A 111,023-nucleotide genomic window follows, 5' to 3' on the forward strand; every position below is an offset into this window, starting at 1 on the left:
GGTGGTGGGGAACTTCTCACGCGCGCGGCGAGAGCGCGCGAAGCCGGAGCGCCGCGCGCGGCGGGGCCGGCCGGAGGCGCGATGAGGGCAGCGGGGAGCGTCGTGCGCGGCGAGGCGGAGCTCGAGCTGCGGAAGGACCTGGCGCGCCACCTCCGCGCCGGGCACCCGTGGGTGTTCCGCAAGGCGGTGGACCGGGCGCCGAAGGGGCTCCCCCCAGGCGCCATCGTGGACGTGACGGAGGAGGGACGGTTCGTGGCGCGCGGGTACTACGATCCGCACTCCGCGATCTCGGTGCGGATCCTGACGCGCGAGCCGGCGGAGGCGATCGACGCCGCGTACTGGCGACGCCGGGTGGCCCGCGCCGTCGCGCTCCGGCGCGAGCTCGTCCACGGCACGACGGGCTACCGGCTCGTCCACGGGGAGTCGGACGGGCTGCCCGGCGTGGTCGCCGATCGCTACGACCGCTTCGCCGTGCTGAAGCTGTACTCGGCGGGGCTCACCCCCCACCGCGGCGCGATCGTCGAGGCGCTCCGCGCCGAGGCGGAGGGGCTCGCCGGCGTCTACGGGCGCGACGAGATCCCGCGCGACGACCTCGACGACGCCGAGGCGGGCGCGCCGCAGGGGCGGGTCCTGTGGGGCGCCGAGCCCCCGGAGCGGATCGCCTACGACGAGCACGGGATGCAGGTCCTGGTCGACGTGCGGCGCGGCCAGAAGACGGGCCACTTCCTCGACCAGCGCGAGAACCGCCGCCGCGTGCGGGCGCTCGCCGCGGGCCGGCCGGAGGTGCTGAACCTGTTCGGCTACACCGGCGGCTTCTCCGTGGCGGCGGCGCTCGGGGGCGCGCGCCACGTGGTGACGGTGGACGTGGATCGCGACGCCATCGCGCTCGCGCGCGAGAACTTCCGCGCGAACGGCCTCGACCCCGCCGACCACGCGTTCGCCTCCGAGGACGCCTTCGAGCTCCTCGCGCGCTACAAGCGCGAGGGGCGCCGGTTCGACCTCGTGGTCTGCGATCCCCCCGCGTTCGCCAAGTCGCAGAAGGCGGTGGACGCGGCGCTCGCCGGCTACGCCTCCCTGAACCGCGCCGCGCTCGCCGTGGTCGCCCCCGGCGGCCTGCTCGTCACCGCGAGCTGCTCCGCCCGCGTCTCCGCCGAGCAGTTCACGGACGCGGTGAAGGAGGCGGCGTACAAGGCGAAGGTGGAGCTGCAGCTCGTCGAGGAGACGAGGCAGCCGGCGGATCACCCGGTGGCGCTGCAGTTCCGGGAGGGGAGGTACCTCAAGTGCCTCGTCCTCCGGCGGGTGGGGTAGGGCGGGACGCCGACGGGCCGCTCGCGCCGGGCATGTCGAAGCCCGCGCGGGGGTGCCGCGACGCTAGCCCGCGGCGGCGTCGAGGGGCGACAGGCACGCGCCGGGCTTGAACAGGCGGAACAGCGTGTCGTAGTCGACCGGCTTCGTGAGGTGCTGGTCGAAGCCGGCCGCGATGGCGCGGCGGCGGTCCTCGGGCTGGCCGTAGCCGGTGACCGCCACGAGCTTCACTCCCTGGCCGAGGGCGGTCCGCACGCGGCGCGCGACCTCGTAGCCGTCGAGGCCGGGCAGGCCGATGTCCACGAGCATCACGTCGGGGTGGTCGGAGAGGGCGCGCGAGACGCCGCGCAGGCCGTCCTCCACGGCGTCCACCTCGTGGCCGAGGTGCTCCACGAGGAGCCGCAACGCGTCGCGGTTGTCCTCGTTGTCCTCGACGACGAGGACTCGCAGCTTCCCGCCGCGCGGCTCGTGCCGCGACGGGGTCCGCTCGCGGCTCTCCGCCACCGCGGCGATGGGGAGGGACACCTCGAACTCGCTGCCCTGGCCGGGTCCCGGACTGCGTGCCTCGACGGTGCCGCCGTGCTGGTCCACGAGCCGCTTCACGAGCGCCAGCCCGAGCCCGAGGCCGCCCTGGGCGCGGTCGATGGTGGTCGCGGCCTGCGTGAACGGCTCGAAGATGCGCGCGATCATGTCGGCGGGGATGCCGATGCCGTCGTCGCTGACGCGGATCGAGGCCTTCTCGTTGCGCCGCGCGACGAGCACGGTCACCCGGCCGCCGGACGGGGTGTACTTGAGGGCGTTCGCGAGGAGGTTCGCGACGATCTGCTCGACGCGGACGGGGTCGGCGTGGATGGGGACCGGCTCGCGCCAGAGCGACACGGCGAGGTCCAGCCCCTGCAGCCGGGCGGCCTCCGCGAGCCCCGCCACCGCCTCGCCGACGAGCTCGTTCAGGTCCACGACCTCGCGCCGGAGGGTGATCTGCCCGCGCGTGACGCGCGAGACCTCCAGGAGATCGTCGACCAGCCGCGCGAGGCGGCGCGCCTGGCGGTCGATGATCCCGCGCGGGCGCTCGTCGTCGGAGGAGCGGAAGAGGGGCAGGGCGAGGAGGATGGCGCCGAGCGGGTTGCGCAGCTCGTGGCCCAGCATCGCGAGGAACTCGTCGCGCGCGTCCACCGCCCGTCCGAGCTGACGCATGAGGTCGCGCGCGGCGTACTGGCGCCGGCGCGTGCGCTCCGCGCTCTTCACGGCGCCGACCAGGGTGAGCACCTGGGCGGGCCGCTCCACGAGCGTCACGTTCCCCAGCGCGTCGAGCGCATCCGGCGCGGGGGAGGCGGCCGGGAGGCGCAGGCCGTCCCGGCAGAGCAGGATGATCGGCAGGTCCGACCAGGGCTCCTGCAGCGCGAGGGCGCCCGAGAGGCCGGTGAGCGCGTCCTGCGAGAGGCACTCGGACTCGATCACGGCGGTCGCCGCCCCGCGCCCGATCTCGGTCGCGAGCGTGGTCGCGTCCGGGACGGCGACGACGTTCAGGCCGGCGCGGCGGAGCGCCGGACCGGCGAGGTCGGCGCCGTGGCCGGTGGGCATGAGCAGGAGGACTCGATCTTCGAGTGGCGAGCCTTCGTTCCCCATCGATGCCTCCGGTCCCACCCGCCCCCGCCCGACCCGCGTGCGCTCACGCACGACCGCCGTGGTGGGGATTGCTCTCCTACCTGCACCTCATTGTCGAGGGGCCTACCGAGGTTCCGCCCCAAGGAGGAGACGGAGAGGACGCGCTCGACGCCTGGCACGAACCGTGGTCCGATCCGACGTCCTCGACGGAGGTGCCCGTGATTCGCCCGCTTCTCGCCGCCGCGTCGCTCGCGCTCGTCGTCCCTGCCCTCGCCGGCGCGCGCGGCCCATCTACCCCCGAGGAGCGGCGCCGGGCCGTCGAGACCACCCGGAGGCTCGAGAAGGCGCCGCTCGCGAAGGACGCGAACGCGGCGCGACGGAGGCTGCTCGACTGGATCGTGGAGATCCCGGACATCCAGGTGCGGAGCTGCTCGGGCCCCCTCGACGTGCTCGTGGAGGACCCCGGCCCGTACGGGCGGATCCTGTACCTCCAGTCGATCTTCGGGATGGCCACGTTCCTCATCGAGCACCCGCGGGCGAAGGACGACTGGGCCACGGTCCAGTCCGCCGGGATCGAGAGCGTCCTCCGGGCGTACCGCGCGATCGTACGCGCCGACTCCGACGCGCGCCGGGAGGAGCTCGACGGGCTCGTCGAGATCCAGCGGCGGGGCCGGCTGAAGCAGCTCGTGCAGGAGACGATGGGCGAGTGCGGCAAGCCGCAGGACGAGGAAGGCGAGGGGATGGGGCCCGTCCCGCGGGACTCCATCTGACCTCCCGCTGACCCCTCCGCTCAGCGCCCGGGCCCGGGCAGCGCCCCCATCCGGACCGCGAGGAACAGCGCGAGCAGGAGCAGCGCCCCCGCGAGCATCGCGAGATGGAGCCTCGCGGGCACGCGGCTCAGCCGGAAGCGGGTCGAGGGGTCCGAAGGTTCGCGCCGCACGATCGCCGCCTCGGGCGGGATGGGCCCCTCGCTGACGGTCCGGAAGGCGGTCAGGAGCGGGGCGAGGGCCGCCGCGCCGAGCAGCAGCGCGCCGACGATCGCGACGACCGGCGGCTGCTCCACCTCGCGCGCCGCGCGCGGGGCCGCGAGGGCGAACAGCGAGACGATGCCGTTGTTCACGGCGTGCGCCGCGACCGCCGGCCAGATGGAGCCCGAGCGCCAGGCGAGCCAACCGAACACCCCGCCGAGCACCAGCAGCGCCGGGAACCTCACGGGGTCGAGGTGGATGACCGCGAAGAGCAGCGTGGACGCGGCGAGCGCCGCGGCGGGCCGCCGGCGCGAGAGCAGGGTCGTCTGGAGATAGCCGCGGAAGGCGATCTCCTCGCAGACGGGCGCGACGAGCGTCGCGACGACGGCGAGCACCACGCGCTCGGCGAGCGAGCGGTCGAAGAGCTTCGCCACGTCGAAGGTCTCGATCCAGGAGCGCGGCATGAGCCGCTGCGCGCCGGCCATCACCCCCATCGCGAGCAGGGTCCCGGCGGCGCCGGCGAGCGCGCCGAGCACGAGCGGCGCCGGCCGCACGCGGCCGAGGCGCAGGTAGGGCACCGCCTTCAGGTTCGAGCCGGTGGCGAGCACCAGCGCGGGCAGCAGGAAGACGAACAGCTCCGACCAGACGAGCCCCACGAAGACGTGGATCGCCTGCGCGAGCAGCCCCGGCAGGAAGAGCGCGAGCAGCACCGCGAAGAACGCGAGCGCGCTCTTGGGCGCCGGGGGCGCGGGGGTCGGCTCGGCGGCCTCGGGGCTGGCATCCACGCCCGCGCAGGATGGCACCGCCGGCCCTCACCGCAAAGCGTTCGAGGGTAATATGGCCCGCATGAACTTCCGAAACCGCACGGTGCTCCTGTGCGTCGGCGGCGGCATCGCCGCGTACAAGGCCTGCGAGGTCGCTCGCCTGGTCGTGAAGGGCGGCGGGACGGTGCGCGTGGCGATGACGCCGGCGGCGACCCGCTTCGTCGGGCCGCTCACGTTCCAGGCGATCTCCGGCGCGCCCGTGCTGGTCGACCTGCTCGACCCGGCGGCGGATCTCGCCTACGGGCACCTCGGCCTGGCCCGCGTGGCGGACCTCGCCGTCGTCGCGCCGGCCACGGCGGACCTCATCGCGCGCATCCGGGCGGGGATGGGCGACGACGGGGTCACGACGACGCTGCTCGCCGTCACCTGCCCGGTGCTCCTCGCGCCGGCGATGAACACGCGCATGTGGGGAAACGCGGCGGTGCAGGAGAACCTCGCGGCGCTCCGCGCCCGCGGGATGCACGTCGTCGGCCCCGAGGCCGGGGAGCTCGCCGACGGCGACGTCGGGGAGGGGCGCCTCGCCGATCCGGCGAAGATCGCCCTCGCGGCGGCGCGCCTCCTGGGCCGGCAGGACCTGGCCGGCCGGCGCGTGCTCGTCACGGCCGGGCCGACGCGCGAGCCGATCGACCCGGTGCGCTTCATCTCGAACCCCTCGACCGGGAAGATGGGCTACGCCGTCGCGGCGGTGGCGGCGCGGCGCGGCGCGGACGTGACGCTCGTCTCCGGCCCCACCGGGCTCGCGGACCCCGCGGGCGCGCGGGTGGTGCGCGTCGAGACCGCCGAGCAGATGGCCGAGGCGGTGGACGCGGCGACGGACGGGATGGACGTCTTCGTCGGCGCGGCGGCCGTCTCCGACTACCGGCCCCGCGACGTCGCGGCGCAGAAGCGCAAGAAGTCCGCGGGCGACGAGACGCTCGTGCTGGCGCGCACCCCGGACATCCTCGCGGGGCTCGGCGCGCGGCTGGCGGGGCGCCCCGACGCGCCGGTGCTGGTCGGGTTCGCGGCCGAGACCGAGGACGTCATCGCCCACGCGCGCGAGAAGCTGAAGGCGAAGCGCTGCGACGTCGTGGTCGCGAACAAGGTCGGCGCGCCAGGGACAGGCTTCGGCTCGGACACCAACCGCGTGGCGCTGGTCTCCGCGGACGAGCTCGCGGAGATCGAGGGCCCCAAGGAGCAGGTCGCCGAGGCCATCCTGGACTGGATCCTGCCGGTGCTGGACGCGCGTCGCCCGCGCGGGGGGTGACCCACGGTCCGCTCACCCCCCGGGCGTCGCCTCTGCGAGGGCGGGCGCGAGGCCGAGGGGGCGCGACGGGGAGGGGCCGCCCGCTGGAGGAGGGAGGCGGCGAGCGGACGACGCTTGCCGCGACGTGCAGCAAGCAGGGCACGATGACGAGCGCGTCACCGGTCCGCGCGCATGGAGACCCTCGACATCCTCGTAGTCGACGACGACGCGGACATCCGCGAGGCCCTCGGCCTCGCGCTGGAGCTCGAGGGGTACAGCGTCGGGCTCGCGCGCGACGGCGGCGCCGCCTGGGCGCTCCTCGCCGGCGGCGCGAGGCCCGCGCTCGTGCTGCTCGATCTCGCCATGCCCGTGCTCGACGGGGCGGCGCTGCTCGCGCGCATCCGCGCCGACGACCGCCTTCGCCACCTGTGCGTCGTCCTCGTCACGGCGTTCGCGTCGCCGGCGGACGCGACCCGCGCGCAGGCGGACGGGGTGCTCCACAAGCCGGTGAGCCTGTCGGACGTCCTCGCCCTGGTGACGTCGACCTGCGGCGACCGGGTCGCGGAGCGGCCGTGAGGCCCGGGTCGGAGCGTGCCCGGATCGGCCGGGTGCTGCGGCAGCGCGCGTTCGCGGCGGGGTTCCTCGTCACCGGGGTGCTCGTGCTCGCCTGGCCCTTCGTGCGCGCGCCCAGGTTCCACCTCCTGCCCGCGTTCCTCCACCTCGTGGTGGCGTGGAGCGCCATCGTGGTGGGGCTCGCCGCCATGGCGCGCGCCCTCGCGCTCGGGGACGGCGACGCCCGCGAAGGCGACGACCAGGACGCGCGCCGTGGGTGACCTCGGCGTCCCGGCCGCCATCGTCGGCGCGTACTTGGCCGCCCTCTTCGGCGTCGCGGCGTGGGCGGAGCGGCCCGCCGGCCGCAGGCTGGCGGCCACGCCGCTCGTCTACGCGCTCTCCATGGGCGTGTACGCGACCACGTGGACGTTCTACGGCAGCGTCGGCTTCGCCGCCGAGAACGGGGTCCTCTTCCTCACCGTGTACCTCGGCCCCACGCTCTGCGCGATCGCGTGGTGGTGGACGGTCCGCAAGCTCATCCGGATCAAGGCGGAGTACCGCGTGACCGGGCTGCCCGATCTCCTCGCCCTGCGCTACGAGCGATCGCACCGGGTGTCACTGCTCGCCACCGGCCTGCTCGTGGTCGGGCTCGTGCCCTACCTCGCGCTCCAGCTGAAGACGCTGTCGGCGACGCTCGGCCTCGTGGCGGGCGGGACCGGTGCGCTCGCGTACCCGCGGGTCGGAGATCGCGTCGGCCCGCCGCTGGTCGCCTTGCTCGTGCTGTTCACGGTGCTGTTCGGGCTGAGGCGGGTCCGCCCGACGGAGCGCCACCCGGGCCTCATGGTCGCGCTCGCGGCGGAGTCCGCCGTGAAGCTCGTCGCGTTCATCGCCGCCGGCCTGTACGTGACGTACGGTCGCTACGACGGGCTGACCGACGTGTTCCAGCGCGCGGCGGCGGCGCCGGCGCCGCTGGTGCCGGACCTCCTCGGGGGCCAGGGGGTGGTCACCTGGCTGCTGCACCTGCTCGTCGCCGGCGTCGCGGTCGTCCTCCTGCCGCGCCAGTTCCACGTCGCGGTCGTCGAGGCCTCCGACGAGCGCCACCTGCGCACCGCGATGTGGCTGTTCCCGGCCTACCTGCTCGCGATGAACGTCTTCGTCCTGCCGATCGCCCTCGGCGGGCTCCTCCTCGGCCTCCCCGTGGCGCAGGCGGACTCGTTCGTCCTGTCGCTGCCGCTCGAGGAGGGACGCAACGCGCTCTCGTGGCTCGTCTTCCTCGGCGGGTTCTCCGCGGGGACGGGGATGATCATCGTCGAGACGACGGCGCTGGCCACGATGATCTCGAACGACGTGGTGGTGCCAGCCGCCGACCGGTTCCGTCCGCTCGCGGGCCTGGGCCGGCACCTCCGGCCCGTGCGGTGGGTCAGCGCCGCGGCGATCCTCGCCGCCGCGTTCGCGTACGAGCGCGCGTTCGGCGCGCAGTACTCGCTCGCGTCGATCGGGTTCGTGTCCTTCGTGGCGGTGCTCCAGCTCGCGCCCGCGGTGGTGGGGGTCCTCTTCTGGCCGGGCGCGAGCCGCACCGGCGCCGTCGCCGGCATGTCCCTGGGGATCGCGGCGTGGGTGTACACGCTCGTGGTGCCGGTCCTGGCGCGCTCCGGATGGCTCCCGGAGTCGATCCTCACCCTGGGGCCGTTCGGGATCGAGCCGCTCCGTCCCGAGGGGCTCCTCGACGTGCACCTCGACGCCGTCTCCCACGCGGTGCTGTGGACGCTGGTCCTGAACGGCGGCGCGTTCGCCGTGGGGTCGCTCCTGTTCCCGCCCTCGTCCGAGGAGCTCGCCCGGGCCGAGCGCATCGTCGGCCTCCGCGCCCCGCCGCTCGCGCGCGACGCGGACGAGAGCCCGAGGGTGGCGCGCGTCGAGGACAAGCGCGCCGCCGCAGCGGCGCTCCTCGCGCGGTACCACGGAGAGGAGGACGGCGCCCGCCTCGCCGAGGAGTGCCTCGCCCGGGCAGGCGCGCCGCGGGAGGGCGGGCTCTCGGCGATCCAGCTCGCGCAGCTGCAGGCCGAGGTCGAGACGACGCTCGCCGCCGCCATCGGCAGCGCCGGCGCGCACGCGGCGCTCCGGCGCAACCCGCTCGTGCTCCCCGAGGAGTCCCGCGCCATCTCGGCGGCGTACGCCGAGATCCTCACCTCGCTCCAGGTCTCGCCCGCCGAGCTCGAGCGCAAGCGGGAGTACCACCGCGAGCGCGAGCGACTCCTCCTCCACGAGGCCGAGGCGCAGCGGCTCCTCGCGGAGATCAGCGGCCGGCTCGGCGCGTCGCTCGCGCTCGAGGACGTGGCGCGCGCGGCGGTGCGGCTGCCGGTCCCGCAGCTCGCGCAGGCGGCGGTGCTGTGGCTCGCCCCCGCCGGCGGGAGGCCGGGGCGAGCGTGGGTGGCGCACCCCGATCCGGAGCGCGAGGGGGCGGCGCGGGAGGCGGCGGAGCGCGCGGCGGCGCACCTCGAGGAGGTGACGAGCGTCTCGCGCGCGCTCGCGACGGGGCGGCCCGTCGTGCGCCCGGAGGGGCCGGATCCGGGGTGGCCGGAGCCGCTGCGCGCGGCGGTCGGGCGCATGCGCGAGCTGACGCTGCCGCTGCTCGCCGGCCGGAAGCCCCTCGGCTCGCTCACGCTCCTCGGTGCGCCGCGGTCGGAGGGCGCGGACGACATCGCCCTCGCGGAGGAGGTCGCGCGGAGGCTCGCCATCGCGCTCGAGAACGCCCGCCTCTACGAGCGCGCGGAGGAGGCGGTGCGGGCGCGCGACGAGTTCCTCGCCGTGGCCTCGCACGAGCTGAAGACCCCGCTCACGCCGCTCCGGATCCGGATCCACGCCCTCGAGCGGCTCGTCGCGCGGGACGAGCTCGCGAGCGTCCCCCGCGAGAAGCTCGTCCAGCTCCTCTGCGGCGCCGAGGAGCAGGTGCTGCGCGTCGTGGGCCTCGTCGACGATCTGCTCGACGCCACTCGCATCTCCGCCCGGCGGCTGAAGCTCCGGCCCGAGCCGATGGACCTGGTGGCGAGCGTGCGCGCGGTCGTCGAGCGCCACGCGACGGAGCTCGCCGAGGCGCGCTGCGCGGTCCACGTGGACGCGCCCGACGAGGCGCGGGGCGTCTGGGACCGCCTGCGGGTGGAGCAGGTGATCACGAACCTCCTGCTCAACGCGGCGAAGTACGCGCCGGGGACGCGCGTGGACGTGCGCGTTCGATCCGACGGCGCGCGCGCCTGCGTCGCGGTGCACGACGGGGGGGCCGGCATCTCGCCGGAGGATCAGGAGCGCATCTTCCTGCCCTTCGAGCGGGCCGCGCGCTACCTGGAGGTGAGCGGGTTCGGGCTCGGGCTGTTCATCGTGCGCCAGATCGTCGAGGCGCACGGGGGCCGCGTGACGCTCGCGAGCGCCCCCGGGCAGGGGACGACGTTCACGATCGAGCTGCCGCGCGCCACCGCGCCGCCCCCTGCGTGACCCGCCGCCGGCGCGCGTCGATCAGGCCGCCGACAGCTTCGCGAGCGACCGCGGCAGCACGAGCTTGCCGCGGATCGCCTCGCGGAAGCTCTCGCGGGTCTCGGCGGCGATCTCGTGCGCCTCGCGGCGCAGGATGTGGCCGCGCGCGGAGCGCTCCTTGAGCTGCTTGCGCAGATCCGTCGCGAGGCGGATGTTGCGCGCGCCGGTCGCGTCCGCGCGGGCGGCCTCGCTGCGCTCGCCCTCCGCGAGCATCCCGACGATCGCCTCCACGGCGAGCACGTCCGTCTCGGTCACGAGGTCCGCCTCGAGCACGAGGTTCCGCTCGGGCGCGAGCACCGAGCGGGACACGTGGTGGAAGCGGCTCATGCGCGCGCTCGCGAGCAGCGACCGGAAGAGCTGCTTGGAGACGCCGAAGGGGAGCACGGAGGCGCCCGCCAGCGTCCGATCGAGGAAGTCGTCGTGCTCCCGCAGCGCGCGGGTCGAGACCTGGCGGGCGAGCTGCGAGAGCGCGCGATCCATGCGCTGGTCGTAGCGCAGCTCCCAGTAGGCGTGGCGGGTGCGCGCCTTGTGGAACGAGGCCACGGTCTTGAACGGCACGTAGTAGTTGTGCGCGACCGTGTCGGCGGCGAGGTGGGCGAGGAAGCCGAGCGAGAACGCCTGCTCCGCTCCGGGCTTGGCCTGCTTGAACACGTTGAAGCCGACGCGCCAGTTGTGACAGTGGTACAGGTACCTCGCCATGTTCTTGCCCACGACGATGTCCGCGGCGAGGGACCCGTACAGGAAGTCGTGGCCGAAGTCCTGGAGCAGGCCGCGCAGCGACGGCTGCACCACCCCGAGGCTCGAGAGCGCCTGCGCGGAGAAGTTGAGGTGCGCGAGCGGGCCCCACGCCTGGGCGTCGGACGGGAGGGCGAGGATGAGGATCGCGACGGCGGCGAGGGGCAGAGCGGCGAGCAGGCGCTTCATGTTCATCGAGCTGGGATTGTAGGGGTCGGCGTCCGAGCGCCGCAACGCGGCCTTCGGGAATTCGTGAGGGGTGGAACGGTCGTGAGCAAGCACGCACATCTGGGGAGCGAGGAGGTGGTCGAGGTGGCGCGCGAGGCGCTGCGTCACCTCGCCTGGCTCCGCTCGGCGGGGGTCTCCGAGGTGCCCGCTCCGGCGCTCGCTCCCGACATCGCCCCGCATGGTCTTCCGGCTGAGCCCGCCGCGCCGCCGAAGGTTCCGGCCCGCGGGGGGGCGCCCGCCGCCGGCCCCTCCGCGGAGCGGGCCGCCCCGGCGCTCGCCACCCCGGCACGCGTCGGGCCGGACGCCCCTCCCGGCGGGTACACCACCGCGGACAAGGGCTGCGGCAGCCCGGCCCTGCTGGGCCTCCGCGGGGAGCTCGGCGAGTGCACTCGCTGCAAGCTGGCGGGCACCCGGACGCACGTCGTGTTCGGCGTGGGGAGCCCGGCCGCCGAGCTCATGTTCGTGGGCGAGGGTCCCGGCGCCGACGAGGATCAGCAGGGAGAGCCCTTCGTCGGCAAGGCGGGGCAGCTGCTCACGAAGATGATCGAGGCGATGGGCTTCCGCCGCGAGGACGTCTACATCGCGAACGTCGTGAAGTGCCGCCCCCCCGGCAACCGCAACCCGGAGCCGGACGAGCTCGCCGCCTGCGAGCCGTTCCTGCGCGCGCAGATCGCGGCCATCTCGCCGAAGGTGATCGTGGCGCTGGGGAAGTTCGCGGCGCAGACGCTGCTGCGGGACACCACGCCCATCTCCAAGCTGCGCGGCCGCTGGTCGAGCTACGAGGGCGTGAAGCTCATGCCCACCTTCCACCCCGCCTACCTGCTCCGCAGCCCGGAGGAGAAGAAGAAGGCCTGGGAGGATCTTCAGCTGGTGATGAAGGAGCTCGGCCGGCCCTTGCCACGGAGGTAGCCATGCGGCGTCCTCGGAGCCCGCGCCTCGTCCTGGCGGCCGTCGCCGCCCTCGCTGCGGCGATCGCGCTCGCCGCTCCGGAGCCGGCGCCGCCGCCGCCTCCTGCCGCGCCGCGCGTGCTCACGCTCGAGATCCGCGGCCCCATCACCGGCGGGACCGCCGAGTACGTGGCGGCGGGGCTCGTGCGGGCCCGCGAGGGCGCGTACGCCGCGCTCGCGATCGAGCTCGACACGCCGGGCGGCGCCCTCGACGCGACGCGCGAGATCGTCCAGGCGATGCTCGCCTCGCCGATCCCGACGGTGGTCTGGGTCGGCCCCGCCGGCGCCCGGGCCGGCTCCGCGGGCGTGTTCCTCACGCTCGCCGCGGACGTCGCCGCGATGCACCCCACCTCCAACATCGGCGCCGCGCACCCCGTCACCGGCAGCGGCCGCGACGTCGCGGAGGAGGCCGGGAAGGACATGGCGAAGAAGGTGGAGAACGACACCGCCGCCTTCGCCCGGAGCGTCGCGGCGGCGCGCGGCCGGAACGCCGACTGGGCCGAGCGCGCGGTGCGCGAGAGCGTGGCCATCACCGCGGCGGACGCGGTGAAGGAGCGCGTCGTGGACTTCACCGCCGCGGAGCTGCGCCTCGCCGTCGAGGGCGCCGACGGGCGGAAGGTGAAGACCACCGCGGGGGAGCGCACGCTGCGCACCCGCGGCGCCGCGCTCGAGCCGTACGAGAAGACCGTCCGGCAGCGCGTCCTCTCCTTCCTCGCCGATCCCAACGTCCTCGCGATCCTGATGCTGGTCGGCACCCTCGGCATCGCGCTCGAGCTCTACAACCCCGGCTCGATCGCACCCGGGGTGATCGGCGCGTTCGCGCTGTTCCTCGCCTTCGTGGGGATGCGCGTCATCCCGGTGAACGCCGGGGCGGTGATCCTGCTCCTCGTCGGGGCGGGCCTCCTCGTCGCCGAGGCGTACGTGACGACCCACGGCATCGCCGCCGTGGCCGGCGCGGCCTGCCTCGTGCTCGGCCTCGCCTTCTTCGTGGATCGCGCCTCGCCCGACTACCGGTTCGCCCCCGGCACGCTCACGATCTCGCCGTGGATCGTCTGGCCGACGCCCGTCGCGGTGGCGCTCGCGCTGGGGTTCATGGCCTGGAAGGTCGCCGGCACGCGCAGGCGCCCCCTGCAGCTCGGCGCGCCCGGGCTCATCGGCAGCGCGGGCGAGGCGCTCTCCGACATCGGCCCCGCCGCCGGCGAGGCCTTCGTGCACGGCGAGTACTGGCAGGCGCGCAGCGCGGACGCGATCCCGGAGGGGGCGCGCGTGCGCGTCGTGTCGGTGGAGGGTCTCACCGTGACGGTGGTCCGGGAGGGGGCGTGAAACAATCCTCCGGAGATTGATTCACAACCCCTGAGGCTCCGACCGCGGGATAGTAGTGAACACGCTCCACGCCGCCGCGCTCGGGCGCCGGCGCACGCCGCACGAACGGCTCCCCGGAGGTCTCACCGTGCCGCTCCTCGGAATCGCGATTCCCGTCGCCGTCATCCTCCTGTGGTTCCTCTCCGGCATCCGCATCATCAACGAGTACGAGCAGGGCGTGGTCCTCCGGCTCGGCCGGTTCTCCGGGACCCGCACCGCCGGGCTCAAGTGGATCATCCCGTTCATCGACCGGATGATCATCATCGACATGCGCATCACCGCCGAGCAGGTGCCGCCGCAGGACGTGATCACCCGCGACAACGTCTCGGTGAAGGTGAACGCGGTCATCTACTTCCGCGTGCTCCAGGCCGACCGCGCCTTCCTCCAGGTGACCGACTTCCTGTTCGCGACGAGCCAGTTCGCGCAGACCACGCTGCGATCCGTGCTCGGCCAGGTCGACCTCGACGATCTCCTGAGCCAGCGCGACAAGATCAACCGCCAGCTCCAGGAGATCATCGACCGGCACACCGAGCCGTGGGGCGTGAAGGTGACGGCCGTCGAGGTCAAGCAGGTGGACCTGCCCGAGGAGATGCGGCGCGCGATGGCGAAGCAGGCGGAGGCGGAGCGCGAGCGCCGCTCGAAGGTGATCGCCGCCGAAGGCGAGTACCAGGCCGCCACGAAGCTCGGTCAGGCCGCCGACGTCATCGCCCGCTCGCCGGGCGCGCTGCAGCTCCGCTACCTGCAGACCCTGGTCGAGATCTCGGCGGAGAAGAACTCCACCATCATGTTCCCGCTCCCCATCGAGCTCGTGAAGCCGTTCATCGACGCGGGGCGGCTGCCCGGTCCGAAATAACGGCGCGGCGCCCGCGTAGAGCGATCCGTCCCTCTGGGGAGAGAGGACCGGCGAGGGGTGTCCGGCGCACGGGCCGGGCATCCCTCGGCCGCATTTCCTCGAAGGGGGAGCGGAACGGGCGAGCCGTCCGGCGCCGTCGCTCGCCCTCTCACAGCTCCGCGACGATCGTCCCGTCCGCGCGCGTCCACGCGCGCGACATGACCGGCGTGTTGTTCGCGAACCCGGGCTCGCCGCGCGGGCCCACCACGATCACGCCTCCCTCGCCCTGGACGCGGCTGCCGAGGGCGGCGACCGCCTCCCGGGCCGCCTCCGTCGCCGCCACTCCACGTCCGACGAGCTCCGCGACGTGGCGCGCCAGCGTGAGCTGGATGATCCGCTCTCCGTGGCCGGTGCAGGAGACGGCGGCGAGCGCGTCGTCGGCGTAGGTGCCGCAGCCGATGAGCGGCGTGTCGCCCACCCGGCCGGGGAGCTTCAGCTGCATCCCGCCCGTCGAGGTCGCCGCGGCGAGGTGGCCCCGCGCGTCCCGGGCGGCCGCCCCGACCGTTCCGGACTTCTCGCCGAGGGGATGAAGACCCCGCGGCGAGAAGCTCCCTGCCGCCGCTCGGGCCGCTTCCCAGCGCGCCCGCTGGCGGGGGGTCACGAGGAGCCCGTTGTCGTGCGGGAGGATGCCGACCTCGCGCGCGAACGCGGACGCGCCGGGGCCGGCGAGCAGCACGTGGTGCGAGCGCTCCATGATGGCGCGGGCGAGGGAGACCGGGTTCCGCACGTCCTTCACCACCGCCACCGCGCCGCAGCGGAGCGTGGCGCCGTCCATGATCGACGCGTCGAGCTCCACGTCTCCGGCGGCGGTGAGCGTCGCGCCCGTCCCGGCGTTGAACGTCGGGTCGTCCTCGAGGATCCGCACGGCGGCCTCGACGGCGTCGAGCGCGCTCCCGCCGGCGAGGAGGATGGCCCAGCCGGCCTCGCAGGCACGGCGTACGCCCTCGAGGCGGGGGGCGTCTGCGCCCCCGTATGAGGCCGGGTCATCGGAACCGAGGCTTCCGGCTCCGCCATGGACGATGATGGCGGACGTCGCGTGCATGACGGGTGGGGAGGGTAGGGAGGCGGGTGCCCGCGATCAAGCCGGCGCGCGGACGCACGTTCGTTGGCGCGCAGGATCGGCGCTTCCTATGTTCCGGGCGCCCGGAGGTCCTCCGGAGCTCCCGACGAGAGGTCATCATGCCCGGACGCGAAGTGGTCATCGTGGGGGCGGCGCGCACGCCCATCGGCTCGTTCCTCGGCTCGCTCGCGAGCGTCACCGCCCCGCGGCTCGGCGCCGTGGCCATCCGCGCGGCGCTCGAGCGCGCCGGCGTCGAGCCGTCGGCGGTGGACGAGGTCGTGATGGGGAACGTGCTGCAGGCGGGGGTTGGCCAGGCGCCCGCGCGACAGGCCGCGCTCCTCGCCGGCCTGCCGGAGAAGACGCCGTGCTGGACGCTCAACAAGGTGTGCGGCTCCGGGCTCAAGGCCGTGATCTCGGGCGCGCAGGCGATCGCGCTCGGCGACGCGGAGGTGGTGGTGGCGGGCGGGATGGAGTCGATGTCGAACGTCCCGTACTACGACCGCTCGGCGCGCACCGGAGCGCGGATGGGCAACGTCGAGCTCGTGGACGGCATGATCCACGACGGCCTCTGGGACGTGTACAACCAGCAGCACATGGGCATGTGCGCCGAGCACTGCGCGACGACCCACGGCATCTCGCGCTCCGCCCAGGACGAGTACGCCCTCGAGTCCACGCGCCGCGCCATCGAGGCCTGGAAGGGCGGGGCGTTCAAGGCCGAGATCGTCCCGGTCGAGGTCGAGGTGAAGCGGGGGGAGAAGTCGCTCGTCGCCGACGACGAAGGCCCCAGGAACGCGCGGCCGGACAAGATCCCCGCCCTGAAGCCGGTCTTCAAGAAGGACGGGACGGTCACGGCCGCGAACGCGTCCTCGATCAACGACGGCGGTGCGGCGCTCGTGCTCATGAGCGCGGAGCGCGCGCAGCGCGAGGGCCGGACCGTGCTCGGGCGGCTCCGGGCCTGGGGCGGTGCGGCGCGCGCGCCGGTGGAGTTCACCATCGCCCCGGCGGACGCCGTGAGGCTCACGCTCGAGAAGGCGAAGCTCCAGGTGAAGGACGTCGATCTCTGGGAGATCAACGAGGCCTTCGCGGTGGTCTCGATCGCGAACAACCGGCTCCTCGACCTCGACGACAGGAGCGTGAACGTCCGCGGCGGCGCCGTGGTGCTCGGCCACCCCATCGGCGCCTCCGGTGCGCGCATCCTCGTGACGCTCCTCCACGCCATGAAGGACCTCGGCAAGCGGCGCGGGCTCGCCTCGCTCTGCATCGGCGGCGGCGAGGCGGTGGCGCTGATCGTCGAGCGTTGACGGAGGCCGGGATGAACAAGCTCGTCGAGTCGGCGGACGCGGCCGTCGCGGACATCCGCGACGGTGCGACCGTCATGGTGGGTGGCTTCGGGCTCTGCGGCAACCCGGAGAACCTGATCGCCGCGCTGCACCGCAAGGGCGTCAAGGACCTCACCGTCATCTCGAACAACTGCGGCACGACGGAGCAGGGGCTCGGGATCCTCCTGAAGGCGCGGCAGATCCGGAAGATGGTCTCGTCGTACGTCGGCGAGAACAAGGAGTTCGAGCGTCAGTACCTCTCCGGCGAGCTCGAGGTCGAGCTCGTGCCGCAGGGAACGCTCGCGGAGCGCATCCGGGCGGGCGGCGCGGGCATCGGCGGCTTCTACACCGCGACGGGCGTCGGGACGCAGGTCGCGGAGGGGAAGGAGACGCGCGTCATCGACGGGCGCGAGTACCTGCTCGAGCGGCCGCTCGTCGCCGACTTCGCCCTGGTGTACGCCTGGAAGGCGGACACCTGGGGGAACCTGCTCTACCGCAAGACCACGCGGCAGTTCGGGCCGATGATGGCGACGGCCGCGAGGATCACGATCGCCGAGGTGGAGCACGTCGTCCAGCCGGGAGAGATCGACCCGGACGTCGTCCACACCCCGAGCATCTACGTGAAGCGGCTCGTGAGGGGCGAGCGGTACGAGAAGTGGATCGAGCGGCGCACGGTGCGCCCGCGGCAGGTCTCGGAGGGACGCTAGATGCCGCTCACCCGCGAGCAGATCGCCACCCGCGTCGCGAGGGAGCTCCGCGACGGTTTCTACGTGAACCTCGGCATCGGCATGCCGACCCTCGTGTCCAACTACGTGCCGGCGGGGATCGAGGTGGTGCTGCAGTCCGAGAACGGCATCCTCGGGGTCGGTCCCTATCCCTACGACGGCGACGAGGACCCGGACCTCATCAACGCCGGCAAGGAGACGGTGACGGTGCTCCCCGGCGCCGCGTTCTTCTCCTCCGCGGAGTCGTTCGCCATGATCCGCGGCGGCCACGTCGACCTCGCCATCCTCGGCGCGCTCGAGGTGTCGGAGCGCGGCGATCTCGCGAACTGGCTCGTGCCCGGGAAGATGGTGAAGGGCATGGGTGGCGGGATGGACCTCGTCGCGGGCGCGAAGCGGGTGGTGGTGATGATGGACCACGCCACGAAGGACGGGCGCCCGAAGATCCTGAAGCAGTGCACGCTGCCCCTCACCGGCCGCCGCTGCGTCTCGGCCATCTGCTCCGACCGCGCCTGGATCGACGTGTCCCAGGACGGGCTCGTCCTGCGCGAGCTCGCGCCGGGGGAGACGGTCGCGTCCGTGCAGGAGCTCACCGAGGCGAAGCTCATCGTCGCGCCCGACGTGAGGACGATGCAGGTCTGACTCACCGCTCCCGTCGCGAAGGGCTACGGGCTCCGGCCGCGGGCTTCAGGAAAGACGCCGCCAAGGTCGTTTCTCCCGTAGCCTGAGGCCCGGAGCCGGAATTTCGTCGATCTGCGTCGAGGTGTCCCGTGGGCCCGCTCTTCACGCTCCTCACCGACTTCGGCGCCGGCTCCGGCTACCCGGCGCAGGTGAAGGCGGTGCTGCTCGCGGCGCACGCGGACGCGCGCCTCGTGGACGTCTCCCATGAGGTCCCCGCCTACGACGTGCTCGCCGGCGCGCTGCTCCTGGAGGCCTGCGTGCCGTGGTTCCCGAGGGAGGCGATCCACCTCGCGGTGGTCGACCCCGGCGTGGGCACCGCGCGCCGCGGGCTGTGCGTGGTCGATCCCGAGGGACGTCGCCTCGTGGGCCCGGACAACGGCCTGTTCACGCCCTTCCTCGGTGACGGCGCGCGCGCGTTCGAGCTCGCGCCGGGAGACGCCCTCCCTCGGCCCCGGAGCGCCACCTTCCACGGCCGCGATCTCTTCGCGCCGGCCGCCGCGCTCCTCGCCGCGGGCCGAGGGCCCGAGCGGCTCGGGCCGCCCGTGGCCGACCCCGTACGGCTCGCCTGGCCGAGCGCGCAGCGGTGCCCCGACTGCCTGCGCGGAGAGACCCTCGCCGCGGATCACTTCGGCAACCTCGTCACCTCGATCCGCGAGGAGGATCTCGGGGGCGCGGCCGTCGCGCACGCGCAGGTGGGGGAGGAGCGGGTGCGCTTCGTGCGCACCTTCGGGGAGGCGGCGCCCGGGGAGCTCGTGGCGTACGTGGGGAGCGGCGGTCGCGTCGAGGTCGCGATCCGCGAGGGGAGCGCGGCGGCGCGGCTCGGGATCCGGGGGGTCCCCGTTCGGCTCGCGCTCGCGTGAGCGCCCGCCGCATCGCCTGCACGCGGGGTGCGCGCGAACCTTGGCCCCCCGGATCGCCCCTGCTACAGTTTCGAGGATGCAACGCCCGCCGGAGAACAAGCGCAAGACCGCGCGCCTCCACCACGAGATCCCGGTGGCGTACCGGACCGTCGGCAGCTTCCTCACCGACTGGGCGACGAACATCAGCCAGGGCGGGCTGTTCATCAACACGCGCGCGCCGCTGCCCGTCGGGACGGCGGTGAAGATCCTCATCCAGCTCCCCGGCGCCTCCTTCCCGTACCAGCTCACCGGCCGCGTCGCTCGCATCACCGAGTTCGGCAACCGAGCGAACCTGGTGCCGGGCATGGGCGTCGAGTTCACCGGCATCGACGACGCCAAGCGGGTGGACATCGAGGCGTTCGTGAACCGCCTCCGGCACCAGCTCGACGAGGCGTGAGCGCCCCCGATGCTGCGAGCGCGGCCGGGGCGCGGTAAGAGTCTCGCCGCAGTGAGAACCGAGCTGACGATCGAGGACCTCGCCCCCGGCGGCGAGGGCGTGGGGCACGCGGGCGCCCGGACGGTGTTCGTGCCTTGGACCGCGCCCGGCGACCGTGCGGTGGTGGACGTCCAGGCCGGCGACGGCACCGCGCACGGCAGCCTCGTGTCGCTGCGGGCGCCCGGGCCCGTACGCGTCCCGGCGCCTTGCGTGCACTTCGGCCCGGGGGAAGTCCCCGGGGTCTCGGCGCGAGGCCAGGCGCGGCCGGATGACGCCGCGCCGGAGGGAGCGGGGGGCCCGGGCGGGCCAGCTTCTCGGCCCCCTCCGTACGACGCCGGCTGCGGCGGCTGCGAGTGGCTGCACGTCGACTATGCCGCGCAGCTCGCCGCGAAGGAGCGAACCGTCCGCGAGGCGCTCCGGCGCATCGCCCGAGTCGACCCCGGCGCGTACGACGCGCGACCCATCGTCGGATCGCCGGCGCCGCTCCGCTACCGCGCGCGCGCGAAGTTCCACCACGACCGCGCGAGCGGCCGGCTCGTCTACTTCCGCCGCCGTTCCCACGCGCCGGTGCGGCTGCGGGAGTGCCACCTCCTCGACGAGCGGCTCGACGCGCTCCGCGAGGCGGTCGGTCCGGCGCTCGGCCGGGCCGGCCTCGCGCCACGCGAGGTCGCGCTCGAGTGGTCCGGTCACGAGGGCCGCGGCGCTGCGTGGCTGCTCCTGCCCGCGATCACGCCCGCGGTGCGAGCGCGCGCGGAGGCCCTGCTCTGCGAGGTCCCCGCGCTCGCCGGCGCCGTCCTCCAGCCGGAGGGCGGCGCGCCGGTGCTCGTCGGGAGCCCGGTGCTCCGCCACGCCCGCGTCCCGGGCGACGCCGCCTCCGGAGTGCAGCGGTCCCGGCCCGACGTCTTCCAGCAGGCCAACCGCGGCGCCAACGCGCTGCTCGTGCGCGCCGCCCTCGACCTCCTCGCCCCCGATGGCCTGGACGTGCTGGAGCTGCACTGCGGGGCCGGGAACTTCACGGGCCCGCTGGCCGCCCGGGCGCGCTGGGTCGCCGCGGTGGAGGTGCAGGGACCCGCGCTCGAGCTCGCCCGCGCGGACCTGGCCGGTGCCGGCAACGTCCGCTTCTTCGCGGGCGACGCGCTGAAGCTCGCGCTCGCGTTCGCGCGCGAGGGGGGCCCCTCGGCGCGGCGTTTCGGCGCGGCGCTCCTCGATCCACCGAGGGAGGGGGCGAAGGGGATCGGCCCCGCGCTGCGCGAGCTGGGGCTGCCGCGCACCGTCTACGTGTCCTGCGATCCGGCGACGTTCGCGCGGGACGTCCGGGCGTGCGTGGAGACCGGCTTCCGCCTCGAGGCGGTGCAGCCCGTGGACATGTTCCCCCAGACGCACCACGTGGAGGCAGTCGCGCTGCTCGTCCCGGCCTGAGGGGAGGCGACCCCGATCCCTCCTCGGCCGTTGCGCGGCCATGACGATTCCATGACAGTCGAGACACACGCTCCCCGATCGGACGGCGTGGGACACGACGAGAGCATGCACCGAAGACTCACGATCGCGCGTTTTGCCGAGCGGACCCTGCCGCGGCTGGTGGTCTCGGCCGCCCGGCGGGTCCCGGGAAAGACCTTCCTCCGCTTCGTCGATCCGGCGCGCCCGGACGCGGCGCCGCGGGCTTTGACCTTCGCCGACTTCGCCGCAGGCGTGGGGCGCGCCGCCGCGTTCCTGCGCGCCACCGGGACGGGACACGGCGCGCGCGTGCTGCTCCTCGCCGACAACTCGCCGGAGTGGCAGATGTTCGCCCTCGGCGCGCAGGCGCTCCGCGCCGAGCCGGCGACCCTCTTCTCCAGCCTCGCGGACGAGCAGGCGCAGGCCATCGCGCTGCGCGTCCGGCCTCGCGTCGTCTTCGTGGGCTCGGCGGCGCACTGGGCGAAGCTGGCGCCGATCGCGGCGGACCTCGCCGCCGCGGGGCTCTCCGCCGTCGTCTCGGGCGAGCCGCTCGACGCGGCCGCCGTCCCCGCGGGCGTCCGTACCGCGGCGGTCGCGGAGGTCTTCTCGGGAGCGGGGCTCGACCTCGACGCGCTCGACTCGCTGGCGCGCGCCGCGAGCGAGGAGGACCCGTTCCTGCTCCTCTTCACGAGCGGCACGACCGGCCGACCCAAGGGCGTCCGCCTCGCGCAGCGCGCCATCGTGCACGCCATCGAGGGCGGCCACGTCGCGGTCGCGCGCACCCCCGAGGACGTCGGGCTCCACTTCCTGCCCTTCGCGCACGTCGCCGGCCACGATCAGTTCGCGCTGGCGCTCGCCGAGACGCACGGGCTCGTGATGGTGGCGCGACGCGAGGACATCGAGCCCGGGCTCGCGCTCGGCCCGACCTACCTGTTCTCCGTGCCGCTCGTGTACGAGCGGATCCGGAACGGAGTCGAGGCGAAGCTCGCGACGCTCCCGCGCCCGGTGCGCGCCCTCGCGAACGCGGCGCTCGCCGCGGCCGGGCGGGCCCGGGTGGACGGCTCGCGCTCCGCGCGGGATCTCGTCCTCGCGCGGCTCGCCGACCGGCTCGTGGGGAGAGCGGTGCGCGCGAAGCTGGGGGGCCGGATCCAGGGACTGTTCTCCGGCGGCGCCCCTGCCTCCCCCGCGCTCTTCCGCTTCTTCGAGTCGCTCGGCATCCCGCTCGTGGAGCTGTACGGGATGAGCGAGACGGCGGGCCTCATCTCGTCGAACCTGTTCTCCGGCGAGCGCCGGCCCGGGAGCGCCGGGGTGATCACGCCCGACCAGGAGATCCGCTTCGAGCCGGACGGCGAGCTCCTCGTGAAGGGACCGCTCCTCCTCACCGGCTACCTCGAGCGCGAGGACGAGCAGGGCGCGTTCACCGACGACGGCTTCTTCCGCACCGGCGACATCGGCCGCGTCGACGCGGAGGGGTTCCTGCGGATCGAGGGCCGCAAGAAGCACCTCATGGTGCTCTCGACCGGCAAGAAGCTCTCGCCCGAGCCGATCGAGCAGGCCATCGCGTCGGCCGCGCCGTTCCAGGGCGCCGTGCTGCTCGGCGAGGGCAAGCCGTTCGTGTCGGCGGCGGTGTTCGTCGCCGCGGAGGAGCTCGCACGGCTCGCGGCGGCCGGGAAGGACGCCGCGCAGGAGCTGCTGCCGCGCGCGCGCGCCGCGCTCGCCGCGTTCAGCGACTTCGAGAAGCCGAAGCGGCTCCTCGTGATCCCCGGCGCGCCGCAGGATCACCCCGCGCTCGTGACCCCGACGCTGAAGGTGAAGCGCGACGCCCTCGTGGCGTTCCTCGGCTCGACCGTGGCGGACCTCTACGCGCCGCAGCCGAGCGCGTAGCGACCGCGCGCCCCGCAGCGGCGACTCGGCCCGGCTCATCCCGCCGGCGCGCGCCGCTCGGCGGCCGCGGTCCGCTGGATCGCCGCGAGCCGCTCCACCAGCACGGGGTGGCTGTAGTGCCAGGCGCTGTACCAGGGGTGCGGGTGGAGGTTCGACAGGTTCTCGCCGTTCAGGCGCAGCAGCGCCGTCTCGAGCGCCTCCGGCGCGCGCGCGAGGCGCACGGCGTAGCGGTCCGCCTCGTACTCGTGGCGGCGGGAGAGGTACGCGGCGAACGGCGCGAGCCAGAACACGAACGCGCCGCCGCCCAGCGAGACCAGCGCGAGCGCGGCGTGCAGGCTCGGTCCGCCGAAGCCGAACGCGGCGTAGAGCGGCGGCCAGGGCACGAGGCGCGAGAGCGCGAACAGCAGGAGGAAGCTCGCCGCGAGGGCCAGCGCCAGGTGGCGGTGCACGTGGTGCGCCCGGTAGTGGCCGATCTCGTGCGCGAGGACGCTCGCCGCCTCGTCCACGCTCATGCGCTCGACGAGCGTGTCGAACAGCACGATGCGCGGGCGGATCAGCCCGGTGAAGTAGGCGTTCGAGTGACCGGAGCGCCGCGAGGCGTCCATCACGTAGAGGCCGCGGTGGGCGAACCCCGCCGCCTGCGCGAGCGCCGCGAGCCGCTCGCGCAGCGGCCCGTCGGGCAGCGGCTCGAAGCGGTTGAACAGCGGCGCGATCACCGAGGGGTAGAGCCACAGCAGCACGAGCTGGACCGCGGCGTAGAACGCGAACAGCCAGACCCACCACAGCGCCCCGGTGAAGCGCATGAAGCCGTAGGTCGCGTACAGCAGGGGGATCCCGAGCGCGGCCTGGAGGAGCAGCGACTTCAGCCGGTCGGTGAGCCATAGCCGCGGCGTGGTGCGGTTGAACCCGAAGCGCTCCTCGAGCACGAAGGTGTGGAAGACGGCGAAGGGGAGGCCCGCCACGGAGAACGCCAGGCTCACGAGGGCGAGGAAGAGCACGAACCGGTGCGCGCCGCGGACGCCCCGTTCGGCGAGCGCGCCGTCGAGGAGCGGGAGCACGCCGGAGAGGAGCACCGCCAGGGTGAGCGCCGCGAAGAACGCGCCCTGGGCGAGGGAGAAGCGGCAGTTCGCGAGGGTGTAGGCGCGGCTTCGCTCGGCCGTCGCGTCGTCCACCCGGCCGGCGAGCGGAGCAGGGACCCCGCGCGCGCGGGCGACGTGGCGCAGGTTGAGCAGGAGGAGGGCGGTCTCGATCGCGTACTGGATGAGGAAGAAGGCCAGGAAGACCGGCAGGACCCAGGAGACCATCGCGGAGAGTGATACTCCGCCCGAGGCGCCCGCGCAGCGCGTGTTCCTGCTCTCGCCGGCGAACAGCGCAGGTGAACGGATGGCGCTGGTCCTGTCGCCGCGCGCCCGGTTCGCGCTGGCGCACTCCGTCCAGGGCCAGGGCGCTCCCATCGGGGAGGTGTTCGCGTTCGCGAGCGGGCTCTACTTCCGCGGAAAGCTCGCGTACGCGCGGTGCTTCGCGCGCCCGCCAGAGGGCGTGCCCGGCGCGCTCGTGATCGCGCCCGGCGCGGGGCTCGTCCCCCCCGACGTCGCCGTCAGGGCCGACGACCTGCGCGCGTTCGGGGCCGTCCCGGTGGACGCGGCCGATCCGCGCTTCCGCCTCCCGCTCGAGCGCGACGCGCGGCTGCTCGCCGATCGCCTCGGGCCGCGCGCCGACGTCGTGCTGCTCGGCAGCATCGCGAGCCCGAAGTACGTGGAGCCGCTCCTCGCCATCCTCGGGAGCCGCCTCGTCTTCCCGCTCGACTTCGTCGGGCGCGGTGACATGAGCCGCGGCGGCCTCATGCTGCGGGCCGTGCGCGCGGGGGTCGAGCTCGGCTACGGGCCCGTGGAAGGGGCGGTGCGGCGCGGGACGCGCCCGCCGCGATTGCCGCCGCTGCCGCGCGCCCCGGGGGGATCGGGCGACGGAGGGTTCCGCTCGGGTTAGGATCCGCGGGTGCACGCGCGCGTCGTCGAGTTCGCGGGGCTGCTCCGCACGAACGGGGTGCGGGTCTCGCCGGCCGAGGTCGCCGACGCGGTCGAGGCCGCGGCGCTGGTGGGCGCGTCGGACCGCGGCAGCTTCCGGGCGGCGCTGCGCGCCACGCTCGTGAAGCGCTCGCGCGACGTCCCCGTCTTCGACGGGCTGTTCGAGCTCTACTTCTCCGCGCTGGGCCGCGTCGTCGAAGGGCTCGAGCGCGGCGTGGTCGGCGAGCTCGCCGCCCGCGGGCTCCTCGAGGGGGACGATCTCGAGGTCGTCGCGCGGACGATGGAGGAGCTCCTGCGCGGCATGAGTCCCCTCGCGCGCGCCGCGCTGGGCGGCGATCCCGCGCTGCTCGCGCGGTTGCTGCGCGGCGCGGCGCTGCAGGTGGACTTCGGCGCGTTCGCGAGCGCCGGCGCCACCGGGTTCCAGGCGCGGCGGCTGCTCGCCGCGGCGGGGGGCGCCGCGCTCGCCGACGACGCCGCCGCGCTCGAGCGGGCGCTGCGCGCGCGCGGGCTCGCTCCCGGCGCGCTCCAGCTCGTGACCGGCTCCCTGGAGGCCGCCCTCCGCAAGGTCGAGGAGGCGGCGCGGAGCTGGGCGGAGCTGGAGGGGAGGGCGCGCACGCTGCGCGAGGACCGGGGCGGCGGCCTCGCGCCGGTGTCGCGCGAGCAGATCGCTCGCATGGAGGTCGCGGTGCGGCGGCTGGCGGAGCGGCTGCGGGCGCGGCTCGTCCGGCGTGAGCGCTCTCGCCGGCGGGGCGCGCTCGCCGTGCGCCGCACCCTTCGCCGCAACCTCGGCCTCGGCGGCGTCCCGGCCCGGCTCGTGTTCCGCCACCGGCGGCCGCAGCGGCCCGACGTGGTGGTGCTGTGCGACGTCTCCGAGTCGGTCCGGCACGTCACCCGGCTCATGCTGCTGTTCCTGTACACGCTGCAGAGCCTCTTCACGCGCGTGCGCACCTTCGTGTTCGTCTCCGACCTCGCGGAGGTGACGGACCAGCTGAGGGCCGAGAAGGACCCGGCGCGCGCCGCCGGGCTCGCCGTCGCCGGGCGCGCGGTGAGCCTCGCCGCGAACTCGAACTACGGGCGGGCGCTGAAGACCTTCCACGACGACTTCCGCGGCGCCGTCACCCGCCGCACCACCGTGATCGTCATCGGGGACGGGCGGAACAACTACAACGCGCCGGAGGCCTGGGTGCTCGACGAGCTCCGGCGGCGGGCGCGGCGCGTGCTGTGGATCTGCCCCGAGGCGCGCGCGGCCTGGGGCATGGGCGACAGCGAGATGCCGCTCTACGCCCCGCGCTGCAGCCGGGTCGCGACCGTGGGCTCGCTCGAGGACCTGGAGGAGCTCGCCGACGCGCTCGTGCCGGGGGGCGGGGGGTAGGCCTCGGGCCTCACTCCTGCCTCGACCTCGACCTCGACCTCGACCTCGACCTCGACCCCGACCTCGACCTCGACCTCGACCTCGACCTCGACCTCGGCCTCGACCTCGGCCGCGACCTTGTCATTCATCACATGGGCTCGTCCTGGACTCGGGACGAGGTGCCGACCGCGCGACCGTGGTGGGCACGCGAGAGGGGGCAGTACGAGCGAGGAAATGCGGGCTACGAGGGGCCGGAGGGGCGGCGTCGCCGCGCGTCCGCCGCGTCGCCGGAAGGCGCTGCGGTCGGCATTGCTCCCGTTCCGCCGACCGCGGTCACGTTGCCCACAACCTGCTGAATGGCAGCTGGCGCGGTGCCGGCATGCCCGTCCGCACGGAGACGCTCTCACGCCGGAAGGGCAGCGCACGGACCGTGGGCGGCAGCGATCCACCAGCAGCCGCCGGCGGCGCGGGGATCGCCTCCTGCGGCTCGGCAGGTCGGGCATGGACTGTCGCCAGCGGCAGCGCCGGGGCGCTCGCGGCAAGCAGGCTGTTGAAGAAGGCGCCTTCTTGGAGCGCCGCTCGCCCTGAGCCTGTCGAAGGGCGATCGGCGCGACCGTTTTCGCCCAGCCGAAGATCTCCTCGACGCGCTTCCGGATGCGCTGGCTCACCGCGTACCCGCGGTGCCGCGTCGTCCGGCCATCGCGGACGTCGAAGCGCGTTTCGCCTCGAACCTCGTCAAGAGGGCAACGTTCACCCGCCGCAACTGGGACTCGCGTGGCTCGCAAGCGCTGTCGCTGGAGATAGCAGGGACTCTAAGTGAATGTCGCGAGATGGTTGTGCGACCTTTCTCGGACCTGCCCCGCCCGCTCCCCAGTCCTCGCGTCGACGGCGACGAAGACCCGCCCGTGCGACGCGCGAGGCGCGCCGGGAAGGAAACCGAGCGCTTCTCCCCTCGATGCCCGAGCCCCTCTCCGTCGATCCGCGACACCCCGACCCCGACGCCGACCCCGCCCTCGACCCCGACCCCGCCCTCGACGCTTGTCATTCGTCACATCGGCTCGCGCTGGACTCGGGACGAGGTGCCGACCGCGCGCCCGCGGTGGGCACGCGCGAGGGAGCGGTACGAGCCAGGGAAAGCGGCCTACGAGGGGGCCGGAGGGCCGGCGTCGCCGCGCGTCCGCCGCGTCGCCGGAAGGCGCTGCGGTCGGCATTGCTCCCGTTCCGCCGACCGCGGTCACGTTGCCCACAAGCCCTGCTGAATGGCAGCTGGCGCGGCGCCGGCGTACCCCGTCCGCTCGGAGGCGCTCTCACGCCGGAAACGATCCATGTGCTCGCGCCCGTAGGTCTGTTCGGCGTGCAACAGGTTGTGCGACCTGCAGGCCAGTCTGAGGTTCTCGACCGTCGAGGGTCCGCCCAGGGCCTGCGGGTGGATGTGGTCGAGCTCCAGCTGCCAGCGGCTGTTGCAGCGCCGCCTGTCCGGAGCGACCCAGGCGCAGCGTCCACCGTCGCGCTTCCAGACCTCGCGCCGCACTGCCGCCGGGATCGTGCTCGTGGGCGCGACGGGCTCGGCAGAGGGCCGTGGGTCCCGGTCCGCCTTCCGCTGACGCTGCAGCTGCGGCGCGACCGCGCCCTTGCGCTTGCCGTGCTTCTCGACGGCGCAGCGGATGGCCTCGCGGAGCACCGCCGCGAGATCGCCGTCCGGGATCTTGTGCGAGAGCAGCGCGGTGAGCGTCTCGAGGTCCTCCTTGCAGGACGCGTCGATGGTGACCCGCAGCGACCAGTCGCTCTCGCTCACCGCACGGGTCTCCGCCCGCGCCTTCGGGCGAGGCGGGTCGAGTGGGCGGAAACCGTGGCCGGCGACCCACCAGCAGCCGCCCGAGGCACGGGGATCGCCTCCTGCGGCTCGGCAGGTCGGGCATCCACTGCCGCCAGCGGCAGCGCCAGGGCGCTCGCGGCTGGAGCGCGGTCGGGCAGCTTGCGCAGGCCCGCCCGCGGAGCGGTGCGCGCCTGGAGCGAGGCGACGAGGTGATCCACCTCGGCCTTGGTGCGGTAGGCGGCCCCGGGCGACGAGGTCGGGCAGGTTCTCCTCGGTCAGCACCTGGCCGAGCAGCTGGACGGTGGAGATGCAAAGGCGGCCATCCCGCAGGGCGCCCTCGAGGCTGGGGAACCGGCGCAGCACCCGCATCGCCTGGATGCGTCGCCCGGCCGCGCCCTCGCGAAGGTGGAGCACCTCCAGGCAATACGCCCAGAGCGAGGGGTAGCCGGCGTCCACGTACGCGCGGCGGCGATCGAACTCCTCGAGGTGGAGGAGGAACTCGACCTGGACGTCGCGCTCCTCGCCGGCGAGCTCGCGCAGGCGCTGGGCGAGCAGGGTCGAGTCGGGGGCGGAAGGGGCGACAGCGGGCATGGTGCACCTCCTTGTGCACCGTTCGTAACACGCGATTTGCGGCTCTCCTGGAACGCACCAGGCTCGCGCCTGCGCCGCGTTCCGGGCCCGCCCCTTCGCCATCCACGCGGTGCGCCGGACGCGCACGGTCCGACCTGCCTGCGCTCGCGAGGAGCGTGCTCTCGACGTGCCGCGGACGTCGAAGCACGTTTCGCCTCGAACCTCGTCAAGAGGGCAACGTTCACCCACCGTAACTGGGCTCGCGTGGCTCGCAAGAGCTATCGCTGGAGATAGCAAGGACTATGAGTGAATGCCGCCGTCGGCCGAGCGTGCGCGCAACTTCCTCGGACCTGCTCTGCCCGCACGTCCAGTCCTCGCGCCGACGGCGACGAAGACCCGCCGCGTGCCATGCCCGAGGCGCGCCGGGAACCGGGCGCTTCTCCCCTCGATGCCCGAGCCCTCTGCGTCGAGCGGCGCCACACAACCCCGCGCGCGCGCGCGCGTGCTGTCGCCGTGGGATGTGACGAATGAAGAGCCCTCGCCCTCGACCCCGCCCTCGACCCCGACCCCGCCCTCGACCCCGACCCCGCCCTCGACGCCCTCGCCCTCGACCCCGCCCTCGACCCCGACCCCGCCCTCGACCCCGCCCTCGACCCCGACCCCGACCCCGACCCCGACCCCGCCCTCGACCCCGACCCCGCCCTCGACCCCGACCCCGACCCCGCCCTCGACCCCGACCCCGCCCTCGACCCCGACCCCGCCCACCCTCGACCCCGCCCTCGACCCCCACCTCGACCCCCACCTCGACCTCGACCCCGCCCCCGACCCCGCCCCCGACCCCGACCTCGCCCCCGCCCTCGCCCCCGACCTCGCCCCCGACCCCGCCCTCGACCCCGCCCTCGAGTTCGCCTCGATCCGGGCCTCGGGTCACCCCATCGGCCTGCCTGTTGACTCAGCGCCCCCCGGTTCCTTAGGTTCCGCCGGCCGTGACCGACCTCGTCTCGCTGTCGCCCAAGCCCGCTTCCGCGCCCGGCACCCGCCCGGCCGCCGCCCGCAAGGTCTACGTCCACACCTTCGGCTGCCAGATGAACGCGTCGGACTCCGACCGGATGATCGAGCTGCTCGGCCGCCACGCCTTCGCGCGCGCGGAGACCCCGGACGACGCAGATCTCATCCTCCTCAACACCTGCGCCGTGCGCGAGAAGGCGGAGCAGAAGCTCCTCTCCGCCCTCGGGCGCTACCGCGAGGTGAAGGCGCGGCGCGGCGCGCTCATCGCGGTGTCGGGCTGCGTCGCGCAGCAGGAGAAGGATCGGCTCCTCGCGCGCGTCCCGTACGTGGACTTCGTGTTCGGGCCCGACAACATCGGGAAGCTGCCGGAGATGGTCGCCCGCGCCGAGCGCGAGCGGTTCGCCGAGACCGGCTGGATGGACTCGCAGGATTACGTCTTCCCGCAGGCCGATCCCGAGGCCGCGCGCGGCCGCCCGACCGCCTTCGTCACCGCGATGAAGGGCTGCGACAACGTCTGCGCGTTCTGCATCGTCCCGCACACCCGCGGCCGCGAGGTGTCGCGCGCCTTCCCCGAGATCGTGGCCGAGTGCGCCTCGCTCGCCGAGGTGGGGGTGCGGGAGGTCACCCTCATCGGCCAGAACGTCAACTCCTACGCCGGCGGCTGCACCTTCGCGGAGCTGCTCCGGCGCGTCGCCGCCGTCCCGGGGATCGCGCGGATCCGCTTCACCACGAGCCACCCGCACGATCTCTCGGACGCGCTCGTCGCGGTGTTCCGCGACGAGCCGAAGGTGATGCCCCACTTCCACCTGCCGGTGCAGTCCGGCTCGGACGCGGTGCTCGCCCGCATGCGCCGCGACTACACGGTGGCGGAGTACCTCGACCGCTTCGACCGCCTGCGCGCGGCGCGCCCGGGCATCGCGATCACCACCGACTTCATCGTCGGCTTCCCCGGCGAGGGGGAGGCGGACTTCGAGGGCTCGCTGGCGCTCCTCGAGCGCGCGCGCTTCGAGCAGAGCTTCAGCTTCCTCTTCAGCCCGCGCCCGAAGACCGTGGCGAACCTGCGGCTCGGCACCGCGCCGGAGTGGCAGGAGATCCCGAGGGCCGTGGCGGTGGAGCGCCTCGAGCGGCTCCAGGCGGCGCAGCGGCGGATCGCCGCGGCGGCCCTCGCGGCCGAGCTGGGCAAGGTCGTCGAGGTCCTCGTCGAGGGCGCCTCCGACGAGCCAGGCGAGCGGCTCGGCCGGACGCCCGAGAACCGCGTCGTGCACCTCGCCGCGGACGAGGCGGGGGCGCCGACCGGCGCGCTCGTGCGCGCCCGGATCACCCGCGCGGGCGGCAGCTCTCTGTCCGGAACGCCGGCGTGACCAACCGCACGCGCACGGCGCTCCTCGCCTCGGCTGCGACCGCCTGGGCCGCGCTCATCTTCTGGGCCTCGTCTCAGCCGAACCCCTTTCCCCAGCTGCCGCGCGGCCTCTTCGACCACGACAAGCTCCTGCACGCGAGCGCCTACGCGGTGCTCGGCGCGCTCGTCCGCGGCGCGCTCGGCGGCGCCCGGCTCCGGCCCTGGATGGCGCTCGCGGCGACCGTGGCGGTGGGCACCGCTTACGGCGCCTCGGACGAGCTCCACCAGGCCTTCGTGCCCAACCGCTCGGCCGATCCGGGGGACCTCGCGGCCGACGCGCTCGGCGCCGCCGCGGGCGCGGCGGTGGCTTCCCTCATCTTGCGGCGTGTGGGGGCGCGGGCTAGCATCCGCGGCTGATGCCCATCATCGCGCCGTACGCCGGGCGGGCGCCCCGCCTGCACGCGTCCGTGTTCGTGGCGGAGAACGCGGTCGTGGTCGGCGACGTGGAGGTGGGCGAGGGCTCCTCCATCTGGTTCGGGACGGTCGTCCGCGGTGACGTGAACCACGTCCGCATCGGCGCGCGCACGAACCTCCAGGACCTCACCGTGGTCCACGTCACCACGGCCACGCACCCGACGGTGATCGGCGACGACGTGACCGTCGGTCATCGCGCGGTGCTGCACGGCTGCACCATCCGCGACCGCTGCCTCGTCGGGATCGGCGCCATCGTGATGGACGGGGCGGTCGTCGGGCCGGACGCGATGGTCGGCGCCGGCGCGCTGGTCGCGCCCGGGACCGTCGTCCCGCCCGGCACGCTGGTGCTGGGATCGCCCGCGAAGCCGCGGCGGGAGCTGACGCCCGAGGAGCTTGCGTTCCTCCGAACGTCGGCGGAGCGGTACGCCGGATACGCCGCCCGCCATCGCGGCGGAGGGGGTGGGGCATGACGGCGTTCGAGGCGCTGAAGCGCACGGCCCTGTTCGGCGACTTCACCGAGACCGGCCTCAGGATCTTCGCGGGCATCGCGGTGGAGAAGGCCATCCCCGCCGGCACCCCGCTGTTCGTCGAGAACATGGTCGGCGAGTCGCTCTTCATCGTGAAGTCGGGCACGGTGCGCATCACGCAGCGCACCGCGGAGGGCGAGAAGGAGCTCGCCGTGGTGGGCGCCGGCGAGCACCTGGGCGAGCTCGCGCTGCTCGGCCGGAGCGTGCGGCTCGTGTCCGCGGTCGCCGCCACCGCCTGCGAGGTGCTGGAGCTCACGCAGCGCGACTTCGTCCGCCTCCAGCCTCAGAAGCCGCAGGCCTGCCTCAAGCTGGCGCTCGCCATCGCGAGCGACCTCGCCACGAAGGTCACCGAGAATCGGGACACGCTGCGGGAGCTCGCGGCGCGGGCCCGATCCGGCTAGGTGCCGATCGCTCCCTCGGCCGTCTCTCCGCGCGACGGCGGGAAGGGCCGGCGTGCGCCCTTCGTTCCTCGTCCGGGGTCCACGCGCCGCGAGCGCGGAAGCTGCGCTGAGCGCGTGACGCGCCGGGCGGTTTCGAGGTAATTCGAGGGGGACGAGACACCGGATGCTCGAACGCCTGGTCGCTATCCTGGGAGGCCACTCCCTCCACGTCGGGTACGGCGTCGTGTTCCTCATCCTGCTGCTCTGCGGCTTCGGCCTGCCCATGCCCGAGGACATCGTCCTCGTGACCGGCGGGGTGCTGGCCTGGTTCGCCTCCGACCTGAGCCACGCCACCTTCTCCGGGATGATCCGAGATCGGGGCTTCCTCACGATGGTGCTGGTCGGGCTCGCCGGCATCCTGGCGGGGGACTCGGTCATCTTCATGGCGGGCCGGCGCTACGGCGCGCGGGTGGCGGACTTCCGGCCCCTGCGCCGCATCATCACGCCGGAGAAGCTGCAGCTCGTGGAGCGGAAGATCCGCACGCGCGGCAACGTGGTCGTGCTGTTCGCGCGGTTCCTGCCCGGCCTGCGCGCCCCCACGTTCTTCACCGTCGGGCACGCCCGGATGCCGTACTGGGAGTTCCTGCTCTTCGACGGCGTCGCCGCGCTCGTCTCCGCGCCGCTGTGGGTGTGCGTCGGCTTCTGGTTCGGCTCGGACCTGCACGCGGCGGCCCGCGTCGCGGCGCGGTTCTCGAACTACATCCTGATCGGCGTCGCCGTCGTGATCGTCGCCTTGGTGTTCCGCTGGGCGCAAGGGCGTCGCGGCGCCCCGCCCGCCCTCGCGTCCGAGGCGGAGCGGGAGTGACCGGACCGACCGGACGCTGAAGCGAGGCGCCCAGGCCGCCGGGTCAGCGCGCCTCGGTGCGCCTCCCGAAGAGCTTCCGCAGGAGCCCGCCGAGCGCGCCGGTGGAGGTGGGGACGGGGTCCTCGTCGCCGCCGGCGGCAGCCGCGGCGGCCTGGAGCCGCGCCGCCGGATCCGGCGCGGGGAAGTTGCCGGTCTCCGCCTTCGCCGCCTCCGCGCCGCCGCCCTGCTCGAGCTTGCGGCGCGCCGCCGCCGCGCCCTCGCGCGCCGACATCACCGCCCGCACCTCGCGGCCGGTGTTGAGCTCGCGGGCGGTCACGGTGAGGAGGCACTCCGCGCCGAGCTCGAAGCCGACGGCGATCTTCACCATGCCGCGCGGGCCCGGCGGCAGCCCCTCGAGCCGCAGGGTCCCGAGGTACTCGCACTCGGCCGCGGCCCCGCTCTCGCCCTGGAACACGGCGAGCTCGAACTCCGTCTGGCCGTCCCGCGTCGTGGAGAGGCCGTACTGCTTGCGCGCCGGCAGCGGGGTGTTCCGCTCGATGATCTTCTTCACCCGCCCGCCCGGCAGCCCGATCCCGATCGACATGGGCAGCACGTCGATGAGGACCACGCCCTCCGCGGAGCCGAGCGAGTGGGCGAGCAGCGCCGCGCCGATGGCCACCGCCTCGTCCGGGTGGACGGCGTGCGACGGCGCCCGGCCGAAGAACGCGGCCACCTTCTCGTGCACGAGCGGCATCCGCGACTGGCCGCCGACGAGGAGCACCTCGTCGATGTCCTTCGTCCCGAGCCCCTTGGCGAGCAGCACCTCCCGGCAGACGTCCAGGGTCCGGTCCACGAGCGGCGCCGCCAGGGCGACGAGCTCGTCGCGCGTCAGCAGCGCCTCGAGGCCGACCGGCTCGCCGTCGCGCAGCGCGAGGTACGGGAGGCTGACCGGGTACTCGGACCGCTCGGAGAGGGCGCACTTCGCGCGCTCCGCCGCGTCCACCACGCGCGAGAGCGCGACCCGGTCCTCGCCCGGGAACGGGGCGCCCGTCGTCTCCTCCCAGCGGGCGAGGAGCCGATCGACGATGCGGTTGTCGAAGTCCACCCCTCCGAGGAAGGTGTCGCCCCCGGTGGACACGACCTCGTAGACGTTGTCGGAGAGCTCGAGCACCGAGGCGTCGAAGGTGCCGCCGCCGAGGTCGTAGACGAGGACCCGCTGGTTGAGGTGGCGCCCGTACGCGTACGCGAGGGCGGCCGCGGTCGGCTCGTTCAGGATGCGCTCGACCTGCAGGCCCGCGAGCGCCGCCGCGTGGCGCACGGCGGCGCGCTGGCGCTCGTTGTAGTAGGCGGGCACCGTGATGACGGCCCGGTTCACCTCCTCGCGGAGGTGGTTCTGCGCCACGTCGCGGACCTCGCGCAGCACGAGCGCGGAGATCTGCTCGAGCGTGACGGTCTCCTCGCCGAGCCGCACCGCCGCGACGCCGTCGTCGCCCGGCACGATCTCGTACGGGAACTTCGCGCGGATCTCCTGGACGACCGGCGTGTCCCAGGCCCGGCCGATGAGCCGCTTCGCGCCCGAGACGGTGGCCTTCGGGTTCGTGAGGAGCTGCGCCTTGGCGAGGTGCCCGACCACCACGCGGTGGCGCGCGTTGAGCGCGACGATCGAGGGGACGGTGTTGTGGCCCTCGCGGGAGGGGATCACGTACGGGCGGCCGTCCTTCACGACGGCGGCGCAGGAGTTGGTCGTGCCGAGGTCGATCCCCACGATGGCGCGCGAGGGGCGGGCGACCGGCTGCGGCGTGGCGGGCAGGCCCAGCTCCACGCGCGCCGGTCCGGCCGCGACCTGCTCGACGCGGTGGGGCGCGGCGAGCTCCGCCTGCGCCGGCGCGGGGGCGGGCGTCGCCCGCGGCGACGGGGCCCGCGTCGGGGCCGGCGTTCCGTCGGGGCGGGCGGCGATGGGGGCCGGCGCGACCACGCCGGGGGCGAGGCCCCGGCGCTCCTTCAGCTCCACCATCCGCTCGACCAGCGCGCGCGAGGCGTCGTCGAGCCTCGTGAACTGGATGCCCATCCCGGGCGCGCGCCGAGGGTGGGCGGCGGGGGCCTCGGCCTGGATCCAGCGGACCACGCCCTCGCCGCGGATGGCGGCCTCGCCGCCGGCGAGCCGGAGCTCGAGGTGGAGCGGCGTGCCGACCGGCTTCGGGTCGCGCGTCCGGATGAAGACGCCGCCGCGGGAGATGTTCACCGCGAAGCGCTCGACGAGCTCGTCGATCGTGCCGTAGGAGAGCCGGACCGCGAGCCCCACCGGCCTCCGGCCGCCGCCGCGCTTGTCGTTCGGTCCCTCCACCGCTCGCGATTATCCCTTCGCGGCGGACGGGCGGGCAAGCGCGGGCTCGCCACGCGCACGCCGGCGATGTGGGCCGGCGCGCACCCGGCGCCGCCGAGCTCCGCAGGGCGGCGCGCCCGGCCCGCGCACCGGGGCTCCGACGGCCGCGGCACGGGCCCGGGGACGCACGGGATTCCGCAGCGGTGACGGGCGCCTTGACCGGTTCGAGCGCGCTCGATTATACGTCCGCATGCTCAACCGCGACGACCTCCGCCTCGCGCTGACGTTCGACGACGTCCTGCTCCTCCCGTCGGAGTCGGACGTCCTCCCGAAGGCGGTGGAGACGTCGACCCGCCTCTCCCGGAACATCCAGATCAACATCCCGATCGTCTCGTCGGCGATGGACACCGTCACCGAGGCCCGGATGGCGATCGCCATGGCGTCGGTGGGCGGCCTCGGCTTCGTCCACAAGAACCTCACGGTCGAGCAGCAGGCGGCCGAGGTCCACAAGGTCAAGAAGTACGAGTCGGCGGTGGTGGGGGATCCGATCACGATCGAGCCGAACGCGCCGATCCACCGCGCCGTGGCGCTCATGCGCGAGAACGGCATCAGCGGGATCCCGGTCGTCCAGAAGGGCCGCCTCGTCGGCATCCTCACGAACCGCGACCTCCGCTTCGAGAAGAACCTCGAGCAGCGGGTGGAGCAGGTGATGACGCGGGAGCTCGTCACGGCCCGCGAGGGCGTGACGATCGAGGAGGCGAAGGATCTGCTGCACCGGCACCGCATCGAGAAGCTCCTCGTCGTGAACGAGGCCTTCGAGCTGCGGGGGCTCATCACCATCAAGGACATCGAGAAGATCCAGAAGCACCCGAACGCCGCGAAGGACAAGCTCGGCCGGCTCCTCTGCGGCGCCGCCGTGGGCGTGGGCGCCGACCGCGAGCAGCGGATCCAGGCGCTCCTCAAGGCGGGCGCGGACGTGATCGCCATCGACACCGCCCACGGCGCGCACCGCGACGTCGTCGAGGCGGTGCGGGCGACCAAGGCGAACTTCCGGAACGTCGAGCTCGTCGCGGGCAACGTCGCCACGGCGGAGGCGGCCGAGGCCCTCTGCAAGGCGGGGGTCGACGCGGTGAAGGTCGGGGTCGGCCCCGGGTCGATCTGCACGACCCGCGTGGTCTCCGGCGTGGGCGTCCCGCAGATCACCGCGGTGGACGACTGCGCGCGCGCCGCGGAGAAGTACGGCGTGCCGGTGATCTCCGACGGCGGCGTGAAGTTCTCCGGCGACCTCGTGAAGGCCCTCGCCGCCGGCGGGTCCTCCGTCATGATCGGCTCGCTGCTCGCCGGCACCGAGGAGGCCCCCGGCGAGGTGATCCTGTACCAGGGGCGCAGCTACAAGTCGTACCGCGGCATGGGCTCGCTCGGGGCGATGAAGCAGGGCTCCAAGGACCGCTACTTCCAGGCGGAGGTGTCCGAGGCCGACAAGCTCGTGCCGGAGGGCATCGAGGGGCGGGTGCCGTACAAGGGCACCGTCGAGATGACCCTCTTCCAGCTCGTGGGCGGGCTCCGCAGCGGCATGGGCTACCTCGGCTGCAAGTCGATCGCCGAGCTGCGGGTGAAGCCGCGCTTCGTCCGCATCTCCGCCGCCGGCCTGCGCGAGAGCCACGTGCACGACGTGATCATCGAGAAGGAAGCGCCGAACTACCGGGCGGACTGAACCCGGTCGACGGCACCGCTCGCCCTTCGACAGGCTCAGGGCGACCGGATCACCCGTGCCCCCCGGGAACGCGCAGGAGCGAGCGGATCACCCGTTGCGCCCGGGGGAGCCGCGCAGGAACGAGCGGATCACCCGATGCCCCGGGGAGCGCGGGGCGACGGATTGGCATTCGACGGAGGCCGGGTTGGACATCCACGCAGAGAAGATCCTCATCCTCGACTTCGGCTCGCAGTACACGCAGCTCATCGCGCGGCGGCTGCGGGAGCTCGGCGTCTACTGCGAGATCCACCCCTGCACGATGACGCCCGAGGCGATGCGCGCGTTCGCGCCGCGGGGCGTCGTGCTCTCCGGCGGCCCGGCGTCGGTGCTGGCCGAGGGGAGCCCGCGCGCCGACCGGCTCGTCTTCGAGCTCGGCGTCCCGGTGCTCGGCATCTGCTACGGCCTGCAGCTCCTCGCGCACGAGCTGGGCGGGCGGGTGGACAAGGCCGCCCACCGCGAGTACGGGCCCGCGACCATCGAGACGCGGGAGGACGCGGAGCTGTTCGAGGGCCTGCCGCGGCGGCTCGACGTCTGGATGAGCCACGGCGACCGCGTGGAGAAGCTGCCGCCGGGCTTCGAGCCCATCGCCTCCACTCCGTCCGCGCCCTTCGCCGCGGTCGAGGACCGCCGCCGCCGCTTCTTCGGCGTGCAGTTCCACCCGGAGGTGGTCCACACGCCGCTCGGCAAGGACGTCCTCCGGAACTTCGCCTACCGCGTGTGCGGCTGCTCCGGCAGCTGGTCGATGCGCGCCTACGCCGAGATCGCCGTGGAGCAGATCCGCGCCCAGGTGAAGGACGGGCACGTCATCTGCGCCCTCTCCGGCGGGGTGGACTCCGCCGTCGCGGCGCTGCTCGTCCACCGCGCCATCGGGGACCGGCTGCGCTGCATCTTCGTGGACAACGGGGTGCTGCGCGCCGGGGAGCGCGCCCAGGTCGAGGAGGTCTTCGGCGGCATGTTCCACCTGCCCCTCGTGACCGTGGACGCCTCCGCGCGCTTCCTCGCGAGGCTCGCGGGCGTCACCGATCCCGAGCAGAAGCGGAAGATCATCGGCCGCGAGTTCATCGCCGTCTTCGAGGAGCAGGTGGAGGACCTCGCCGCGCACGGCGAGCGCGCCCAGTTCCTGGTGCAGGGCACGCTCTACCCCGACGTCATCGAGTCCGTCTCCTTCAAGGGCCCCTCCGCCACCATCAAGAGCCACCACAACGTCGGCGGCCTGCCCGAGGTGATGAAGCTCGGCCTCGTGGAGCCCCTGCGGGAGCTCTTCAAGGACGAGGTGCGCCGGCTCGGCCTCGAGCTCGGGCTGCCCCAGCACATCGTGCAGCGCCAGCCGTTCCCCGGCCCGGGGCTCGCCATCCGCGTGCTCGGCGAGGTCACCGAGGAGCGGCTCGCCCTGCTCCGCAAGGCCGACACGATCGTGCAGGAGGAGATCCGCGCCGCCGGGCTCTACGAGAAGCTCTGGCAGGCGTTCGCCGTGCTCCTCCCGGTGCGGAGCGTCGGCGTCATGGGCGACGAGCGCACCTACGAGGCCACGTGCGCCGTCCGCGCCATCGAGTCCACCGACGGGATGACCGGGGACTGGGCGCGCCTGCCGTACGAGCTCCTCGGCCGGATGTCGTCGCGCATCATCAACGAGGTCCGCGGCATCAACCGCGTGGTGTACGACATCTCTTCCAAGCCGCCCGCCACCATCGAGTGGGAGTAGCGCCCGGGGAGCGGCCGGAGCGCATGTGGCCGGTGTAGGCCCGCGGTCGCCCGCTTCCTTAGTTTGCCGGCCGGCGGGGGAGGGCTATCATCCCGCCGGATCGGAGGCTTCCACGATGGCGCGATCGTCCGCGGTCCGCGCGCTCGCCCCGCTTGCAATGCTCGCGGTGGTCGGGTGCCAGGACTACAACTTCAACCCTGTCGGCCACTGTCTCGTCCAGCCCGGCAACGAGCGCGTGACGCTCTCGGATCTGTCGTCGGCGGACATCTTGTTCGTCGTGGACGACTCGGGATCGATGGGCGCAGAGCAGGCGAAGCTCGCGGCGAACTTCTCCGCGTTCATCAACAACCTCGACGCCTCGAACGCCAACCGCGTCGCCTCGGGCCTCTCGCCGATCGACTTCCACATCGCGGTGACGACGACGTCGGTCTACTGGAACGCGAACTTCGCGAGCTCGTTCGCGTACACGTGCCAGGCGGGCGTGTGCCGGAACAGCGCCGGGGAGGCGCTCCTCGATACCGGGAACCAGCCGGTCACGTGCGACCGCGTGGGGAGCGTCCTTCCGGACCAGGCGAACACCTCCGGAGTCGCGGGGTGCGGGTCCACCTTCGATCGCAGCTACGACTTCACCGGCTGCGCGCAGGCGAACGGCGTCCCGATCGCAGAGGTCCCTCCCGCCGTCGCCGGGGTGGCAGCGCACCTCGCGGCCTATCCGCGCGGCGACTTCGTCTCCTGGAACGGGAACCCCCGCGTCCTCCACTTCGACAAGGAGCTCTACGGACCCACCGGCCGGAACAGGCAGGGGTTCACGCGAGAGCAGCTCATCAACTTCTTCGTCGGCTCCGGCACGAACGGCGGCAACATCGTCGTGGGGACCTGCGGGTCAGGTGAGGAGCAGGCGCTCCAGGCCGCCCGGCTCGCGCTCCAGAAGGCGCTCGACGGCAAGCAGAAGGACACGTACACCATCGCCGGGCAGCCGGCGTGGGACGCGACGACCCGCACCGCCTCGGCGACCGCCGAGTGGCCGCGGCCGAACTCGAAGCTCGTGATCGCCTTCGTCGGCGACGAGGACGACTGCTCGTCGCCGGACGACGCGAGCGCCGGGATCGTGATGCGCGCCGATGACACGGGCGCCGACGCCTGCGTGCGCGACTGGCAGTCGACGGATCCCGCGCGAAAGAAGCAGTTCCCGGTCGGAGAGCTCGTGGACTACCTCGCGGGCCTCGGCCGGCAGCTCGGCGCCGCGTTCATCTTCCCGGCCGAGCAGACGTCGTGCTCCGGCACGAGCTGCACCCCCGGTCTCTGCTGCCAGGAGAACTGCCCCACCGCGGGCGTCTGCACGCAGAGCATCAACCCGGCGAACTACTGCGGCGCGCAGGCTCCGGGCCACCGGCTCTACGACGCGGCGAACCAGCTCCGGAACAGGGGGGCAGACGTCATCGCCGGCTCCGTCTGCGACGGCGACTTCGCGACGCTGCTGAACGAGCTCGCGGAGATCGTGAAGCCGCCCGCCGGGCTCACGCTGCCGACCCAGCCGGCGGAGGGGCAGATCACGTTGCTGCGCATCGCCGCCAGGAACGGGCAGACGCGCAAGACCTGCAACGGCCCGGCGCCCGCGGGCACCACGCTCGACGCCGCGCGGGCCAGCTATGACTGGTGGTTCACGGCCGGCCGCGAGGTCAGCGCCCCCGTCGAGGTCTCGCAGAACGTCTACATCAACCAGGGCACCGGCAACTGCGTGGCCGACGCCGGCGAGACCTACTCGGCGGACTACATCGCGCTGAACCCGCCGAGCGGGTGCACGACCCGGGACGACTGCCAGCGGGTCCTCGGCGGTCGGCCGGAGAACTGGGGCTGCTACACGCCGCCGGGCACCGGCCGCGGCACGTGCGTCTGCTGCGAGGCCGGCTCGACGGCGCCGGAGTGCCAGCCGTGAGCCGCCGCCCGCTGCGCGTCACGCTCCTCGCCGCGCTCGCGCTCGCCTGCGAGTCGGTGCCCACGGACGCGGTGACGCGCTGCGAGGCGACCCGCGTCGTGCCCGCCGCGGTGAAGACGGACATCCTCTTCGTCATCGACGACTCCGGCTCGATGGACGAGGAGCAGGCGAACCTCCGCGACAACCTCGACGCGTTCATCGACGCGCTCGTCGCCGCTCCGATCGCGAACGAGTTCCAGATCGGCGTGACCAACACCTCGGTCGAGGCCTACAACACCGGGACGTCGTATCCGAAGGACACGCCGGCCCAGTACAAGCCGTACCCGGCCGGCGCGCTCATCGCCATCCGCCAGACCGCGCCCGGCGTGGCCAACCCGGGCGACATCCTCTGGACGGCGACCGACGGGTTCACCGGCCCGCGCATCCTGACGGCGGCGTCCCCCTCGCTGGTGGAAGACTTCAAGGCGAACGTGCGGGTCGGCACGTACGGCGCCGGCAAGGAGCAGCCGTTCCGGGCCACGCGCCTCGCGCTCACCGACCGCGTCGCCGACGGCGTCAACGCGGGGTTCCTCCGGCCGGGCGCCCGGCTCGCCGTGGTGTTCGTCTCCGACGAGGACGACTGCACCGACACCGCTGCGCCCTTCGCGACCAGCGACTCCCAGTGCCATGACGCCGCGTTCAAGGACGCGAGCCTCGACGCCGTGGACGACTTCGTCGACTTCCTGCGGGGGACGATCGACGGCGAGCGCCGCGAGGTGACCGTCGCCTCGATCGTCGGCGTGGACGCGGCCACCGGCGATCCGTCCTGCCTCACGTGCGCCAACACGGCGTGCGGGACGGCCTACGACGGCGCGGTCCGCTTCAGCCAGCTGGCGGAGCGCCTCGGCACGCTCCGCACCCGGACCGGCTCCATCTGCGACCCGAGCTTCCGGAGCATCCTGGAGGACATCGCCGGCCTGCTCGTCGCCCAGTCCCTGCCGCTCGACGGCACGCCCGCGGACTGGCGGATGCTCGCCGTCGCGGTGGATCGCGACGGGGTGGAGACCATCCCCTGCCCGGTGGCGCTCGAGGAGAGCGCCGACGCGCTCACGGCCGGCGCCGTCTATACGCCTCCCCTCGAGGGGCGTCCGGCGGCCCTGACCTTCCAGAATGACTGCCGGCTCCAGCAGGGGGATCGGGTCCAGGTGCAGGTGGTCTGCGCCGGTTGAGCCGTTCCGGTCGTCCCGCGCCGGCGCCCGTCAGCGACGCTCGGAGGGGTCGCTCACCCCGGCCGTGCCGGAGACCGATCACCATTCGTGAATGGCTCCGTCCGGAGCCTGCGCGGGCGCGCGCGCGTGTGCAAGAACACGTTTCATGCTCGCCGCGCTCGCCCTCGGCCTCGCCGCCGCGCTCGCCTCGTCGGCCGGCACCCGTGGGGATGACGCGCCGCGGCAGGGCGTGGCCGCCTTGCTCGCCCGGGCGGATGCAGCCTACGAGCGGCGCGCCGACCCGCGAGAGCTGGCTGCGGTCGGCACCGCGCTCGCAGAGGGCGAGCGGCTCGCCCCCGACGATTACGAGGTGCTCTGGCGGCTCGCGCGCCTGCAGTTCTGGCTCGCAGACGACCCGTCCCTGCGCGACGAGGAGAAGAGCCGGATCGGCAAGCGCGGATGGGAGTACGGCGAGCGGGCCATCCGGGCGAACCCCGCCCGCGTCGAGGGGTGGCACTACTCGGCGGCGGGCATGGGCAACTACGCGCTCGGGATCGGGATCTGGCGCGCCCTCCGCGAGGGGATCGAGAAGAAGTTCAAGGACCGGCTCTCGCGGGCGGAGAAGATCGACGCGGACTTCGAGCACGGCGCGATCCAGACCGCCTGGGGCCGGTTCTGGTACGAGCTGCCGTGGCCCAAGCACGACGACCGCAAGTCGGAGCGCGCCCTGAAGGTCGCGCTCGAGAAGAACCCCGACAACGTCCGGGCCCACGTGTACCTCGCCGACACCTACCGGAAGCAGGGGCGACGGGGAGAGGCGCGCGAGCAGCTCGAGATGGCTGCCGGAGGGAAGCCCGGACGCTATGACGAGGCGGAGGAGCGCCGGTGGCAGGAGATCGCCCGCCGCAAGCTCGCCGACCAGCAAGGAGGAGCACGATGATCGCCGAGGCCGAGCTGCTGAGGAAGGGCGCGACCGCCGCGCGCAACCTGGTCGCGCTGTTCGAGTCGCAGGCGCAGGTGCGCGCCGAGCGGACGGCGGTGAAGATGAAGCGCGAGGGGCGCTGGCAGGACGTCTCGTGGGCCGACGTCGCCCGGCGCGCGCGCGACGTGTCGGACGGGCTCGCGGCGATCGGGCTGCGGCCCGGCGACCGCGTGGCGATCATCGGCGAGACCAACCTCGAGTGGATCCTGGCCGACCTCGGCGTCCTCGGCGCCGCAGGGATCACGGTCACGATCTACCAGTCGAACAAGCCGGCGGAGTTCCAGTACATCCTGGCGGACGCGGGCGCGCGCTTCGTCTTCTGCGACACCGACGTGCAGGTGGCCAAGATCCGCGAGGTGCGCGGCAAGCTCCCCGCGCTCGAGGGGATCATCCGCGCGACCGGCACCGCGGCGGATCCGTTCGAGCGAACGCTCGCGGACCTGGAGCGGGCGGGCGCGGAGTGGCGGCGCGCGAACCCCGACGCGCACGCCGCAAGGGTCGCGGCCCTGGGGCCCGACGATCCGGCGAGCTTCATCTACACCTCGGGCACGACCGGCAACCCGAAGGGCGTCGTGCTCACGCACGGCAACTGGGTCTACGAGGGCTACGCGGTCGAGCAGATCGATCTCATCGGCCCGAACGACCTCGTCCTCATGTTCCTGCCGATGGCCCACTCGTTCGCGAAGGTCATCGAGGCGGTCTGGTTCGCCACCGGCGCGACCTGCGCGTTCGTGGAGTCGCTGGAGAAGATCCTCGACAACGCCTCGGAGGTGAGGCCGACGGTGATGCCGTCGGTGCCGCGCATCTTCGAGAAGGCCTACAACACGGTCGTCTCGAAGGGCCTCTCCACCCCCGGGCTCAAGGGCAAGCTGTTCCAGCTCGCCATGGAGAGCTTCGACCAGTACGCCACCGCCGCGGATCAGGGCAAGCCCTACTCGTCGTTCGGGTTCCTCGTCGGGAAGAAGCTGGTGTTCCCGAAGCTCACCCACGCGCTCAACGAGCGCTTCGGCGGACGCATGCGCCTCTTCGTCTCCGGCGGCGCGCCGCTCTCGCCGAAGATCGCGCACTTCTTCGACGTGCTCGGGTTCACCATCCTGGAGGGGTACGGCCTCACCGAGTCCTCGGCGGGCACGTTCGTGAACCGTCCGGGGCGCAACCGGATCGGGACCGTCGGGCCCCCGGTGCCGGGGACGGAGGTTCGCATCGCCGAGGACGGCGAGGTCCTCCTGAGGGGCGGCGGGGTGATGAAGGGCTACTACAACGCCCCGGAGGCCACCGCCGAGGTGCTGAAGGACGGGTGGCTCTACACGGGGGACATCGGCTACCTCGACGAGGCGGGGCACCTCAAGATCACCGACCGCAAGAAGGACATCATCGTCACCGCGGGCGGGAAGAACGTCGCCCCGCAGAACCTCGAGAACGAGCTCAAGACGGAGCCGCTCATCTCGCAGGTGATGGTGCACGGCGACAAGCGGAAGTTCCTCTCCGCGATCGTCACCTTGAACGAGGAGAACGCCCGCAAATGGGCCACGGACAGCGGGGTCCCCGCGGGCGCGGCGCTCCACGAGGCGCCCCAGGTGCGCGCCCAGATCCAGAAGGCCATCGACGCGCTCAACGCGAAGCAGGCGAGCTACTCGACGATCAAGAGGTTCGCGATCGTGCCGAGGGACTTCACCCAGGAGTCGGGCGAGCTGACGCCCACGCTCAAGGTCAAGCGGAAGGTCGTCACGCAGAACTACCGAACCCTCCTCGACTCGTTCTACGCGGAGTAGCCAGGCCGTCCCCCGCCGGGCGCTCGCGCGCGCGTGGGGCCTCTGCTCTACTGGCGTGGCCCCCGCCTGCGGGCGCCCGCCAAAGGGGATCCGTTGGACCAGAACCGCCTGCGCGTCCTCCTCGTGGAGGACGACGACGACAACCGTGAGCTGATGGCCGAGGTCCTCGAGGCCTCCGGCTACCAGGTCCACACGGCCGCGAGCGGGCAGGAAGGCCTGACCACGCTGTCCGAGCATCCGATCGACGCGGTGGTGACGGACGTGGGCATGCCCGGCATGGGCGGGCTCGAGATGGCGCGAGCGGCGAAGGCGATCGCCCCGACGGTGCCCGTCGTGATCGTCACCGGCTGGGCGGAGCGCGACGACATCGCTCGCGCGCGCGGGCGCGAGGTGGACGCGGTGCTCATCAAGCCGGTGGACCCCGACGCGCTCACCTCCGCCGTCGCCGACGTCCTTCGCGGGCGCTCCCGGCCATAGCGGCCGCAGCGCTCGCTTGACAGCGGATCGGCGTCTCAATACGTATCGGACACCGCCGATTCCAGAGTCGATCCGTGCCCACGGAGGCTTCGCCCGATGGCCGAGCAAGTGACGAGCGTGAAGGACGTCTTCGAGCGCCACATCCCGTCCCGGTTCCAGGCGAAGCCGGACGTCGTGCAGAAGATCAACTCGGTCTACGAGTTCAACATCTCCGGCCCCGGCGGCGGGGTCTGGACGGTGGACTGCACCTCGCCGGGCGGCAAGATCGTCGAGGGTCACGCGCCGAACGCGAAGTGCACGGTGGCGGCGACGGACGCCGACTTCCTGAACATCGTGAACGGCAGGCTGAACGCGCAGATGGCGTTCATGTCGGGCAAGCTCAAGATCCAGGGCGACATGGGGCTCGCCATGAAGCTCCAGCAGATCCTCTAGGCGGCGCCTCTGGACGGTGCGTCCGCTCGAGGGTCTCCGCGTGCTCGATCTGTCCCGGCTGCTGCCGGGACCGTTCGCGACGCTCGTCCTCGCCGACCTCGGCGCGGACGTGGTGCTCGTGGAGGATCCGCGGGGCGGGGACGCGCTGCGCAGGCTCCCGCCGCTCGCCGGTGAGGCGTCCGGCGCCTTCCACGCGCTGAACCGCAACAAGTGCTCCGTCGCGCTCGACGTGCGCCGCCCCGAGGGCGCGGCGGTGTTCCTGCGCCTCGCGCGCCGCGCCGACGTGGTGGTCGAGTCCTTCCGCCCGGGCGTCCTCGAGGGGCTCGGCCTCGGCTGGACGGCGCTGCGCGCCGCGAACCCGCGCCTCGTGCTCTGCTCGATCACCGGGTACGGCCAGGACGGCCCTTACGCCGCGCGCGCCGGCCACGACGTGGACTACCTCGCGGTGGCGGGCGTCCTCGGGCTCACCGGCGAGCCCGAGCGGCCCGCCGTGCCGGGGGTGCAGGTCGCCGATCTCGCGGGCGGCTCCTGGCCCGCGGTGGCGGGGATCCTCGCGGCGCTGCTGCGGCGCGCGACCACCGGGGAGGGGGCCCACGTCGACGTGTCGATGGCCGAGGGCGCTGTCTCGCTCATGACGCTCCCCCTGGCGATGGCATGGGCCCGCGGCACGCCGCTGGAGCGCGGGCGGGAGCTCCTCTCCGGGGGCGCCGCCTGCTACGGCGTGTACCGCACGAGCGACGGTCGCTTCGTGGCGCTCGGCGCGCTCGAGCCCAAGTTCTTCGCCGCGTTCTGCGCGGCGGCGGGGAGGCCGGAGCTCGCGCCGCGGCAGTTCGAGGCAGGCGGGGCCGGCCCACGCGCGGAGCTCGAGGCGCTGTTCGCCTCGCGGACCCGCGACGAGTGGGCGGCGCTCGCGGCGGCGCACGACGTGTGCCTCGCGCCGGTGCTCGAGGGCGACGAGCCGCGCTCGGATCCCCACCTCGTCGCGCGCGGCGCGTTCGTGCAGGTGCCGACCCCCTGGGAGGGGAGGGCGATCCCCGGGATCGCGACGCCGGTGCGGCTCCGCGGCGAGCAGGCGCCGCTGGCCCCCGCCCCGCGGCTCGGAGAGCACGGCGAGAGCGTGCTGCGCGAGGCCGGGTTCGGGGACGCGGAGCTCGCGGAGCTCCGGGCGGCAGGCGTTCTCGGAGAGTGAGAGGTGCGGTGGGCGTCCCGCGCGGGCGCTCGGGGATCGACTTGACAGGGCCCCCGCCCCGCGAACATCTTCCCCCACCGATGCGCGCGCTCGTCGCCGCCAGCCTCGCCGCGTACCTGGCGCTCACCGCGCTGGCGCCCCACGTCCACGTCGAGGACGCGGGAGGCAACGACCACCCGTGCGCCGTGTGTGCCTCGCGCACCGGCGACGTCGCGACGGGGGCCACCCCGGACCTCACTCCCTCGCCGGAGGTGGCAGGGGAAGTGGTCCTCGCCCCCGGGCTGCCGCCCGTCACCGGCGCGCCGCTCGGCGCGGTCCCCGGCCAGTCGCCTCCCGTCCCCGCCTAGTTCGCGGCAGGGCCGCGGCGCGTCCATTCACTCGGCGTGCGCCGCATTCGCTTCGGGTCATGGGCGTGGTGCGTCCGTCGGGCGCGCCCGGGAGTGAGCGAGATGAGATCGCAGGTCGTGGCGAGCTGGCTCGCCGCCGTGCTGGCGTTGCCGGCCGTCGGCGGCGCGCAGGAGCCGGTGAAGGACGAGGCTGAAGAGACGGATCGGAAGAAGCTCGAGGAGGACATCGCGCGCGAGCTGGGCGCGCCCCCCGCGCCGGGCGAAGCGCAGGCCTCGCCGCAACCCGGCGCGGCGCAAGGCGGGGCAGGGCAGGGCGCCGCGGGCTCGGGCGACGCCGCGCGCCTCGCGCGGCTGCTGATGCTGCCGGACCTGAGCGCGGTGGTGAGCGGCGCGATGGCGTACGGGACCTACGACATCGAGCAGCGCTCGCCGCGCAGCGGCCCCTTCGGCCCGGAGGGAAAGCCGGCCTTCCTGTTCGAGGAGCTCGAGCTCGGGATCCAGGCGGTGGTCGATCCGTACGCGCGCGCCGACGCCTTCGTCGCGTTCACGCCCGAGGGCGCGGAGATCGAGGAGGCTTACCTCACGACGCTCGCGCTCCCCGCCGGGCTGCAGGTCCGCGCCGGCAAGCTCTTCAGCCCCTTCGGCCGGCAGAACCAGCAGCACCCCCACGCCTGGGAGTTCGTGGACGCGCCGCTCGCGCAGTCGCGGCTCCTCGCCGAGGAGGCGCTCTCCGGCGCCGGCGTCGACGTGAGCTGGCTCGCGCCGCTCCCCTGGTTCGCGACGCTCCACCTGGCCGGCCAGAGCACCGCCCCGGGCGAGGAGGACCCCACCGCGCTGACGGGGCTCGCCCGCCTCGAGCAGTTCTTCTCCCTCGGCGACGCCGTCACGCTGGGCGTCGGCGTCTCGGCGGCGCGCCGCGACGAGCCGGGCGGCGGCGCGTTCAGGGACCTCGGCGGCGTGGACCTGTACCTGCGCTTCCGGCCGCTCCAGAGCCGCTCGTACCTGGCGCTCTCCGGCGAGCTGTACGCGCGCCGCTTCCGCGGGGCCGAGGACGCGCCGGACGGCACCGACACCGGCGGGTGGGCGCAGGCGTTCTGGCGGCACGGCCGCCACCTCGGCTACGGCGCCCGCTACGAGTGGGCGCCCTCGGCAGGCGAGGCGGCCAGCGGGACCGAGCAGCGCGCGGCCGCCCTCCTCGCGTGGCTCCCCTCCGAGTTCCAGCGCCTCCGGCTGCAGGTCGCGTACGACCGCCGGCCCGGCGGCGAGGACGGCCTGGAGACGCTGCTCCAGCTCGAGTTCGGCCTCGGCGCGCACGGCGCGCACCCGTTCTAGGAGACCCGCCATGCGCACGCCTTCCGTCGCCTCGCTCGCCTTGCTGCTGCCGGCGCTCGCCGCCGCCGACCCCAGGATCGTCACCACCACCGAAGGGCTCGCGGCGCTCGCCCGGGAGGTCGCAGGCGGCCGGGCGCGCGTCGAGAGCCTCTCGCGCGGCGTCCAGGACCCGCACTTCGTGGACGCGAACCCCATCCTCGCGGTGAAGCTTCGCGACGCCGACCTCCTCGTCGACGTGGGGCTGGAGCTGGAGGTCGGCTGGCTCCCGCCGCTCGTCACCCAGTCGCGCAACGCGCGGATCCAGCCGGGCGGGCCGGCGCGGCTCACCGCCGCGAGCGCGATCCAGGTCCTCGACGTGCCCACCGGCGTCGTGGATCGCAGCCGCGGCGACCTCCACGCCGGCGGCAACCCGCACTTCCTCACCGATCCGCGCCGCGCGCTCCAGGTGGCGGCCGCGATCGCCGAGCGGCTCGCCGCCCTCGATCCCGGCGGCGCGGACGCCTACCGGGGGAACCTGGCCGCGTTCCGCGCGCGGATCGACGCAGCGATCCCGCGCTGGCAGGCGGCGCTCGCGCCGGTGAAGGGCCGCAAGCTCATCACGCAGCACCGGACGCTGCCTTACTTCCTCGCCTGGACCGGCCTCGAGTCCGCCGGCGAGCTCGAGCCGAAGCCGGGGGTGCCTCCGCCGCCCGCGCACCTCGCCGACCTGGTCCAGGTGGCGAGGCGCGAGGGGGTGAAGGCGATCGTGCTCGAGAACTACTACGACCGGCGTTCGGCGGACGTGGTGGCGCGCCACGCCGGCGCGAAGGTGGTCCAGATCCCGGGCGACGTCGGCGGAGAGCCCGGGGTCGGCGGGTACGAGCAGTACATCGGGGTGCTGGTCGACCGCATCGCGGGAACGGCGCGATGAGCGGACCGCTCGTGCGTCTCCGGGACGCGGCGCTCGGCTACGGCCGCCCGGCCCTGCTCGAGCGGGTCGAGCTCTCGGTCTCACCGGGCGACTTCCTCGCGGTGGTCGGACCCAACGGCGGCGGCAAGACCACGCTGCTGCGGACGCTGCTCGGCGCGCTCGCCCCGCTGGCGGGCCGCGTGGAGCGCCGCGAGGGGCTGCGGGTGGGCTACGTGCCGCAGCGCGAGCACGTGGACACCGTCTGGCCGTTCACCGCCGGAGAGGTGACCCTCATGGGCCGCGTGCCCGCGCTCGGGCCCTGGCGCCGGCCAGGCAACGCGGACCGCGCCGCCGCGCGGCGCGCGCTCGCGCGCGTCGGCGTGGAGCACCTCGCGGAGCGGCGCTTCGGGGAGCTCTCCGGCGGGCAGCGCCAGCGCACGCTCATCGCGCGCGCCCTCGTCGCCGACCCCGAGCTCCTCGCGCTCGACGAGCCGACGAGCGGCATGGATCCGGCCGCGGAGCTCGCGCTCATGGATCTGCTGCGCGACCTGAACGGGAGCGACGCGCTCGCGGTGGTGATGGTGTCCCACCGGCTGGACGCGGTGGCGAACTACGCCGGCGCGCTCGCCTTCGTCGACAAGGATCAGGGGCTCTTCCGCGTGGGCAGCCTCGACGAGATGCTGCGGCCCGAGGCGCTCGGCGCGCTCTACGGCCGGGCGGTGGCGGTGCGCGAGGAGGCGGGGCGGCGGCTCGTGTACCCGCTCCCGGCCGCGGGGGAGGAGCCCCGGTGACGGCGCTCCAGGAGTTCCTCGCCGCGCGCGAGATCTGGCAGGTGCCGCTCGCGGCCTCGATCGTCGCGGGCGCCCTGCTCGGCGCGCTCGGCGTCTACGTCGTGCTCCGCCGCACGGTGTTCGTCTCGGCGGCGCTCACCCAGCTCTCGACCCTCGGGCTCGTCGCCACGCTCCTCCTGGAGGAGCGGTTCCACATCGAGACCGAGCACGCCTCCGAGCAGCTCCTCGTCGCCATCGCCTTCTCGGTGGCCGGGGCGCTCGCGCTCGGCGCCTTCCGCCCCCGGCGGCTCCCCGCGGAGGCGACGGTCGGCGCGGCGTGGGTGGTCTCGTCGGCGCTCGTGGTGCTCGGGGTGAGCCGGCTCGTGCACGCGGCGCACGATCTCGGCGGCATGGTGTTCGGCAACGCGGTCGCGGTGCCGGCGAGCGACCTCGCCGTGATCGTGGTGGTCGCCGCGCTCTGCACCGCCGTGCACGGCCTGTTCGCGAAGGAGCTCGCGTTCACCTCGTTCGACGCCGAGACGGCGCAGGCGGTCGGGATGCGCGTGAAGGCGTGGGACGCGCTGCTGTTCCTCACCGTCGGCCTCGCCATCCCGGTGACCGCGCGGGCGCTGGGGGCGCTGCCGGTGTTCGCGTTCCTCACGCTCCCGGCGGCGGGCGCGCTGCTGCTGGGCGTGCGCTTCCGCCTCGCCTTCCCCCTCGCTGCGGCGCTGGGAGTCGTCGCCGCCGCCGGCGGGTACGTGCTCTCCTGGCTGTGGGAGATCCCCACCGGCGCGACGATGGTGGCGCTCGCGGCGCTGCTCGCCGCTCCGGCCGCGCTGCGGCGACTGGCCGGGTGAGGGACGAGGTGGCCACGCGACGGGGCGAGGTGGCCGACATGACGGGACGAGGTGGCCGACGTGACGGGACGAGACCGGAACCGCTCGCCCTGAGCCTGTCGAAGGGCGGCGGTGCGAGGGAAGCCGCCGTTAACGCGTGCCGCCGACGCGCCCGGGCACGGGCGGCTCGTCGAGGATCTGCGGTAGCGGGGTCTTCGTGTGCTGCGCGCCGCCGCCGGCGGCGCGAAGGGGCAAGGTGACGCTGAAGGTCGTGCCGCGCCCGTCGGCGGAGTCCACGGAGATGTCTCCGCCATGGGCCAGCGCGATCTCGCGGGCGATGTAGAGCCCGAGCCCGAGGCCGCGTCCGTCCTCCGACCCGCTCGCGAAGGCGTCGAAGACCGAGGGGAGCAGCTCGGGGGGGATGGGGGGGCCGGGGTTGTGGACCGTCACCATCGCGCGCTCGGGGCCGTCCTCGAGCGCGACCGTGACGACCGAGCCGGGCTCGGAGTGCTCGCACGCGTTCGCGAGCAGGTTCGTGAGCACCTGCGCGAGCCGATCGCGGTCCCACTCTCCCTCGCAGCGCGGGGGGAGCCGCAGCTCGAACCGGTGCTGCCGGTGCGTGGGCTCCGTCTCCGCGGCCGCCTGGCGGACGAGCTCGCAGAGATCGCTCGCGTCGCGCACGATCGGGATGCCGCGGCCCAGCCGGACGCGGGAGACGTCGAGGAGCTGCTCCACCATCCGCGCCATGCGGCGCGCGCTGCGCAGGACGCGCTCGAGGTGGCCGCGGACCTTGGGATCGTCGCTGCGCCTGAGCGCCAGCGTCGCGCCGGCGACGACGGCGCCGAGGGGGTTTCGCAGATCGTGGCCCAGCACGGCGACGAACGTCTCCGACAGCCGCACGGTGCGGTTCAGCTCCGAGATGAGCCGCTCGCGCTGATCCTCGGCCTCGCGCCGCTGGAGCACCTCGCGGTTCAAGGCCTCGACCTTCTCGGAGAGGAGCGCGAAGATCCCCTGCCGCTCGCGCCCGAGCAGGCGGAGCATGACGAGCGCGTCGGCGCCCGGCAGGCGCGCGCCCTCGCAGCGGACGCGCTCCCCGCGCCCTGCGAAGGTGAACGCGCCGGGGAGCGGCCCCGACGAGCGGACGCAGCGGGCGAGGAACGCCGGGAGCGCCGGGTCACCGAGCAGCTCCGCGAGCGGACGGCCCACGAGCGCGGCCACGGGCGCGCCGAGCCGCTCGCCGGCCGCGGCGTTCGCGGCGATCACCGTCCCGGCGCGCGACAGCAGCAGGAGCGGATCGGGGAGGAGCTGCGCGATGGCGCGGAACGTGGCGATCACGACTCACTCCCGCACGTACTCGCGGCCCTCGGCCGCGGAGGCCCGCTCGGAGGGGCGCAGGTACACGGTGACGAGGCACCCGGCGTCGCCCCGAGCGATCGCCTGCTCGATCTGGACCTTGGCATAGCCCATCGTGTCCGCCGCGATCGACCCGAACACGTTCGAGGTCATCATGCACAGCGATGGCCGGCCGACGACCTTGTCGCCGAAGGGGCAGGCCCCATTGACGAAGACGATGCGGTCCTCGGTCTCCTCCACGACGCGGAAGGTGCCGCCGATGCGCCGCTTGAGGTCCACCAGCACCGCCCCGAGCTGCTCGGCTGGCAGCCGCTCGACGCCGAGCGCCCGCTTGTACTCTGCGCCGAGCTCGTCGCCCATGCGTTGGCCGACGACGGACACGAAGCCCGACGCGTCGCGCACCCCGATCACGTCCTCGAGCGCGCCGGACAGGTGCCGGAGGAGCGTGCGCAGAAAGACGTCGCGCTCGAGGTGGACGTCCGCGTCGCGCGGCGCGAGGTCGGGCTGGGGGGGAGAGGACGAGGGCACCGCGGTCGTATGCGGCCCCCTCGAAACCATGACCGATCCCTTGAGAGGTATGCCCCCGGTGGAGGGAGTGGCGTGCGAGCGGGCGACTCCCGAGTCGGTCCGACCGGGGCCGCCCCGCCCGCCGCCACGAAGGTTCGGCGATCAGGACCTATTCGACTTCCAGAGGCCGAGCGCGGCGCCAGTCGGATCCACGATGATGCTGAACCAGCCCATGCCTGGCACCTCGGTCACTTCCTTCGCCACCGTGGCGCCGAGCGCCTGCGCCTTCTTCGTCGCCGCGGCGATGTCGTCGACGAGGACGTAGGCGAGCCAGGTGGACGGCGCGCCGGGCATCGGGTGCTTCATGAGCCCTCCGCCCGTTCCCTCGCCGACGTCGATCATCGTGTACGTGTCGCCCGGTCCCATCTGGACGTCCTCGAGCTTCCAGTCGAACAGGCTTCCGTAGAACGCCTTCGCCTTGCCGGGATCGGTGGTGTTCAGCTCCACGTGGACGAACGGATTTGCCATGGTGTGGTCCTCCGCGCTGGTCCCCGGTCCACTCCCTCGACGAGCTGCGAGCGCGAGCGCGGCCGGAACCCCGGCGATCCCTAGCGCGAAGGCTCGCGCCCGCCGACACGGCCGCGGGGTCCCTCGTCGGCGCGCGCGAGGAAACGCATCCAGCTCACGCGTCGCCTCCTCGAGCTCCTCCGCCTTGCCTGCATCGCGACGAGCGATCGGGCGCGAGCCCGACGCGCCCGCCGAGGGATCGCTGCCCGCGAATGCAGGAGCGCGCTCGCCGAGAAAGAGGCCTCCCAACCGCACGCGCGCGCCGCTTCATCCGTTCGCTCAGTCGCCTCGGGCACGATCGAAAACCCTTGACCGCATGGCCGTTCGCCAGTAGAAACGCGCCTCCTGACGCGGGGTGGAGCAGCCAGGTAGCTCGTCGGGCTCATAACCCGAAGGTCGCAGGTTCAAATCCTGCCCCCGCAACCATCGTTAGCAGACCCGGCCCGGCCGTCCGAAAGGACGGCCGGGTTCGTATTTAGGGCCCCGCGCGCCTCGTAGCGCCTCGTTCCGTCGGGATCTTTCACGGGGACGAGGGTGATCGGCACGAGGATGCGGGACAGCGACATGCTCGCCCGCTTCGGTGCGCTCTCGGCGATCTCGAGGACCTTCTCGAGGAACCGCGCCACGGCGTCAGGGTCGGGGATCGCGGCCGGCCGGTCGCCTGCGGGGAGCTTCGCGGCGACTCGCTGACGATGGTCGCCACGTAGTGGCCGGCGCCGTTCTCGATCTTGAGCACCACCGCCGGCTTCACCGCGTTGTGGTCGGACCGCATGGTCTCTTCCTCCAGGCCGAGCTGTTCCGCGAGCGCCTCCGAGAACCCAGACCTGGCGATCGCGGCGGTGACGTTCCGGACACGGGCTTCCTGCGCCTTCACCTCCGCCTCGAGCGCGGCGCTTGCGATCGTCCGCGGGCTCTTGTGCTGGAGCCGCTTCGTGAACCCGTCGACGAACCGGGTCTGGATCTCCTTCGAGGCGAGGAGCTTCCGCAGCTCTTCGATGACGGCGCGGTTGAGCTTCCGCTCGGAGATGACGAGGCCGTTCCCGCAGATCGCGGCGCCCTTCCTGTGGGGGGCAGAGCAGCCGAAGTTCGCGTACGCGCGTCCGGCCTTCCACTTCACGCTGACGACGCGCATCGTGCTTCCACATTCGCCGCAGCGGAGGAGACCCGTGAGCAGGTGGCCGTTGCTGCCGCTCCCGCGAGCGCGGCCCTTGGCGACCTTGCGCTCGGCGAACCGCGCCTGGACGCGATCCCAGAGTTCCTTGGAGACGATGGCGAGATGCGACTGCTCGGTCGTGACGCACTCGTCCTCGCCGCGCATCCGGTACGTTCGCGCGCCGGTCGCGGGGTCCGTCACCCACATGCGCTCCTTCCAGACGGACCGGCCGATGTACCGCTCGTTCTTGAGCATGAAGCGGATCGTGCCGGGTCCCCAGCCTCGACCGCCTTGCTTCCGGTAGGCGTCGTCGTACGGCGCGGGCACGCCCTCCTCGTTCAGGAGGGAAGTGATCTGCTTTAGACCGTGGCTCTCGGCGTAGAGCTGGAAGATCCGGCGGACGACCCCAGCTGGACTTCGTCGACGACGGGAATGGCGCGAGGGTGCGGAGGCCGCCCGCCTCGGACGAGATCCGGCACGAGGTCTCCAGCGCCAGCGAGCCGCGCCCCGCGTCGTCGGGGCGTTCTGGAGCGAGGACGCGCAGGCGTCGCGCAACGTGAGTCGTGCGCTCGGCTTGAACGCGCGACGTTCAAGCCGACAAGCGCTAGTCAAGATACGTGATCATCGGGGTACGCCGATGAGGCGACGCGGTACGTTCACATCGGGGTCGAGTCACGGGCGGCGCGGCGCTTCGGCGCCGACGTGCGCGCCGTCGCCCGGCGAAAGCTCGACCTCATCGGGGCGGCCGCAGACGTTCGGGATCTTGCGGTCCCGCCCGGAAACCGACTCGAGAAGCTGAAAGGGCGCCTGGCCGGCTTCTACAGCATCCGGGTGAACGACCAGTTCCGCATCGTGTTCAAGTTCCAGGCGGGCCAGGCGTCGCAGGTCCAGCTCGTCGATTATCACCGAGGAGGAAACCATGCTGACCACTGCGACGATGAAGCGCCGGCCGACGCCTCCCGGCGAGATGCTGCTCGAGGAGTACCTCAAGCCGGCGGGGATCACACAGGTCGCGCTCGCGGCGAAGATGGGTGTCCCGATCCAGCGTGTGAACGGCATCATCGCGGGGCGCAGGGCGGTGACGGCGGAGACGGCGATCCTGCTCTCTCGCGCTCTCGGCACCACGCCCGAGCTGTGGCTCAACCTCCAGGTCGCCGTCGATCTCTGGGACGCCCAGCAGCGCATGCCCCGCGGGCGACTCGTGGCACGCGCGCACGCTCCCGCGCATCCCGCGGGCAATCCAGTTGCGCGGTCCGTCCGGCGTCGAGACCGGTGACCGAGGGTGGCTCGCTCGAAGGCAGACCAGATCCTGCAACTCAAGGTGACGTTGACCGAGGTCGAACCCCCGGTCTGGCGTCGGCTGCTCGTCCCCGCGGACGTGACGCTCGCGAAGCTGCACGACGCCCTGCAGGACGCGATGGGCTGGACGAACTCGCACCTGCACTGCTTCGAGATCGCCGGCAGGCGCATCGGTATGGTCGGGATCGAGGAGGACAGCCCCGAGCTCGAGGACGAGCGCCGGGTGCGGGTCACGAGCGTGCTCCCCAGGAAGGGCGCGAGACTCGTGTACCGGTACGACTACGGCGACGACTGGGAGCACGTGGTGGAGGTCGAGGACGTGACCAGCCGTGACCGCCGCCTTTCGTACCCGGTGTGCATCGCGGGTGCGCGCGCGTGTCCCCCCGAGGACTGCGGAGGCGCCTTCGGCTACGAGGAGCTCATCTCGGCGCTCGCGGACCCGAAGCATGACGAGCACGACCAGATGGTCACCTGGGTCGGCGGGCACTTCGACCCGGATTCGTTCGACGCGAACGCGGTGAACCGTTTGTTGCGCGGCGGCCGATTGCACGCGGCTGGGTCGCCGCCGAAGGCTGACTGCCCTAGCGTCTCCAGGGCGGTGGCCGACGCGTCATGGTACTGGCGGGCTGGCTCGCGGCTGGGCGAGCGCAACGACGTTCTCGGTGGGCGCGCGTCAGAGCCCCTGGAACGGATCAACGACGCGGGCGTGGGGTTCGGACGACAGGGCGTGCACGCGACGAGATCCTTGGTCGCGGGACGAGGAACGAACATGACGACACCGAGAACCTACAGTGCCAGTTGCCATTGTGGGGCCATCCGTTTCACGTTCACTTGCGAGGAGATCACGAGCGGCCGAAGATGCAACTGCTCCATCTGCATCCGCAAAGGGGCGGTCATGTCCTCGAACTACTTCCGCCCATCGGATGTCGAGGTGGAAGGTGAAGAGCGCCTAGCCCTGCATCAGTTCGGGGGCAAGAACGTGAACCACTTCTTCTGCCGCACCTGCGGCATATTTCCGTTCAGCACGGTGGCCTCCGTGCCATCCGACTATCAAGGACCCGCAAGATCGGGGGACTATCGGGTCAACCTCGGCTGCGTTCATGACCTTGATGTGCTCTCGCTAGATATCCAGGTCATCAATGGAAAGGCACTCTAGGGCGATGATGTTGCCGCCCGCGAGGTTCCCGGGAGAGGGCGTGAGGCCTCTGCTGCGCGATTCGTCTTCCGTTGTCGCCGACCTCCGCTGCACGACCGTGAGCCACTGCTGCATCGGCGCACCGCGCGACCACTGATCGGCGGGGTGACTCCAGGACAGATGGACGCCCCCGCAACCATCCGAAGCCCCGGTCGCCGAGAGGTGACCGGGGCTTTCGTGTCTCTGGGTTGGGTCGCGGTCGCAGCAACGAGCTCGACTACGCGCGGACCTCCGCCCGGTGCGCCGTGACGTCGGGCGCCGTGCGCACGGCCCGGAGGCGCGGCGCGAGGACTGCGAGGCCGAGGCCCGCCAGCCCCACGAGCGCGTACACGACCCGCGCAAACCCGCTCGCGTCCGTTGCCGGGTCGTTGCCGAACACGGCGCGCACGAGGTCCCAGTTGAAGATCCCGACGAGGCCCCAGTTCAGCGCCCCGATGATCGCGAGCCACAGGAGTACCTGCGCCAGCGTGTTCGTCCCCTCGTTCATGCGTGCCATTTGCGTCCTTCCTCGTGGAGTAGAGCCTCAAGGTGGCGAGTGGCGGCCGAGTCGGCCCGATCGGACGCCGGAGCCTCGCGGGCTCGCTCGCGGGGAGGTCGCCAAACGCTCCTCGAAGCCCCCAGCAACATGGTCGGCCGCAGAGGCCGACCGCCCGAAGGCGGCCGTCTCGTCTTTGAGGGCCACGCTCGCCTCGCGCTCCCTGCGGCGTGAGGGTCAGTCGCTGCTTGCGGACGTGAAGGTCTGGAACAGAATCGTCCCGTTCCGCACGACGAACGTATCGGTGGCCCGGGAGACGATCGGCCTTCTCTCCCAGAGGATGTACGCAACCTCGCCGATGATCTCCTGACGGTTGATCTTCATCGCGTCGAAGAACCCTGCGGGCAACTCGCTGAAGAGCGCGGTGAAGAAGCGCCGGATCTCGGGCAGCCCGCAGTAGGTGGCGTCATGCGTGATCAGTACGGACCGATCCGTGTAGTCCTGCATGACCGCGTCCACGCCCACCGTGGCGGCGCGAAGATGATTCCGGAGCACAGCTTCGGTGGACCTCGGGCGGACTGCCGTAGCTGCGTGGCTCATGAGTGCTTCCCCCCGAGACCGTCGGAGTGCCACTGAACGTGCGACCGCCCGGCGTGCTCCTGGCCAGCGGTGGCGGTGGATGCGGCGGTCATGACCTTCTCCTTGCGGGTGAGGTGGCGTGATTGCCGAGTGGAAGCTAGGAGCCGGCCACAGTGCGCGGCCATGACCGGGTCGCCGCGTGATTTGTCCGGGCGTCCGCGACGCCGGCCCAACCTCGCAGCGCGTCCGCGCGGCTTGCCTCCGCGTCCTCGAACGAATGCAGGCGAGCGGGTGTGATCGCCCCTGGCGGCGTTCAACACCAGCAGCTGCACGAAGACGCCGGCCGCTTCCGTCGAGCCGCTTGCCGCGAGGATCGGCGGCGCTAGCCAGCACGTCCGTCGACCCGACGCCGATGCAGGCCGCGTTCGCGGGGACGCCTATCTTCAATACGTCTATCTTCAATACTAAAGGGGGAAATTTCCATGATGCATGATCGAAACAGCGTACGAGAAGGAATGACCGTCTTCAGCTCGGACGGGGAGAGGCTGGGCAAGGTGCTGTCCTGCGAGGCGTCGACGTTCACCATCGAGAAGGGCTTCTTCTTCCCGAAGGACTATGTCGCGAGCTACGACGACGTCGCGGCGGTGACCGGCGACGACATTCGCCTGGCCATCACCAAGGAGACGTTCACCCGGATGCGGGAGAGCGGTGCGTACGAGTACGGTCGGAGCACCGGCGCCTCCTCGATCACCGAGCGGACGGACGACATCCGCGTCCCTGTTGCAGAGGAAGAGCTGGACGTGGTCAAGCGCGACCGCGAGGCGGGTGAGGTGCGGCTGCGCAAGGACGTCGTGACCGAGACGAAGCACATCGAGGTGCCCGTCACCCGCGAGGAGGTCCACGTCGAGCGAACTCCGCTGGGCGAGCGACGCGATGCGCTTCCGGGCGAGAAGGCGTTCGAGGAGGAGACGGTCTCGATGCCGATTCGCGAGGAGGAGGTCGAGATACGCAAGCGCCCGGTCGTGAAGGAAGAGGTCCGGCTGCGGAAGGAGCGCGTCACTGAGCAGCGAGCCGCCGAGGCCGACATCCGCAAGGAACGCGTGGAAGTCGAGGGCGAACACACGCGCGGCACGGAGAGCGACTTCTCTCGGTCGGCCACCCGTCGCGACCCGGACGACCCTTACGCTGTCGGGAAGACAGGACGAGACGACGATCTTCCGTAACTCAATCCACGAGCGACACGGACCTCTCGGCGGAACGACGAGAGGATCCCGTGGCGGCCGGAAGCGCTTCAGGGTCGCTCGAGCTCGCACGCTGCTGAGCCCGCCGCCTAAGTAGCCCGACGCCGCGCCGCCGATCACATCGAGACGGGGCGCGGCGAGGACTTACCGATGGTCAGCGCGTTCGCGCAGACCATCGGGGATGTGACGCGCCCCTGGGACGGTGGAACCGGATACCGGGGCCGCCGTCGTAGCCGATGCTCGTGTCGTCCCAGCCCAGTCTAGGACTTGTTCACGCCCCGGATCGCTCCGCTGAAGAACGCCTTCACGGTCCGGTCGTTGCTCATGCTCCCGAGAGTGTAGAACACCCCCGACGCCCAGCTCTTGTCGATCGCTCCGTTGACGGAGGCCAGGTCCTCTTCGCTCATCGCGCACAGCGCCTTCTTCTCGTTCTTGCGCAGCATGACGATCTCCTAGCGGCGACGCGGCGCCATGCCGGTTCGCTCGATCCACGAGGAGACCAGGCTCGACAACAGAGCTGACATTCCGTGTCGCGCTACCATCGGCGGGATGATCAAGCGGAGCGACGACCGGTAGGCGCGGCCCACCTGCGGCGTATCGCGGTGCTGCGTTCTCCGCGTCTTCCCTCGGAGAGAGCTGCCACGGGTCGGCCTGCGGGCCTCTCGTCCCGGTGCCGCGCTCACCGGGGTGGCAGCTTCAGCCGGGCGACGGCGGCCGCGTAGCGCCGGTCATCACGGACGGCCTCGAGCAGCGGGGACGCGAGCAGGTCGCTGACGCCGGCGTCGCGCTGCGCGAACGCGCGGTCCAGCCAGTAGAACGCTCGGGCGCGCTCGCCACGCCACGCGTAGACCTCGGCGATCTGGAACGCCGCCGCCCCCGCGGCCTCGGCGATGAGCGCGTCGAGCGCGCGCTGCGAGCGCGGCCGGTCGCCGAGCGCGTGGTACACGAGCGCCTCGTCCTGCAGCCGCCACGGGCTCCGCGGCCGCTCGAGGAGCGGGATCGCCTCGGCGGCGCGCCCGTCGAGCAGGAGCGTCACCACGATCATGTGGCGGCCGATGTCCGCGCCCGGGTTGAGCTCGACCGCGCGCTCGAACATTCGCAGCGCCTCGGCCCGCTCGTCGCGGGCGAGGAGCGCCGCGCCCAGCCCGCCCCAGGCGAGCGGCCAGAGCGGATCGAGGTCCGCGGTCCGGCGCATGTCCTCGACCGCGGCGTCATACCGTCCGAGCGGCCCCAGCAGGAACTGCCCCCGAAGCCAGTAGACGTCGGCGCTCCCCGGGTTGAGCGACACCGCGCGGTCCATGTCGGCGAGCGCCTCGGACCAGCGCTGCTCGGCCGCGCGGATCGTGCCGCGGACGGCGTACGCCTCGCCGAGCGTCGGCGCGAGCGCGATGGCGCGCTCGACCGCCTCCGCCGCACGGCGCTTGCCGTCGTCTACCTCCTCGATGCGTGAGCGCTCGTTCGCGTACCAGAACCACGCGTTGCCGAGCTCCGCCCAGCCGGACGCGTACCCGGGGTCGAGGGCGACGGCGCGCTCGAAGGCGGCGATCGCGCGGCGCCAGCTTCCCGGCGAGGGGTGCCGCCGGAGCTCCCGTCCGATCAGGTAGTGATCGTAGGCCGCCGCGTTCGCGGTGCCCCGCGCGGAGATCCGCGCGGTCGCGGCCGGCACGAGCTTCGCGCGGAGCGCCTCGACGACCGAGCGCGCGATGTCCTCCTGCACCACGAACACATCCGTCAGCTCGCGATCGTAGGTTTGCGACCAGAGGTGGTACCCGTTCTTCGTGTCCAGGAGCTGGGCAGTGATGCGCACCCGGGAGCCCGCCTTCCGGACGCTGCCCTCGAGGAGCGAGGTGACGTGCAGCTTCGCGGCGATCGCAGCGACGTCGTCGGTCTTCCCCTTGAACGAGAACGAGGAGGTGCGACCCGCCACGTGCAGGCCCTCGATGCGCGCGAGCGCGTTCAGGATCTCCTCCGCCAGCCCGTCGGAGAAGTACTCCTGGTCCTTCTCGGGGCTGAGATCCGCGAACGGCATGACCGCGATGGACGGCGCCGACGGCGCGGCGCTCGCCCGTCGCGGAGGACGGTCGCGCAGGAGGAGCGTCGCAGCGAGCGCGCTGACCATCGCCAGCCCGGCCAGCACGACGAGCGCGCGGCGCCTCGCCTTCCGGGGCGCGCCCGCCGCACGCCGCGCGCCCTCGAGCGCGGCGATCGCGGTCCGCGCGCTCCGCGGACGCGCCGCGGGATCCTCCGCGAGGAGGGCGGCCATGACGCGGCGCGTGGGCGCCGGGATGCGACGATCCGCAGCGGGGGTGGAGCCTGCTCGGGCGCCCGTGATCATCTCCGCCAGCACGAGGCCCAGCGCGTACAGATCGGTGCGCGCGTCCTCCGGCTCGCCCCGGCGCTGCTCGGGCGCCATGTACGTGGGGGTGCCGCCCGACGGCCCCTCGCGCCCGAAGAGCAGGGCGATCCCGAAGTCGAGCACCTTCACGTCGCCGTCGGCGGTGAGGAACACGTTCGCGGGCTTGAGGTCGCGGTGTACGACGCCCTGGGCGTGCGCGTGCGCGAGGGCGCCCGCGATGCCGATCGCCACGGAGACCGCATCGGTCGCGCGGAGCGGTCCGCGGGCGAGACGGCTCTCGAGCGTCTCCCCGTGCAGGAGCTCGTACACGAGGTACGGCGCTCCGCCGACCGTGCCGGCGTCGTGGAGGGCGGCGATGTTCGGGTGCGTGAGCCGCGCAGCGGCTTCCCCCTCGCTCGGAACCCCGGAACGGCGCACGCGCGACGGGTTCAGCACCTTGAGGGCGACCAGCCGGTGGAGGTCGGTGTCGTGCGCCTCGTAGACGAAGCCGAACCCGCCGCGCCCGAGGAGGCGGATGATCTCGTAGCGTCCGACGTGTGTGCCCGGGGTCAGCGACGGAGGCGGCTCGTCGCTCGAGGCCGCTGCGAGCTGCGCGAGGAGCGCCGTCACCGCAGCGCCGCCCTCCCGGACGGTCCCCTCCGACGTCCCGAGCCCGTCGCCCTCGTCACGGAGCGCCACGGCGCCTCCTGCCGCCGCAAACAACGGCAGGCCGGCGCATAACGGCGCCGCGTGGGAGCTGCACGTCGGCAGGGCGGGATTTCGCCCGTTGCCCTGGGACCCCGGCGAGCCCCCGCCCGACACGCCTCACAGGTAGCTCGTGACCGCTGGGGCGCGGTCCTGCCGGTCGCGCTTGCCGTCCTCGAAGATCACGGGCGCGGCGGCCAGCGCCTCCTCCGTCACGTCGTCGAGGCAGGCGACGTTCACCGCCCAGAAGCTTCCGCCCATCTCCTTCTCCAGGTAGCCGCGCGAGAACGGGTGCGCTCCGCAGGTGGGGCAGTAGTAGTGGTTGACGTCGCCGGGCGGCCAGAAGGACGGGGTCGGCCGGTATTCACGCATCGCCTCCTTGTCGGAGACGACGCGGACCGCCTCGTACCGTACGAGCGCCTTTCGATAGCCGAGCTTCCAGCAGAAGCTGCAGTTGCACTTGCGTATCCCCTGATCCAGGTCGACATCAGCCTCGAAGCGGACCGCCCCGCAGTGGCAGCTGCCCCGATAAGTTCGTTCCATGGCGCACTCCTGCCGCCCAATCCTAACCGCTACCGCGCGACGCAGCCGAGGCCGCTCGGGGAGGGGGTCGCCAGCACGCGGCCGGTCAGGTGGACACCGCGGCTCACCGGTCGCGTGGGCGAGGGGCCGGGGGACGCGTAGCATTGTGGGGGGAACGGTCGGGATCCCGGACGCTCAACCGCGTCAGGCGACCGGCGCGCCCTCGACCTCGAGCGAGAGCTGACCGGGCGCCACCTCCGTGAGCGCCCAGCGCGCGACGATCCGAAGGTCGTCGGGGAACCGGTCCTCCTTCCGCGCGACGAGGTCCTCGGCGAGCTGCCGGAGGATGCTACCGCCCGGCCCGGGGACGCGCGCGAGCTGCTCGAGGAGCGTCGCGACGTGGTCGCCGCCGTTCCGATCGAGGATGACGGCGTTCCAGACCAACACGGCGAGCCCGAGCGCTTCTCGCCGGCGCGTGAGCGGCGTGTCGTCGGCGAGCGGCTGGAGGACTGGGCGCGCGAAGTCGGCGAGGGTGGGAGCGAGCTCGTTCACGCGGCGATCCTAGCGCGAGAGAGCCTTCACGGCCTCCGCCACGGCCTCGTTCACGTCGCCGAGGCAGCACGTGCCCGAGGGGTTCGTCACCTCGCACGAGCAGCGTCCCGCCCGAACCTCGGCGGTGATGCGCGCCGGGATGTCCGAGTCCCCGCGCTCGGCCACCTGGCGCCGGACGTCCGCCCGGGAGAAGCCGAAGCAGTAGCAGAGCGGCGCCGGGTCGTCGGTCTCCTTCACTCCGACGCGCACGGAGGCCGCTTCCTTCTCGACGACGCGCCCGTCGGCGCCGTAGTAGAGGACCGAGCACCCAGCCGTCTTGCAGAAGCGGCGCTCGACGGCGAGCAAGCCTTCGGCGTGACCCGGCTTCAGGATCGTCTGGATGGTCTCGTCGCCGACGACCCGACCCACCTCGCCGCAGCGCGGGCAGGCCTTCTCGCCGCTCGCGCGCGTCCTCGCGATCGCGCAACTCTCACCCGAGCAGCAGGAGCTCATGGCGTTTCTCCTACGACCCGCCACCCTGCGTGGCAAGGCTGGCCTGGTGGCCCGTGGCGATGTCCTGATCGCGAGCGCAGCCATTTCGAGCGCCGAGGCGGAGCCGCGGCATCTTGGAGGCGACCTTCCACCGGATCATCGCCCGGGGCGACATTCATCTGGACGACGCGGCGCCCTTGCCGCTCGCCGGGGTGGAGTCGCCGAGGGTGCCGTCCATTACGCGACGCGACCCCGCCCGCCCGGCGACCCTTCGGGGCGGCCGGACGGAGCCGTAATTTCCGAGGGGCTCGCTGGACGGCCGCGTATGACCGAGGCGTTGACTCCTGCTCCGAACGGTGGGCTCGACTCGGAGAGCTCCTTTCTCCCTTGGGTCTCGACGCTCGCCCGCGTGCACTCGCGTGGGCTCGCCGCCGTCGCTCGAAACGAGGGGCTCGGGCCAGAGGACGCGCTCGACGCCGTCCAGGAGGCGTTCCAGACCTTCCTGCTCCTGCCGCACGCCCGGTCGCTCGTGGAGATGCTGCCGAAGGATGCGGCCGTGCTTCTCGGAACGCTGGTTCGGAACGCGGCTCGCAACCTGCGGCGGCGTCACCATCGCGCGGCACCTCACGAGCCGCTCGGCGACGAGAGTCCGCTCGCGGCCGGCGACGTCTCGGTGGATGAGGCGATCGCGCGGGCGGAGGAGCACGTCCGGCTCCTCGGCTGCGTGGACCGGCTGACGGAGACCCAACGCCGGGTCGTGCGGCTTCGGATGCTCGAGGAGCTGTCGGGGATCGAGACCGCCCGGCAACTCGGGCTCGTGCCCGGCCGCGTCGCGGTGCTCCTCCACCGGGCGAAGAAGGCGCTCCTGCAATGTCTGGTCTCGTGACGCGCCGTCCGCTCGGCCGTTCTGACCTGTTTCCCATGGCGAGGCCTCGCGAAAGCCGGCAACATCGACCGACTCCGATGCGGAGCGCGACAGATGCGGGTGGTGCCGGCGAAGGGCACGTGAACGGGCTCGGCGACTCCGAGCTGGTGGCGCTCGTCCGGACCGGCGACCGGACGGCGTTCGGCGCCCTCGTGCGGCGACACGGCGGCGCGCTGCTCCGCTTCGCGCGCGTGTTCGTCAGGGCGAGCTCGGTGGCGGAGGAGGTCGTCCAGGAAACCTGGATGGCCGTCCTCGAGGGCCTCGACGGGTTCGAGGGGCGGGCCTCCTTCAAGACGTGGCTCTACCGGATCCTCGCGAACCAAGCCCGGACGCGGGCGAGCAGGGAGGGCCGGAGCATCCCGTTCTCGGCGCTCGCCGAGACCGGCGGTGACGACCGCGCGGTCGACCCAGACCGGTTCGACGCCGCAGGGATGTGGCGCGATCCACCGGTGGGCTGGACGGACGAGACGCCCGAGCGGCTTGCGCTCGAGGCCGAGACCCGCGGCGTGATGGAATCGGCCGTCGCGGGGCTGCCGCCCGCCCAGCGTGCCGTGCTCGTGCTCCGCGACGAGGATGGCCTCGAGACGGAGGAGATCTGTAATCTCCTGGGTCTCACCGTGACGAACCAGAGGGTGCTCCTCCACCGCGCTCGGACGCGCGTCAGGCAGGCGATCGAGGCGCACATGCGAGGCGAGCGCTGATGCTGACGTGCCAGGAGATCACGGAGCTCGTCACCGACTATGCGGAGGGGAACCTCTCCTTCATGGATCGGATGCGGTTCCGCATGCACATCGGCATGTGCCGGAGCTGCCGCCGTTATGTCCGGCAGGTGAAGGCGACCGCCGCCGCGCTCGGCGAGCTGCCTCCGCCGGAGATGTCCCCCGAGCTCGAGCAGGAGCTCCTCCGGCGCTTCGACAGCTGGAAGGGCACGCGCGGCTCTCGATAGCGCCTGCGCGACGGCAGACCCTCCACAGGCGCTGCGCGAAATGCCGGCTCCGCTCGAGACCTCTCGTCGGGAGCGCTCATGCTCCAAGACGCAGAGAGGTCCCGATGGCAACCCGCATTGCACCCGTCACGATCACCGACGCCCCCGACGCCTCACGGCCGATGCTCGAGAGCCTGAAGGAGGCGCTGGGGTCGGTACCGAACCTCTACGCCACCATCGCCCGCTCGCCGGCGGCGCTCCAGGGCGTCCTCGCGCTGCAAGACGCCCTCGCCAGGGGCGCGCTCTCCCGGAGGGAGGTGGAGGTGCTGAACCTCCACGTCTCCGAGCTGAACGGGTGCGGCTACTGCGTGTCGGCGCACACGATGCGTCCGCTGTTCGCGGCTGGGGGAGCGCCCCGGAATCGCCGGGGCGCTCTCTGGCTGCATCAGGCGTGGATTGCGGCGAGCCAGCCCTCGTCGGTCCAGGACGACAGCGCCGCGAAGGCCGCGGCGGCTGGGTCTTCGCGGTCCTCGAACCAGGCGCAGACGCGCACGAGCGGCTCGTCGGCGAGCGCGGCCTCGAGCGCGTGCGCCTCGTCGAGGTCGATCCGGGCGTGGAACACCTCGTAGCCACGCCGCCAGACGGCGATGGCGGTCACGACCGTCGCCGGCGGGAGGGGCGGGTCGCCGTCCTCGAGCCGCCGCCACACCGCGGCCGCGTCGTGGTCGAGGATCAGCAACCGGACGGCGGGGATCAGCTCGAGCCTCGCGCCGAGGAACGTGTCGGGCCCGAGCGCCTCGAAGCCCGCGTGCGTGGCCGATTGAGCTGGAGCCTCGAAGAACACCTCCGACCGCGCCCACTCGAGCGTGGCGAGGTCGGCGAGGTCGTCGCGGCTCGACGGCTGGAAGGCGCGCAGGAACGCGGGGAGGTGGCGGCCGAACTGCCCGAGGTCGGGGTGATCCGATGGGTGCTCGCGAGCGTACGCCTCGGCGAGCGCGAGAAAGCGCTCGTCACCGAGCAAGGCGGCCGCGTTGGGAAAGTCCTCGCGGAGCGCGTCGGCGAGTCGCCACAGGTACATGTTCGCGTAGATCTCCATCCGCTCGGTGGCGGGCAGGTCGCCGGTGCCGACGAGGAGCTCGTCGGCGGTCCGCGGCGGGGCGGGGGCGTGTGTCGCGAGCGCGTGGAACGCGGTCTGGGCCTCGGCGAGCGTCATGGCAGGGCTCCCTGCTGCAAGGCGGCGAGCGCGGCCGCCTCCACCTCCGCGGCGCGCCGGCTCTCCTGCACGAGCCGCCCGAGCGGTGGAACGTGGTCGTCCCACTCGATCAGCGTGGAGATTCGCCCGAAGCGACGCACCGTCTCGGCGTAGAGCTCCCACACGGCGGCGGGGACCTCCTCGCCGTGCGTGTCGAGCAGGTACCGGCCCTTGTCGGAGTGTCCGGCGAGGTGGATCTGTCCGATCCGGCTCGCTGGGAGGGCCGCCAGGTACGCGTATGGATCGAAGCCGTGGTTCCGGGCGGAGACGTAGACGTTGTTCACGTCGAGCAGGATGCCGCAGTCGGCGCGGCGAGCGACCTCGGCCAGGAATTCCCATTCCGGCATCTCGGACGCTCGGAACGCGACGTACGACGAGACGTTCTCGAGCAGGAGCTGACGGCCGAGCACCTCCTGGACGCGGAGGATGCGCCTGACGACGTGCCGCAGCGCCTCCTCGGTGTACGGCAGCGGCCAGAGGTCGTGCGCGTACCTGCCGCCGTGCGACCCCCAGCAGAGGTGATCGGAGATCCAGGCGGGCTCGATGCGGCTCGTGAGGTCCGTCAGCAGGGCGAGATACCGCTCCGAGAGCGGGTCGGTCGACCCGATGGAGAGCGACACCCCGTGCAGCACCACGGGCACGTCGCGGCGGACCTTCTCCAGCACCGCCAGCGGACGCCCACCCGGCGCCATGAAGTTCTCGCTGATCGCCTCGACCCAGTCGACCGGTGGCTCGACCGCGAGGTGCTCCGCGAAGTGCTTTGCGCGGAGTCCGACGCCGTGGCCGAGAAGCCTGCGCGTGAAAGCCATGAAAGCTCGGGGCCGGCGCACCTGACGGCGCCGGCCCCGCTCCGGATCACATGCTGGCAGCGAGGACCTTGCCGCCCTTGTCGACGCACGCCTTCTCGCTCTTCTCCTCGGTGAAGCCCTTCCCCTTGCAGGAGTTGACGCCGGCGCACTTCACGACCTTCGCGCTCTCCTTCTCCCGCTGGGCGGCCTTCTCGCTTGCGAGCGCGGTGCCGGACGCGAACAGGGAGAACACGGTGGACGCGATGACCGCGCCCTTCATGGCTTCACGGATCATGGTGCTTCCTTTCGTGGCGCTGCTGGTTGGTGCTGCGGTGAGCAGGGCCGCTCGCGCGGCTCCGGGGTGAGATCACTCACTTCCTGGCGCTCTCGGCGCCGTCGGCCGTGGCGAACAGCGAGAGCTCGATCGTCCCCTCCTCGGCGACGACCTGCGCGAGGGATTGGACTCGGGCGAGCCAGCCCTCCGTGTGCTTCGGGCCGATCTGGTAGGCGTCGCGGTCGAAGCCCGCGATCGTGGCGCGGATGCGGACGGTCTTCTTGTCGCCGTATGCGCCGGCGGGAAAGAGGAAGGCGGTGCCGTTCACCTTCTCCTTGCGGCCGTCGATGGGCGCCCTCCCGCAGACGGTGAACGGGATCTCGCCCGTGAAGGACACCGGCCGCTCGGGGGCGAGCGCCCCGATCTTCACGCGGTCGAACGAGGCCACGAACCGGCATTCCCCCGGATCGGTCTTCTTGTTCGTGACCCACTGCTGAAAGTGCTCGGTCTTGGTGTCCTCGTTGTCCACCTTGATGCTCGTGAGGGGGACCGAGCAGCGACCGGAGGCGAGGCCGGTCTTCTCCTCGTAGCGCAGGTCGCAGGCGACCGCGGCGCTCTGGGCGGTGATCCGCTCCCCGAGCTTGGCGTCGAAGACCGCGGTGAACGTGTTGTTCCCCGTGTCGGGATCCACGCGGAGGTCCTCCGCGAGGGCGGCGGACGCGAGGGCGAGCGAAAAGGCCGTTAGAGACGGCGTACGCACCATGAACTCTCCTCCTGCCGGCGACGGCACCGGCGTTCTGGAGGACGGTCCAGCGCGCTTGGCCGTGATTACACGCCTCGCCGGTCTCGATGGGGCCGCTCCGTCGCGGCTCGGGAGCGGGTGAAGACGTGCCACGCGGCGGCGAGAGCTCTGGGAGCGCTCTGCTACCTGCGCTGCCCGCGTGCGGCGGGCGACACGGTGAGCACCGGCGTACTTCGGGCCCGCCGCTCCCACCCCGGCGCACGGTGACGCACGAGGGTCGGTCCGGACCTATGGGATTGTGAATTGCCGACCCAGCCCGGGTCGCCACCGTCCCTGGAGCCTCTCGCACAAGAGCTCCCGGCGCTCGCCGGTGCGGCGGCGTTGTGGATTGTTTGTGGAGCAACGAACTGCTCGTCGAAGCGGACGTCCCCGCCGCGCCCGCGCGGCGCGAGCGAGGGCCGCCCTCACTGGGTGGTCCGCTCGACCCGGCTGGGCGCCAGCTGGCTGGACGCCAACCGCTCCCGGAGCGTCCCGGCGCAGGACCCCGAACCCTCGAACCCACCCCGCGGCTCTGACCACGGCGACCCCGGAGGATCCGCCGTGACGTTCGACCCGACCACCCTCATCATCGCGGCCGTCGCCGCGGTCCTGCTGCTCAAGTTCTTGCTCGCGCGGCGCGCCCCCGCAGCCGTCGTCGCGGAGAAGATCAAGGCGGGCGCGACCGTCGTGGACGTGCGCTCGGAGGCGGAGTTTCGAGGCGGGGCGTACCGCGGCGCGCTCAACCTGCCGCTCCAGGTTCTCTCCGGCAAGCTTCACCGGATCCCGAAGGACCGCCCGGTGGTCGTCTACTGCGCCTCGGGCAGCCGGAGCGCGATGGCGGTCCGGCTGCTCAAGAAGGCCGGCTATGCGGACGTGTGGAACGCAGGCGGCCTTCATCACCTACCGTGAGTAGGCCTGCCGCCCGCAGCGGCTCGGATGCGCTCCACGGAGAGGAGGCCGCGGCGGGCGCACGGTGGCGCCGCCCCGCGGCGAGGGCTACCATCGCGTCGTGATCGAGCTGGCCGACGCGAGCGCTCCTCCGCTCCTCGACGTGGCCCGCGACCTCTTCCGCGAGTACCAGCTCGCGATAGGCGTGGACCTCTGCTTCCAGGGGTTCGAGCGCGAGCTGGCGTCGCTCCCAGGCGCCTACGCTCCACCCGCTGGCCGGCTCCTGGTGGCGCTGGTGGACGGCGCGCCTGCGGGCTGCGGCGCGCTCCGGCCCCTCGCCGGGGGCGTTGGCGAGCTGAAGCGCATGTGGGTCCGTCCCGCCTTCCGGGGCCGGGGGTTGGGGCGGCTCGTCGCCGAAGCGCTGCTCCAGGCGGCCGGCGGCCAGGGCTACCGCGCGGTGCGGCTCGACACCCTCGAGCCGATGAAGGAGGCGCGGGCGCTCTACGCGTCGATGGGCTTCCGCGAGATCCCGCCCTACTACGAGAACCCACTGCCCGGCGTCATCTACATGGAACGGACGTGCAGCGGCGCCGCTCGATGACCGCCTGGCGATCGGACCTCGTCCCGTAACCGGACCTGGCCTGCTGCGTAATTCGCGTAGCGAGGTCCGAATGCACGCCGTCATGGACGAGGATGCCCCCGAGGTCGAGCTCCCCGAGGCGCTCGGCGCCGGGATCGAGGGCCGGAGCCCGGCGCTCAGGCGAGCGCTCCAGGGCGTGGCGCAGGTCGCGGCCACGGACGCGACGGTGCTCCTGCTGGGGGAGACCGGGACCGGGAAGGAGCTCTTCGCGCGCGCGATCCACGACCGGAGCGGCCGCAGCGGCCGCCCGCTCGTCAAGGTGAACTGCGCGGCGATGCCGGCCGCGCTCATCGAGAGCGAGCTCTTCGGGCACGAGCGCGGGGCGTTCACCGGGGCGACCCGGCGGCGCGACGGCCGGTTCGCGATGGCGGACGGAGGGACGATCTTCCTCGACGAGATCGGCGAGCTGCCGCTCGAGCTCCAGGGGAAGCTCCTGCGCGTGCTGCAGGAGGGCGAGTTCGAGCTCGTCGGAGGATCGCAGACGCGGAGGGTCGACGTCCGCGTGATCGCCGCGACGAACCGAGACCTGCAGGAGGCCGTCCGTCGGGGGCAATTCCGGGAGGATCTGTACTATCGGCTCAGCGTGTTCCCGCTCCATCTCCCGCCGCTCCGCGAGCGAGGGGACGACGTGGTGCTGCTCGCCACCGCGATGGCGGAGAGGCTCGCACGCGGCCTCGGCAAGAAGGTCGTGCCGCCCGGCCCGGCCGACGTCGCGGCGCTCCTCAGCCATCCGTGGCCGGGGAACGTCCGCGAGCTGCGGAACGTGATCGAGCGCGCGATCATCACCTCGTCGGACGGCCTGCTGCGCCTCGACCGCTGGCTGTCCACCGCCGCGTTCGCGCAGGGAGACCCGTCCGCCTCGCGAGCCGCCCCGGGACGAAGCGACGGCGAGATCCTCACGGAGCGCCGCCTGCGTCAGCTCGAGCGGGAGAACATGATCGCGGCGCTGACGCGGTCCGGCTGGCGCGTGGGAGGAGAGGGCGGTGCGGCCGCGCTCCTCGACGTGAGCCCGTCGACGTTCAAGTCACGCATGAAGGCCCTCCACATCCAGCGCCCCGCGATGGTCGAGGCCGCCTGAGCGGCCTCGCCCGGCGCGCCGAGCCGAGCCCGAGCCTCCCGTCGTCACGACGTCGCGGCGCGCTCTTCGCGCAGTGAGCGGGAACTATCCCGCGAGGCCGTCGAGGGTCCTCAGCTCCTCGGCCGTCAGGGTGAGCTCCCTGGCCGCGACGTTCTCCTCGAGGTGCGCGAGCGATGACGTCCCGGGAATCGGCAGCATCACGGGTGAACGGTGAAGGAGCCAGGCGATCGCCAGCTGATAGACGCTGACCTTGCGTGCCTTCGCCACGGACTCGAGCGCTCCGCCCTTCAGGGAACCGCCTCCACCGACCGGCGACCAGGGCATGAATCCGAGCCCCTGCTGCTCGCAGTGCTGAAGCGCGCGTTCCCACCTTCGGTTCATCACGTTGTACTGGTTCTGCACGGTCGCGATCGGCACGACCTTCCTCGCGCGCTCGATCTCGGCCGGTCCGACCTCGGAGAGTCCCACGTGACGGATCTTTCCGGCGTCGCGCGCCTCCTTGAGCGCGCCCAGCGAATCCTCGAGCGGCACCTTCGGATCGATCCGGTGCAGCTGGTAGAGGTCGATCCGCTCGAGCCGCAGCCGCTTCAGGCTGCTGTCGACGCATCGCTTGAGGTGATCCGGGCGCCCGTTCACCGTCCACTGGTCGGGACCAGGGCGGGTCAGTCCGCCCTTCGTCGCGATCACGAGGCCTTCGGGGTAGGGGTGCAGCGCCTCTGCGATGAGGAGCTCGCTCGTCTCCGGGCCGTAGGCGTCAGCGGTATCGATGAGGTTCACGCCGAGCGCGACCGCGCGCTTCAGAACTCGCCGCGCTTCATCGCGATCGGGCGGCCAACCCCAGATGCCTTCCCCCGTGATCCGCATCGCGCCGAAGCCAAGGCGGCTCACGGGGAGATCCCCGCCGAGCCTGAAGGTCGCCTCCCGCTCCCGGGTGGCAGCGCCTGCCGCTCGCGCGGACGATGGCGCTCCGGACGCTCCCGTCCCTGCGGCCAGCACCGCCGCTCCACCCGCGACGGTGAGCTCGATGAACCGGCGTCGCGTGAGGTGGGGCCGCTCGGGCCGTTCGTGCGAGCCGGAAGCTCCGTCGTACATGCCGATCTCCTCGAGAGGGCAGCAACGCCCCTGGTCCCGTCTGCTTGCCCCGCCCGCTGTCTCTACTCCTTCCGACGGACCCGAGCTGCGTCCTGACGAGGGCCACGGGCCCACGGTCCCTCGCCCGGTTCGCCGGGCCTGTATCCGGAGGGGCCCGACTGCGTATTGCATGCAGCGAGGTCTCCATGCAGGCAGTGATGGACCAGGTGCTGTCCATGACCGACGGCAGAAGCGACGTCGACGCAGGTGCGTCGCGCGCCGACCGCGCAATGGAACGGTACGCCTGCGGCGACGACGCGGCGTTCGAAGAGATCTACGACGAGCTGGCGCCGCGACTGTACCGGTTCGCCCTCCGCTGGACCCGCAGCCGAACCTCGGCGGAGGACGCGGTGCAGCAGACGCTCCTCCAGCTCCATGCCGCCCGCGATCGCTTCGTGCCCGGCGCCGGCGTCTTGCCCTGGGCCTACGCCATCGCCCGCCGGCTGCTCATCGATCTCGGACGCCGCGGCTCGCGCGAGGAGCTGCGGGCGCATGGCGTCCGCGATCCCGAGGAGCCGGACACGATCCCGTCCCCGGAGGAGGTGCTCCACCGGAAGCGCCTCGAGGCCGGAGCGCAGCGCGACTTCGCGGCGCTCCCGGCGGGCTGGCGAGCGGCCTTCGAGCTCGTGAAGTTCGAGGGGCTGTCCGTGGCCGAGACCGCCGAGACGCTCGGCATCACCCGCGCCATGGTGAAGATCCGCACGCACCGGGCCACGGCGGCGCTCCGCGAGGCGGTGGCCCGGCGGCTCGGCGACTCGCGGGAGCGGGCGATTCGCCCCACGGCGCCCCGTGCGCAGTCGCCCGAGCTGCGCGAGGGAGGAATGCGCACATGATGCCCCCCGACTCCCTGAAGGCTCGCGTCCTGGAGGCGGTCCGGCAGCGCCCGGTGCCGCGCCGGACGGATCGACTCCCGTTCACGGTCGCGCTCGCCGCCCTCGCGGCCGTCGCGATGTCCGCAGTGTTGCAGTGGGCCCCGCGCCTCTTCGGCGACGTCGGAGGCGTGGCTCACGCCGCCGGCCGGCCGGAGGCGAGCGGAGCCTGGATCCTCGCCGGGACCGTGGCGGTGGCCCTCGTCTCCACCGGACTCGTGGTCCGGTTCCGCCGCTCGATGCTCTCTCCGCCGCGCGGTCTGCTCCTGGGGGTCGCGATCGGCGTGCCGCTGCTCGTCGGCGCATGGCTGATGCTCTGGGGCACCACCTACGACGATCCCTTCACCCGCGTCGGCTGGCGCTGCTTCGCGCTCACCTCGCTGTCGGCTCCCTGGCCCTTCGCGGCCCTCGCCTACGCCAGCGGCCGGACGGAGCCGCGGCACCCCGCGACGGTCGGGGCGGCGCTCGGGGCAGTCGCCGGCGCCTGGGCGGCGGTGATGGTCGAGCTCTGGTGCCCGCTGGCAGTGTCCTCCCACGTCCTCGTCGGACACGTCCTGCCCCTCGTCGCCCTCACGCTGGCCGGCTCGGCCGTCGGCGTGCGGATGTTCCGGCTCCGGCCGCTGTAGCCGGCAGCGGGCGTGGCGCCAGCGAGGTCGGTCGGAACGCCGGGTTTCGGGTTCGGCCGACGCCTCCCCGTACCGGCGGTCGCCGCCATCGCGGCGCGACGCAAGCGGCCCGCCGAGCGGGCGTGTCCTTTCGGCCGGCCGCGCGTCCTGCGGTATCCTCGCGCCACATGAGCTCGAGCTTGCCGCCGGTGTGGCGGGATTACCGTACGCGGCGCCGGCTGCTGGCGGCCGCGATCGTGGCCGCCGTGCCGGTCCTGGCCTGGTCGACGAAGGCCCTGCCGGAGCTCACCGGCAGCACCGCGCCCGGTCACTTCCTCCTCGCCGCCTGGATCACCGCCATCGTCGGCGCGGCGGTCAGGTTCGCGTCGTTCCGCTGCCCGTTCTGCGGCGACCACTTCCACTGGACGCTCTGGATCGCGAACCCGTTCTCGGACGAGTGCCTCCACTGCGGATTCCGCAGGTGGCGCGACCCGCACGCGGCGCGGGAGTACGCGCGGCGCTAGACCCGCTCCCCGGCCGCCGAGGCACGCGACGGCGTGAACGGCGCCGGCGCGTTGGGCCGCCCAGACTCCGATCCCACCTCACCGTCCTGCGGCCGGCCCTACGGGCCGCATGGAGAGAAGCATGGCCGATCTCCCGACCCACTACGCGATCGACTTCGGCACCAGCAACTCGCTCCTGGCGGCCGCGAACCCGGAGCGAGTGTTCGATCCGGTGCCGCTCGATCCGGAGGCGTCGGACCCGACGATCTTGCGCAGCATCCTCTGCTTCCCCGACGCGGGCGGCGTGTTCGTGGGCGGCGAGGCTCTTCGCCAGTACGTCGAGCACGGGGCGGAAGGCCGCCTGCTGCGCTCCATCAAGCACCACCTCGGCTCGCGCTCCTTCCGCGGGACGATCATCCGGGGACGGCTGGTCTCCGCGGAGGAGCTGGTCGGCGCGTTGCTGCGCCAGATGCGGCTCCGGGCGGACGCGCACTTCGGGACCGAGGTGCGGCGGGCCCTGCTGGGGCGCCCGGTCCACTTCGACGGCGAGGACGACGCCTTCGCCGAGGGCCGCCTCCGCAAGGCGGCGGAGGTCGCCGAGTTCGAGGAGATCCACTTCCTCCCCGAGCCGGTGGCCGCGGCGCGCGCGTTCGGCGCCGCCGCGCAGCGGGAGGAGCTGGCGCTCATCGGCGACTTCGGCGGCGGCACGTCCGACTTCACGGTGCTCCGCATCGGGCCGCGGGCGCTCGAGCGAGGTGACGTGCTCGCCGTGGGCGGCGTCGCGATCGCCGGGGACGCGCTCGACGCGTCGCTGATGAGGGCCCAGGTCGGCCGCCACTTCGGCGCGGAGGTCCAGTACCGGGCGCCGTTCGGGAACAACGTGCTGCGGATGCCTCAGGGCATCGTGCAGCACCTCTGCTCGCCCGCGCACCTGTCGATCCTCCAGCGGCGCGACATCGCCAGCTTCCTCGCCGACGTGCGCCGCTGGTCGCTCTCCGAGGAGGACCGCGGCAGGATGGATCAGCTCACGGTCCTCGTGGAGGACACGCAGGGCTTCCAGCTGTTCGAGGCGATCGAGCGCGCCAAGCGGACGCTCTCCGCGAGACACGCCTCCGAGATCGTGTTCACGTACCCAGGTATCGAGGTGCGCGAGCCGGTCACGCGGTCCGGCTTCGAGGAGGCGAGCCGCCGGGAGGTGGACGCGATCCTGCGCTGCCTGGACGAAACCGTGCGCGCGGCCGGAGTGGAGCCCGGGGACATCGGCGTCGTCTGCTGTACCGGGGGCACCGCGAAGGTCCCGCGGATCGCCGCCGAGATCCGGCGCCGCCTGCGCGCGGCACGCATGGAGCAGTTCAAGGGTTTCCACTCTGTGGTGGAGGGGCTCGCGCGGGAGGCGCGGGAGGTGGCGCGAGCAGCGCAGGCTCGTTGAAGACGGTCACCTGACGCAGAGTGGGAGGCGCCTCGCGACGGAGCGTACAGGGTGTCCCGGACGGCGCCTCGCCGCTACTCCGTGGTCTCGCCGTCGAAGTGCTCCTCCGAGGCTTCCGCGTCGGCCTTCGTCGCGTCGGTCCCGCGGGCGTGGTCCGGCGGGCCGTAGACCGTGTGGGTCAGGGAGACGTCTCGGGAGCGCACGGCGAATGGCCTGCGCCGAGAGATGGCGCCGCCAGGCGACGCGGAGCGGCCGAGACGGCCGGGGCCGCGCGGTCCTGGTTCGGAGCGAGCGCCTCCGCCGCCGCCTCCCTGAGCCCGCGCGCCGCCACGCCGAGCACCATGCCAGGGATCATGATGATGCCCATGAGGGGGACCGCTATCGCGAGCCCGACGAGGATGCCCATCGCCGCGAACGCCTGACCTAGAGAGAACGAATCCTTCACGACCGTGTTCTGTTGCACCGCTTCCTCCCTGTGGTGGGAAGGGAGCGTGCGCTGGAACGTCCGCGGAGCGTGACGCGCAAGAACGGATGTTCCATCACGGCGGCTTATGGCCCGGTTCCGGGAGCGGGGCCGAGGCTCGCCCCACTGCGATCACCGGTGGGTCGCTTCGGGCCCGGGCGCGGGTGAGCGGACGTGTTCACCGGTGTACGTCTCCGCACACGCCCCCCTTGAGGTGCGCCCGGATCGGTGCGTAAGCATGCCGGCTCGTCCCCTCACCGATGGGAGGCTCATGCGCTCGACCGTCCGGTCGGTACTGCTCTCCGTGCTGCTCGTCCCGGTCGTCGCCGGTGCGGCGGACGTGGCCGGCTTCGACGGCCAGCGCTTCGCGCCCGCGGCGGGCACCGCCGGTGGGTTCACCGTCGAGCGCCCCTTCGTCGCGCCGCACCTCGGCTACGGGTTCGGCCTCTTCCTGAACTACGCCGACGACGCGGTGGTGACGAGGGACGCGACGGGCGAGATCGCGGGACGCCCCCTCGACTCCGCCGCGAGCTTCGACCTCCTCGCTTCGCTCGCGCTCTTCGACTTCCTGGAGCTCGGCGTCGACCTCCCGCTCCACGCACTGTACGAGGGCGATCCGCTCCTCATGAACGGGAGGCTCGTGACCGCGGACTCCGGCATCGGCGACCTCCGCCTCGTGCCGAAGCTCGCGCTCGGGACCGTGGGTGGGCGCGCGCGGTACGCGATCGGGCTCGCCGTCCCGATCACGCTCCCGACCGGGAACGAGCGGGAGCTCCGCGGCGACGGCGTCGTCACGGCGGAGCCGAAGCTGCTCCTCGGGATGCGGGGAGGACGCCTCGGCGTGACGCTCAACGGCGGCGTCCGGCTGCGCCCGGGTCGCCAGCCGCTCGGGCAGGAGGTGACGTTCGGGGGCGCGGCCCAGCTCGCCGTGTTCCCGCGAAGGGACCTCCTCGATCTCACGGTCGAGGCGACCGGCGGCGCGTTCCTGGACCCGGACCTCGCCTCGGTCGAGCAGGTGCCGCTCGAGGTGATCGCCGGCGTGGTCGCGAAGCCCAGCCCGTCCTGGGAGGTCTACCTCGGCGGCGGGCCAGGGCTGACCGACGGCCTCGGCGCCGCGAACTACCGCGTGGTGGCGGGGATCCGGTTCACGCCCCGTCCGACCAGCAGCAGCTACGCGGACGGCGACGGCGACGGCAACCCCGACTTCTCCGACCGGTGCCCTCGCCAGGCGGAGGACGCGGACGGCTTCCAGGACGGTGACGGCTGCCCGGAGGACGACAACGATCGAGACGGCATCGCCGACGACGACGACGAGTGCCCGGACGAGGCCGAGGATCCGGGCGGAGGGGCCCGCGACGGTTGCCCGGACGGCGTCGTCACCTACCGCGAGAACCGGATCACCGTTCGCGGGAAGGTCCAGTTCGAGACGGGATCGGCGCGGCTGAAGCCCGAGAGCCAGCGGCTGCTCGATCAGGTCGCGTCGATCCTCCGGGCCCACCCCGAGATCCGGCGCGTACGGGTGGAGGGTCACACCGACGATGTCGGGCCGGCGCTGACCAACAAGGAGCTGTCGGAGCGCCGCGCCGACTCCGTGAGGGACGCGCTGGTGAGGCGAGGCATCGCCCCGAGCCGGCTGTCCATCCGCGGCTACGGGGAGTCCCGGCCGATCGCGCCCAACAAGACGAAGGCCGGTCGAGCGAAGAATCGCCGGGTGGAATTCGTGATCACCGGATGAGGAAGGGAGCCGTGATGCTCGACCGCCGCTTAGCCGTCGTGGCCGCGCTGGCGCTGGCGCCCTGGCCGCGCGCCTCCGCGCAGCAGTTCCCGGCCGACGAGGCCTACCGGGCATGGCCCTGCGACACGGGCGTCATGACCGACCCGTTCCAGGACGAGTCCGGCGCCATCTTCGAGCGCGATCTCGTCGGCGACGTCGCCGCTCCGACCGGCCTCCGCGCGGCCGACTCCGACTTCCTGTACGTGCGCCTGCGCGTGGATCAGGACCCCGCGCCGGGAGGGAACCCCCGCCCGTTCGCGTGGGGGCTGCTCGTCGACAGCGACGCGGACCCGACCACGTACGAGGCGATGCTGGTCGCGGACGGCGGCACCGGAACGGTGTCCGTCTACCGCAACACCACCGGGATCCCGGGCGACGCGCGCGATCCGCCGGACTCGTCGCCGGCCAGCGTCGCCTCCTGGTCCCTGCGGGTCCGGTCGGTCACCGCGCCCGGCTCCGCCTACGGTGGCTCCGCGGACTACTTCGTCGACGCCGCGTTCTCCTGGCCGGAGCTCCAGGCGGTCGGCATCGGTCCGACCACGCCGGTCCGCGTCTGGGCGGCGACGGCGAGCAACGACGCGGCGAGCGGCATGACGGGAGATTTCGCCTGCAGGAACGGCGGCGCCCCCACGCTCGGGGAGGCCTGGCCGGGAACCGCGCTCGACCCCACGCAGGACAGCGACGGAGACGGCTTCAGCGACGCCACCGAGGTGCAGGGCGGCACGGATCCGAACGACGCGGGCAGCCATCCCCCGGGACCCGGGGACGTTCCGAGCCTGGCCGGCGGCGGCGGCTGTCAGCACGGGTCGGCGGGAGTCCCGGCGCTCGCGACCGCCGCCGCGATGGCGGTGCTCGCGGCCTGGCGCCGGGTGCGCCGACGCATGTGAGCTGGGTCGCCGGGGACGACCGCCACCGTCGGCGGTGGCGGCGCGCCTCCCGGGGGCGCCGGGTCACGCCCTCCTCGGCACGACCCGTACGCTGGGCGCCTTCACCACGGCACAGACGCGCCTGCCGGACGAGAGCCCGAGCCCGTCGGCGCTGGCGCGCGTGACGAGCGCCACGAGGCGGACGCCGCACTCCACGGTGACGCGCACGAGCGGCCCCTCGTCGCGGCGGGATGCGATGGTCCCGGAGAGCCGGTTGCGCGCCGACGAGCGGTGGGCGTCCGGCGGCTCGAGGACGACGTCCTCCGCGCGCACGCAGGCGTAGGCCTCGTCCTCGACGCCGCCCGGATCCACCGCCACGAGCTCCGCCTCTCCGGCGCGGACGACGACGAGGCCGTCCTCGCGCCGGGCGAGCCGCGAGGGGAAGACGTTCTCCGTGCCGACCACGCGCGCCACCTCGGCGTCCACCGGCCCGGAGAAGACCTCGTGCACCGGGCCGACCTGCCGGACGCCGCCCTCCGCGAGCACGACGAGCCGATCGCCGAGGGCGAGGGCCTCGGTGCGATCGTGCGTGACGACGATGGTGGGCACGCCCGAGCGCTCGAGGAGGTGGCGCAGCTCGCCCCGGAGCTCCTCTCGCGAGGGCGCGTCGAGCGCGGACAGGGGCTCGTCCAGGAGCAGGAGCCGCGGGCGCGGCGCGAGGGCGCGCGCGAGCGCGACCCGCTGCCGCTGGCCGCCGGAGAGCTGGGCGGGCCGGCGCTGGAGGAGGTCGGCGAGGCCGAACCTCTCCGCGAGCTCCTCCACGCGCGCCTGCTGCTCCTGGCGCCGGCGCCGGTGGAGGCCGAACGCGACGTTGGCCGCGACGGAGAGGTGGGGGAAGAGCGCGTACTCCTGGAACAGGAACCCGATGCGCCGCTGCTGTGGCGGCACGAAGACGCCCCGCGCCGCGTCGAACCACGTCTCCTCGTCGAACCCGATCGCGCCGGCGTCGGGCCGGTCGAGCCCGGCGAGCGCGCGCAGGACGGTGGTCTTGCCGGAGCCCGACGGCCCGAAGAGGACGGTGACCGGATCGCGGCCGAGGGGCCAGGACGCACGCGCCGAGACCACCGGCCCGCGCGGGAACCGCCGCTCGATCTCGAAGCTCAGCGCTCGTTCCATCGGAAGAAGGGGCGCCGCTGCAGGGCGTAGACGAGGGCCAGGACGGCGAACGAGATGGCGAGGAGGAGCCCCGCGGTGCGGTGCGCGGCGGCGTACTCCAGCGCCTCCACGTGATCGAAGATGGCGACGGAGAGGGTGCGGGTCCGGCCCGGGATGTTCCCGCCGACCATCAGCACCACCCCGAACTCGCCCAGCGTGTGCGCGAAGGTCAGCACCGCGCCGGCGAGGACGCCGGGCCACGCGAGCGGCAGGGTCACCCGCAGGAAGGTGCCGAGCGGCGACACGCCCAGCGTGTGGGAGGCCTCCACGAGCCGGCGATCCACGCTCCCCAGCGCGGCCGAGAACGGCTGGACCGCGAACGGCAGGCTGTAGAGCACCGAGGCCACGAGCAGCCCCGTGAACGAGAAGGGAAACGGGTGACCCGCCACCGCCTCGAAGACGCGGCCGGCCGGGGTGCGCGGGCCGAGCCCGGTGAGCAGGTAGAAGCCGAGCACCGTGGGCGGCAGGACCAGCGGGAGCGCCACCACCGCCTCCACGAGGAACCGGGCGCGGAAGCGGGTCGTGGTGAGCCACCACGCCAGCGGCAGCCCCAGGACCAGCAGGGCGATCGTGGTGAGCGTGGCGAGCTGCGCCGAGAGGGCCAGGGCGGCGGTGTCCATGCGCTAGGGGAGGCCGTAGCCGTACCTCGCCAGGACGGCGCGCCCCTTCGCGCCGGTGACGAAGGCGAGGAAGCGCCGGGCGAGCGCGGGATCCCTCGAGCCCGAGAGCACGATCGCGGACTGCTCGATCCTGGGGTAGAGCGCCTCGGGGACGAGGAAGACCCTCCCGCCGGAGAGCGCCTCGCCGAACGTGAGGGAGTAGGGGAGGAACGCGACGTCGGCTGCCCCGGTGGTCGCGAACTGGGCGGCCTGCGCGACGCTGGTGCCGAGGACGAGCTTCGGCTTCACCGCGCCGTGGACGCCCGCCGACCGGAGCGCCCGCTCGGTGGCGCGACCGAAGGGAGCGACCGCGGGGTTGGCGACGGCGATCCGCTCGATCTCGGGCCTGGCCAGCGCGGCCAGGCCCTGCTCCTCGAGGCCCGGGGCCGACCCCGGCGGCGACCAGACCACGAGCTTGCCGAACGCGTAGACCTTCTCGTCGGCCGCGGCCGCGAGCCCCGCCGCGACGAGCTTCGCCGGGTACTCGCGGTCGGCGGAGAGGAAGACGTCGAACGGCGCGCCCTGCTGGAGCTGCGCGAAGAACGTTCCGGAGGCTCCCAGCGCCAGCCTCACCTCCACGCCCGGCTGCTCCGCCTCGAACCCCCGCTTCAGCTCGTCCGCGGCGCTCTTGAGGTTCGCGGCGGCGGCCACGGAGAGGGTTCGCTTCCCGTCCTGCGCCCCCGCCGCGCCGGCGGCGAAGAGCGCGAGGGCGAGGGGCAGGCCGAGCGTCACGAGAGCTCCGCGATAGGTGCGTTCAGGTAACAACTTGCCTCCAGATACCGCGAGAACGTAGCATCCGGCAACTGCGGCCCCTCCAGGTCCCCGAGGTGGCCGCCTCGTCTCGAGGCGCGCATGCCCGATCCGCTGCTCACGACCGTCGAGGTCGCCGAGCTCCTCCGCGTCCACCCGAAGCACGTCTACCGGCTCCTCAAGAAGGGCCTGCCGGCGCGTCGCGTCGGATCGGAGTGGCGCTTCTCGCGCGCCGACGTCCTCGCCTGGGCGGGGGGCGAGGCGGCCGGGACGCGGGAGGAGCCCTCCGGAGCCCCGGTCCCCCTCGCGAGCGCCTCGGCGGACGCGGCGCCGTCGCTGATCGCGGCGAACGGCGACGTGGCCGTGCTGACGTTGCTGAAGCTCGCGTCCGCGAGGGGACCTCCGCTCCTCGGCTTCGTGCAGGCGGACATGCGGGCCGCGGCGGAGCTCCTGCGCCGCCGGGCGGTGCTGGCGGCCGGCGCCCACGCCGGCGGGTTCCCGAGCCACGTCGGCGAAGAGCGCGTCGCGCGCGTGCACCTCGTCACCCGCGAGATCGGGCTCGTCCATCCCGCCGGGAGGCCGATGCGCCTCGCGCAGCTCGCCAGGAAGCGGCTGGCCTCGAGGCCCGCCACGGCCGGCGTCCGCGACCACCTCGACGTGGCGCTCCGGGGCGCGGGGCTCGATCCGGCGCGGGTCCACGCGAACGCCCTGGTGGTGGACTCCCACCTCGAGGTCGTCCTGGCCGTGGTGGCGGGCCGCGCCGACGCCGGGCTCTGCTCGCGCGCCTGGGGCGAGCGCGCCGGCCTCGCGTTCCAGCCGCTCGCCACGGAGGCGTACGGGCTGATCGTGAAGGCGCGCGATCTCGGCGACGCCCGCGTGGTCCGGCTGTGCGAGGTCGCCCAGGGCGAGGCGTTCCGCGCGGAGGTGGGCGGCATCGCCGGGTACGACGCCGCCGGCGCGGGCGACATCCGCTACGACGCGTGAGCCGGTCCTCTCGTCCTGCCAGCGGGCGCGGCCGCGGGCTGGCCCCATCGGCGTCAGCACTCGAGTGCGTGCGCGACGGCGTCGGGTCAGAGCTCCTTCGCTTCCACGCGGGCGGCGACGCGCGCCCGGGCATTGTGCATGAACGCCTTCCCGGCGCCGCTCCAGATCCGCTCCAGCGCCCGCAGGAAGCGCTCGGCGTCGCCGGCGGTGTCGAACTCGAGGTCGATCATGACGTAGTTCGGGTCGTCCTGCGGGCGCAGGATCTGGTAACGCCGGACACCGGAGCCCTTTCGGTCGGCGGGGTCCCCGTCGAACGCCTGCTTCCACTTCTCGAAGCTCGGAACGGAGTGCTCGATCCTCACCACGAACGGCATGTGCGTCCTCCTCTCGAGACCTCGCCCACGTCCACCTGCGAAACGAGCGGAACGACGAAGGCGCGACCGCGTCGCGCCCGGCCGGAATACGCGAAGAGGTTCTACGGCGCCGGCCCGCCCCCGCCCGGCCTGGCCGCAGCCCGCCGCGGAGGGGGCACGAGCACGCGCTGCCGGTACAGCTCGAGGAGGACGTCGTCGGAGAGGTCGGCGTGCTCCTCCGCCCGGAGCCGCGCGCGCACCGTCGAGATGGGCTCGTCGCCGGTGAACCGCGCGAGCAGGCGGTACGCCGCCCCGGGGAGCGCCACCGCCTCGAGCTCGCTGTACGAGCCGAGCGCGACGCTGCCGTCGGGGAGCCACGCGATCGTGGCCCCGGGATCGAGCCTCAGCACCGGCGGGAGGCTGGGGGAGCGCGCCGTGTCGAGCGCGCGACGGACCGCGCGGCGGGCGAGCCGCCCGTCCAGCCCGAGGAGCCCGTCGAGATCGTGCGCGGAGAGCGACCGCACGTAGGCGTCGCAGGCGGCATAAAGCTCGACCTCGCGGCCCGCCCAGGCGCCCCACGCGGCGAGGTACTCCTCCTCGGGGGGCGCCGCACCGTCGATGTCCTCCGGGCCGACCGGCGTCGCCGAGGCCGGCCGCAGCCCCGGCTCGCGGTCGAGCAGGTCGGGCGCGAGCTCGAGGAGCGCCGCGCGCGCGAGCTGGATCTCCACGAGCGACAGCAGCTCCTTCACGGCCGTCCAGAACCGCCGCCCGTCGGCGCCCGCGACGTACTTGCAGAAGTAGGTGGAGCAGACCGCGTCGCGGTGCGCCCAGATCGTGCATCCCCCCGCGTCCGCCTCGTAGAACGGGCAGCGCAGCCCCCGGGCGCGGCCGAAGGCGCCGCGCGCGCTGTCGTAGAGCAGCGTGAACGTGCGGGGAGGGTGGAGCCACTCGGGCGAGACGCCCACGCGCGAGGCGATCCGCGCCGCGACGCGGCGCCTCCCCTCCGCGAGCGCCGGATCGTCGCTCGTCAGGATCGCGCCGAGGAGATAGTTGGGGAGCCTCGGGTGGAACGTGCAGCACTTCGTGTCCGGGCTGAAGAAGCGGCTGCGCCCGTCCACCGGCGCGACGGCCGACCCCTGGCACCCGCGCTCGAGCATGGCGCACGCGGAGCACGTCGCCTTCGACTCGGGCGGGATCTCCTCGGCGAAGGGCTCTCCGAGGAGCTCGCGGTACAGCGGCGGGAGGGCGTCGCGGAGCTCGGCCATGGTCTCCTCCGGCGCGGGTGATGGCCACGGCCGCGCCTCGGGGCAACCCGAAAGCGAGCCGAGGCAGGCTGCGGCCGGCCGTCAGGTCCGCCGCGCCGACGGGAGGCGTATGTTCCTGGGCCTCGGCGTCCCGCCACGCCGCCCGCGGGACGCGGTGACGCATGGACGTGAAGGTCGAGTGTCACGCAGGGTACCGAGGCGAGGAGACGCCGCGGCGGCTCGAGCTCGGCGACCGGCGCGTCGAGGTCGTGGAGGTGCTCGACCGCTGGTACGGGCCGGACCATCGCTACTTCAAGCTGCGCGGCGATGACGGCGCGGTGTACCTCCTGCGCCACGACGAGCAGGCGGATCGCTGGGAGCTGAGGCTGTACCAGCGGGACGACGCCTGAGGGGAGGCCTCCTTCGTTTCCGCGACGCCGCGCCCGGATCGCGGTAAGTGAGGCCGACCGAGTCACCACCATGTTCCCCTACCGCGACGAGAACCAGACGCAGCGCCGGTCCTACGTCACCCTCGCCTTCATCGCCCTGAACGTCCTCGCGTGGGTGCTCGTGCAGGGCGCGGGCTCGGACCTCCCGCTCATGCAGTCCGTGTGCGACCTCGGGCTCATCCCCGGCGAGCTCACCGGCGCCCTTCCGCCCGGGACGGCCTTCCCGATGGGGGAGGGGATCGCGTGCCTGACGGACCCGGGGACGCAGGCCTCGCACCTCCTCACCTCCATGTTCCTGCACGGCTCCTGGATGCACCTGCTCGGGAACATGTGGTTCCTCTGGATCTTCGGGGACAACGTCGAGGACTCGATGACGCGGCCGCGCTTCCTGGCGTTCTACGTCCTCTGCGGGCTGGCGGCGGCGTTCGCGCAGGTGGTCACGAGCCCGGCCTCGGGCGTCCCGATGGTGGGCGCCTCGGGCGCGATCAGCGGCGTGATGGGCGCCTACCTCGTGCTGTACCCGCGCGTCCGGGTGTTCGCCCTCGTGCCGATCGGCTTCTTCCTCACGTCCATCGCGTTGCCCGCGTGGATGATGCTCGTGTACTGGGCCGGGCTCCAGCTCCTGAGCGGCGTCGCGTCGATGGGGCAGAGCGGCGGCGGCGTCGCCTTCTGGGCGCACGTCGGGGGCTTCGCCGCGGGCGTGGTCCTCGTGAAGCTCTTCGCGCGCGGCGATCACGTCCGCGAGCACCGCACCCACCATTGGCGCCCGAGGCGCGTGCGCGGGTGGTGATCGGTGCGTCAGCTCGGCTGCTGGGCCCCGCCCGCGAGCGCCCGGACGTTCTCCGGCGCGAAGAACGCCGCCCACCCGGCCCGTAGGGCTTGCGGAAGAAGTTCGGGACGCACGCGCCGGCGAACCGCGACTCGCGCCTGGCGCGCCGACGCGGTCCGCGAGCTCGGGCGCGAGCTCGAGCTCCGCAGGTACGGGCGCGCTCGACCGCGGCGGCGCCGGTTCGCGAGCGGCCGCGGATCGCGGCGACCCGACCGTCCTGGACGAGGAGCTCGTCCACCGTGAAGCCTTCCCGCAGCTCCGCGCCCGCCTCTGCCGCGGCGTCCACGAGCAGCTTGTCGAGCACGGTGCGCGGCGGGCAGTAGGCGACCGGCGAGTCCTCGGTGCCGGGCGTGCCGGCGATCGTCCATCGCCGCGCTCCTTCCCGGTTCGCGGCACCCATCGTCGCGGGCCGGGAGAGGTGCAACGCGACCGCGCTCGTCCGGTTGGGGTCGGCCGTTGGGCCGGGGAGGCGGCCGGGTCGGACGCGGGGCGGCGCGCCGCCGTGCGACGGGCGCCGCCCAGCGTTACCCGGTCCTGGGCGGAGCTTCGCGCTCCGCGGAGGGTTCGCACATGGCGCCTTCGCCGTTTCGCAGGCTCACCGCGCGATGCGCCGTTCCGCTCGGGATCTTCCTCCTCGTGCTCGTGGCGGGCTGCCGGACCGCGCGCGGACCGGGAGGCGACGCGGCGCTCGACGGCGCGGGGGAGCAGGGCGCAGACGCCGCGGCGCCCGCCGCGGCGGCCGCGACTCCGGCCGGCGCGATCGACCCCGAGGCGGGCGCCTTTCAGTACCCGTACCCGGTCTCCTACTTCCCGCTCATCTCGCAGCGGCAGCAGCTGCGCATGGCGTACATCGACGCCATGCCCGCGGCGCCGAACGGCCGGACGGTGATGCTCCTGCACGGAAAGAACTTTCACGCCGGCACCTGGGCGACCACGATCGCGTCGCTCAACCGCGCCGGGTTCCGGGTGATCGCCCCCGACCAGATCGGCTTCGGGAAGTCGAGCAAGCCCGAGCGGTACCAGTTCAGCTTCACGCAGCTCGCCGCGAACACGCGGGCGCTGCTCGTGTCGCTGGGGATCTCGCGCTCCGCGGTCGTGGGGCACTCCATGGGCGGGATGCTCGCAGCGCGCTACGCGCTCGACTACCCGGAGGCGACCGAGCGGCTCGTGCTCGTGAACCCCATCGGCCTCGAGGACTACGCCGCGCTCATCCCTCCCCGCACCGTGGACGACTGGTACGCCCAGGAGCTGAAGCAGAACCCGGAGCAGGTCCGCGAGTACCAGCGGAAGGCCTACTACGACGGTGCGTGGAAGCCCGAGTACGAGGAGCACACCAGGCTCCTCGCCGGCTGGACGCTTCACCCGGAGTGGCCGCGCATGGCGTGGATCTCCGCCCTCACGTACGACATGGTGTTCACCCAGCCGATCGTGCCGCACCTCGGCCGCGTGCGCGTGCCCACGCTGCTCGTCATCGGGCTGCGGGATCGCAGCGCGCCGGGACGGCCGCTCGCCGCTCCCGAGGTGCAGAAGACCATGGGCGACTACACGCGGCTCGGGAAGGACACGCAGCGGCGCATCCCGGGCGCGGCGCTCGTCGAGCTCCCGGGGGTCGGTCACGTCCCGCAGGTCGAGGCGTTCCCCGCGTTCGAGAAGGCGCTGCTGGAGTTCCTCCGCTGAGCGCAGCCGTGCCGCCGTGCGTGGCGGTGCGACACACGGCCACGCCCCGCGACGCCGACGCAGGCCTTCCCCTGCAGCGCCCCTCGCTCCTAGACTGCGCCCTGTCCGGCCGCGGGCACGTGAAGCCCGGTCGCGAGAGGAGGTGAAGCGCGTGTTCCGCATCGAGCGCCGCGTCCCGCTGGACCGCTGACGCCGTGAGGCCCGGGGCGAGTTCGCCCCGACGTCCGACGCGCCATGCGGTGCGATGGGTCCCGGCCCGGCGGAGGAGCGCGCTTCGCCTCGTGCACGCCGGCCCGCCTGATCCGTCTCCGCGTGACGCCCAATCGACCTCCGCGCGAGAAGCGCGCGGCGGTCCTCCGTCGCCATTCCCTCGCGCGGCTGCGCGCCGCGGAGACGTCATGGACCATACGAAGCAGGGCGGGACCGTGGTGATCGTGAGCTCGGAGCAGATGGGCGGGGGCGACGACGGGCTGGGCGCGAAGCTCCTCGGGAGCTTCCTCCGCACGCTCGTCACGGTCGAGCCCAAGCCGGACGCGATCGTGTTCTACAACGCGGCGGTGAGGCTCCTCGGGCCCGGCTCGACGAGCCTGGAGGCCCTGAGGCAGCTCGACGACGCCGGCGTGGACCTCCTCGCCTGCGTCACCTGCCTCGAGTTCTTCGAGCTCACCGAGAAGCTCCAGGTCGGGCACGTGAGCAACATGCGAGAGATCGTACGGCGCTCGCTCGACGCGGCGAAGGTGGTCACCGTCTGAACGCCCGGGGGCGGCGGCACGAGCCGCTCAGGGGAGCCGCCCGCGCACCCAGTCGACGATGTCCTGCGTCCCCATCGCCCCGGCCTGGCGGGCGATCTCGCGACCCCCTTGGAAGAGCGCGAGCGTGGGGATGCTCTGGATGCCGTGCCGCGCGGCGAGACCCTGCTCGACGTCGGTGTTCACCTTCACGAGGCGCACGCGCGGCTCGAGCAGGCCGGCGGCCTGGACGAAGTGCGGCGCCATCACCTTGCACGGGCCGCACCACGGCGCCCAGAAGTCCACCAGCACCGGGATGTCGTTCCGGCCGACGTGCCGCTCGAACGCCGCCTGCGCGAGCTCCACCGGCTGCGCGGTGAAGAGGGGGCGGTGGCACTGGCCGCAGCTCGGCGCCTCCACCAGGCGCGCGCCCGGCACGCGGTTGGTGGCCTCGCAGTGGGGACAGACGACGTGGAGCGCGTCCGGCATGGCCGATCCTCAGCGGGCCGTCGCGCTGCCGGTCGCGGCGGGCTGCGCGCGCTGCGAGGACCCGGCGCCCGCGGCCGGCCGGGACGCACAGAGCGCCTCGCTCACCTCCCAGAGCCGCTTCGCGAGCGCCGCGTCGTACGACGCCGGCGTGGAGCGGACCTCGCGGTCCTGGTCGAAGTAGCGGGCCGTGACGCCCTCCAGCTCGGGCGCGCTCGCGAGGCGCACGATGTTGCGAGCTCCCTCCTCCGGGGTCAGGAGCGACCGCTTGAGGAGATTCCGCATCCGTACGCGGAGCCAGCCCTGGAAGAAGCCGTTCTCGTCGCCCAGGTTGGTCGCGACGATGCCCGGGTGCACGGCGTTGACGGTCACGCGCGTCCCCTCGAGCCGCCGCGAGAGCTCGTAGGTGAACATCACGACCGCGAGCTTCGAGCGGGCGTAGGCGTCCATCAGCTCGTAGTGTCGCTCCCCCTGCAGGTTGTCGAGCTCGATCTTCCCGAGGGCGTGGGCGTCGGAGGCGACGTTCACCACCCGCGCGGCGGGGCTCGCGCGCAGGCGGTCGAGCAACAGGTTGGTGAGGAGGAAGTGTGACAGGTAGTTGACCGCGAACGTCTTCTCCAGCCCGTCCTCCGTCACGCTCCGCTGCTCCAGGCGCGTACCGGCGTTGTTCACCAGCACGTCGAGCCGCTCGAACCGGCTCGCGACCTCGGCCGCCATCCTGCGGACCTGAGCGAGGGATCCCAGATCGGCCACGGCGGTCTCGACGCGCGCGCCGGTCTCGCGCCTGATCGCCTCGGCCTGCGAGGCGCAGCTCTCCGCGCTGCGCCCGGAGACGACGACCGTCGCCCCGAGCCGCGCCAGCTCGAGGGCGGTGACCGCGCCCATGCCGGAGGTGGCGCCGGTGACGAGGCAGCACTTGCCGGCGAGCTCCCGAGATCGCGTCGACACGCCTGCCTCCCGGTCCCTTCCGCCCGGCTCCGCGCGGCAGGCGACGCCCGCGACGGCGGCCGCGGCCGCCATCTCGAGGAACGACCGCCGTCCCATCTCGCTCGGGCCATCCATCGGGCAACCGACTAGTTGGATACTTCGGCGAACGATTTCCAAGACCCCGAGGGGACGTACCGCCAGGGCGCGGGACGTCACCGCCGCGCCGGCGGCAGCCGCCCGCCCCGGGCGAGCGCCGGTGCGAGCAGATCGCCCTCCCGCCGCAGCCGCGCGAGCACCTCCGCGGGCCCGAAGCGGAGCGACCCGTCGTCACCACGATCCGCGGCCGTGGCCACCTCGTCCCACCGCACGGGGGTCGCCACGAGCGGCACTGACGCCGCCCTCAGCGAGTAGGGCGCGATGAGCGAGCGGTTGCCGCCGTTCTGGCGCCAGTCCACGAGGACCTTGCCGGCCCGCCCCGCCAGCGGGAGCCGATCGGTCACGCCGCCGGGATCCTCGCGCGCCAGCTCGCGGGCCAGGGCACGGACGAACGCCTTCGTGGCGTCGAAGCCGTCCGCGCCGTCGAGCGGCACGTACAGGTGCAGCCCGGCGCCGCCCGAGGTCTTCGGGAAGCTCGCGAGCCCGTCCGCGTGGAGGCGCTCCCGCAGGCGCAGCGCCAGCCGGGCGCACTCGCGGAGCCCCGCCGGCGGGCGCGCGTCGAGATCGAGGACGAGCGCGCGGGCGGTGGCGGGGGCGTCCAGCGTCGCGAGGAGCGGGTGGAGCTCGATCGCGGCGGCGTTTGCGGCCCAGGCCAGGGCGGCGGCGTCGTCCAGCAAGCAGTAGCGGAGCGTCTGGCCCCGCGCGCCTCGAACCTCTGCGACGGCGAGCCACCCCGGTCGTCCCGCGGGGCAGTTCGTCTGGTACCACCCCGGCGCGTCGACCCCGTCCGGGAACCGGGCGAGCGTGACGGGGCGGCCCGCCAGGTGCGGGAGGATCGCCGCCGCGATCCCGAGGGAGTACTCGACGAGATCGCGCTTGGTGAAGCCGGTGGCGGGGAACAGAAGCTTCTCGGGGTTCGAGAGGAGCACCGTGCGTCCACCCACCTCGAGCGCGCGGCGGCCCGCGCCGTGGCGAGGGTCCGTCATCGCGCGCCGAACGCCTCCGGCGGCTCCGGCGCGTCGCCGGCGAGCTGGTCCAGCGTGCACGAGCGCGCCTCGCGATCCGGCCGCCAGCGGACGAGGCGCGCGGGGTGGCGGAAGCGCAGCGCGTCCAGGCGATCGTAGGCGACCTCCGCCACGCGCTCGGGCGAGAGCGGGGTCCAGTCCAGCGCCATCTCGCGCGGATCCCAGCGGCCGGCGGCGCCGGCGAGCCGGCCCGTCGGGCCGCTCGCGAGGTTGAAGCCGCGCTCCCAGGGATGTCCGGCGAGCGGCGCCTGGAGCGGCCCCAGCGACGCGAAGAGCGCGCGGCGCTCCCGCTCGGGGAAGCTCGAGACGACGCCCACGTGGTGGAGCGCCCCGGTGTGGTCCCAAAGACCGAGGAGGAGGGAGGCGACGACCGGTTCCCCCGCGAAGGTGCGCAGGCCCGCGACCACGCAGTCGGCCGTGAGCTCCCGCTTCACCTTCAGCATGGAGCGCCGCCCGGCCTGGTAGGGCAGCCCGAGTGGCTTCGCGACGACGCCGTCGATCCCGGCGCCCCCAAGCCGCTCCAGCCACGCCCGCGCGACCGAGGGATCGAACGTCGCAGGCGTCAGCCGGAGCGGAGAGCGCGCCCCGGCGAGGAGGGCCTCGAGCCGTGCCCGCCGCTCGCGGAACGGGCGCGGCCGAAGGTCCTCGTCGCCATCGGCGAGCAGGTCGAACGCGACGTAGACCGCCGGGGTCTCCCGGCTGAGCCGCGCCACGCGCGAGGCGGAGGGGTGCAAGCGGGCGAGGAGCGCGGGGAAGTCGAACCCGCGCGCGCTCGCGACCACGATCTCGCCGTCCAGCACGGCCGAGCGCGGCAGGGCGCGGAGCGCCTCCACCAGCTCCGGGAAGTAGCGCGCGAGCGGCCGCTGGTTCCGGCTGCGCAGGTCGACCTCGCCCGCCGGCGCCGCGAAGGCGAGGCAGCGGAACCCGTCCCACTTCGGCTCGTACGAGAGGTCACCCTCCGGCAGCTCGCGCACCGGGCGGGCGAGCATGGGCGGGATCGGTGGCACCACGGGAGGGGCCATTCCCCAAGGTGCGATCCGCGTCGCGTCACCGGCACGGGGATGGCGATCGGCGAGAGGGGCCCCAGGGCCGCGACCGCGCGTGGCCCCGCGTAACCGGGCGGCGGCCGGAGCGTCCGTTAATTGCGATCGTGGAGGGGACCGATGCCGGAGTTCGAGTACGTCATCGTGGGCGCAGGCATGACGGGGCACGCCGCCGCGCAGGGGATCCGCTCGGTGGACGCCAGCGGCTCGATCGCGCTGCTCGGCGAGGAGCCGGTCGCCCCCTACGCGCGACCGCCGCTCTCGAAGGGCCTCTGGTCCGGTCAGGAGGAGAGCTCGATCTGGCTGCCCGAGGTCGAGGGCGTCTCGCTCCGCACCGGCGCCCGGGTCGTCGCGATCGACCGGGCCTCGCGCCGCGTGGCGCTCGAGGGCGGCGAGACCGTGGGGTACGAGCGGCTCCTGCTCGCGACCGGCGGCACGCCGCGGCGCCTGCCCTTCGGCGGCGAGGGAGTCGTCTACTACCGGACGGTCGCGGACTACCGGCGCGTGAGCGCGCTGCGGCCCGGCAAGCACGTGGCGGTCGTCGGGGGAGGCTTCATCGGCTCGGAGGTCGCGGCCTCCCTCGCCACCGCCGGGTATCGCGTCACGCTGCTCTTCCCAGAGGAGGGGATCGGGGCGCGCCTCTTCCCCCGCGAGCTCGCGCTCCACCTGAACGGCTACTACGCCGAGCGCGAGGTCGACGTCCGGCCGGGTGAGAAGGTCACCGGGCTCGCGGAGCACGGCTCCGGCTTCGCGCTGCGGACCGATCGAGGCGAGCTCCGCGCCGATCTGGTGGTGGCGGGCCTGGGCATCGTCCCGAACGACCGTCTGGCCGCGGACGCGGGGCTCGCGGTGGACGACGGCGTCCTCGTGGACGAGGGGCTGCGCACGTCCGACCCGGCGGTGTTCGCCGCCGGGGACGTCGCGCGGTTCTCGAGCCCGGCGCTCGGCCAGCGCCTCAGGGTCGAGCACGAGGACAACGCCAATCGCATGGGGCGTGAGGCGGGCCGAGCGATGGCAGGCGCGGAGGTCGCGTACCGCCACCTCCCGTTCTTCTACTCGGACCTGTTCGACCTCGGGTACGAGGCGGTCGGGGTGCTCGATCCGCGCCTCGAGGTCGTCGCCGACTGGAAGGAGCCGTTCCGCAAGGGCGTCGTCTACTACCTCGCGGACGGCCGCGTGCGCGGCGTGCTGGCCTGGGGCGCCTTCGGCAGGATGGACGCAGCGAGGGCGCTCATTGCGGAGCCCGGGCCCTTCGAGGCGCAGGCGCTCCGCGGGAGGATCCCGGCGTGACCGCGCGGGCTATTGCCTCGCGATGAGCGCCTTCAGCGCCGCCCGGTCCGGCGCGAGCAGCTCCTTCACCCGGTCCTTGGCCACGTCGGCGACGATGATCCGCCCCACCTCCTGCACCACGGTGCCGAAGAGGCCCTGCGCCTTCATCCCCTCCGCCTGCCGCTGGTTGTCCGCGGTCGGCGTGACGAAGTGCACCGAGTCCACCTTGTAGCGGTGGAAGAGGAACAGCAGCGCCAGGGTCATGAGCCGCTTCTGGCGCAGGCGCGCGTCGAAGTTGTTCTGGTCGCGCACCGAGAGGATGCTGCGCCCGCGCCGGTCGTGGATGCTGGCGAAGATGACGTTCAGCTTCTTCTCCCCGTCGGCGGACGTGAGCGCCAGCTCGAGCAGGTCGGACTCGCCGGTGTGCGGCCGCAGCGTCGCCCGCAGCTTGCCCGGGATCGCGTGATGCTCGCGCCAGGCGTCCACCCACTCCTCGAGCAGCCTCGGCGGCACCTCGGTCTGCACGAGGTGCTGGACCTGCGTCGAGCCCTGGCCCATCGCCTTGGTGGTGGAGGTGCGTCCGGAGATGGACATGAGCCCGGCGTCGGCGCGCGGGCCGCCGACCAGCGTCTGCGGCGTGCGGTACCCAGACTCGAGCAGGCGGAACTTCCGCTGGAGGCGCGCCAGCGCGAGCATGCCGTCCTGGCGGAGCGCGGTGGCGAACTCCTCCGCGGCGAGGCCGTCGATCTGGTGGCCCCCGTAGGTGATGAAGTTGAACACGAAGCCCAGCTTCCCGAGCTCCTCCGGGAAGCGGCGCATCTGCTCGTCGTCCATCCCCGTGGTGTCCCAGTTGAACGAGGGCGACAGGTTGTAGGCCAGCATCTTGTCGGGGTAGGCGGCGTGGACGGCGTCGGCGAACCGCTTCGCGTCGTGGAGGTCGGCGGTCTTGGTCTCCATCCAGAGCAGGTCGGCGAACGGCGCCGCCGCCAGCGACTTGGCGATGGCGTAGTCGATGCCCCCTCGCACCTGGTAGTAGCCGTCGGGCGTCTTCGCGTGCTCGCAGTCCCACGTGACGTCGAGGCCGATCGCGCGCGCCCTCTGCCTCGCCTTGTAGAACGGCGCCCGCTCGGCGAACGCCAGCCACTCCGCCTTGCCCATCGCGGCCGGGTCGCCCTCGTGCTCGCGGAAGCCGATGGCCTCGCCCACCGCCTCGGCGTAGGTGGAGACCCCCGCCTCCTGCTGCCAGGCGTCCACGAACGCGTCGAACACCTTGTCGAGGGCGGCGTCGACGCCGCGCAGGGCGCCGCGGTGGAGCTCCGCGGCGGCGGCGGCGATGGCCGCGTCGAAGCCCGCCCCGGCGAGCCAGGCGTCGGCGGCCGCGAGCTCCTCGTCGCAGAGCGCGTAGAGCTCGTGCCCCGAGAGCTCCTCCACCCCGGCGCGCTGGAACTGCCGCAGCATCGCGAGGAACGCCGCCTTGAACGTGGGCAGCGAGAGGTTCCGCACGCCGAGGATGAACGGCTGGTCGCGGTCGTCGCCGCGACCGTCGAGCAGCGTCGCCGACTCGGCGTCGGTGCGGGCCACGATGATGCCCGGCACGCCCATGATGTCGAGCTGGAAGCGCGCCGCGGAGAGTCGCTTCAGCTGCTCGTCCTCGGAGACGAGCACCTTGCCGCCCTGGTGGCCGCACTTCTTCACGCCGGGCTTCTGGTCCTCGATGTGGTATCCGGGCACGCCCACCTCGACGAAGCGCCGGATGAGGTTGCGGACGTGCGCGTCGCCGCCGTGGCCCGTGTCGGCGTCGGCGATGATGAACGGGCGGAAGTCCACCTCGGGCGTGGCCCGGCGCTGCTCCTCCGTCATGCGCGCGCGCGTGTGGAGCTGGTTCTTGTCGGCGGTGAGCAGGGCGCGGACGAGGGTCGCCGCCTCCTCGGGCACCTGGCTCAGCGGGTAGCTGGCGAGGTCGGGCCCCGGGTCCTCGTGCGAAGAGCCCTTGGCGGAGGTGGCCCAGCCGCCCAGGTAGATGGCCTCGATGCCCATCTTCTTGATCGCCACCGCCTGGCCGGGGGAGTAGGGGCCGAAGGTCGTGACGCAGCGCTGCTGCTCGAACAGCTGGCGCAGCCGGTCGTAGAAGGCCTCCGCGGCGCCGCGCGCGACGGCATAGTCCGGGCGGATGGTGCCGCGCTGCTCGACCACCTCGCGGGCCGAGTGGACCCGCCGGATGCCCGCGAAGCGGGGGCTCGCGAACCAGCGCCGGACCTCCTCGACCTCCTTCTCGAAGTCCATCCCTTCCTCCCGTTGCCTCCGGCCAGCGGGCCGGTTCGGAACGGGGAGGTCCTAGTCCCGGGACGCTGCAGCGTCGCGTCACGTCCGAGCAGTGAGAGGTCGTGAATCAATCCCCGGACCGAGCCAGGCGACCGAGACGCGAGCAGCGCGAGGCGCGACGAGCGAGCATACCCGTAGGGTATGTGAGGGAGGAGCAACGAAGCGATGCGACGCGGATCGGCTGCCCGGCGACGGGAGGGGGTTGTTTCACGGCCTCTGAGTCGCCAGACCGCTCGCCCGCCTCAGCCAGGAAAGGATGGCGGGCCGCCGCCCCGAGAGGTCCGCCGTGTCGTTCAGCGAGGAGGGGCAGCCCGCCGCGGGGTTCGCGGAACGCAAGATTTGCGGTCATTCGGACCGCGCGGTCCAGCGGGCGCGGCGGAATCGCGCAGGCGCGGCGACTGTTGCGCCTCGAGACCCCGGAAACGGGAGGTGGAGCGGTTCGCGTGCCTCGGCTCGCGGACGCGCAAGGTCCACATCCGCCGGCGACGCACCAAGACATTGGCCGGACAGATCGTCTAGTTTCCGGAGCTTCCAGGACCTGGCTGGCGCGGACGAGAGGCAGCCCTGGGCTGAGGGGAGCCTCATCCCGCCGCGCGGCGCGAAGCAGCAGTCGAACAGTGAATGTTCCCCGCTCGTGAAGATCGCAGAAGAACCAAGGAAGAGGACATGACGACGAAGAACTCCACGATCATCTGGACGGAAATTGACGAAGCGCCCGCGCTGGCGACGTACTCGCTGCTTCCCATCGTCCAGGCCTTCACGAAGGGGACGGGCGTCTCCGTGGAGACGAGGGACATCTCCCTCGCCGGCCGGATCATCGCGAACTTCCCGGAGAACCTGACCGAGAGCCAGCGGATCCCGGACTACCTCGCCCAGCTCGGCGAGCTCGCGCGGACGCCCGAGGCCAACATCGTCAAGCTGCCGAACATCAGCGCCTCGATCCCCCAGCTCAAGGAGGCGATCAAGGAGCTGCAGGGGAAGGGCTACAAGATCCCGGACTACCCCGAGGCGCCGAAGGACGAGGCCGAGAAGGCCATCCAGACGCGTTACGCCAAGTGCCTGGGCAGCGCCGTCAACCCGGTGCTGCGCGAGGGCAACTCGGACCGCCGCTCGCCCCTCTCCGTGAAGGCGTTCTCGAAGAAGAACCCGCACAAGCTCGGCGCCTGGACGCAGGACTCGAAGTCCCACGTCGCGCACATGACGGACGGTGACTTCTACGGCAGCGAGAACTCCACGACGATCCAGAAGGCGACGGACTACCGCATCGAGTTCGTCTCCCCTGCGGGCGCCGTCACGGTCCTCAAGAAGAAGGCCGCGCTGAAGGAAGGCGAGATCATCGACACGTCGGTGATGAGCGCCCGCGCGCTGCGGAAGTTCTACGAGGAGCAGATCGAGGACGCGAAGAAGAACGACGTCCTGCTGTCGCTGCACCTCAAGGCCACCATGATGAAGGTCTCCGACCCCGTCATGTTCGGTCACGCCGTCACCGTGTTCTACAAGGACGTCTTCGAGAAGCACGCGGCGGCGCTCGCGGAGGCCGGCGTCAACCCGAACCTGGGCCTCGGCGACCTCTACAAGAAGATCCAGGCGCTGCCTGCGGACAAGAAGGCGGAGATCGAGGCGGACATCAAGGCCGTCTACGCGAAGCGCCCCGCGCTCGCGATGGTCGACTCGGACAAGGGCATCACGAACCTGCACGTCCCGAACGACATCATCGTCGACGCGTCCATGCCCGTCGTCGTCCGCGAGTCCGGCAAGATGTGGGGCCCGGACGGGAAGCTCAAGGACACGAAGGCGATGATCCCGGATCGCTGCTACGCGACCATGTACCGGGAGATCATGGAGGACTGCCGCAAGAACGGGGCGCTCAACCCCGCGACGATGGGCAGCGTCCCGAACGTCGGCCTCATGGCGCAGCAGGCCGAGGAGTACGGCTCGCACGACAAGACCTTCATCGCCTCGGCGAACGGGACGATCCGGGTCGTCGACGACGGGACGGGCGCGACGCTGCTCGAGCAGAAGGTCGAGCAGGGCGACATCTTCCGGATGTGCCAGGCGAAGGACGCGCCGATCCGCGACTGGGTGAAGCTCGCGGTCACCCGCGCCCGCGCCACGGGCGCGCCGGCGGTGTTCTGGCTCGACAAGGCCCGCGCGCACGACACGCAGATCATCGCGAAGGTCGAGAAGTACCTGAAGGATCACGACACCGTCGGCCTCGAGATCAGCATCCTCCCGCCCGTCGAGGCGATGCGCCTCTCCCTGAAGCGGATCCGCGAGGGGAAGGACACCATCTCGGTGACCGGCAACGTGCTCCGTGACTACCTGACCGACCTGTTCCCGATCCTCGAGATCGGCACCAGCGCGAAGATGCTGTCGGTCGTCCCGCTCCTCGCGGGCGGCGGGCTGTTCGAGACGGGCGCCGGCGGCTCGGCGCCGAAGCACGTCCAGCAGTTCGTGAAGGAGGGCTACCTGCGCTGGGACTCGCTCGGCGAGTTCTCCGCGCTCGGCGCCTCGCTCGAGCACATCGCCAGCACCTCGGGGAACGCGAAGGCCGCCGTCCTCGGCGAGACCCTCGACAAGGCCATCGGCAAGTTCCTCGACAACAACAAGTCCCCCGCGCGCAAGGTCGGCCAGATCGACAACCGGGGGAGCCACTTCTACCTCGCCCTGTACTGGGCCGAGGCGCTGGCCGAGCAGGCGAAGGACAAGGAGCTGCAGGCTCGCTTCGCCACGGTGGCGAAGCAGCTCGCGGAGAACGCCGCGAAGATCGACGCGGAGCTGATCGCGGCGCAGGGGAAGCCGGTCGACACCGGGGGCTACTACCGGCCGGACCCGAAGAAGACGGCGGCGGCGATGCGTCCGAGCGCCACGCTGAACGCGATCGTTGATGCAATGGCGTAGTTGCAGGGTATCGAACCAGATCTACTCGAGGAGATAGAAATGGCCAGACCGAAGATTGCATTGATTGGCGGCGGTCAGATCGGCGGCGTGCTCGCTCAGCTCGCCGCGCTGCGCGAGCTCGGCGACGTCGTCCTGTTCGACATCGTGGAGGGGCTGCCCCAGGGCAAGACGCTCGACATCGCCGAGGCCGCGCCGGTCGACGGCTTCGACGTGAGCCTCAAGGGCACCAACAGCTACGAGGACATCAAGGGCGCTGACGTCGTCATCGTCACCGCCGGCCTGCCGCGCAAGCCGGGCATGAGCCGTGACGACCTCATCGCCGTCAACTCCAAGATCATGACGACGGTGGCCGAGGGCATCAAGCAGTACGCCCCGAACGCCTTCGTCATCGTGATCTCGAACCCGCTCGACGCGATGGTGACGCTCTGCCAGCGCATCACCGGGTTCCCGCACAGCCGCGTCGTCGGCCAGGCCGGCGTGCTCGACTCCGCGCGCTTCGCCGCGTTCATCGCCTGGGAGCTCGGCGTGTCCGTCAAGGACGTCACCGCCGTCACCCTCGGCGGCCACGGCGACGACATGGTGCCGCTCGTCCGCTACACCGCGGTCTGCGGCATCCCGGTGATGGAGCTCCTCGAGCAGAAGTACGGCGCGGCCAAGGCGAAGGAAGTGATGGACGCCATGGTCAAGCGGACCCGCGGCGCCGGCGGCGAGGTCGTCGCGCTCCTCAAGACGGGCAGCGCCTTCTACTCGCCCGCCTCCAGCGCCATCGCGATGGCCGAGTCGTTCCTCAAGGACCAGAAGCGGGTCCTCCCGACCTGCGCGTTCCTCAAGGGCGAGTTCGGCGTCGACGGCCTCTACGTCGGCGTGCCGGTCGTCATCGGCGCGGGCGGCGCCGAGCGCATCCTCCAGCTGAAGCTCAACGCGGAGGAGCAGGCGATGATGGACAAGTCGGTGAAGGCGGTCCGTGACCTCGTCGGCAGCATGAAGTAGGGCGGCGCCCCGGAGTACCGAACGTTTCGAGGCCCCCGGCTCCGTGAGGAGCCGGGGGCCTCGTTCGTTGCGCGGTCGCGAGGGCCTAGTTCCTGCGTCCCGCCGCGGCGCTCCGGGGCGCGCTGCGCTGCGGCTTGCGCTTGCAGCGGCGCACGGACACCGCCGTGTTCACGGCCTCGGCCGGAACCCGGGCGAGGGAGGACTCCGTGCCCTTGAAGAGCGGCGTGAGATCCGGACAGGGCGCCCGGACGTGCGGGGCGGCGGAGTCGAAGGCCCGGCGCAGCGTGTCCCGGCCGTGCGCGAGGGCGGTGCAGACCATGCCCTCGCCGAAGAGGACGTCGTAGCTGGGGAGCCGGGTCACCGCCCGGTGCCAGATCGCGTCCTCGAGGGCGGTGAACGCGGCCTGGACGTCCGAGAGCTCGAAGCCCGCGGCGGAACGCTCGCGCGCGATCTGCCGCACGTAAGCGAGCAGGTCTGTGAGATCGCGGGCGCTCACGGCCTCGGTCAGCCGCCGATGGAGCGCCTCGATGCGTCGCCGCATCTGCTCGGCTCCGTCGCGACGGTACGGGCCGATCTCGGCCGTCGCGCGGACGGCCTCCTCGACGATGACGGGTGCTTGCTCGCTCAGCAGGTCCTCGATGTTCATGGCCTCTACGTTCGCCTCCGGGGGACGAAGCCTCCCTTGACGTCCGCAACCTAGCGCTTCTCGACTGATAAGAAAAAGGCATTCTGGCTATGGTAGCCATAACGTCGCGGCATGATGCCGGCGCGGGGCCGAGCGCGAGCGAACCCCCTTGCACGGGCGCGTCCGCGGATGCGAGTGTGGCCGCTCGCCACATGAACGTACTCGTCCTGAACTGCGGCAGCGCGTCGGTGCGGTTCGCCGTCGTCCATTCCTCGAACGGCCACGAGCACGTCTCGGGCGTCGCCCAGCACCTCGGGACGCCGCAGGCCCGGCTGGACTTCGATCACGAGGGCCGCAAGGGATCGCGGCCCGTCGCGGGCGCCGAGCACGAGGACGCGCTCCGGGCCGTGCTCGACCTCCTGCGCGAGGTGGGGCTCCTCGACCGGATGGTCGGGGTCGGACACCGGGTCGTTCACGGCGGCGCGAGGTTCACGGAGTCGACCTTCATCACGCCGGAGGTCGTGGCGAGGATCGAGGAGTGCATCCACCTCGGGCCGCTCCACAACCCGCCCAACCTCCTCGGCATCCGCATCGCGCAGCGGCTCTTCCCCCGCGTGCCGCACGTCGCGGTGTTCGACACCGCCTTCCACCAGACGATGCCGCCGCAGGCGTACCTGTACGCGGTGCCGTACGAGTGGTTCGAGGAGCACGAGGTGCGCCGCTACGGGTTCCACGGCACCAGCCACCGCTACGTGTCCCTGCGCGCCGTGTCCCAGCTCGGCCTCGATCCGGAGGACCACGCGATCGTCACCGCCCACCTCGGCACCGGCTGCTCCCTCGCCGCGGTGCGGGACGGAAAGAGCCTCGACACGACCATGGGCCTGACGCCGCTCGATGGCGTCGTGATGGGCAAGCGCAGCGGCTCCATCGACCCGTCGATCATCGAGCACATGAAGAAGGCGCTCCGGTGCAGCGCGGATCACGTCATGGACGAGCTGAACCGGAGCTCGGGGCTGCTCGGGCTCTCGGGCCTGGGCGACGACATGCTGACGCTGCAGCGCGCGGCTCAGGACGGGCACGAGCGGGCGGCGCTCGCCGTCGACAAGTTCTGCCACTCGGTGGCCAAGGCGGCCGCGGCGATGATCGTGGCCCTCGGCCGCCTCGACGCCCTCGTGTTCAGCGGCGGCATCGGCGAGAACACCGTCCAGGTCCGCGCCAAGGTGGTCGAGCTGCTCGGCTTCACCGGGCTCGTGCTGGACTCGGACGCGAACGCCTCCCACGGCAAGGCGCTGTGCGGCCGGATCACGCGCACCACGCGGCCGATGGCGGCGGTCGTCCCGACGAACGAGGTGCTCATGATCGCCATGGACACCGCGGCGATCGTCGAGCGCGGCGTGGCGTGAGCCCGGTCAGGCGCCCGCGAGGAACGCCTCGATGCGCCGGACGAAGTCTCGCGGGTGGCTCACCTGCGGGACGTGCCCCGCGCCCGCGAAGGTGTGACGCGTCGCCTGCGGGAGGGCCGCCGCGACGCGGTCCAGGATCGGGCCGTACAGCGGAGGGCTCTGGTCGCCCTGCGTGAGCAGCACCGGGCCCCGGAACGCGCGCAGCGCCGGGAGGTCGAGGGCGAGCGCGTCGGGATCCTCGATCTCGGCGAGGAAGGTGGGCGCGTTGCGGACGAACGTCTCGCGGGCGGAGCGCGCGAGCCGCTCCCACGCGCCGGGCCCGAGGCCGATCTCGTCGACGAAGGTCCGCGCCGCGTCGCGCATGCGCCCTTCCCGGAGCGCCGCCTCGGTCCGGGCGCAGCTCACGCGGAAGGCCTGCAGCGCCGGGGCGTGGGGTCCGGGGCCGTCGAGGGTCCACATGAGCGGCGGCTCGTGCGCGGCGAGGGAGCGGATCCGGCCGGGGTGGAGGGCGGCCGTCCGGAGCGCGATCGAGGCGCCGTACGAGTGCGCCACGAGGTGCACGGGGCCGAGGCCGAGCCCGTCGACGAGCGCGGCCAGGTCGGCGACGTGCTCGTGCACCGTCGCCGGTCGCCCGCCGCTCAGGCTGTGCCCGCGCCGATCGTAGGCGATCATCGCGCGGCGCTGCGCGAGCGCCGGAACGACGATGTCCCAGTCGTGGTGGTCGCCCCAGGAGCCGTGGACCAGCACGACCGGCTCACCCTCGCCGCGGACGGTGTGGAACAGGCCGACGCCGTCGACCTCGATCCGCATGACCTCACCTCCGCTCGCTCGACTAACCCGATGGGCGCGCTTGCGTCCAGTGGGGAGCGCCGGCGCCGGAGCGCCGGGCGGCGCCCGCGCTACACGCTGTGCCGGGCGTTCACGCGGTGGAACTCCCCGTCACCACGAGGGTTCCGGCGCGTCTTCACACTCTGAATAGGCGTCCGTGGAGCGGCGTCGGCAGGACATGAACGCGACGACGATCCGGCGGCCCAGGGCGCTCCTCCTCGACGGCGACGCGAACGCGCTCCGCGTCCTCGGCAACGCCCTCGAGGCGCGCGGGTTCGAGGTCCTGGCCGCGACCGACGCGGCGAGCGGGATCGACCTGCTCCTCGAGGAGCTCCTCGACCTCGACGTGCTGGTGGCGGACGCCGAGCTGCCGGGCCGCGACGCCGTGTCGTTCGTCCACCTCGTCCGCCACGCGGGCGGCGAGCGCGAGCTCGGGCTGGTGGTCGTCGGGAGGGGCGAACCCGGGCTGCGCGAGCAGCTCCTCGCCCTCGGGGCGGACGCGGTCGTCGACCGGGCGTCCGGTCACGACGCCGTCGCGGCGGCCGTCGCGGGCGTGGCGGCCGCCGCGTCGCGTCGCGCCCTTCCGGCGGCGCGGCCCGCGCCGGTCCACCCGGCGGTGCGCGGCGCGCTCGTGGTGGTGCGCGCGGCGCTCGCGCCCGCTCCGCGCCTCGCCGGTGTCCCGGCGTGAGGGGGCGCCCCTCGGCCCCCGCGTCCCCCCGGCGCGGAATGCCGCCGGGGGGAGCGGAGGTTCAGCTCACGCGCTCGTGGCTGAAGGGGGTCTCGACGGGAGGCTGGCTCAGCTGCCAGGAGCGGCCGCCGCGGATGTAGCTCTCCAGCTGGTCGATGCTCCACTGCTTCTCGCCGACGACGAGGTCGACGAGGTCCAGCATGGAGATGACGCCGACGATCTCGTCGCCGTCCTTGACGGCGAGGTGGCGGGTGGCGCGCGTCCTCATGAGCTGCGCGCACTCGGCGTCGGAGGCCTGCAGCGAGACGGCAGGGGCGTCCGGGCGCATCGCCAGCTGCAGCGTGGTGTGGCTCGGGTCGTTGCCGGCCGACATCGCCGCCACGAGGTCGCGCTCGGTGACGAGCCCGACGAGCTTGGCGCCGTGGCGCACGCCGACCGAGCCGATCCGGCGCTGGGCCATGAGGCGCGCGGCGTCGGCGCAGGTTGCGGTCTCGTCGAGGGCGACGACTTCGCGGACGACTCGGTTCTGGATGCTGGCCATTTCACTCCTCCGGGGGCGCGCCCGGGTTCGAGGTCCCGCAGCGGCCGAGGAGCATCATGCGCCCGCGCCCTCTCCGCCCCTCGTCGCAAGATCGGATGCTCCATAACGGATGCTGATGGAGGCGTCGTGGAGGGCGAGATCCTCTGATATGGTGGGACGATGGCCAGGCTCGATCCCCGCAAGCTCGAGACGTTCCGCGTCGTCGCCCAGACCCGGAAGATCTCGGCGGCGGCGAAGCTCCTCCACCTCTCCCAGCCGGCGGTGACCGCGCAGATCCGGGCGCTCGAGGAGGAGTGCGGGCGGGCCCTGCTGCTGCGGTCCTCGAAGGGAGTGACGCCCACCGACTGGGGCCTGCGGCTGCTGGAGGCGGCGAAGCAGGTGCACGAGGTCCTCGGCGAGGTGGAGACCGCGTTCCAGGGCGAGCCAGCGGGCGGCGAGGAGGTCGTGCTCGGAGCGAGCATGACCACGGCCGCCTACGTCGCGCCGCCGCTCGTGGCCGGCTACCGCGCCATCCACGGGCGCGTGCCGTTCCGCGTGCAGGTCAGCAACACGGCCCGGGTGCTCGAGTGGGTGGCCGAGGGCCGGGTGCCGCTGGGGATCGTCGAGGGGCGCATGCGCTCCGCCCGCGTCCACCTCGAGCGCTACCTGGAGGACGAGCTGGTGGCGGTCGCCGCGAGCGCCGCGCGCGAGCTCTGCGGCATCTCGCGCGCCGCCGATCTGGCGAAGGTCCCGCTGCTGCTGCGCGAGCCCGGCTCGAACACGCGGGCGGTCGTCGAGGAGTCGCTGGCCCGCGTCCTGGGGACGAAGCAGGTTCGGCGGTCGGAGCTGCTGTTCGGGTCGAATCAGTCGATGAAGATGGCGGCCGTCGCCGGGCTCGGCGTGGCGTTCGTCTCGCGCTGGAGCGTGCAGCTCGAGGTCGCGGCGGGGACGCTGCGCGTCCTCCCGCTGCGCGACCTCCGCATCGTGCGCGCCTTCTCGTGGGCCACGCCGTCCGGCCAGCTCCACGGGGACGCCGGGCGCTTCCTGGCGTGGGCCCGGCGCAACCCGCCGGCCCGCCCGTAGCGACCCTGGCGACGGACGGCCGGAGCGGCGCGGCCGGCGGCGCCACTCCGGCGTGCGGCTCGCGTCAGGCGGCGCGCGCCGCCTTCGTGGGTGCGGTCGGCCTGGGGCTGCGCACCACGCGGCTCGCCTCGTACACGAGGAACGCGGTCAGCGCGAACAGCAGCACCGCCACGAGGGCGTTCGCGACCTGCGGCACCACCGGGACGCCGGGCTTCGGCGCGAGGGCGCCGCGCGTGAACTGGAGCGTCTGCCCGACGAGCGACCAGAGCGTGATCGCCATGAGGAAGAGCATCGGCGCGAGCGTGAACCAGTAGCGCTTGCCCTGGCGCTCGAGCCAGACCGTCACCGCGAGCAGCGTCAGCGCGGCGAGGAGCTGGTTGGAGGTGCCGAACAGCGTCCAGAAGGTGCGGTAGCCGCCGGGGCCCGCCGCGACGAGGATCAGCGCCGGGACCGTGGCGGTCACCGCCGTGCCGGCCAGCGCCGCGGTGCGGCCGTGCCTGCCGGCGAGCTCCTGGAGGATGAGGCGACCGAGGCGGGTCGCGACGTCCAGGGTGTCGAAGACGAACGTCGAGAAGGCCATCGCCCCGAAGGTCGCCGCGAACAGGAAGGCGCCCTGGCCGATGATCACCGTGAGGAACCGCGCGATGCCGTCGCCGTACACGCGGCCAGGCGCGGCGCCCTTCGAGACCTCCGGCGCCACGATCATGATCGTGGCGAGGGCGATCACCGCCACGAGGCCCTCGAGCAGCATCCCGCCGTACCCGACCGGCTTGCAGTCGCTCTCCTTCGCGATCTGCTTCGAGGTGGTGCCGGAGCAGACGAGGCCGTGGAACCCGGAGCAGGCGCCGCAGGCGATGGTGACGAAGAGGAAGGGGAGTACCGACCCGGAGAGGCCCGCGAGCGGCGCGGCGGTGGTGATGGGCTGCTCGATGTCGAACCCGCCGAAGAGGATGCCGACGAGGCCGATCGCGAGGGCGAGGTACAGGACGAAGCCGCCGAGGTAGCCGCGCGGCTGCAGCAGCGTCCAGACGGGGAGGACCGAGGCGACGAAGCAGTACACCATGATGACGACGGCCCACGTCGTCTGCGAGAAGAGGAGGACGGTGGAGATGCGGGTCCCGAGCCACACCACCCCGAGCGTCGCCGGCACGAAGACGATCGTCATGAGCCAGAGCGGCGGGTCCCACTTGCGCTGGACGAGCCCCATCACGACCGCGAGCAGGAGGTACATCGTCGAGGCGGCGGCGACGGCGCCGCCCGGGTTGAACGCGAAGCTCCCCTCGAGCTCCTGCGTCTTGCCCACGAACGTCGCGGCGGTGATGTCGGCGAACGCGATGATGAGGTAGACGAGCGCGATCCAGATGAACACGAGCATCGCCAGCCAGGCGCGGCGGCCGAGGTTCTCCTTCACGATCTCGGCGACGGAGCGGGCGCGGTGGCGGACGCTCGCCACGAGCGCGGAGAAGTCGTGGACCGCGCCGATGAACACCACCCCGAGCGCGATCCACAGGAGCGACGGACCCCAGCCGAAGAGCTGGCACGCGATGATCGGACCGGCGATGGGACCGGCGGCGGCGATGGCGCTGAAGTGCTGCCCGAGGAGGAAGAAGCGCCGCGTCGGGACGAAGTCGATCCCGTCGTTCACCTGCACCGCCGGCGTGCGGACGCTGTCGTCGAGCGCGTACTGCCGGGCGACGAGCTTGCCGTACAGCGTGTAGCCCAGCGTGAGGATCACGATCACGGCGACGGCGAGCATGGTCAGGCTCATCGAGGCCCTCCCTGGCGCGCCTCGCGGCCGCCCGACGGGGCGATGCACGGCGCGCGGACGGCGCCATTGACGCACGGTGCGCAGGCGGCGGCGCGGCCCATGACGGGCGCCTGCTTGCAGGTGCGATCTGCTGCCGCGGGAGCGCGGATCCGGGTGGTGCCGGTGCGCTGCGCGGCTACGCGCGCCCGAGGCGGGGGACGCTCGCGAGCAGCGCCTCGATCGTCTCGAGCGCCACCGGCTTCGCGAGGTGCCGGCCGAAGCCCGCCTCCGCCGCGCGGCGCTGGTCCTCGGGCAGCGCGTAGCCCGTGACCGCCACGAGGAACGTGGAGGCGAGGGAGGGGTCCGAGCGGATGGCGCGCGCCACCTCGTAGCCGTCCATGACGGGCAACCCGATGTCGCAGAGCACGACGTCGGGGCGGAGGAGGCGCGTGCGCTCGAGGCCGGTTCCACCGTCGAGGGCCACCTCGACCTCGTGTCCCCACATGAGCAGCAGCTCGCGGAGCGTCTCCGCCGCGTCGACGTTGTCCTCGATGACGAGCACGCGGAGGGGCGGCACCGAGGCGACGGGGACGGGCGTCTCCATTCGCAAGGCGGGCGCCTCCGGCGCGAGCGGGAGCTGGACGGAGAGCTCGGTCCCCCGGCCCGCCCCTTCGCTGTGCACCTCCACCTCGCCGCCGTGGAGCTCGACGAGACCCTTCACGAGGGCGAGGCCCAGCCCGAGCCCACCCCGCGACCGGTGCAGGGTGTCGTCCGCCTGGGTGAACGGCTCGAAGACGCGGCCGAGCATCGCCGGGGCGATGCCGGCGCCGTCGTCCCGCACCCGCACCACCGCCGCCCCGGCCCGACGTTCCAGCGCCACCCTGACGTGGCCCCCTGGGTCCGTGAACTTGGCGGCGTTCTGGAGCAGGTTGCCGATCACCTGCGAGAGGCGGGTCGGGTCCGCCTCCAGCCACGACGGGACCTCGCCGAGGTGGACCTCGACGGCGATGTTCCGGGAGGCGAACAGCGAGCGGTGATCCTCCACCGTGCGGCGGAGCACCTCGGCGAGGTCCACGCGGGAGCGCTGCAGGCGGATCCTCCCGCGGGAGATCCGCGTCACGTCGAGCAGATCGTCCACCATGCGCGTGAGGTGAATCACCTGACGGTTGACGATCGCCCGGGCGCGGACGGCCTCGGCGCTGCCGGGCGGCGAGCGATCGATCAAGGCCAGCGCGTTGCGGATGGGCGAGAGCGGGTTGCGCAGCTCGTGCGAGAGCATCGCCAGGAACTGGTCCTTGTGGCGGTCCGTCTCGAGGAGGAGCGCGTTGCTGTGGCGCAGCTCCCGCTCGGCCCGCTCCACCCGGGACTTCTCCTGCCGGATCCTCAGCTGCGCTCGCTGCAGGAGCCCGACGGAGAGGGTGATCGAGAGCGACGCCACAGAGAACGCCGCGAGCCGGGCCACCTCCTGGTGCGACTGGAAGGGCGCCTGGAAGTACCTCCAGAAGCCGTACGCCACGACCGCGCTGAAGAGGACGCTCGGTCCCGGGCCGAGCGTGTACACGACGAGAGCGACCCCCGCGACGGGGAGGCTGAAGACGAACCCGTGGAGGACGCTCTCGAGGGCGCCGCTCGCCGCGAGCATGCACGCGCCGCACGCCGCCGCGACCGTGTAGCGGACCAACGGTGAAGTCGGACGCTCGCCGGCACCCGTCTCGAACGCCTCCTCGACGCGCTCGTGCGTCCGCGAGTCGGGCTCGCGTTCGGGAGGGGTCGGCGCCCGGGTCGCGGTCGGTTGCGCGCTCACTGCCATGGTCGCCTTTCGACGCTACCACCCGGCGGGTTCGGCGAGGGGAGGACTCACTCTGAGGCGTGCCCCTCCCGGGAGCCCTCCCGTCCGTCGAGGGCCGCCGGGCGTCCCGGCGCCTGCCGGCGGCCTGGTCCGGGCGTCCGGCCCGGGCTAAAGAACCCGCGGGGAGGCGGCGCTGTCTCCCCGGGGAGGATCGATGTTCGCGACGACCATCCGCTTCGCGCTGCCGGAGGGCACGGACTGGGAACGCCTCCGGCAGCTGGCGATTCGACGGACGTTCGAGATCTACAGGTTCGTTCCCGGCCTCAGGTCGATGGCCTTCGTCTACTCGCCGGAGCAGTCGGAGCTCGGCGGCAACTTCGTCTGGGAGACGCAGGACCACGCCGAGGCGTTCCTCCGCTCCGAGGCGTGGCGGACGGCCGTGTCGCTCTACGGCGAGCCGCAGGTCGAGCGCGCCGAGGTGTGCGCCTACGTCGAGGACGGCGACCTCGTGTTCCCGCCGGACTACGACGCTCGGCCCTCGCCCTACGGGCAGGAGGCGCCGTCCCCGCCACCCGCCGGGTGAGCACGCGGCGCGCGGCGGTGCCGGCCCTTGTGGCCGGCGAGGGGCCGTGACACCGTCGCGCGACGATGGAGCTCTCGCCTGGGAGCGCGCCTCGGGCGCTCGACTCCGCGGCGCTCGCCCGCATGCGCCGCCTGCGCTGGACCTCGTTCGTCCTCGTCTCGGCGGCCTACGTCCTGTCGTTCTTCCACCGCATCGCGCCCGCCGCGATCGCGGGCGAGCTGCGGGCGGCCTTCGCCGCGAGCGGCGCCGAGCTCGGGGCGCTCGCGGCGACGTACTTCTCCGTCTACACGCTCATGCAGGTCCCCACCGGCGTGCTCGTGGACGGCCTCGGCCCGCGCCGGGTGGTCGCGCTGGGCGGCCTCGTGGCGGGCGCGGGCTCGATCGCCTTCGGCCTCGCCGGCACGCTCGGCGTCGCGTCGGTGGGGCGCGGGCTCGTCGGGCTCGGCGTGTCCGTCGCGTTCATCGCCCTCCTGAAGCTCGTCGCCGCCTGGTTCCGCGAGCGCGAGTTCGCCACGCTCTCCGGGCTCGTGATGTTCATGGGGAACCTGGGGGCCGTGATGTCCGCGGCGCCGCTCGCGTGGCTCGTGACCCTGACGTCCTGGCGGAACGTCTTCGTCGCCATCGGGCTGTCGTCCGTCGCGGGGGCGGCGCTCACCTGGCTCCTCGTACGGGATCGTCCGGGCGAGGCCGGGCTGCCGTCGATGCGCGAGCTCGAGGGGAGGGCCGAACACCCCGTTCACGCGGGGCGATGGTACGAGGGTCTCGCGGTGGTGGCGCGGAACCGCGCCACGTGGCCCGGCTTCTTCGTCAACATGGGCCTCGGAGGGAGCTTCCTCGCCTTCGCGGGTCTCTGGGCCGTGCCGTACCTGACCGAGCTCCACGGCATGACCCGCTCGCGCGCCACGGCGCACACGACCGTCATGCTGGTCGCCTTCGCCCTCAGCTCCCTCGCGGCCGGAAAGCTGTCCGACGCGCTCGGGCGCCGCCGCGCGCCGATGCTGATCTTCGGCGCCGTCTACGTGCTCTCCTGGGCGCCCCTCGTCGCCGGTCGGGCGCTGCCCCCGTGGGGGAGCCTCGCGCTCTTCGCCCTGGTCGGCGCCGCCGCCACCGGGTTCACGCTGAGCTGGGCGAGCGTGAAGGAGGTGAACCCGCCCGCGCTCGCCGGGACCGCCATGGCGGTGGTGAACACCGGTGTCTTCCTCGGGCCGACCATCTACCAGCCCCTCGTCGGCTGGGTGGTGGACCGGGCGGGGTTCCGCGCCGGCGCCGGGATCCTCGCCGCCTTCGCGGCGATGGGCCTCGCGGCGGCGTTCCTCGTCCGCGAGACCCGCGGCCGCGGCCTCGCGGGCTGATCGCGACACTCACCCGGTGGTGGCCGCGGCACCGGGGACCGGCTTCGCGGAACGGCTCCGCCGCCACGCGGCCGGAGGTACGCCGACGGCCTTCTTGAACGCGCGGCTGAACGCCGCGTCGGAGGCGTACCCGACCTCGGCGGCGACCTGCGAGACCCCGGCGGAGTCCCCGAGGAGCAGCCCGGCCGCGAGCTGCATCCTCCATCCGGCGAGGTACTGCATCGGCGGCCGCCCGACGAGCTGCGTGAAGCGCTCCGCGAGCGCGGATCGCGAGAGCGCCACCTTGCGGGCGAGCTCGTCCAGCGTCCACGGGTGAGCGGGCCGGCCGTGGAGCAGCGCCAGGGCCCGCCCCACGAACTCGTCGCGGAGCCCGGCGAGCCAGCCGGTGTTCCCGGCCGGCAGCGCGGCGAGGTAGCTCCGCACCACCTCGACGAACATCAGCTCCGAGAGGCGGGCCAGCACGCTCTCGCCCCCGGGCCGCCGCTCGCGCGTCTCGCGGAGCGCGGCTTCCATGAAGGTCTCGAGCGCCGAGCCCCTCGCGTCGGCGAGGCGGGCGTGGAGCACTCGGGGGAGGGTCGCGAGCAGCGGATTGAACGGTCTCGCGTCGCAGCCGAGGAAGCCGCAGAGGATCTCCGCGCGATCCGCGCCGCCGCCGCCCAGCGGGATGTGCACCGGCGGCGGCCCGTCGAGGAGGCTCGCGTACGTCGCGAGGTCGGGCGGCGCGCGCAGGCCGGGCTCGCTCGAGAGGACATGCGCGTCGCCCTGCGGGAAGACGATCACGTCGCCGGCGTCGAGCCGGGCGGGCCGCTCCCCGACGATTCCTCCCCAGCAGCCGCCTCGCGTCACCGCGTGATACTCGATGACGTGCTGCGCGCGCGGCATGAAGATGCCCGCGACCGCGCGCGACGGCGGCGCCTCCGCCACCCACGGCGAAGAACCCTCGATGTGGAAGAAGACCGCGCCCGACAGCCGGACGCTCTGGAGCACGTCGGAGAGCGGATCGGCGCGCAGGGACGCCTCGGAGGGGGCGCCGGCGGTCAGGCCCGGGAGAGGAGTGTGAGTGGACGCCGGAGCAGGCATGGCGGCAGGGCGGTCATGGCCAGCCCCGTCCCGGATCTCTAGCTCCTGGTGGTGACGGCGCCACTGCGATCCCGACCACTTCGGCGGGGCGGCGGTGCCGACCAGGGCGGCGACCGCGGTGTTCGGCGCCGCAGGAGGAAACGAGCGATGACTCCCTTCCAGCAGGTCTCCGTCGTCCCTTCCGCCCAGGGGCCCATCCCGGCTTTCCCCGATCTCGAGGGGGCGAAGCAGCGGCAGCGCTCCGCCTGGAGCGCGGGCGACTACGCCGTCATCGGCACGAGGCTCCAGATCGTGGGCGAGACGCTCTGCGAGG

Annotated in this window: 106 protein-coding genes, 1 tRNA gene and 3 pseudogenes (2 of these 110 cut by a window edge); 70 read left to right on the forward strand and 40 right to left on the reverse strand. The window is 73.1% G+C overall.

Annotated features, from left to right (window positions below; all coding sequences use genetic code 11):
* Together ANAE109_RS07590 and ANAE109_RS07595 are read left to right on the forward strand one after the other, a co-directional pair.
* Positions 1–85: the final stretch of a radical SAM protein gene (locus ANAE109_RS07590; protein WP_011985803.1), read on the forward strand. It extends 1,250 nt beyond the left edge of the window; the window shows 85 of its 1,335 coding nt (coding positions 1,251–1,335); the start codon falls outside the window, past its left edge; its stop codon occupies positions 83–85.
* The gene (locus ANAE109_RS07595; protein ID WP_011985804.1) at positions 82–1,308 is read left to right on the forward strand and encodes a class I SAM-dependent rRNA methyltransferase; all 1,227 of its coding nucleotides are present in this window, start codon (positions 82–84) and stop codon (positions 1,306–1,308) included. Before ANAE109_RS07590 ends, ANAE109_RS07595 begins: the two co-directional genes overlap by 4 nt.
* Before the next feature lie 63 nt (positions 1,309–1,371).
* On the opposite strand, the gene ANAE109_RS07600 is transcribed toward ANAE109_RS07595, so the two are convergent.
* Entirely contained in the window at positions 1,372–2,886 is a 1,515-nt protein-coding gene (locus ANAE109_RS07600; RefSeq protein ID WP_143827923.1) for an ATP-binding protein, read from the reverse strand.
* A gap of 242 nt (positions 2,887–3,128) precedes the next feature.
* On the opposite strand from ANAE109_RS07600, the gene ANAE109_RS07605 reads away from it, so the two are divergent.
* On the forward strand, positions 3,129–3,680 hold the full coding sequence (locus ANAE109_RS07605) for a hypothetical protein (protein WP_143827924.1): 552 nt from the start codon (positions 3,129–3,131) through the stop codon (positions 3,678–3,680).
* A gap of 20 nt (positions 3,681–3,700) precedes the next feature.
* Here ANAE109_RS07605 and ANAE109_RS07610 read toward each other — a convergent pair whose 3' ends face one another.
* Entirely contained in the window at positions 3,701–4,681 is a 981-nt protein-coding gene (locus ANAE109_RS07610; RefSeq protein WP_011985807.1) for a CPBP family intramembrane glutamic endopeptidase, read from the reverse strand.
* Positions 4,682–4,724: 43 nt separating this feature from the next.
* On the opposite strand from ANAE109_RS07610, the gene coaBC reads away from it, so the two are divergent.
* The 4 genes from coaBC to ANAE109_RS07630 all read left to right on the forward strand — a co-directional run bounded on the left by coaBC (position 4,725) and on the right by ANAE109_RS07630 (position 9,962).
* On the forward strand, positions 4,725–5,945 hold the full coding sequence (coaBC, locus tag ANAE109_RS07615; RefSeq protein WP_011985808.1) for a bifunctional phosphopantothenoylcysteine decarboxylase/phosphopantothenate--cysteine ligase CoaBC: 1,221 nt from the start codon (positions 4,725–4,727) through the stop codon (positions 5,943–5,945).
* A gap of 171 nt (positions 5,946–6,116) precedes the next feature.
* On the forward strand, positions 6,117–6,500 hold the full coding sequence (locus ANAE109_RS07620) for a response regulator (protein ID WP_011985809.1): 384 nt from the start codon (positions 6,117–6,119) through the stop codon (positions 6,498–6,500).
* Positions 6,497–6,757: a hypothetical protein gene (locus ANAE109_RS07625; protein WP_011985810.1), complete on the forward strand. Its 261-nt coding sequence runs from the start codon at positions 6,497–6,499 to the stop codon at positions 6,755–6,757. The genes ANAE109_RS07620 and ANAE109_RS07625 overlap by 4 nt, the downstream gene beginning before the upstream one ends.
* Positions 6,750–9,962, forward strand: a complete 3,213-nt coding sequence (locus ANAE109_RS07630) for an ATP-binding protein (RefSeq protein WP_011985811.1) — start codon at positions 6,750–6,752, stop codon at positions 9,960–9,962. The genes ANAE109_RS07625 and ANAE109_RS07630 overlap by 8 nt, the downstream gene beginning before the upstream one ends.
* Before the next feature lie 21 nt (positions 9,963–9,983).
* On the opposite strand, the gene ANAE109_RS07635 is transcribed toward ANAE109_RS07630, so the two are convergent.
* Complete coding sequence (locus ANAE109_RS07635) at positions 9,984–10,931, reverse strand: zinc dependent phospholipase C family protein (RefSeq protein ID WP_011985812.1); 948 nt, start codon at positions 10,929–10,931, stop codon at positions 9,984–9,986.
* Between the two features lie 75 nt (positions 10,932–11,006).
* Here ANAE109_RS07635 and ANAE109_RS25730 point away from each other — a divergent pair, with 75 nt between their 5' ends.
* The 3 genes from ANAE109_RS25730 to ANAE109_RS07650 all read left to right on the forward strand — a co-directional run bounded on the left by ANAE109_RS25730 (position 11,007) and on the right by ANAE109_RS07650 (position 14,126).
* Positions 11,007–11,873 carry a uracil-DNA glycosylase gene (locus ANAE109_RS25730; RefSeq protein WP_234945269.1) on the forward strand — a complete coding sequence of 289 codons (867 nt, stop codon included), beginning with the start codon at positions 11,007–11,009 and terminating at the stop codon, positions 11,871–11,873.
* Positions 11,874–11,875: 2 nt separating this feature from the next.
* Positions 11,876–13,234, forward strand: a complete 1,359-nt coding sequence (locus ANAE109_RS07645) for a nodulation protein NfeD (protein WP_011985814.1) — start codon at positions 11,876–11,878, stop codon at positions 13,232–13,234.
* A 127-nt stretch (positions 13,235–13,361) separates the two neighbouring features.
* Complete coding sequence (locus tag ANAE109_RS07650; RefSeq protein ID WP_041448960.1) at positions 13,362–14,126, forward strand: slipin family protein; 765 nt, start codon at positions 13,362–13,364, stop codon at positions 14,124–14,126.
* Between the two features lie 148 nt (positions 14,127–14,274).
* Here ANAE109_RS07650 and ANAE109_RS07655 read toward each other — a convergent pair whose 3' ends face one another.
* Positions 14,275–15,207, reverse strand: a complete 933-nt coding sequence (locus tag ANAE109_RS07655; RefSeq protein WP_011985816.1) for an isoaspartyl peptidase/L-asparaginase family protein — start codon at positions 15,205–15,207, stop codon at positions 14,275–14,277.
* Between the two features lie 137 nt (positions 15,208–15,344).
* On the opposite strand from ANAE109_RS07655, the gene ANAE109_RS07660 reads away from it, so the two are divergent.
* From ANAE109_RS07660 to ANAE109_RS07690, 7 genes are all read left to right on the forward strand, one after another.
* Positions 15,345–16,526 carry an acetyl-CoA C-acetyltransferase gene (locus tag ANAE109_RS07660; RefSeq protein WP_011985817.1) on the forward strand — a complete coding sequence of 394 codons (1,182 nt, stop codon included), beginning with the start codon at positions 15,345–15,347 and terminating at the stop codon, positions 16,524–16,526.
* A gap of 11 nt (positions 16,527–16,537) precedes the next feature.
* Entirely contained in the window at positions 16,538–17,251 is a 714-nt protein-coding gene (locus ANAE109_RS07665) for a CoA transferase subunit A (protein ID WP_011985818.1), read from the forward strand.
* Entirely contained in the window at positions 17,252–17,908 is a 657-nt protein-coding gene (locus ANAE109_RS07670; RefSeq protein ID WP_011985819.1) for a 3-oxoacid CoA-transferase subunit B, read from the forward strand.
* 128 nt (positions 17,909–18,036) lie between these two features.
* Positions 18,037–18,807, forward strand: a complete 771-nt coding sequence (locus ANAE109_RS07675; protein WP_011985820.1) for an S-adenosyl-l-methionine hydroxide adenosyltransferase family protein — start codon at positions 18,037–18,039, stop codon at positions 18,805–18,807.
* A gap of 76 nt (positions 18,808–18,883) precedes the next feature.
* Positions 18,884–19,243: a TIGR02266 family protein gene (locus ANAE109_RS07680; protein ID WP_041448190.1), complete on the forward strand. Its 360-nt coding sequence runs from the start codon at positions 18,884–18,886 to the stop codon at positions 19,241–19,243.
* Between the two features lie 51 nt (positions 19,244–19,294).
* On the forward strand, positions 19,295–20,701 hold the full coding sequence (locus ANAE109_RS07685; protein ID WP_041448191.1) for a class I SAM-dependent RNA methyltransferase: 1,407 nt from the start codon (positions 19,295–19,297) through the stop codon (positions 20,699–20,701).
* A gap of 105 nt (positions 20,702–20,806) precedes the next feature.
* Complete coding sequence (locus ANAE109_RS07690; RefSeq protein WP_011985823.1) at positions 20,807–22,600, forward strand: long-chain fatty acid--CoA ligase; 1,794 nt, start codon at positions 20,807–20,809, stop codon at positions 22,598–22,600.
* A gap of 35 nt (positions 22,601–22,635) precedes the next feature.
* Here ANAE109_RS07690 and ANAE109_RS07695 read toward each other — a convergent pair whose 3' ends face one another.
* Positions 22,636–23,904 (reverse strand): M48 family metallopeptidase, encoded by a 1,269-nt coding sequence (locus ANAE109_RS07695; protein WP_011985824.1) that lies wholly within the window; start codon positions 23,902–23,904, stop codon positions 22,636–22,638.
* Here ANAE109_RS07695 and ANAE109_RS07700 point away from each other — a divergent pair.
* Together ANAE109_RS07700 and ANAE109_RS07705 are read left to right on the forward strand one after the other, a co-directional pair.
* Positions 23,861–24,586: a hypothetical protein gene (locus ANAE109_RS07700; protein ID WP_200860889.1), complete on the forward strand. Its 726-nt coding sequence runs from the start codon at positions 23,861–23,863 to the stop codon at positions 24,584–24,586. The genes ANAE109_RS07695 and ANAE109_RS07700 overlap by 44 nt on opposite strands.
* A 9-nt stretch (positions 24,587–24,595) precedes the next feature.
* The gene (locus ANAE109_RS07705) at positions 24,596–25,996 is read left to right on the forward strand and encodes a VWA domain-containing protein (protein ID WP_011985826.1); all 1,401 of its coding nucleotides are present in this window, start codon (positions 24,596–24,598) and stop codon (positions 25,994–25,996) included.
* A 1,213-nt stretch (positions 25,997–27,209) separates the two neighbouring features.
* Here ANAE109_RS07705 and ANAE109_RS07715 read toward each other — a convergent pair.
* Positions 27,210–28,382 (reverse strand): annotated as a pseudogene (locus tag ANAE109_RS07715) (HNH endonuclease).
* 965 nt (positions 28,383–29,347) lie between these two features.
* On the opposite strand from ANAE109_RS07715, the gene miaB reads away from it, so the two are divergent.
* From miaB to ANAE109_RS07745, 5 genes are all read left to right on the forward strand, one after another.
* Complete coding sequence (gene miaB, locus ANAE109_RS07725; protein WP_011985830.1) at positions 29,348–30,730, forward strand: tRNA (N6-isopentenyl adenosine(37)-C2)-methylthiotransferase MiaB; 1,383 nt, start codon at positions 29,348–29,350, stop codon at positions 30,728–30,730.
* Positions 30,727–31,125: a VanZ family protein gene (locus tag ANAE109_RS07730; RefSeq protein ID WP_011985831.1), complete on the forward strand. Its 399-nt coding sequence runs from the start codon at positions 30,727–30,729 to the stop codon at positions 31,123–31,125. Before miaB ends, ANAE109_RS07730 begins: the two co-directional genes overlap by 4 nt.
* On the forward strand, positions 31,125–31,652 hold the full coding sequence (locus ANAE109_RS07735) for a gamma carbonic anhydrase family protein (RefSeq protein WP_011985832.1): 528 nt from the start codon (positions 31,125–31,127) through the stop codon (positions 31,650–31,652). Before ANAE109_RS07730 ends, ANAE109_RS07735 begins: the two co-directional genes overlap by 1 nt.
* The gene (locus ANAE109_RS07740) at positions 31,649–32,110 is read left to right on the forward strand and encodes a cyclic nucleotide-binding domain-containing protein (protein ID WP_011985833.1); all 462 of its coding nucleotides are present in this window, start codon (positions 31,649–31,651) and stop codon (positions 32,108–32,110) included. The genes ANAE109_RS07735 and ANAE109_RS07740 overlap by 4 nt, the downstream gene beginning before the upstream one ends.
* Positions 32,111–32,273: 163 nt before the next feature.
* Positions 32,274–32,954: a DedA family protein gene (locus tag ANAE109_RS07745; RefSeq protein WP_011985834.1), complete on the forward strand. Its 681-nt coding sequence runs from the start codon at positions 32,274–32,276 to the stop codon at positions 32,952–32,954.
* Between the two features lie 43 nt (positions 32,955–32,997).
* Here the strand turns inward: ANAE109_RS07745 and ANAE109_RS07750 are convergent, their stop codons facing one another.
* Positions 32,998–35,277, reverse strand: a complete 2,280-nt coding sequence (locus tag ANAE109_RS07750; protein ID WP_011985835.1) for a TIGR02266 family protein — start codon at positions 35,275–35,277, stop codon at positions 32,998–33,000.
* A gap of 229 nt (positions 35,278–35,506) precedes the next feature.
* On the opposite strand from ANAE109_RS07750, the gene guaB reads away from it, so the two are divergent.
* The 14 genes from guaB (at position 35,507) to ANAE109_RS07820 (ending at position 50,881) form a co-directional block, all read left to right on the forward strand.
* Positions 35,507–36,970 (forward strand): IMP dehydrogenase, encoded by a 1,464-nt coding sequence (gene guaB, locus ANAE109_RS07755; protein WP_011985836.1) that lies wholly within the window; start codon positions 35,507–35,509, stop codon positions 36,968–36,970.
* Between the two features lie 184 nt (positions 36,971–37,154).
* A complete protein-coding gene (gene guaA, locus ANAE109_RS07760; RefSeq protein WP_011985837.1) occupies positions 37,155–38,711 on the forward strand; it encodes a glutamine-hydrolyzing GMP synthase in 1,557 nt (518 codons plus the stop codon).
* A gap of 115 nt (positions 38,712–38,826) precedes the next feature.
* Positions 38,827–40,647, forward strand: a complete 1,821-nt coding sequence (locus ANAE109_RS07765) for a vWA domain-containing protein (protein WP_011985838.1) — start codon at positions 38,827–38,829, stop codon at positions 40,645–40,647.
* On the forward strand, positions 40,644–41,855 hold the full coding sequence (locus ANAE109_RS07770; RefSeq protein ID WP_011985839.1) for a hypothetical protein: 1,212 nt from the start codon (positions 40,644–40,646) through the stop codon (positions 41,853–41,855). The genes ANAE109_RS07765 and ANAE109_RS07770 overlap by 4 nt, the downstream gene beginning before the upstream one ends.
* Positions 41,856–42,000: 145 nt before the next feature.
* A complete protein-coding gene (locus ANAE109_RS07775) occupies positions 42,001–42,774 on the forward strand; it encodes a tetratricopeptide repeat protein (RefSeq protein ID WP_049768540.1) in 774 nt (257 codons plus the stop codon).
* Positions 42,771–44,588: a long-chain fatty acid--CoA ligase gene (locus ANAE109_RS07780; RefSeq protein WP_011985841.1), complete on the forward strand. Its 1,818-nt coding sequence runs from the start codon at positions 42,771–42,773 to the stop codon at positions 44,586–44,588. Before ANAE109_RS07775 ends, ANAE109_RS07780 begins: the two co-directional genes overlap by 4 nt.
* Positions 44,589–44,681: 93 nt before the next feature.
* Positions 44,682–45,065 (forward strand): response regulator, encoded by a 384-nt coding sequence (locus ANAE109_RS07785; RefSeq protein WP_011985842.1) that lies wholly within the window; start codon positions 44,682–44,684, stop codon positions 45,063–45,065.
* A 96-nt stretch (positions 45,066–45,161) separates the two neighbouring features.
* Entirely contained in the window at positions 45,162–45,497 is a 336-nt protein-coding gene (locus tag ANAE109_RS07790; RefSeq protein WP_011985843.1) for an SCP2 sterol-binding domain-containing protein, read from the forward strand.
* A 16-nt stretch (positions 45,498–45,513) separates the two neighbouring features.
* Positions 45,514–46,686, forward strand: a complete 1,173-nt coding sequence (locus ANAE109_RS07795) for a CaiB/BaiF CoA-transferase family protein (RefSeq protein ID WP_011985844.1) — start codon at positions 45,514–45,516, stop codon at positions 46,684–46,686.
* An 80-nt stretch (positions 46,687–46,766) separates the two neighbouring features.
* Complete coding sequence (locus ANAE109_RS07800) at positions 46,767–47,033, forward strand: hypothetical protein (RefSeq protein ID WP_011985845.1); 267 nt, start codon at positions 46,767–46,769, stop codon at positions 47,031–47,033.
* A gap of 102 nt (positions 47,034–47,135) precedes the next feature.
* Positions 47,136–48,365, forward strand: coding sequence for a hypothetical protein (locus ANAE109_RS07805; RefSeq protein WP_011985846.1), 1,230 nt, complete (start codon positions 47,136–47,138; stop codon positions 48,363–48,365).
* Positions 48,366–48,375: 10 nt separating this feature from the next.
* Positions 48,376–49,275 (forward strand): metal ABC transporter substrate-binding protein, encoded by a 900-nt coding sequence (locus ANAE109_RS07810; RefSeq protein ID WP_011985847.1) that lies wholly within the window; start codon positions 48,376–48,378, stop codon positions 49,273–49,275.
* 11 nt (positions 49,276–49,286) lie between these two features.
* Positions 49,287–50,045 (forward strand): metal ABC transporter ATP-binding protein, encoded by a 759-nt coding sequence (locus ANAE109_RS07815; RefSeq protein WP_234945271.1) that lies wholly within the window; start codon positions 49,287–49,289, stop codon positions 50,043–50,045.
* The gene (locus ANAE109_RS07820) at positions 50,042–50,881 is read left to right on the forward strand and encodes a metal ABC transporter permease (RefSeq protein ID WP_011985849.1); all 840 of its coding nucleotides are present in this window, start codon (positions 50,042–50,044) and stop codon (positions 50,879–50,881) included. The genes ANAE109_RS07815 and ANAE109_RS07820 overlap by 4 nt, the downstream gene beginning before the upstream one ends.
* A 129-nt stretch (positions 50,882–51,010) precedes the next feature.
* Here ANAE109_RS07820 and ANAE109_RS23330 read toward each other — a convergent pair whose 3' ends face one another.
* From ANAE109_RS23330 to ANAE109_RS07835, 3 genes are all read right to left on the reverse strand, one after another.
* Entirely contained in the window at positions 51,011–52,195 is a 1,185-nt protein-coding gene (locus tag ANAE109_RS23330; RefSeq protein WP_011985850.1) for a PAS domain-containing sensor histidine kinase, read from the reverse strand.
* A 3-nt stretch (positions 52,196–52,198) separates the two neighbouring features.
* Positions 52,199–52,741 carry a methanogen output domain 1-containing protein gene (locus ANAE109_RS07830; RefSeq protein ID WP_041448194.1) on the reverse strand — a complete coding sequence of 181 codons (543 nt, stop codon included), beginning with the start codon at positions 52,739–52,741 and terminating at the stop codon, positions 52,199–52,201.
* A gap of 141 nt (positions 52,742–52,882) precedes the next feature.
* A complete protein-coding gene (locus ANAE109_RS07835) occupies positions 52,883–53,248 on the reverse strand; it encodes a VOC family protein (RefSeq protein ID WP_011985852.1) in 366 nt (121 codons plus the stop codon).
* A gap of 388 nt (positions 53,249–53,636) precedes the next feature.
* Between ANAE109_RS07835 and ANAE109_RS07840 the strand changes: the two genes are divergently transcribed.
* A tRNA-Met gene (locus ANAE109_RS07840) sits at positions 53,637–53,713 on the forward strand.
* Between the two features lie 94 nt (positions 53,714–53,807).
* On the opposite strand, the gene ANAE109_RS07845 is transcribed toward ANAE109_RS07840, so the two are convergent.
* The gene (locus ANAE109_RS07845) at positions 53,808–55,052 is read right to left on the reverse strand and encodes a recombinase family protein (RefSeq protein ID WP_011985853.1); all 1,245 of its coding nucleotides are present in this window, start codon (positions 55,050–55,052) and stop codon (positions 53,808–53,810) included.
* A 90-nt stretch (positions 55,053–55,142) separates the two neighbouring features.
* On the opposite strand from ANAE109_RS07845, the pseudogene ANAE109_RS26140 reads away from it, so the two are divergent.
* The 3 genes and pseudogenes from ANAE109_RS26140 to ANAE109_RS25250 all read left to right on the forward strand — a co-directional run.
* Positions 55,143–55,286: pseudogene (locus tag ANAE109_RS26140) on the forward strand (type II toxin-antitoxin system RelE/ParE family toxin); the annotation flags it as partial.
* 73 nt (positions 55,287–55,359) lie between these two features.
* The gene (locus ANAE109_RS07855; RefSeq protein WP_011985854.1) at positions 55,360–55,716 is read left to right on the forward strand and encodes a HigA family addiction module antitoxin; all 357 of its coding nucleotides are present in this window, start codon (positions 55,360–55,362) and stop codon (positions 55,714–55,716) included.
* Positions 55,717–55,722: 6 nt separating this feature from the next.
* Positions 55,723–56,895: a GFA family protein gene (locus ANAE109_RS25250; protein ID WP_011985855.1), complete on the forward strand. Its 1,173-nt coding sequence runs from the start codon at positions 55,723–55,725 to the stop codon at positions 56,893–56,895.
* 256 nt (positions 56,896–57,151) lie between these two features.
* On the opposite strand, the gene ANAE109_RS07865 is transcribed toward ANAE109_RS25250, so the two are convergent.
* Both ANAE109_RS07865 and ANAE109_RS07870 read right to left on the reverse strand, forming a co-directional pair.
* On the reverse strand, positions 57,152–57,430 hold the full coding sequence (locus ANAE109_RS07865) for a DUF378 domain-containing protein (RefSeq protein WP_011985856.1): 279 nt from the start codon (positions 57,428–57,430) through the stop codon (positions 57,152–57,154).
* Positions 57,431–57,646: 216 nt separating this feature from the next.
* The gene (locus tag ANAE109_RS07870; RefSeq protein ID WP_143827925.1) at positions 57,647–57,916 is read right to left on the reverse strand and encodes a nuclear transport factor 2 family protein; all 270 of its coding nucleotides are present in this window, start codon (positions 57,914–57,916) and stop codon (positions 57,647–57,649) included.
* 587 nt (positions 57,917–58,503) lie between these two features.
* On the opposite strand from ANAE109_RS07870, the gene ANAE109_RS07875 reads away from it, so the two are divergent.
* Positions 58,504–59,211 (forward strand): YsnF/AvaK domain-containing protein, encoded by a 708-nt coding sequence (locus ANAE109_RS07875; protein WP_234945272.1) that lies wholly within the window; start codon positions 58,504–58,506, stop codon positions 59,209–59,211.
* Positions 59,212–59,489: 278 nt separating this feature from the next.
* Here the strand turns inward: ANAE109_RS07875 and ANAE109_RS07880 are convergent, their stop codons facing one another.
* From ANAE109_RS07880 to ANAE109_RS07900, 5 genes are all read right to left on the reverse strand, one after another.
* Complete coding sequence (locus tag ANAE109_RS07880; protein ID WP_041448197.1) at positions 59,490–59,672, reverse strand: hypothetical protein; 183 nt, start codon at positions 59,670–59,672, stop codon at positions 59,490–59,492.
* A gap of 236 nt (positions 59,673–59,908) precedes the next feature.
* Complete coding sequence (locus tag ANAE109_RS07885; RefSeq protein WP_011985860.1) at positions 59,909–62,263, reverse strand: protein kinase; 2,355 nt, start codon at positions 62,261–62,263, stop codon at positions 59,909–59,911.
* 126 nt (positions 62,264–62,389) lie between these two features.
* On the reverse strand, positions 62,390–62,812 hold the full coding sequence (locus tag ANAE109_RS07890) for a GFA family protein (RefSeq protein WP_011985861.1): 423 nt from the start codon (positions 62,810–62,812) through the stop codon (positions 62,390–62,392).
* A gap of 183 nt (positions 62,813–62,995) precedes the next feature.
* Positions 62,996–63,343 (reverse strand): hypothetical protein, encoded by a 348-nt coding sequence (locus ANAE109_RS07895; RefSeq protein ID WP_011985862.1) that lies wholly within the window; start codon positions 63,341–63,343, stop codon positions 62,996–62,998.
* Between the two features lie 9 nt (positions 63,344–63,352).
* Complete coding sequence (locus tag ANAE109_RS07900; RefSeq protein WP_011985863.1) at positions 63,353–63,835, reverse strand: copper chaperone Copz family protein; 483 nt, start codon at positions 63,833–63,835, stop codon at positions 63,353–63,355.
* Between the two features lie 388 nt (positions 63,836–64,223).
* Here ANAE109_RS07900 and ANAE109_RS07905 point away from each other — a divergent pair, with 388 nt between their 5' ends.
* The 4 genes and pseudogenes from ANAE109_RS07905 to ANAE109_RS26145 all read left to right on the forward strand — a co-directional run.
* On the forward strand, positions 64,224–64,700 hold the full coding sequence (locus ANAE109_RS07905) for a sigma-70 family RNA polymerase sigma factor (RefSeq protein WP_234945273.1): 477 nt from the start codon (positions 64,224–64,226) through the stop codon (positions 64,698–64,700).
* Between the two features lie 119 nt (positions 64,701–64,819).
* Complete coding sequence (locus ANAE109_RS07910; RefSeq protein WP_041448198.1) at positions 64,820–65,440, forward strand: RNA polymerase sigma factor; 621 nt, start codon at positions 64,820–64,822, stop codon at positions 65,438–65,440.
* Positions 65,440–65,685, forward strand: a complete 246-nt coding sequence (locus tag ANAE109_RS07915; RefSeq protein ID WP_011985866.1) for an anti-sigma factor — start codon at positions 65,440–65,442, stop codon at positions 65,683–65,685. Before ANAE109_RS07910 ends, ANAE109_RS07915 begins: the two co-directional genes overlap by 1 nt.
* Before the next feature lie 161 nt (positions 65,686–65,846).
* Positions 65,847–66,044, forward strand: a pseudogene (locus ANAE109_RS26145) (carboxymuconolactone decarboxylase family protein); the annotation flags it as partial.
* 65 nt (positions 66,045–66,109) lie between these two features.
* Here the strand turns inward: ANAE109_RS26145 and ANAE109_RS23335 are convergent.
* From ANAE109_RS23335 to ANAE109_RS07935, 4 genes are all read right to left on the reverse strand, one after another.
* Positions 66,110–66,877, reverse strand: coding sequence for a DNA-binding domain-containing protein (locus tag ANAE109_RS23335; protein ID WP_011985867.1), 768 nt, complete (start codon positions 66,875–66,877; stop codon positions 66,110–66,112).
* On the reverse strand, positions 66,874–67,725 hold the full coding sequence (locus ANAE109_RS07925; protein WP_011985868.1) for a DUF692 domain-containing protein: 852 nt from the start codon (positions 67,723–67,725) through the stop codon (positions 66,874–66,876). The genes ANAE109_RS23335 and ANAE109_RS07925 overlap by 4 nt, the downstream gene beginning before the upstream one ends.
* 46 nt (positions 67,726–67,771) lie before the next feature.
* Entirely contained in the window at positions 67,772–67,999 is a 228-nt protein-coding gene (locus ANAE109_RS07930) for a hypothetical protein (protein WP_011985869.1), read from the reverse strand.
* Between the two features lie 76 nt (positions 68,000–68,075).
* The gene (locus ANAE109_RS07935) at positions 68,076–68,741 is read right to left on the reverse strand and encodes a hypothetical protein (protein ID WP_011985870.1); all 666 of its coding nucleotides are present in this window, start codon (positions 68,739–68,741) and stop codon (positions 68,076–68,078) included.
* Between the two features lie 579 nt (positions 68,742–69,320).
* Between ANAE109_RS07935 and ANAE109_RS07940 the strand changes: the two genes are divergently transcribed.
* From ANAE109_RS07940 to ANAE109_RS07950, 3 genes are all read left to right on the forward strand, one after another.
* Entirely contained in the window at positions 69,321–69,668 is a 348-nt protein-coding gene (locus ANAE109_RS07940; RefSeq protein ID WP_041448200.1) for a rhodanese-like domain-containing protein, read from the forward strand.
* Between the two features lie 100 nt (positions 69,669–69,768).
* Positions 69,769–70,248: a GNAT family N-acetyltransferase gene (locus ANAE109_RS07945; protein WP_041448972.1), complete on the forward strand. Its 480-nt coding sequence runs from the start codon at positions 69,769–69,771 to the stop codon at positions 70,246–70,248.
* Positions 70,249–70,318: 70 nt separating this feature from the next.
* On the forward strand, positions 70,319–71,365 hold the full coding sequence (locus tag ANAE109_RS07950; protein WP_011985873.1) for a sigma-54-dependent Fis family transcriptional regulator: 1,047 nt from the start codon (positions 70,319–70,321) through the stop codon (positions 71,363–71,365).
* Between the two features lie 84 nt (positions 71,366–71,449).
* Here the strand turns inward: ANAE109_RS07950 and ANAE109_RS07955 are convergent, their stop codons facing one another.
* On the reverse strand, positions 71,450–72,361 hold the full coding sequence (locus tag ANAE109_RS07955) for an aldo/keto reductase (protein ID WP_234945326.1): 912 nt from the start codon (positions 72,359–72,361) through the stop codon (positions 71,450–71,452).
* 281 nt (positions 72,362–72,642) lie between these two features.
* Between ANAE109_RS07955 and ANAE109_RS07960 the strand changes: the two genes are divergently transcribed.
* The 4 genes from ANAE109_RS07960 (at position 72,643) to ANAE109_RS07975 (ending at position 75,902) form a co-directional block, all read left to right on the forward strand.
* A complete protein-coding gene (locus ANAE109_RS07960) occupies positions 72,643–73,329 on the forward strand; it encodes an RNA polymerase sigma factor (protein WP_011985875.1) in 687 nt (228 codons plus the stop codon).
* A complete protein-coding gene (locus ANAE109_RS07965; RefSeq protein ID WP_143827926.1) occupies positions 73,326–73,991 on the forward strand; it encodes an NrsF family protein in 666 nt (221 codons plus the stop codon). The genes ANAE109_RS07960 and ANAE109_RS07965 overlap by 4 nt, the downstream gene beginning before the upstream one ends.
* 167 nt (positions 73,992–74,158) lie before the next feature.
* On the forward strand, positions 74,159–74,494 hold the full coding sequence (locus tag ANAE109_RS07970) for a hypothetical protein (RefSeq protein ID WP_143827927.1): 336 nt from the start codon (positions 74,159–74,161) through the stop codon (positions 74,492–74,494).
* Between the two features lie 121 nt (positions 74,495–74,615).
* The gene (locus tag ANAE109_RS07975) at positions 74,616–75,902 is read left to right on the forward strand and encodes an Hsp70 family protein (protein ID WP_011985878.1); all 1,287 of its coding nucleotides are present in this window, start codon (positions 74,616–74,618) and stop codon (positions 75,900–75,902) included.
* 178 nt (positions 75,903–76,080) lie between these two features.
* Here the strand turns inward: ANAE109_RS07975 and ANAE109_RS07980 are convergent, their stop codons facing one another.
* Positions 76,081–76,365: a hypothetical protein gene (locus ANAE109_RS07980; protein WP_011985879.1), complete on the reverse strand. Its 285-nt coding sequence runs from the start codon at positions 76,363–76,365 to the stop codon at positions 76,081–76,083.
* Positions 76,366–76,636: 271 nt separating this feature from the next.
* Between ANAE109_RS07980 and ANAE109_RS07985 the strand changes: the two genes are divergently transcribed.
* Positions 76,637–78,100, forward strand: a complete 1,464-nt coding sequence (locus tag ANAE109_RS07985) for an OmpA family protein (RefSeq protein WP_049768542.1) — start codon at positions 76,637–76,639, stop codon at positions 78,098–78,100.
* Between the two features lie 14 nt (positions 78,101–78,114).
* Positions 78,115–79,026: a thrombospondin type 3 repeat-containing protein gene (locus ANAE109_RS07990; protein WP_234945327.1), complete on the forward strand. Its 912-nt coding sequence runs from the start codon at positions 78,115–78,117 to the stop codon at positions 79,024–79,026.
* A 63-nt stretch (positions 79,027–79,089) separates the two neighbouring features.
* Here ANAE109_RS07990 and ANAE109_RS07995 read toward each other — a convergent pair whose 3' ends face one another.
* Genes ANAE109_RS07995 through modA form a run of 3 tightly spaced genes read right to left on the reverse strand, consistent with a single transcriptional unit; the run spans position 79,090 to position 81,611 of the window.
* A complete protein-coding gene (locus ANAE109_RS07995; protein ID WP_011985882.1) occupies positions 79,090–80,181 on the reverse strand; it encodes an ABC transporter ATP-binding protein in 1,092 nt (363 codons plus the stop codon).
* Positions 80,166–80,840 (reverse strand): molybdate ABC transporter permease subunit, encoded by a 675-nt coding sequence (gene modB, locus ANAE109_RS08000; RefSeq protein ID WP_011985883.1) that lies wholly within the window; start codon positions 80,838–80,840, stop codon positions 80,166–80,168. The genes ANAE109_RS07995 and modB overlap by 16 nt, the downstream gene beginning before the upstream one ends.
* A 3-nt stretch (positions 80,841–80,843) precedes the next feature.
* A complete protein-coding gene (gene modA, locus ANAE109_RS08005; protein ID WP_143827929.1) occupies positions 80,844–81,611 on the reverse strand; it encodes a molybdate ABC transporter substrate-binding protein in 768 nt (255 codons plus the stop codon).
* A gap of 120 nt (positions 81,612–81,731) precedes the next feature.
* On the opposite strand from modA, the gene ANAE109_RS08010 reads away from it, so the two are divergent.
* Positions 81,732–82,613, forward strand: a complete 882-nt coding sequence (locus tag ANAE109_RS08010; protein ID WP_011985885.1) for a helix-turn-helix transcriptional regulator — start codon at positions 81,732–81,734, stop codon at positions 82,611–82,613.
* 86 nt (positions 82,614–82,699) lie between these two features.
* On the opposite strand, the gene ANAE109_RS08015 is transcribed toward ANAE109_RS08010, so the two are convergent.
* Positions 82,700–82,987, reverse strand: coding sequence for a hypothetical protein (locus ANAE109_RS08015; protein ID WP_011985886.1), 288 nt, complete (start codon positions 82,985–82,987; stop codon positions 82,700–82,702).
* 101 nt (positions 82,988–83,088) lie between these two features.
* Entirely contained in the window at positions 83,089–84,231 is a 1,143-nt protein-coding gene (locus ANAE109_RS08020) for a YkgJ family cysteine cluster protein (protein ID WP_011985887.1), read from the reverse strand.
* 161 nt (positions 84,232–84,392) lie between these two features.
* Between ANAE109_RS08020 and ANAE109_RS08025 the strand changes: the two genes are divergently transcribed.
* The 4 genes from ANAE109_RS08025 to yedF all read left to right on the forward strand — a co-directional run bounded on the left by ANAE109_RS08025 (position 84,393) and on the right by yedF (position 87,917).
* Positions 84,393–84,620 carry a hypothetical protein gene (locus ANAE109_RS08025; RefSeq protein ID WP_011985888.1) on the forward strand — a complete coding sequence of 76 codons (228 nt, stop codon included), beginning with the start codon at positions 84,393–84,395 and terminating at the stop codon, positions 84,618–84,620.
* A 70-nt stretch (positions 84,621–84,690) separates the two neighbouring features.
* Positions 84,691–85,449, forward strand: coding sequence for a rhomboid family intramembrane serine protease (locus ANAE109_RS08030; protein ID WP_011985889.1), 759 nt, complete (start codon positions 84,691–84,693; stop codon positions 85,447–85,449).
* Between the two features lie 609 nt (positions 85,450–86,058).
* The gene (locus ANAE109_RS08035; RefSeq protein WP_011985890.1) at positions 86,059–87,165 is read left to right on the forward strand and encodes an alpha/beta fold hydrolase; all 1,107 of its coding nucleotides are present in this window, start codon (positions 86,059–86,061) and stop codon (positions 87,163–87,165) included.
* Between the two features lie 398 nt (positions 87,166–87,563).
* Positions 87,564–87,917 carry a sulfurtransferase-like selenium metabolism protein YedF gene (gene yedF / locus ANAE109_RS08040; protein ID WP_011985891.1) on the forward strand — a complete coding sequence of 118 codons (354 nt, stop codon included), beginning with the start codon at positions 87,564–87,566 and terminating at the stop codon, positions 87,915–87,917.
* Between the two features lie 27 nt (positions 87,918–87,944).
* Here yedF and trxC read toward each other — a convergent pair whose 3' ends face one another.
* The 4 genes from trxC to ANAE109_RS08060 all read right to left on the reverse strand — a co-directional run bounded on the left by trxC (position 87,945) and on the right by ANAE109_RS08060 (position 91,497).
* Positions 87,945–88,382 (reverse strand): thioredoxin TrxC, encoded by a 438-nt coding sequence (trxC, locus tag ANAE109_RS08045; RefSeq protein ID WP_011985892.1) that lies wholly within the window; start codon positions 88,380–88,382, stop codon positions 87,945–87,947.
* 9 nt (positions 88,383–88,391) lie between these two features.
* Positions 88,392–89,423 carry an SDR family oxidoreductase gene (locus ANAE109_RS08050; RefSeq protein WP_234945274.1) on the reverse strand — a complete coding sequence of 344 codons (1,032 nt, stop codon included), beginning with the start codon at positions 89,421–89,423 and terminating at the stop codon, positions 88,392–88,394.
* Positions 89,424–89,518: 95 nt separating this feature from the next.
* Entirely contained in the window at positions 89,519–90,448 is a 930-nt protein-coding gene (ligD, locus tag ANAE109_RS08055) for a non-homologous end-joining DNA ligase (protein ID WP_011985894.1), read from the reverse strand.
* A complete protein-coding gene (locus ANAE109_RS08060; RefSeq protein WP_011985895.1) occupies positions 90,445–91,497 on the reverse strand; it encodes an ATP-dependent DNA ligase in 1,053 nt (350 codons plus the stop codon). Before ANAE109_RS08060 ends, ligD begins: the two co-directional genes overlap by 4 nt.
* 153 nt (positions 91,498–91,650) lie before the next feature.
* Here ANAE109_RS08060 and ANAE109_RS08065 point away from each other — a divergent pair, with 153 nt between their 5' ends.
* Positions 91,651–92,820 (forward strand): NAD(P)/FAD-dependent oxidoreductase, encoded by a 1,170-nt coding sequence (locus ANAE109_RS08065; protein WP_011985896.1) that lies wholly within the window; start codon positions 91,651–91,653, stop codon positions 92,818–92,820.
* 9 nt (positions 92,821–92,829) lie between these two features.
* Here ANAE109_RS08065 and aceA read toward each other — a convergent pair whose 3' ends face one another.
* Entirely contained in the window at positions 92,830–95,082 is a 2,253-nt protein-coding gene (aceA, locus tag ANAE109_RS08070) for an isocitrate lyase ICL2 (RefSeq protein WP_011985897.1), read from the reverse strand.
* Positions 95,083–95,787: 705 nt separating this feature from the next.
* On the opposite strand from aceA, the gene ANAE109_RS08075 reads away from it, so the two are divergent.
* Positions 95,788–98,022 (forward strand): NADP-dependent isocitrate dehydrogenase, encoded by a 2,235-nt coding sequence (locus tag ANAE109_RS08075; protein ID WP_011985898.1) that lies wholly within the window; start codon positions 95,788–95,790, stop codon positions 98,020–98,022.
* Positions 98,023–98,061: 39 nt separating this feature from the next.
* A complete protein-coding gene (gene mdh, locus ANAE109_RS08080; RefSeq protein ID WP_011985899.1) occupies positions 98,062–99,012 on the forward strand; it encodes a malate dehydrogenase in 951 nt (316 codons plus the stop codon).
* Between the two features lie 85 nt (positions 99,013–99,097).
* On the opposite strand, the gene ANAE109_RS08085 is transcribed toward mdh, so the two are convergent.
* Positions 99,098–99,658 (reverse strand): RsbRD N-terminal domain-containing protein, encoded by a 561-nt coding sequence (locus tag ANAE109_RS08085; RefSeq protein WP_011985900.1) that lies wholly within the window; start codon positions 99,656–99,658, stop codon positions 99,098–99,100.
* A 191-nt stretch (positions 99,659–99,849) separates the two neighbouring features.
* Between ANAE109_RS08085 and ANAE109_RS08090 the strand changes: the two genes are divergently transcribed.
* Positions 99,850–101,040, forward strand: a complete 1,191-nt coding sequence (locus ANAE109_RS08090) for an acetate/propionate family kinase (RefSeq protein WP_011985901.1) — start codon at positions 99,850–99,852, stop codon at positions 101,038–101,040.
* A gap of 6 nt (positions 101,041–101,046) precedes the next feature.
* Here the strand turns inward: ANAE109_RS08090 and ANAE109_RS08095 are convergent, their stop codons facing one another.
* Positions 101,047–101,850: an alpha/beta fold hydrolase gene (locus ANAE109_RS08095; protein ID WP_011985902.1), complete on the reverse strand. Its 804-nt coding sequence runs from the start codon at positions 101,848–101,850 to the stop codon at positions 101,047–101,049.
* Positions 101,851–102,046: 196 nt separating this feature from the next.
* Here ANAE109_RS08095 and ANAE109_RS08100 point away from each other — a divergent pair, with 196 nt between their 5' ends.
* The gene (locus ANAE109_RS08100) at positions 102,047–102,556 is read left to right on the forward strand and encodes a response regulator (protein WP_011985903.1); all 510 of its coding nucleotides are present in this window, start codon (positions 102,047–102,049) and stop codon (positions 102,554–102,556) included.
* A 61-nt stretch (positions 102,557–102,617) separates the two neighbouring features.
* On the opposite strand, the gene ANAE109_RS08105 is transcribed toward ANAE109_RS08100, so the two are convergent.
* Positions 102,618–103,097, reverse strand: coding sequence for a cyclic nucleotide-binding/CBS domain-containing protein (locus ANAE109_RS08105; protein WP_011985904.1), 480 nt, complete (start codon positions 103,095–103,097; stop codon positions 102,618–102,620).
* Between the two features lie 159 nt (positions 103,098–103,256).
* Here ANAE109_RS08105 and ANAE109_RS08110 point away from each other — a divergent pair, with 159 nt between their 5' ends.
* Complete coding sequence (locus ANAE109_RS08110) at positions 103,257–104,159, forward strand: LysR family transcriptional regulator (RefSeq protein WP_011985905.1); 903 nt, start codon at positions 103,257–103,259, stop codon at positions 104,157–104,159.
* Positions 104,160–104,223: 64 nt separating this feature from the next.
* On the opposite strand, the gene ANAE109_RS08115 is transcribed toward ANAE109_RS08110, so the two are convergent.
* Together ANAE109_RS08115 and ANAE109_RS08120 are read right to left on the reverse strand one after the other, a co-directional pair.
* A complete protein-coding gene (locus ANAE109_RS08115; RefSeq protein WP_011985906.1) occupies positions 104,224–105,927 on the reverse strand; it encodes a carbon starvation protein A in 1,704 nt (567 codons plus the stop codon).
* A gap of 175 nt (positions 105,928–106,102) precedes the next feature.
* A complete protein-coding gene (locus ANAE109_RS08120; RefSeq protein ID WP_234945275.1) occupies positions 106,103–107,587 on the reverse strand; it encodes an ATP-binding protein in 1,485 nt (494 codons plus the stop codon).
* Between the two features lie 322 nt (positions 107,588–107,909).
* Here ANAE109_RS08120 and ANAE109_RS08125 point away from each other — a divergent pair, with 322 nt between their 5' ends.
* Complete coding sequence (locus ANAE109_RS08125; RefSeq protein WP_011985908.1) at positions 107,910–108,278, forward strand: hypothetical protein; 369 nt, start codon at positions 107,910–107,912, stop codon at positions 108,276–108,278.
* Between the two features lie 65 nt (positions 108,279–108,343).
* Entirely contained in the window at positions 108,344–109,630 is a 1,287-nt protein-coding gene (locus tag ANAE109_RS08130; protein WP_011985909.1) for an MFS transporter, read from the forward strand.
* Between the two features lie 9 nt (positions 109,631–109,639).
* Here ANAE109_RS08130 and ANAE109_RS08135 read toward each other — a convergent pair whose 3' ends face one another.
* Positions 109,640–110,710, reverse strand: coding sequence for an AraC family transcriptional regulator (locus ANAE109_RS08135; RefSeq protein WP_011985910.1), 1,071 nt, complete (start codon positions 110,708–110,710; stop codon positions 109,640–109,642).
* A gap of 147 nt (positions 110,711–110,857) precedes the next feature.
* Between ANAE109_RS08135 and ANAE109_RS08140 the strand changes: the two genes are divergently transcribed.
* Positions 110,858–111,023, forward strand: partial view of a class I SAM-dependent methyltransferase gene (locus ANAE109_RS08140; protein WP_011985911.1) — the beginning only. It continues 695 nt past the right edge of the window; 166 of the gene's 861 nt are visible here — the first part of the coding sequence; it begins with the start codon at positions 110,858–110,860; its stop codon lies off the right edge, out of view.

It is taken from the genome of Anaeromyxobacter sp. Fw109-5 (assembly GCF_000017505.1).
GTDB lineage: Bacteria > Myxococcota > Myxococcia > Myxococcales > Anaeromyxobacteraceae > Anaeromyxobacter.

Coding starts and splice junctions, on each gene's coding strand:
- ANAE109_RS07970 (WP_143827927.1), top strand. CDS start 74,159: ATGAGCTCGAGCTTGCCGCCGGTGTGGCGGGATTACCGTACGCGGCGC.
- ligD (WP_011985894.1), bottom strand. CDS start 90,448: ATGACGGACCCTCGCCACGGCGCGGGCCGCCGCGCGCTCGAGGTGGGT.
- ANAE109_RS07810 (WP_011985847.1), top strand. CDS start 48,376: ATGCGCACGCCTTCCGTCGCCTCGCTCGCCTTGCTGCTGCCGGCGCTC.
- ANAE109_RS07765 (WP_011985838.1), top strand. CDS start 38,827: ATGGCGCGATCGTCCGCGGTCCGCGCGCTCGCCCCGCTTGCAATGCTC.
- ANAE109_RS07990 (WP_234945327.1), top strand. CDS start 78,115: ATGCTCGACCGCCGCTTAGCCGTCGTGGCCGCGCTGGCGCTGGCGCCC.
- ANAE109_RS08020 (WP_011985887.1), bottom strand. CDS start 84,231: ATGGCCGAGCTCCGCGACGCCCTCCCGCCGCTGTACCGCGAGCTCCTC.
- ANAE109_RS08050 (WP_234945274.1), bottom strand. CDS start 89,423: ATGGGACGGCGGTCGTTCCTCGAGATGGCGGCCGCGGCCGCCGTCGCG.
- modB (WP_011985883.1), bottom strand. CDS start 80,840: ATGGACACCGCCGCCCTGGCCCTCTCGGCGCAGCTCGCCACGCTCACC.
- ANAE109_RS08010 (WP_011985885.1), top strand. CDS start 81,732: ATGCCCGATCCGCTGCTCACGACCGTCGAGGTCGCCGAGCTCCTCCGC.
- aceA (WP_011985897.1), bottom strand. CDS start 95,082: ATGGACTTCGAGAAGGAGGTCGAGGAGGTCCGGCGCTGGTTCGCGAGC.
- ANAE109_RS08035 (WP_011985890.1), top strand. CDS start 86,059: ATGGCGCCTTCGCCGTTTCGCAGGCTCACCGCGCGATGCGCCGTTCCG.
- ANAE109_RS07870 (WP_143827925.1), bottom strand. CDS start 57,916: ATGCAGGACTACACGGATCGGTCCGTACTGATCACGCATGACGCCACC.
- ANAE109_RS07735 (WP_011985832.1), top strand. CDS start 31,125: ATGCCCATCATCGCGCCGTACGCCGGGCGGGCGCCCCGCCTGCACGCG.
- ANAE109_RS07950 (WP_011985873.1), top strand. CDS start 70,319: ATGCACGCCGTCATGGACGAGGATGCCCCCGAGGTCGAGCTCCCCGAG.
- ANAE109_RS08100 (WP_011985903.1), top strand. CDS start 102,047: ATGAACGCGACGACGATCCGGCGGCCCAGGGCGCTCCTCCTCGACGGC.
- ANAE109_RS08095 (WP_011985902.1), bottom strand. CDS start 101,850: ATGCGGATCGAGGTCGACGGCGTCGGCCTGTTCCACACCGTCCGCGGC.
- ANAE109_RS07745 (WP_011985834.1), top strand. CDS start 32,274: ATGCTCGAACGCCTGGTCGCTATCCTGGGAGGCCACTCCCTCCACGTC.
- ANAE109_RS08125 (WP_011985908.1), top strand. CDS start 107,910: ATGTTCGCGACGACCATCCGCTTCGCGCTGCCGGAGGGCACGGACTGG.
- ANAE109_RS07660 (WP_011985817.1), top strand. CDS start 15,345: ATGCCCGGACGCGAAGTGGTCATCGTGGGGGCGGCGCGCACGCCCATC.
- ANAE109_RS07935 (WP_011985870.1), bottom strand. CDS start 68,741: ATGGTGCGTACGCCGTCTCTAACGGCCTTTTCGCTCGCCCTCGCGTCC.
- ANAE109_RS07930 (WP_011985869.1), bottom strand. CDS start 67,999: ATGATCCGTGAAGCCATGAAGGGCGCGGTCATCGCGTCCACCGTGTTC.
- ANAE109_RS07915 (WP_011985866.1), top strand. CDS start 65,440: ATGCTGACGTGCCAGGAGATCACGGAGCTCGTCACCGACTATGCGGAG.
- ANAE109_RS08105 (WP_011985904.1), bottom strand. CDS start 103,097: ATGGCCAGCATCCAGAACCGAGTCGTCCGCGAAGTCGTCGCCCTCGAC.
- ANAE109_RS23335 (WP_011985867.1), bottom strand. CDS start 66,877: ATGACGCTCGCCGAGGCCCAGACCGCGTTCCACGCGCTCGCGACACAC.
- ANAE109_RS08135 (WP_011985910.1), bottom strand. CDS start 110,710: ATGCCTGCTCCGGCGTCCACTCACACTCCTCTCCCGGGCCTGACCGCC.
- ANAE109_RS07620 (WP_011985809.1), top strand. CDS start 6,117: ATGGAGACCCTCGACATCCTCGTAGTCGACGACGACGCGGACATCCGC.
- ANAE109_RS07670 (WP_011985819.1), top strand. CDS start 17,252: ATGCCGCTCACCCGCGAGCAGATCGCCACCCGCGTCGCGAGGGAGCTC.
- ANAE109_RS07775 (WP_049768540.1), top strand. CDS start 42,001: ATGCTCGCCGCGCTCGCCCTCGGCCTCGCCGCCGCGCTCGCCTCGTCG.
- ANAE109_RS08085 (WP_011985900.1), bottom strand. CDS start 99,658: ATGAACATCGAGGACCTGCTGAGCGAGCAAGCACCCGTCATCGTCGAG.
- ANAE109_RS07975 (WP_011985878.1), top strand. CDS start 74,616: ATGGCCGATCTCCCGACCCACTACGCGATCGACTTCGGCACCAGCAAC.
- ANAE109_RS08130 (WP_011985909.1), top strand. CDS start 108,344: ATGGAGCTCTCGCCTGGGAGCGCGCCTCGGGCGCTCGACTCCGCGGCG.
- ANAE109_RS07600 (WP_143827923.1), bottom strand. CDS start 2,886: ATGCCCACCGGCCACGGCGCCGACCTCGCCGGTCCGGCGCTCCGCCGC.
- ANAE109_RS08025 (WP_011985888.1), top strand. CDS start 84,393: ATGGACGTGAAGGTCGAGTGTCACGCAGGGTACCGAGGCGAGGAGACG.
- ANAE109_RS08090 (WP_011985901.1), top strand. CDS start 99,850: ATGAACGTACTCGTCCTGAACTGCGGCAGCGCGTCGGTGCGGTTCGCC.
- ANAE109_RS07665 (WP_011985818.1), top strand. CDS start 16,538: ATGAACAAGCTCGTCGAGTCGGCGGACGCGGCCGTCGCGGACATCCGC.
- coaBC (WP_011985808.1), top strand. CDS start 4,725: ATGAACTTCCGAAACCGCACGGTGCTCCTGTGCGTCGGCGGCGGCATC.
- ANAE109_RS07960 (WP_011985875.1), top strand. CDS start 72,643: ATGCAGGCAGTGATGGACCAGGTGCTGTCCATGACCGACGGCAGAAGC.
- ANAE109_RS08075 (WP_011985898.1), top strand. CDS start 95,788: ATGACGACGAAGAACTCCACGATCATCTGGACGGAAATTGACGAAGCG.
- ANAE109_RS07680 (WP_041448190.1), top strand. CDS start 18,884: ATGCAACGCCCGCCGGAGAACAAGCGCAAGACCGCGCGCCTCCACCAC.
- ANAE109_RS08015 (WP_011985886.1), bottom strand. CDS start 82,987: ATGCCGTTCGTGGTGAGGATCGAGCACTCCGTTCCGAGCTTCGAGAAG.
- ANAE109_RS07780 (WP_011985841.1), top strand. CDS start 42,771: ATGATCGCCGAGGCCGAGCTGCTGAGGAAGGGCGCGACCGCCGCGCGC.
- ANAE109_RS07700 (WP_200860889.1), top strand. CDS start 23,861: ATGAGGAAGAAGGCCAGGAAGACCGGCAGGACCCAGGAGACCATCGCG.
- ANAE109_RS07635 (WP_011985812.1), bottom strand. CDS start 10,931: ATGAACATGAAGCGCCTGCTCGCCGCTCTGCCCCTCGCCGCCGTCGCG.
- ANAE109_RS07655 (WP_011985816.1), bottom strand. CDS start 15,207: ATGCACGCGACGTCCGCCATCATCGTCCATGGCGGAGCCGGAAGCCTC.
- ANAE109_RS07900 (WP_011985863.1), bottom strand. CDS start 63,835: ATGAGCTCCTGCTGCTCGGGTGAGAGTTGCGCGATCGCGAGGACGCGC.
- ANAE109_RS07855 (WP_011985854.1), top strand. CDS start 55,360: ATGCTGACCACTGCGACGATGAAGCGCCGGCCGACGCCTCCCGGCGAG.
- ANAE109_RS07835 (WP_011985852.1), bottom strand. CDS start 53,248: ATGGCAAATCCGTTCGTCCACGTGGAGCTGAACACCACCGATCCCGGC.
- ANAE109_RS07695 (WP_011985824.1), bottom strand. CDS start 23,904: ATGGTCTCCTGGGTCCTGCCGGTCTTCCTGGCCTTCTTCCTCATCCAG.
- ANAE109_RS07800 (WP_011985845.1), top strand. CDS start 46,767: ATGCGCGCGCTCGTCGCCGCCAGCCTCGCCGCGTACCTGGCGCTCACC.
- ANAE109_RS07790 (WP_011985843.1), top strand. CDS start 45,162: ATGGCCGAGCAAGTGACGAGCGTGAAGGACGTCTTCGAGCGCCACATC.
- ANAE109_RS07995 (WP_011985882.1), bottom strand. CDS start 80,181: ATGGAACGAGCGCTGAGCTTCGAGATCGAGCGGCGGTTCCCGCGCGGG.
- ANAE109_RS08065 (WP_011985896.1), top strand. CDS start 91,651: ATGCCGGAGTTCGAGTACGTCATCGTGGGCGCAGGCATGACGGGGCAC.
- ANAE109_RS07985 (WP_049768542.1), top strand. CDS start 76,637: ATGCGCTCGACCGTCCGGTCGGTACTGCTCTCCGTGCTGCTCGTCCCG.
- ANAE109_RS07880 (WP_041448197.1), bottom strand. CDS start 59,672: ATGCTGCGCAAGAACGAGAAGAAGGCGCTGTGCGCGATGAGCGAAGAG.
- ANAE109_RS07690 (WP_011985823.1), top strand. CDS start 20,807: ATGCACCGAAGACTCACGATCGCGCGTTTTGCCGAGCGGACCCTGCCG.
- ANAE109_RS07740 (WP_011985833.1), top strand. CDS start 31,649: ATGACGGCGTTCGAGGCGCTGAAGCGCACGGCCCTGTTCGGCGACTTC.
- ANAE109_RS07805 (WP_011985846.1), top strand. CDS start 47,136: ATGAGATCGCAGGTCGTGGCGAGCTGGCTCGCCGCCGTGCTGGCGTTG.
- ANAE109_RS07875 (WP_234945272.1), top strand. CDS start 58,504: ATGACCGTCTTCAGCTCGGACGGGGAGAGGCTGGGCAAGGTGCTGTCC.
- guaB (WP_011985836.1), top strand. CDS start 35,507: ATGCTCAACCGCGACGACCTCCGCCTCGCGCTGACGTTCGACGACGTC.
- ANAE109_RS07965 (WP_143827926.1), top strand. CDS start 73,326: ATGATGCCCCCCGACTCCCTGAAGGCTCGCGTCCTGGAGGCGGTCCGG.
- yedF (WP_011985891.1), top strand. CDS start 87,564: ATGGACCATACGAAGCAGGGCGGGACCGTGGTGATCGTGAGCTCGGAG.
- ANAE109_RS08030 (WP_011985889.1), top strand. CDS start 84,691: ATGTTCCCCTACCGCGACGAGAACCAGACGCAGCGCCGGTCCTACGTC.
- ANAE109_RS07865 (WP_011985856.1), bottom strand. CDS start 57,430: ATGGCACGCATGAACGAGGGGACGAACACGCTGGCGCAGGTACTCCTG.
- ANAE109_RS07890 (WP_011985861.1), bottom strand. CDS start 62,812: ATGGAACGAACTTATCGGGGCAGCTGCCACTGCGGGGCGGTCCGCTTC.
- ANAE109_RS08110 (WP_011985905.1), top strand. CDS start 103,257: ATGGCCAGGCTCGATCCCCGCAAGCTCGAGACGTTCCGCGTCGTCGCC.
- ANAE109_RS08115 (WP_011985906.1), bottom strand. CDS start 105,927: ATGAGCCTGACCATGCTCGCCGTCGCCGTGATCGTGATCCTCACGCTG.
- ANAE109_RS07595 (WP_011985804.1), top strand. CDS start 82: ATGAGGGCAGCGGGGAGCGTCGTGCGCGGCGAGGCGGAGCTCGAGCTG.
- ANAE109_RS07645 (WP_011985814.1), top strand. CDS start 11,876: ATGCGGCGTCCTCGGAGCCCGCGCCTCGTCCTGGCGGCCGTCGCCGCC.
- mdh (WP_011985899.1), top strand. CDS start 98,062: ATGGCCAGACCGAAGATTGCATTGATTGGCGGCGGTCAGATCGGCGGC.
- ANAE109_RS07925 (WP_011985868.1), bottom strand. CDS start 67,725: ATGGCTTTCACGCGCAGGCTTCTCGGCCACGGCGTCGGACTCCGCGCA.
- trxC (WP_011985892.1), bottom strand. CDS start 88,382: ATGCCGGACGCGCTCCACGTCGTCTGTCCCCACTGCGAGGCCACCAAC.